Below are 115,343 nucleotides of genomic sequence, written 5' to 3'. Positions count from 1 at the left end.
GGTGTTCGGCGCGAGCAGCAGTTGCAGCGCCTGATCGGCGACTTGTGTACCGGCACCGATCAAGCCGCAGCGGCTGATCACGTCGGCGCCGCCCTGCTGGCCGAAGTTCTCACGACCGAGGCTGCGGGTCTGGCTGTCGTTGCCGTCGTAGGCGGTGACGTCCAGACCGGGGTAGACGAAGCGCTGGGCCTGGCGCAATTCGGCCCCGGCGCTGCTCAGGTAGATCTGTTCGACGTGGGTGATGCCGATGCTCACTTCCCAGTTCACCAGGCGCTCATCCTTTGGCACCGAGGCGGATTCCGCGCCGAGCAGCTCGAAGCATTCGCTCAGGGACGGGAAGGGTTGTTCGAGATTGGGTGAAAAGTAGTCGGCGCGGTCGCTGGACACCGGCTGCTCGCTCAGGTCGAGCAGGGCGTGGGGCTTGATCCGCCGGGCCTGCTGTTCGGCGCGCTCGAGGGCGGCTTGCAGGCCTTGTTGCGACAGGTCATTGGTCGCGGCGTAGGCTTCGACGCCGTTGACCCGGACGGTAAGCATCGCGCCTTCGTCGCGGCTCAGGCTCGGCGGCTCGGCGACGTTTTTGCGCACCGACAGGTACTGGCCGGACTCGCGTACATACCGCAAGGAAAAAAACTCGGCGCCCGTGCGCAAGGCAGCGAAGCGCTGCTTGAGCTGGGGGTGGAAATCGAACATCAGGGAACCTCCTTGTTATGGGAGTAGCGGCGAAGCGGATTCGGCGGGGAGGGGTGAAACGATTGCGCGAGGACTAGAGTAGGCCTGCGTGTGGGTAGGATCAAGTGATGAGGGGGTGTAGGAGGATTTACTGCTTTGAGTCGGCTGATCGTTCCCACACTGCATGGGAACGATCACCGCCCGGTATTACGACTTACTGAGCAACAGCACTCACATCACGCAGTGCCTTGCCCTTCACCGGCGCATCGCCAGCGACGTAGTACGGCGCCTTGCTGCGCGGCAGTGGCTGACGACCACGGATCTTGTCGGCGATTTTCTCGGCCATCATGATCGTCGGCGCGTTCAGGTTGCCGGTGGTGATGATCGGCATGATCGAGGCATCGACCACACGCAGACCCTGCATGCCATGCACGCGGCCCTGACCGTCCACGACCGCCATCTCGTCGGTGCCCATCTTGCACGAGCAGGATGGGTGGAACGCGGTTTCGGCGTGCTCGCGGATGAACTTGTCCAGCTGCTCATCGGTTTGCACTTCGATGCCCGGGCTGATTTCGCGGCCACGGAAGGCGTCCAGTGCAGGCTGTTGCATGATTTCACGGGTCAGGCGGATGCCGTCGCGGAATTCCTGCCAGTCCTGCTCGGTGGCCATGTAGTTGAACAGGATGCTCGGGTGCTGACGCGGATCCTTGGATTTGACCTGGATGCGACCACGGCTCGGCGAACGCATGGAACCCATGTGCGCCTGGAAACCGTGCTCTTGCACACCGTTGCTGCCGTTGTAGTTAATCGCTACCGGCAGGAAGTGGTACTGGATGTTCGGCCATTCGAACTCTTCGCGAGTACGGATGAAACCGCCGGCTTCGAACTGGTTGCTGGCGCCGATGCCGGTGCCGTTGAACAGCCACTCGGCACCGATGGCCGGCTGGTTGTACCAGAGCAGCGACGGGTACAGCGAGACCGGTTGGGTGCAAGCGAATTGCAGGTACAGCTCGAGGTGATCCTGCAGGTTTTCGCCGACGCCCGGCAGATCGTGAACGACCGGGATGTCGAGGCTTTCCAGCAGTTTCGCCGGGCCCACACCGGAGCGTTGCAGAAGTTGCGGCGAAGCGATCGCGCCGGAGCAGACGATGACTTCTTTACGGGCACGGGCTTCAACGCGCTCTTCGGCAGCGCCGACCAGGTAACGTACGCCAACGGCACGCTTGCCTTCGAACAGAACCTTGTCAGTCAGGGCGTGAGTGACGATGGTCAGAGTCGAACGCTTCTTGGCCACGTCCAGGTAACCACGGGCGGTGGAAGCACGACGGCCTTTCGGCGTCACGGTGCGGTCCATCGGGCCGAAGCCTTCCTGCTGGTAGCCGTTCAAGTCTTCAGTGCGCGGGTAACCGGCCTGCACGCCGGCTTCAACCATGGCGTGGAACAGCGGGTTGTTGCCAGCCTTCGGCGTGGTCACGCTGACCGGGCCTTCGCCACCGTGGTAGTCGTTCGGACCGATGTCGCGGGTTTCCGCTTTACGGAAGTACGGCAGGCAGTCGAGGTAGGTCCAGTCTTCCAGGCCTGGCAGTTTTGCCCAGCCGTCGTAGTCCATCGCGTTGCCGCGGATGTAGCACATGCCGTTGATCAGCGAGGAGCCGCCGAGGCCCTTGCCGCGACCGCATTCCATGCGACGACCGTCCATGTACGGTTCCGGATCGGTTTCGTACGCCCAATTGTAGCGACGGCCCTGCAGCGGGAAGGCCAGTGCGGCCGGCATCTGCGTGCGGAAGTCCATGCGGTAGTCCGGGCCGCCCGCTTCGAGCAGCAGGACGGTGACGCCTTCGTCTTCAGTCAGACGGGTCGCCAGGGTGTTACCGGCAGAACCGGCACCCACAATGATGTAATCGAATTCCTGGGACATTGAATGCACCCTCTTTGAAAGTTGGTCAGGTCAGACAGCCGGCGCTTCCCTTGCGGGAGCGGCGATCAGACATGCCCGCGAAGGCGGCTTCGCGGGCAGCGCACGATGGCGGGTCTTAGAACACCGAGACGTAATCGCCCAGCTCGACCTGTACCGATTTGATGCGAGTGAAGTTGTTCAGCGAGCTGATGCCGTTCTCACGGCCAACGCCCGACTGCTTGTAACCGCCAACCGGCATTTTTGCGTCGGACTCGCCCCAGGCGTTGATCCAGCAGATACCGGCTTCCAGTTGGTGAATCACGCGGTGGGCGCGGTTCAGGTCGCGGGTGACGATACCGGCGGCCAGGCCGAAGTCGGTGTCGTTGGCGCGGCGGATCACTTCTTCTTCGGTTTCGTAGGTCAGGATCGCCATTACCGGGCCGAAGATTTCTTCACGGACGATGGTCATGTCGTCGGTGCAGTCGGTGAACACGGTCGGTGCCACGAACGCGCCCTTGGCGAATTCGCCGTCGGTCATGCGCTCGCCGCCGCACAGAACGCGGGCGCCTTCTTCTTTACCCTTGGCGATGTAGCCCAGCACGTTTTCCATGTGCGCGAAGCTGACCAGCGGGCCGAAGTTGGTGTTTTCGTCTTCCGGGTTGCCAACGCGGATGCGCGCAACGCGCTCGACGATCTTGGCTTCGAAAGCGGCTTTCAGGTGGCTCGGCACGAATACGCGAGTGCCGTTGGTGCAGACCTGACCGGAGCTGTAGAAGTTGGCCATCATGGCGGTGTCGGCAGCGCGATCCAGGTCGGCGTCGTCGCAGATGATCAGCGGGGACTTGCCGCCCAGTTCCATGGTCACGTCTTTGAGCGACGAAGCCGAAGCGCTGGCCATTACCTTCTTGCCGGTGTCGGTGCCGCCGGTGAAGGAGATTTTTTCGATGCGCGGGTGCTCGGTCAGCCAGGTGCCGACTTCACGGCCGCTGCCGGTCAGTACGTTGAACACGCCATTTGGAACGCCGGCTTCGGTGTAGATCTCGGCCAGTTTCAGGGTGGTCAGCGAGGTGACTTCGCTCGGCTTGAAGATCATCGCGTTACCGGCCGCCAGGGCTGGAGCGGATTTCCACAGGGCGATCTGGATCGGGTAGTTCCACGCGCCGATACCGGCAACCACGCCCAGCGGCTCGCGACGGGTGTAGACGAATGCGGTGTCACGCAGCGGGATCTGCTCGCCTTCGATGGCGGGTACCAGGCCTGCGTAGTATTCCAGCACGTCGGCGCCGGTGACGATGTCGACGTATTTGGTTTCGGAGAAGGCTTTACCGGTGTCCAGTGTTTCCAGGGCAGCCAGTTCATCGTTGCGCTCGCGCAGGATGTCGACGGCGCGACGCAGGATGCGCGAACGCTCCATGGCGGTCATCGCGGCCCAGATTTTCTGGCCTTTTTCGGCGCTGACGACAGCGCGCTCGACGTCTTCCTTGGTCGCACGTTGCACTTGTGCGAGGACTTCACCGTTAGCCGGGTTGATGGCTTCGAAGGTGGCATCGCTGCCGGCGTCGGAGTACGCGCCATCGATGTAGAGTTTTTGCAGTTCGAAACGGGCCATAGTGTCCTCGCAAGTGCATAAGTGGTTGGCGTTGACCACCGCGATCAGGCTGCGGTGGCGTTCAGGGGCCGAGCGTTTTCTGTGTGCTCTAGCTCACCTTCTTGGCCAATTGGAAATCCATGTATTCGTAAGCGATCTGTTGCGCCTGCGCAGTGTCGAAAGCGTCTCCCGACAGCGCGCCGCGCAACCACAAGCCGTCGATGAGAGCTGCCAGTCCACGGGCGGCGGTGCGCGCATCTTCGAGCGGCAACACACGGCGGAACTCGCAGCACAGGTTGGAATACAGACGGTGATCGTTGATCCGCTGCAACCTGTGCAAAGACGGCTGGTGCATGCTGGTGGCCCAGAAGGCCAGCCAGGTTTTCATTGCCGGGCCATTGACCTGGCTGGCGTCGAAGTTGCCCTCGATGATCACCTGCAGATGCGCCCGGGGGCTGCTGTCTGCCAGCGCCTGACGGCGCGCGGTGACGTTCTCGCTGAGGACGCTCATCAGATACCGCATCGTGGCGGCAATCAGGCCGTTCTTGTCCTGAAAATAGTGACTGATGATGCCATTCGAGACACCGGCCAGACGGGCGATCAGCGCAATGCTGGCGTCCCCCATTCCGACCTGATCGACGGCCTGCAAAGTGGCTTCGATCAGTTGTTGGCGGCGGATGGGTTGCATACCGACCTTGGGCATCTTGCACATCTCCTTAGGCCTTCCGACGGGCGATGAACGCCGATCGGATTGAGGGCCAGTCTATTTTGTTTTGATTGAACGTTCAATCAACAAAGAATAAGATCTGCGACAAATCGTCGCTGCCTACAGATTTTTCCTACGAGTAAGTGGCGATAAACCGACATCCGAAAATGCTCGAAACCTGCGCGGGGCAAGGTGCGGTTCGACGTTCGATGGACGTGTTGAATGGGCAAGACGCTCGAGGCCAGGTTTCGGATGAACGTCCGGACCTCGGCCACGACGGCGATTCGCGGTGCCATCTCTGCAGGTTCGGGCTTTTTTCGGGGTGTCTTTATATCACCCGCCGGTCGGCTGCCAACTAACCGATTGGTCGGGTTCCGTGTTGCCTTGTGTTCTTCTCTCGCACTGCCTGGAGCATTTGTGCCATGAGTTCTGCCTCGCTTATAAAGACCCCGCCCGAGAAGGTGACGGTCAACGGTTGGGTGTTCTACACCTCTACCGTGCTGATTCTGTTGTTGACCGCCATTCTGATCATCGCCCCGCAAGAGGCCGGCAGAATGTTGGGAGTGGCTCAGGCCTGGTTGTCCCGCAGCTTCGGCTGGTACTACATGGTGGTGATCGCCGCTTACCTGGTTTTCGTGGTGGGCCTGGCGTTTTCCTCCTACGGCAAACTCAAACTGGGTAGCAAGGACGACACCCCTGATTTCAGCTACGGCGCCTGGGCGGGGATGCTGTTCTCGTCGGGTATCGGTATTTCGCTGCTGTACTTCGGCGCGTCCGAGCCGCTGGATCACTACTTCAATCCGCCGGAAGGCGCATCGGCCACCAACCTGGCGGCACGTCAGGCTGTCCAGCTGACCTTCCTGCACTGGGGCCTGCACGGCTGGGCGATCTACGCACTGGTCGGTCTGGCCGTGGCTTATTTCGCTTACCGTCACAACCAGCCGCTGGCACTGCGTTCGGCGCTGTATCCGCTGGTGGGCGAGCGTTGGGTCAAGGGCGCTGCCGGTCATGCGGTAGACGGCTTCGGCATGTTCGTGACCCTGCTGGGTCTGGTGACCAACCTGGGGATCGGTTCGCTGCAAGTGTCCTCGGGCCTGGAAAACCTGTTCGGCATGGAACACAGCAACACCAACCTGCTGATCGTGATCATCGTGATGAGCACCGTGGCGACCATCGCTGCCGTGTCCGGTGTGGAAAACGGCATCCGTCGTCTGTCCAACCTCAACATCATTCTGTTCAGCGGCCTGCTGATTTTCGTCCTGCTGTTCGGCCCGACCCTGCACCTGCTCAACGGCTTCGTTCAGAACATCGGCGACTACCTCAACGGCGTGGTCATGAAGACCTTCGACCTGTACGTCTATGAAGGCGACAGTGCCAAGTCCGACCGCTGGCTGGGCCTGTGGACTCTGTTCTACTGGGCGTGGTGGATTTCCTGGGCCCCATTCGTAGGCATGTTCATCGCGCGTATTTCCCGTGGCCGTACCGTGCGTGAACTGGTGGCCGGCGTGCTGCTTATTCCGCTGGGCTTCACCCTGGCGTGGCTGTCGATCTTCGGTAACTCGGCACTGGACCTGGTGATGAACCACGGTGCGGTGGAACTCGGCAAGACGGCGCTGGAACAGCCGTCGATGGCGATCTATCAGTTGCTGGAACACTACCCGGCGTCGAAAGTCGTCATCGGTGTGTCGATCTTCGTAGGTTTCGTGCTGTTCCTGACCCCGGCCGACTCCGGCGCGGTGATGATGGCCAACCTTTCCTGCAAGGGCGGCACCGTCGACGAAGACGCGCCGCACTGGCTGCGGATCTTCTGGTCGGTCGTGATCACCCTGGTGACCATCGGCCTGCTGTTCGCCGGTAACTTCGAAGCCATGCAAACCATGGTGGTGCTGGCCGGTCTGCCGTTCTCGGTGGTGCTGGTGTGCTTCATGTTCGGCCTGCACAAGGCCATGCGTCAGGACATGCAGATCGAACAGGAGCAGGCGCAACTGGCTGAACGCGGTCGTCGTGGTTTCAGCGAGCGTCTGACTCAACTGGACCTGCAACCGAGCCAGTCGGTGGTGCAGCGCTTCATGGACAAACACGTCACTCCGGCGCTGGACGATGCAGCTGCCCAGTTGCGTGCCCAAGGCCTGGAAGTGCAGACGCTGCTGGGTAAATCCAAGCGTTGCATGGGCGTGCGGGTCGAGATGGAAGAGGGCAACCCTTTTGTCTACGAAGTGAGTCTGGACGGCTACCTGGCGACCCCGACCGAATCGGCCCAGTCCGATGAAGCGCGCCAGCGTTACTACCGCGCTGAGGTGTATCTGCACAACGGCAGCCAGGATTACGACCTGATGGGCTTCACGCAGGATCAGATCACACGCGATGTGCTCGATCAGTTTGAAAGCCATCGGCAGCTCCTTGGCCGGGTGTACAGCTAAAAGCGATTGTTCATTCCCACGCCCTGCGTGGGAATGATGAAAACAAAAACGCCGCGATCCTCTCGCGGCGTTTTTGTGTCTGCTCTCTTTACCCCAGGTTCTTCCCGAGCAGCGCGTGATACAGCTCGCTGTCCCCAAGAATCCCCACCACATGGTTATTGTCGTGCAGCACCAGTTTGTTGCCGGTCTGATAACGGATCTGCAACGCGTCACGCATGCCGATGTTCGAGTCCACCAGCGTCGGACGGCGATCGAGGCCTTCCACCGCTTGCCCCGGCACCCAGTTCTGCAGGTCGAGTACCGAGCCGTTCTTGCGTGCACCCTTGATGGTGTTGCCTTCGGCCAGGTCCAGCCACGAATCGCCGCCCGGATCGAGGCACACCGAACCGTTGATGCGTTTGCAGTTGTCCAGGGTGCGCATCAGGCTGCGACCGCAGAGCACGTTCAGCGGATTGGTGTGGGCGACGAAGGTGCGCACGTAGTCGTCCGCAGGGTTGAGCACGATCTCTTCCGGCACGCTGTACTGGATGATCCGGCCATCTTTCATGATCGCGATGCGGCTACCCAGTTTCAGCGCCTCGTCGAGGTCGTGGCTCACGAACACGATGGTCTTGCTCAGCTTGCGTTGCAGTTCCAGCAATTCGTCCTGCAGGCCCTGACGGATCAGCGGGTCGAGGGCCGAAAACGGTTCGTCCATCAGCAGAATGTCGGCGTCCATCGCCAGCGCGCGGGCCAGGCCCACACGCTGCTGCATGCCGCCGGACAGTTCGTTGGGTTTCTTGTTACGCCACTGGGTCAGGCCCACCAGCTCAAGTTTGTCATCCACCAGTTTGCGCCGTTCTTTCTCGGGACGGCCCTGCATTTCCAGACCGAAACTGATGTTCTCGCGCACGGTCAGCCAGGGCATCAGGGCGAACTTCTGGAACACCATCGCAATGCGCTTGGTGCGCATCATCTTCAGTTCGGCCGGGCTGCAGGAGGCGATGTCGATCTGCTTGCCTTCGTGCTCGACGAACAGCTTGCCACGGCTCACGGTGTTGAGGCCGTTGATGCAGCGCAGCAGGCTGGACTTGCCGGAGCCGGACAAACCCATCAGTACACAGATTTCGCCTTTCTCGATATCCAGGCTGGCCTTTTCAACGCCGACAATCTGCCCGGTCTTTTTCAGGATCTCGTTACGGGTCATGCCCTGATCCAGCAGCTTGAGTGCCTCGCGCGGATCCTTGGCGAAGATAACGTCTACGTTGTCGAAGCGGATTATGCTCATGCGTCACCCCCTACTTTGGCGTCGGGTTGTTTGCAGATACGGTCGAGCATGATCGCCAGCAGTACGATCGCCAGGCCCGCTTCGAAGCCCAGGGCGATATCAGCAGTGTTCAGTGCGTTGACCACCGGTTTGCCGAGTCCGTCGGCGCCCACCAGTGCCGCGATCACCACCATCGACAGCGACAGCATGATGCACTGGGTGATGCCGGCCGCGATGCTCGGCATGGCGTGGGGCAGTTCGATCCGTGAAAGCAGTTGGCGACGCGAGCAGCCGAAGGCCTTGCCAGCGTCCATCAGTTCTTCCGGGACATCGCGGATGCCCAGGTAGGTCAGGCGGATCGGCGCAGCGATGGCGAACACCACCGTGGAGATCAGGCCCGGAACCACGCCCAGCCCGAAGAGGGTCAGGGTAGGAATGAGGTAAACGAAGGTCGGTACGGTCTGCATCAGATCGAGCACCGGCCTCATCAAAGTGTAGAACATCGGTTTGTGCGCGGCGACGATGCCCAGCGGCACGCCGATGACCACGCAGACCAGGGTCGCGAACATGACCTGGGCGAGGGTTTCCATGGTTTCCTGCCAGTACCCCAGGTTGAGGATCAGCAGAAAGGAGGCGATCACGAAGGCGGTGAGGCCCCATTTGCGTTGAATGAAGTGCGCGAGCAGAGCGATGAGGCCGATCAACACCAGCGGGTTGAACCAGGTCAGCGCAAACGTCACGCCGTGGATCATCGTTTCCAGGGTCACGGCGATTGCGTCGAAGGTGCTGGCGCCGTGTTGCGTCAACCATTCAACGAAGCCCGCGATGTACTGGCCTAAAGGGATTTTCTGATCAATCAGCATGGTAGTGAACGTCCGCATGCAAGGAAATAACAGCCCGGGCGGGACTGGCCCGCCCGGCATAAGCGATTACTGATTCAGCTTGGCTTTCACGGCCTCCAGGCCAGGTTTACCGTCAATGGTGGTCACGCCAGCGAGCCAGGTATCGAGCACCTGTGGATTCTTTTTCAGCCAGGCCTTGGCGGCCGCGTCAGGCTTCATCTTGTCGTCGAGGATGTTGCCCATCAGGGTGCTTTCCATGTCGACGGTGAACTCCAGATTCTTCAGCAATTGACCGACGTTGCTGCATTCCTCGACGTAGCCCTTGCGGGTGTTGGTCGCGACGGTGGCCGCGCCGAAATCCGGGCCGAAGAAGTCGTCGCCGCCGGTCAGGTATTGAATCTTGAAGCGCTTGTTCATCGGGTGCGGCGCCCAGCCGAGGAACACTACGGCGGTGTCGCGCTTCTGCGCACGGTCGACCTGCGAGAGCATGCCCGCCTCGGACGATTCGACGACCTTGAAGCCGGCGTCTTTCAGACCGAAGGCGTTCTTGTCGATCATGCTCTGGATCAGGCGGTTGCCGTCGTTGCCAGGCTCGATGCCGTAGATCTTGCCGTCGAGCTCTTTCTTGAATTTGGCGATGTCGGCGAAGTCATGCAGGCCCTTGTCGTACAGCGCCTGCGGCACGGCGAGGGTGTATTTGGCGCCCTTGAGGTTGGTGCGCACCACTTCCACGGTGCCGGCGTCACGGTAGGCCTTGATGTCGTTTTCCATGGTCGGCATCCAGTTGCCGAGGAACACGTCCATGTTCTTGCCGTCGGCCAGCGACTTGTAGGTCACGGGTACGGAGATCATGGTGGTCTTGGTCTTGTAGCCGAGGGCGTCGAGCACCACGCTGGTGGTCGCGGTTGTTGCGGTGATGTCGGTCCAGCCGACATCGGAGAAGTTAACGGTACTGCACTGCGCCGGTTCTGCGGCTTGAGCCAGTAACGGCAGACTCAGCATGGCGGCCAACAACAACGACGGGGAACCTTTCATGGATGGACTCCTTGGTGTTTTTTTTGGCAGTGTTCCGACTGGACCACCGCACTTATAGGTTGCGGTTGGATGGCGTTCTGGAGACAGCTCTGTCACGGCGCCTTGCAATCGAGTCGATACGATCATGTACCAGTGAAAATCTGACGCCTACAGGGTGCGTCGTATCCAGTACAGGGATGGTCGCATCCAGTGTCAGTGACGTCGTTTACAGCTTTTTTCAGCCCTGTTTGGCCATCTGAACCGCATAAAAACGGCGAAAACACGGGCGAAAACCGGCACGGCGTTCGTGGGCATGAGTGCGTCGGTGTCAGACGCCGTGCGACCCGGGAAAAGCCTGATGATGCGGGCATTCCGGCGGATCGCAGCTTGAGCGTAGCAGCTCCGCCAGCGGGCGCTTCACGCCCCGGACCGGCACTCTCAGGAGCTCTGCATCAATGGCTATCAGCGTTTTCGACCTGTTCAAAATCGGCATTGGTCCCTCCAGTTCTCACACCGTCGGGCCGATGCGCGCCGCGGCGCTGTTCGTCGAGTCGCTGCGCGACAGATTCCTGCTGGAGCAGGTTCGGCGGATCGAAGTGCAGCTGTTCGGTTCGCTGTCGGCCACCGGTGTCGGTCACGGCAGCGACAACGCGGTGATCATGGGCCTGATGGGCGAGTGGCCGGACGCGATCGACCCGTCGCAGATCGGCCCGCGGATCCAGGCCCTGCGTGAAACCCACACCCTTTTACTGGATGGTCGTTTGTCGGTGCCTTTTATATGGGCCCGCGACATGCGCCTGATCGACGAGAACCTGCCGTTCCACCCCAACGCCATGACCCTGATTGCCGAAGGCGATCACGGTGAGATTCATCGCGACACCTACTATTCGGTCGGCGGCGGTTTTGTCGTCGATGAGGCGCAGGCCTCCAGCGGTGTGGTGGATCTGGATCGCACCGAATTGCCCTATGACTTCTCCAGCGCCGTCGAACTGCTGGAGCTGTGCAAGCAGAACAACCTGCGCGTGGCCGAACTGATGATGGCCAACGAGAAAGTCTGGCGCAGTGAAGAGGAAATCCGTGCCGGGCTGATGAAGCTCTGGCGGGCGATGCAGGATTGCGTCGAGCAGGGCCTCAAACACGAAGGCATCCTGCCCGGCGGCCTCAATGTGCGCCGGCGTGCAGCCAAGCTGCACCGCAGTCTTCAGGAATTGAACAAGCCCAACGTGATCGGCTCGACCCTCAGCGCCATGGAGTGGGTCAACCTGTTCGCCCTGGCGGTGAACGAAGAGAACGCGGCCGGCGGGCGCATGGTCACGGCGCCGACCAACGGCGCGGCCGGGATCATTCCGGCGGTGCTGCACTACTTCATGAAATTCAGCGAAGCGGTGACCGACGCCAACGTGGTCGACTATTTCCTCGGCGCGGCGGCGGTGGGGATTCTGTGCAAGAAGAACGCTTCGATCTCCGGCGCCGAAGTCGGTTGCCAGGGGGAGGTCGGTTCGGCCTGCGCAATGGCGGCGGCAGGGCTGGCGGAAGTGCTCGGTGCCACGCCGGAGCAATTGTGCAATGCGGCGGAAATCGGTCTGGAGCACAACCTCGGCCTGACCTGCGATCCGGTGGGCGGTCTGGTCCAGGTGCCGTGCATCGAGCGCAATGCGATTGCGGCGGTGAAAGCGATCAACGCGGCGCAGATGGCCTTGCGCGGCGATGGTCAGCACTTTATTTCGCTGGACCGGGTGATCCGCACCATGCGCGATACCGGCGCCGACATGCATGACAAATATAAGGAGACTTCACGGGGTGGATTGGCGGTCAGCGCGGTCGAGTGCTGATACGCCGACAGCGCCGGACCAGTCAAAACTGCGCACCAAGTGAGCATGGACAATAAAACGCGCCACCTTTTGGCGCGTCGCAATCAGATAAGAGTGTTTCCCACCCGCATGGCCGGATTCGCACCGGCTACCGTCCGTCATCCGTGCCAGCGGTGACACTGTAGGACAATCCCCCGCAGCCCTGTTCCCACAAGTGCTACCGATCTGCTCACGCACGCCGGGGCAGGGCTTTCACCGCCGCTGATGGCACTTCGAACAACCTTTCGTCGGACGGCTTGTATAGACGCGTCGCGACGTCGTTTTCAGGAGTTATTGAACAGCCATTCAATTTTAGGCATGGCAATTGCTCTGTCATAACAAAGCCCCGTCTCACGCAAGAGAACGATGGCAATAACAAGAGCCTCCGCCTGAGGCCATCACCTGCTTTGTGTGAGGAGATACCGCGATGACGTCGTTCAACTCCGGGGCTCAACCCCAGAACCGTGCGCCTCAATCCATCGGCTTTCTGCTGCTGGACAATTTCACGCTGATTTCCCTGGCTTCCGCAGTCGAACCGCTGCGCATGGCCAACCAGTTGTCCGGTCGCGAGCTGTATCGCTGGACCACCCTCACCGTCGACGGTGGCCAGGTCTGGGCCAGTGACGGTCTGCAGATCACCCCCGACGCCTCCATGCACAAAGCCCCGGCCCTCGACACCATCATCGTGTGCGGCGGGATCGGCATTCAACGCACCGTTACCCGTGAGCACGTCTCGTGGCTGCAAAGCCAGGCACGCCAGTCCCGTCGCCTCGGTGCCGTGTGCACCGGCAGCTGGGCACTGGCCTGCGCCGGCCTGCTCGACGGCTTCGATTGCAGCGTGCACTGGGAATGTCTGGCGGCGATGCAGGAAGCTTTCCCGCGCGTGGCGATGAGCACCCGTCTGTTCACCCTCGACCGTAACCGTTTCACCAGCTCCGGCGGCACCGCACCGCTGGACATGATGCTGCACCTGATCAGCCGCGATCACGGCCGTGAACTGTCCGCCGCGATCTCCGAGATGTTCGTCTACGAGCGCATCCGCAACGAGCAGGATCACCAGCGCGTGCCACTCAAGCACATGCTCGGCACCAACCAGCCGAAACTGCAGGAAATCGTCGCGCTGATGGAGGCCAACCTGGAAGAGCCGATCGACCTCGACGAACTGGCGGTGTATGTCGCCGTGTCCCGTCGCCAGCTCGAGCGCCTGTTCCAGAAATACCTGCACTGCTCGCCGTCGCGCTACTACCTCAAGCTGCGCCTGATCCGTGCCCGGCAACTGCTCAAACAGACGCCGATGTCGATCATCGAAGTGGCGTCGGTCTGCGGCTTCGTGTCGACGCCGCACTTCTCCAAGTGCTACCGCGAATACTTCGGCATTCCGCCGCGTGACGAACGCGTCGGCTCCAACACCACCCAGCAGGTGGCGATGCTGCCGCTGCCGCAGGCCATCGTGATGTCGCCGCTGTCCGGGCCGATGTCGGCGCTGAGCCAGGCGCGCAACGAGTCGACCTTCGCCAGCGTGCGTCTCTAAAACGAAAGATCGCAGCCTGTGACAGCGCCTTCAGGAAAGGCACTGTCGCAGGCTGCGATCTTTTTTCGGTCAGGTATCAGGCGCGGGTCTGCTGGTACTGCGCCAGGGCCGGCAGCAACTGCTTGTCGATGGCTTCACGCACGATCGGCTGGATACTCGCGCTGCTGGTGTACATCTGCTTGACCATGGTGCGCAGCGTGTTGGCCCGCACATCGTCCAGACCGCGCACGGCGCACTCGCAGGCCTGCTGGGCCGTGGAGCCGGACGGTACTTCGAATCCCAACGACTTGAGTTGGCCCAACAGGTCTTCCTGATCGATCAAATCGGCATACATCATGACGCGAATCCTTCTTTGGCAACGGAGGTCGTGGCTCGATTCTGGTAGGCCTGTACAGGCACGGCAAGGGCGATTTGTCGCAGTGTCCACATTGGCTATGAGCATGTCGTTTTCGGCTAACTTGCCGGCCAGGGGAGTGGGCACACTGGACCCAGCTCGCTTCACGAAGGTTTGGTCACCCTCGGCATGGCAGCTCCTCAACAGTACCCTCGCCCCGATCCTGTCACGGCTTGTATCGGGGCTTTTTTTTGCCTGTGTGTCAGGTAAATCGAGGTGCATTCATCGCCAGCAGGCTGGCTCCCACATTGAAATGCGCTCTTTGTGGGAGCCAGCCTGCTGGCGATGAACGATGACGCGGACTAGCGTTGCAACACCAGAATCCGTGACAGCAGCTCGTCCCGGTCGATGTAGCAGCCCTGAAAATGCCGGGCCCCGGTGGTCGGGTCGAACGCATTGCGGGCATGCAGGGTGCGGCGGTTGTCGAAGCACCACAGCTCGCCCGGATTGAGCCGCTGCATCACCCGGAAACGCGGCTCGCGGGTCATGGCGATGAAGCGCCGATACGCGCGATACAGCAGGGGCATTTGCTCCACGGACGTGTCGAAAGCACCACGCAGAAAGTTGGCCATGCGGATTTCCGCAACCCGGCCTAAGGCATCGAGGGCGATGATCGGCGCGAGACAGCGATAGTCGCTGTGGCGGTCCTTGTTGCGAAACTCCACCGGGATCTCGCACAGTGCCTTGAACGACGCGGGATCTTCCTGGCGCAACGCTTCGGCAATCGCAAAACCGTCGACGAAAATACTCTCGCCACCCTCGGCGTCGTTCATCAGACAATGCAGAAATTGCAGCCCCGGTTGCAGCTCGCGGGTCGGCAGGTCCGTGTGCAGCGGCAAGTTGAAAGCGGTGTAGGCATTGCTGTCGGCATCGGCCTTGGATTGCACGTTGAACAGCACGCCGAAATTGCTCTCGCGGATGAACGAAATGCGCTGGGCGATCAGCTTCAGCGAGCCGGGTTCGGTGGGCACGCCGCGGACCTGGGTCAGGCCGATGTCGCGTACCGCGAGCAACCATTGCAGCAGTGCCGCGTTGTCGTTCATCAGTGCTGAATAGTCGAACACCGGCAACTGCAAATCGCTGTGCCACAGGAAGGATTTAGGCTTGGCGGCAAGGCGTTCTGCACGGGACTCATCGTCATAGGCGTGAGCCCTCAACCATCCGGCATCGAAACGGCTGAGGTGGCCGTCCTGCCAGTCGATACGCAAGCAGCCGTCGGTGTCGATATGCGCGGCAGAGGGCGACAGATCCGGCGCCGCATCGACGATCTCGAACACCTGCTCGCGGGTAACGCTGTAGACGCACTGCGGACACGGGCAGTTGTCCCGCAGCCACACGTGGTGGAACGGGCTGACGCGCCCGTCGGCCCATTCGATCAGAACGCGATCCGCCAGGTTCTGCACGCCGTTCAGCGCGCTGATCAACGGATAAGTACGAAAATCGGCTACTGCGGCGGCGGTCTGCATGGCGGCTCCTTGCGATGGATAGATTTACCGGGCTGGGGGCAGGGCGATGACCCGGCCGATGTAAGTCGGGGCAGGCAGGTCGGCCTGCTCGGCGACGATGGCTTGCAGGCGGCTCAGGGTGTCCGGTGTGAACGGTGCCGAGCGCGGCCCGGCGAGGTCGACGTGCAGCAGCATCTGTTCGTTGCCGGCCAGTTCCTTGTCACCGCCGGCCAGGTGCAGGCTGTGATAGAGATGCAGGCGTTTCTGGTCGTGGCCGATGATCTGCGTGCGCACTTCGACCTCGGCATCGAGCTTCACTTCGTGCAGGTAGTTGAGGTGCAGTTCGAGGGTGAACAGCGAGTGGCCGCTGGCTTCGCGGTTGTTGCTGTCCATGCCGAGACGATCCATCAGGGCGTCGGTGGCGTAGCTGAAGATCAGCAGGTAGAAGGCATCGCGCAGGTGGCCGTTGTAGTCGACCCAGTCGGGGATGATTCTGGTTTGGTAGGTGGTGAGGATGGGCATATTTATCTCCGGGCACGAGCGTTCCCACGCTTTGCGCGGGAACGCTCAATCTGCAATTACTCGCTGAAACTCATTCCATGCTTCTCTTTGGTGGTCTTCACCGCCTCAAGCACCGCCAGCAAGCAATCATCACGATAGCGCTCCAGCGCCGAAATACTGTGGCGGCCCAGTTGATCGCTGGTGCCATCCACCACATCGTCGATCAACTTGTCCGTCAGTTCCGGCGCCGGCAGATACGTCCACGGCAGCTGGAGCGCCGGACCGAACTGCGACATGAAGTGACGCATGCCGGCATCGCCACCGGCCAGGGTATAAGTCAAAAATGTACCCATGAACGACCAGCGCAGACCGGCGCCAAAACGGATCGCATCATCGATTTCACCGGTGGTCGCCACGCCGTCGTTGACCAGATGCAGCGCCTCGCGCCACAGCGCTTCGAGCAGGCGGTCGGCGATGAAGCCCGGCACTTCCTTGCGCACATGCAGCGGGCGCATGCCGAGGGATTCGTAGACTTTCATCGCGGCCTGCACGGCCTCCGGTGCGGTGTTCTTGCCGCCGACCACTTCGACCAATGGCAGCAGGTAAACCGGGTTGAACGGGTGACCGACCACGCAGCGTTCCGGGTGGGTCGAGCTCTCGTAGAACTCGCTAGGCAACAGGCCGGAAGTGCTTGAACCGATCAGCGCATTCGGCTTGGCCGCCGCGCTGATCTTGCTGTGCAGCTCCAGTTTCAGTTCAAGGCGTTCCGGGGCGCTTTCCTGGATGAAATCCGCATCGCGCACGCACTCTTCAATGGTCGTCACAAAACGCAGGCGATCCTGCGAAGCACCCGGCGCCAGACCGTTTTTCTCCAGCGCGCCCCAGGCATTGGCCACGCGTTTGCGCAGGGCCGCTTCGGCACCCGGCGCCGGGTCCCAGGCCACCACGTCGAGGCCGTGGGCGAGGGCGCGGGCGACCCAGCCGCTGCCGATGACGCCGCTGCCCAGTGCTGCGAAGGTTTTGATTTCGGTGATAAAGCTCATGGTCACTTCCTGGAATGAGGCAAAAAAACGGTGAGCGCCAATGGCCCGCCCACCGGGGGAAAGGGTGATTTCAGCCGCGCTGGGTCAGGCCCATCTTCTTGCGACCTTCTGCCGGGGTCAGCACCCGGGCGCCGAGGCGGCTGAGGATCTCGGTGGCGCGTTCGACCAGTTGGCCGTTGGTCGCCAGCACGCCTTTGTCCAGCCACAGGTTGTCTTCCAGACCGACCCGCACGTTGCCGCCAAGCAGCACCGCTTGCGCGGCCATCGGCATCTGCATCCGGCCGATGCCGAAGCCTGCCCACACTGCGTCGGCGGGCAGGTTGTCGACCATGGCTTTCATGGTGGTGGTGTCGGCCGGCGCGCCCCACGGGATGCCCAGGCACAGCTGGAACAGCGGGTTGTCGAGCAGGCCTTCCTTGATCATCTGTTTGGCGAACCACAGGTGACCGGTGTCGAAAATCTCCAGCTCCGCTTTCACGCCCAGCTCGGTGATGCGCTTGGCACCGGCACGCAACTGGGCCGGGGTGGAGACGTAAATGGTGTCGCCGTCGCCGAAGTTCAGGGTGCCGCAATCCAGCGTGCAGATTTCCGGCAGCAGCTCTTCGACATGGGCCAGACGGGTCAGCGGGCCGACCAGATCGGTGTTCGGGCCGAACTCCATCGGGTTCTCGCCCGGGCCGATTTCCAGGTCGCCACCCATGCCGGCGGTGAGGTTGACGATGATGTCGACGTCGGCTTCGCGGATGCGCTCCATGACTTCGCGGTACAGCGCCACGTCACGGCTGAACTTGCCGGTCTGCGGGTCGCGGACGTGGCAGTGCACGACGGTGGCGCCGGCCTTGGCCGCTTCGACGGCGGCTGCGGCGATCTGCTTTGGAGTGACCGGCACATGAGGGCTCTTGGCGGTCGTGTCGCCAGCACCGGTGAGTGCGCAGGTGATGATGACGTCGTGGTTCATGGTGCGTTTTCCTTCAGGCGTGATGGGTCTGTCCGCAGCCCTGGGCGGGCTGCGAAGTGGTTCGTTCGTTGCGGTTTATTTGCTGGTGAGCTGGAGGTTTTCAGCCGCCGGCTTGCCATCGAAGGTGGTCACGCCTTCGAGCCAGCGCTGTTTGTCCTGCGGATGATCCTTGAGCCATTGCTTGGCCGATTCGAAGGCGTCCTTGTGATCGAGCAGCGGCTGCATCATCCGGCTCTCGTCTTCGGCGGTGAACGTCAGGTTGCTCAGCAGGCGACCGACGTTCGGGCATTGTTCGGCGTATTTCGGCGCGGTGACGGTCCACACGGTGGCCATGCCTTCGTTCGGGCCGAGGGCGTCGTCGCTGCCGGTCAGATAAGTCATCTGCACATTGACGTTCATCGGGTGCGGCGCCCAGCCGAAGAACACCACGGCTTCCTTGCGGCGCACGGCGCGGTCAACGGCGGCGAGCATGCCGGCCTCGCTGGATTCCACGAGCTGGAACTTGCCGAGGCCGAACTGGTTCTTGGCGATCATCGCCTTGATCTGGGTGTTGGCGCCCGAGCCTGGCTCGATGCCGTAGATCTTGCCGCCTAGTTCTTTCTCGAACTTGGCGATGTCGGCGAAGGTTTTCAGGCCCTTGTCCGCCAGATAGGTCGGTACGGCGAGGGTGGCGCGGGCATCTTTCAGGCTCGGCGCCGGAAGAACCTTGACCTGATTGGCATCGACGAACGGGGTGATGGTCTGGGTCATCAACGGGTTCCAGTAGCCGAGGAACAGATCCAGACGCTGGTCGCGGATGCCGGCGAAGATGATTTGCTGGGAGGCGCTGGTCTGTTTGGTGCTGTAGCCGAGGCCGTCGAGCAGAACCTGAGTCATGGCGCTGGTGGCGATCACGTCGGTCCAGTTCACCACGCCCATGCGCACGTTCTGGCACGACGCAGGTTCGGCCGCCATGACACTGGCGCTTAAAAACGCGGTACCGCTGAGTGCGAGAACACAGCTGCTGATCAGTCGTTTCATGTCGGGTTCCTCGGCAGGTCGTTATTGTGGGTTCCGGCGTCTGTCGCGCCGGTGATGCCAAGTTACGCAGCAATGCCCCTGTGAAAACGCACTGCGGCGACTGGCTCTTGCACTGTAGCGACCTGTGCTCTTGAACGCCGACGGCAAACGGCGTATCAACGTTGCACGCTACCCGCTGACCGAGTGCGCACCATGTCCCAGGATTTCTACTTTCTGTTGATGCCGGGTTTTTCCGCCATCGGTTTCATCTCCGCGATCGAACCGCTGCGGGTGGCCAACCGCTTTCGCGGCGAGCTGTACCGCTGGCACGTCTTGAGTGCCGATGGTGGGGCGGTGCTGGCGAGCAACGGGATGTCGGTCAACGCCGATGTGGCGCTGGAACCGCTAAAGAAAGGGGCGACGTTGCTGGTGGTCGCCGGGTTCGAACCGCTGAAATTCGCCACCCCGGCGCTGGAGCACTGGCTGCGACGGCTGGACAACGAAGGCGTGACCCTCGGCGCCATCGACACCGGCAGCTTCGTCCTCGCCGAAGCGGGCCTGCTCGATGGTCATCGCCTGACCCTGCACTGGGAGGCCATCGACGCCTTCAAGGAGTCTTATCCACAGCTCAGCGTCACTCAGGAACTGTTCGAGATCGACCGTCGGCGCATCACGTCCGCTGGCGGCACCGCCTCCATCGACCTGATGCTCGACCTGATCGCCCAGGCCCACGGCCCGCAACTGGCGATCCAGGTCAGCGAGCAATTCGTATTGGGGCGGATTCGTCCGCGCAAGGACCACCAGCGCATGGAAGTCGCCACGCGTTACGGCATCAGCAACAAGAAACTGGTGCATGTGATCGGCGAGATGGAGCAGCACAGCGAACCACCGTTGACCACCCTGGAGCTGGCGGAGTCGATCAAAGTGACGCGGCGGCAACTGGAGCGCTTGTTTCGGCTGCATCTGAACGACACGCCGAGCAACTTCTATCTGCGCTTAAGACTGGAAAAGGCCCGGCAGCTGTTGCGCCAGACCGACATGAGCGTGCTGGAAGTCAGCATCGCCTGCGGGTTTGAATCACCGTCGTACTTCACCCGCAGCTACCGGGCGAAGTTTGCCCGGTGTCCACGAGAGGACCGGCGTACTGCTCAGGCCTGAGTTACTTCTTCATCAAAGCCGAGCCGGCCGCTTTGTAAGCCTCATGCTGATACTTGTTCAGCGTGCCCGGCAGCTCGAAATTGTGCTTCTTGGCCTGGGCATTGATCGTCTGCGGCGACAGCAGGGTAACCTCGCAACCGTCCAGCAACTGAAACACGCCCTCGATCTTGAACGTGGTCGGCCCACCGGCGAATTCGCCCTTCTTGCTGCGTTTCTTGATCGCGATGCGATCAATGGCGTTTTCCCGCACGAATGAAGCTACCTGCGCGGCAAATACTTTGACGTTGGCAGCCTCGTCGTCATCGTCCAAGGCGATTTTCTTGGTGCTCAGAGCGACATGGCTCAGCGCCGAACCGTCGAGGGACGCCACGGCGATGATCGCCTCACTGCCTTTGATTTCGATACCGCAGATGTTCATGTGAATCCCTTGATTGGCTGTAGAGGTGCAGCTTACAGCTCGAGCTGGTTGGCAGTGATGCCAAACGCTGCTGCAATCTTCTCGCGAGTGACCTTGCGCGGCTTTGCAACGGTTTCCTGCTGGGCGAAGGCTGGTTGCGAAATGCCCATGCGTTTCGCCACTTCTTCCTGAGTCAGGTTGAGATGTTCGCGCCAGGCCCTGATCGGAGTTGCCCCGTCGACAATGCGACTGACCACCTCATGGGGGATCAGGTCAGGCTCCATTTTCTGCGCGACATACTGTGCGTAAGGAATGACCACGAAAGCGGGCTTGCCCTCGGAATCATTGATGATTTGGATGTCAGTAAGTGCGTTCATCGCGTTTTTTTACCTCTTGAATACTGACCACTTTGATCGCGCCATCCCAGTCGAACATGACACGGTAATTACCGACGCGCAGCCGATAGGCGTAGTCATGACCAACCAGTGCTTTCACATTACCCACATCAGGCATATCAGCGAGCACCGTGATGGCATCTCTGACCTGGCACTGATGAGCGGAATGCAATTTCAGGAGTTGCTTAACGGCCTTTCGAGTCCAGTGGATGCTGTTCATGGCAGAATATAAGTCTTTTATAAGATTTGCGAATCTTTGCTTATATTTTTCAGGTGGCCAATAAACAAAACTTGACGCTATGTTTCATGAAAAGCCCCGAGAACAGAGGCTTCAGACAGGATTTGTGGGGCAGATCTGAACGCTTTGTGGAAAAAGGTTCTTTTGCATCAGAAAGCTGAAAATACTTCCAGCTTTCTCCGGTGAATAAGCGATTACTCCTGCCCAATCGACTCCAAAAACTCGGACCGCTCGTCACTCATCCGCGCCACGCAGTCATTCTGCGCAATCTTGAACGCCTTGCTGCCGTCCGTCGCCGGGAAGGCTTCGACGGCGCAGTCGGCGTCGCGGGTTTTCAGCCATTGTTGCTGGGCGGTCTTGAGTTTGGCGGTGATGTCGGCCAGTTGCGCGGGGTTCTTGCCGTAGGTCGCCTGCATGCGCTCGTTCAGGCTTTTGAAGTTGTCCTGGAGCAGGTCTTCGGCGGTGGTACGGCTGTAGGTCGAGCATTCCAGGGTCTGGACGTCGTTTTCCACCGCGTCGCACGGGTTGTTGTCGGACTCTTCGGCGGCGTGTACGCCGGTCGCAATCAGTGCCAAAGCCAGGAAGATCGATTTCATTGATGTCGCCGCTCTAATCCAGTGGTGTTTCCAAGATGCGGCAGATTCTGGCTCAAGCTCGCGGGCTTGAACAGGTGGCTGGTCGGACCGGTTGGCGACGCTTTGTCGCGGATTGACGCTTTCGGCAATTCCCCTGTCGTTTTTGCACCCGGCTGGTCGCGCACCGAGGCATATGCTGGCCCCAAAGCGCCGGCAGACGATTCGGCGCATGAATCGCCAATAAGGGGACGCCTGATGAGCCCAGCCGAATTACACGCCGACAGCATCGTTATCGACGGTCTGATCATTGCCAAATGGAACCGCGAGCTGTTCGAAGACATGCGCAAGGGCGGTCTGACGGCGGCCAACTGCACCGTGTCGGTGTGGGAGGGCTTTCAGGCCACGGTCAACAACATCGCCGCCAGCCAGAAACTGATCCGCGAAAACAGCGACCTGGTGATCCCCGTCCGCACCACCGCCGACATCCGCAAGGCAAAGGAGCAGGGCAAGACCGGCATCCTCTTCGGCTTCCAGAACGCCCATGCGTTCGAAGACCAGATCGGCTATGTCGAGGTGTTCAAGCAGCTCGGCGTCGGCATCGTGCAGATGTGCTACAACACCCAGAACCTGGTGGGCACCGGTTGCTACGAACGTGACGGCGGCCTGTCGGGTTTCGGTCGCGAGATCGTCGCCGAGATGAACCGCGTCGGCGTCATGTGCGACCTGTCCCACGTCGGCTCCAAGACCTCCGAGGAAGTCATCCTCGAATCGAAAAAACCGGTCTGCTATTCCCACTGCCTGCCGTCGGGGCTGAAAGAGCACCCGCGCAACAAGTCGGATGAAGAGCTTAAGTTCATTGCTGACCACGGCGGCTTCGTCGGCGTGACCATGTTCGCGCCGTTCCTGGCCAAGGGCATCGATTCGACCATCGACGACTACGCCGAAGCCATCGAATACACCATGAACATCGTCGGCGAAGATGCCATCGGCATCGGCACCGATTTCACCCAGGGTCACGGCCAGGACTTCTTCGAATACCTGACCCACGACAAGGGCTACGCCCGCCGTCTGACCAACTTCGGCAAGATCATCAACCCGCTGGGCATCCGCACCGTCGGCGAGTTCCCGAACCTGACCGAAACCCTGCTCAAGCGCGGCCACTCCGAGCGAGTCGTGCGCAAGATCATGGGCGAAAACTGGGTGAACGTCCTCAAGGACGTCTGGGGCGAGTAAGCCGCCGCTTCCCGAATACTTTCCCCCGGCCGTCCGTGCCGGGGGCAACACCAAAATTTTTCTGGAGTTAAGTTTCCATGGCCAAGATCGCCCCGCAATTGCCAATCGAAGTCGACAGCGAGACCGGTGTCTGGACCTCCGACGCCCTGCCGATGCTGTACGTGCCGCGGCATTTCTTCGTCAACAACCACATGGGCATCGAGGAAGTGCTGGGCGCCGACGCCTATGCCGAGATCCTCTACAAGGCTGGCTACAAGTCCGCCTGGCACTGGTGTGAAAAAGAAGCCGAATGCCACGGTCTGGAAGGCGTCGCGGTGTTCGAGCACTACATGAAGCGTCTTTCGCAGCGCGGCTGGGGTCTGTTCAAGATCCAGGACATCGACCTCGACAAAGGCACCGCCAGCGTCAAGCTCGAACACTCGGCGTTCGTCTACGTCTACGGCAAGGTCGGGCGCAAGGTCGACTACATGTTCACCGGCTGGTTTGCCGGTGCCATGGACCAGATCCTCGCCGCTCGCGGCAGCAAGATCCGCACTGTGGCCGAGCAGGTCTACGGTGGCTCCGAAGAAGGCCACGACGACGGCCTGTTCACCGTCAAGCCGTTGTAAGTCGAGGAACCCGCCATGGCTTTCGAAGCAATGTTCCAGCCGATCCAGATCGGCAAACTGACCATCCGCAACCGCGTGCTCAGCACCGCGCACGCCGAGGTCTACGCGACCGACGGCGGCATGACCACCGAACGGTACGTCAAATACTACGAAGAGAAAGCCAAGGGCGGCATCGGCCTGGCGATCTGTGGCGGTTCGTCCGTGGTGGCGATCGACAGCCCGCAGCAATGGTGGAGTTCGGTGAACCTGTCCACCGACCGGATCATCCCGCACTTCCAGAATCTCGCTGACGCCATGCACAAGCACGGCGCCAAGATCATGATCCAGATTACCCACATGGGCCGTCGTTCCCGTTGGGACGGTTTCCATTGGCCGACCCTGATGTCGCCGTCGGGCATCCGCGAACCGGTGCACCGCGCCACTTGCAAAACGATTGAGCCGGAAGAGATCTGGCGGGTAATCGGCAACTACGCACAAGCGGCTCGCCGCGCCAAGGCCGGTGGCCTGGACGGCGTCGAACTGTCGGCCGTGCACCAGCACATGATCGACCAATTCTGGAGCCCTCGCGTCAACAAGCGTACCGACGAATGGGGCGGCACCTTTGAAGGCCGGATGAAGTTCGGTCTGGAAGTGTTGAAAGCCGTACGCGCCGAAGTCGGTGACGACTTCTGCGTCGGCATGCGCATCTGCGGTGACGAGTTCCACCCCGACGGTCTGTCCCACGAAGACATGAAGCAGATCGCCAAGTATTACGACGACACCGGCATGCTCGATTTCATCGGCGTCGTCGGCTCGGGTTGCGACACTCACAACACCCTGGCCAACGTGATTCCGAACATGAGTTATCCACCGGAGCCATTCCTGCACCTGGCGGCCGGGATCAAGGAAGTGGTCAAGGTTCCGGTGCTGCACGCACAGAACATCAAGGACCCTAACCAGGCCACGCGGATTCTGGAGGGCGGTTACGTCGACATGGTCGGCATGACCCGCGCCCACATCGCCGACCCGCACCTGATCGCCAAGATCAAGATGGGGCAGATCGACCAGATCAAGCAGTGTGTTGGTGCCAACTACTGCATCGACCGTCAGTACCAAGGTCTGGACGTGCTGTGCATCCAGAACGCCGCGACCTCCCGTGAATACATGGGCGTACCGCACATCATCGAGAAATCCACCGGGCCGAAACGCAAGGTGGTGATCGTCGGTGCCGGCCCGGCGGGGATGGAAGCTGCCCGTGTGGCAGCCGAACGTGGCCACGACGTGACCTTGTTCGAGAAGAAAGAATTCATCGGCGGCCAGATCACCACGGCTTCGAAAGCGCCGCAGCGTGACCAGATCGCCGGCATCACCCGCTGGTTCCAGCTGGAGCTGGCGCGGCTGAAAGTCGACCTGCGTCTGGGCACTGCCGCAGATGCCGACACCATCATGGACCTGCGTCCGGACATCGTGGTGCTGGCCGTTGGCGGGCATCCGTACCTGGAGCAGAACGAACACTGGGGCGCCGCCGAAGGGCTGGTGGTCAGCAGCTGGGACGTGCTCGACGGCAAGGTCGCGCCGGGCAAGAACGTGCTGGTCTACGACACCATTTGCGAGTTCACCGGGATGTCGGTGGCCGACTTCCTCGCCGACAAGGGCAGCCAGGTCGAGATCGTCACCGACGACATCAAGCCGGGCGTGGCCATCGGCGGTACGTCGTTCCCGACCTACTACCGCAGCATGTACCCGAAAGAAGTGATCATGACCGGCGACATGATGCTGGAGAAGGTCTATCGCGAAGGCGACAAGCTCGTTGCCGTGCTGGAGAACGAATACACCGGCGCCAAAGAGGAGCGGGTGGTGGATCAGGTGGTCGTCGAGAACGGCGTGCGCCCGGACGAAGAAATCTACTACGCGCTCAAGGACGGCTCGCGCAACAAGGGCCAGATCGATGTCGAGGCGCTGTTCGCGATCCAGCCGCAACCTTCGTTGAGCAGCAATGGCGACGGTTACCTGCTGTTCCGCATCGGTGACTGCGTGGCGCAGCGTAATACACACGCCGCCATCTATGACGCACTCCGGCTCTGTAAGGATTTTTGACGGCTCAGCTGCGGGCCCAAGCTGCAAGCCGCAAGTAAAAGCACTGCAGTTTCCACTGCTCTTTCTTGCAGCTTGTAGCTTGTAGCTTGCACCTCGCCAGAGGTGACTCTGATGTTGAACACCCTTCTTCCAATCCTGTTGTTCGCAGCCCTGGCCCTCGCGGTGCTGGGGGCGTTGCGGCGGGTGGCCATGTGGCGTCGGGGCCGGGCCTCGAAGGTCGACCTGATCGGCGGCCTGTTCGCCATGCCCAAGCGCTACATGGTCGATCTGCACCACGTGGTGGCGCGGGACAAATACATCGCCAACACCCACGTCGCCACGGCGGGCGGGGCGGTGGCGTCGATCGTGCTGGCGATTCTGGTGCACGGTTTCGGCCTGCATAACCGCATCCTCGGCTACGCGTTGCTGCTGATGACGGCGGTGATGTTCGTCGGGGCGATCTTCGTTTATCGGCGTCGGCTCAACCCGCCGTCGCGGCTGTCGAAAGGCCCGTGGATGCGCCTGCCGAAAAGCCTGCTGGCGTTCTCGGCGTCGTTTTTCCTGGTGACCTTGCCGGTGGCCGGGATCCTGCCGGAGAACTTCGGCGGTTGGGTGCTGGCAGCAATTCTCGGCGTCGGTGTGTTGTGGGGCGTGTCGGAGCTGTTCTTCGGCCTGACTTGGGGCGGCCCGATGAAGCACGCCTTCGCCGGTGCCTTGCACCTGGCCTGGCACCGTCGCGCCGAACGTTTTGGTGGTGGTCGTTCCACCGGTTTGAAACCGCTGGACCTGAATGATCCGACTGCGCCGCTGGGCGTGGAAAAACCCAAGGATTTCACCTGGAATCAGTTGCTCGGTTTCGACGCCTGCGTGCAGTGCGGCAAGTGCGAAGCGGCGTGCCCGGCGTTCGCCGCCGGCCAGCCGCTGAACCCGAAAAAGCTGATTCAGGACATGGTGGTCGGCCTCGCCGGCGGCACTGATGCTCAGTTCGCCGGCAGTCCTTATCCGGGCAAAGCGGTGGGTGAACACTCGGGCAATCCGCATCAACCGATCGTCAACGGTCTGGTGGATGCCGAAACCCTGTGGTCGTGCACCACTTGCCGTGCCTGCGTCGAGGAATGCCCGATGATGATCGAGCACGTCGATGCCATCGTCGACATGCGTCGTCACCTGACCCTGGAAAAAGGCGCGACCCCGAACAAGGGCGCCGAAGTCCTGGAAAACCTGATTGCCACCGACAACCCTGGCGGTTTCGCTCCGGGTGGCCGGATGAACTGGGCGGCGGACCTGAACCTCAATCTGCTCAGCGAGAAGAAATCCACCGACGTGCTGTTCTGGGTCGGCGACGGCGCCTTCGACATGCGCAACCAGCGCACCCTGCGCGCGTTCGTCAAAGTGCTGAAAGCGGCCAAGGTCGACTTCGCGGTGCTGGGTCTTGAAGAGCGTGACAGCGGCGACGTGGCCCGACGTCTCGGCGACGAAGCGACCTTCCAGTTGCTCGCCAAGCGCAACATCCAGACCCTGGCCAAATACAGCTTCAACCGCATCGTCACCTGCGATCCGCACAGTTTCCATGTGCTGAAAAACGAGTACGGCGCGTTCGATGGCAACTACCTCGTGCAGCACCACAGCACTTATCTGGCGGAAATCATCCAGGCCGGCGCGCTGAATCTCGGTCAGCACAAAGGCAACAGCGTGACCTATCACGATCCGTGCTACCTCGGCCGTTACAACGGTGAGTACGAGGCGCCGCGCGAAGTGCTGCGTGCCCTCGGCATTGAGGTGAAAGAGATGCAACGTTCCGGCTTCCGTTCGCGCTGCTGCGGCGGTGGAGGCGGGGCGCCGATCACGGACATTCCGGGCAAGCAGCGGATCCCCGACATGCGCATGGAAGACATCCGCGAGACCGGCGCCGAGCTGGTGGCGGTGGGTTGTCCACAGTGCACGGCGATGCTCGAAGGCGTGGTCGAACCGCGTCCTCTGATCAAGGACATCGCCGAACTGGTGGCCGACGCGCTGCTCGAAGACGCCGCGCCGAACAAGCCTGCCACCCCGGCCAAACGTGAACCTGCGGAGGCCCACTGATGAGCGACATTATCCGCCGCGACCCCCGTGCCGAATGGATCGCACGCAACCGCCTGCATCCGCTGCACGCGGCCGTGCAACCGGCGCAACACAGCTGGATGGGCCCCAACGGGATCATCCGCAAGAACCTGCACGGCATTGGCTTCATCGGGCCGAACGGCATCAAACGCATCGACCGCAGCGGCGCCCAGCAGGGCGGGGCGGTCAAACGCTCGGCAGCGGTCGAAGTGCAATTGCCGCTGCATCAAGTGCCGGCCCCGGCGTTCTACATCAGCGTGGTGCCGGACATGGTCGGCGGCCGTTTGAGCAGCCACGACCGCGACTTGCTCGGCCTGGCTCATCAACTGGCCGGCAGCGACGGCGCGGTGCTGGCGGTGGTGTTCGGCGAACACAAGGAAAACGCTTTCGCCACGGCGGGCGTTGACCGCTTGCTGGTGCTGGAAGGCGAGGAATTCAGCGGTTATGCACCGGAGCAACGGATCCAGGGCCTGCGGGCTGTGGATAACCAGTTCAACCCGCGCCACTGGCTGCTGCCGGACAGCCGCAGCGGTGGCGGCGAACTCGGTCGGCGTTTTGCTGCCGCACTGGGCGAGCGCCCGGCCACACGGGTGTGGCAGGTCAAGGATCAGGAATGCATTGGCCGCGCCGGTGCCGGGTTGCAGGATCTTGCCCGTCCGGTCGCACGGCTGATTCTGGCGTCCGCCGAATGCGCCGAACCGGTCAGCGAAACCCGTCACGAAGCGTTGCCGGTGGAGTTATCCACACCCGTGGCGCGCAGCCTGTCGCGGATCGAGGATCTGGGCGCCGTGGCGGTGGACCCGGCGGTGATTCCGATGGCCGAAGCCGAGTTCATCTTCTCCGGCGGCAACGGGGTCAAGGACTGGGAACTTTTCCACAGGACCGCCGCCGCACTGGGCGCCACCGAAGGCGCCTCGCGGGTGGCCGTGGACGACGGCTTCATGACCCGCGACCGCCAGGTCGGCGCGTCCGGCACCTGGGTCACCGCACGGGTATACGTGGCCGTGGGGATTTCCGGGGCGATCCAGCACCTGCAAGGCATCGGTGCCTGCGACAAGGTGGTGGCGATCAACCTCGATCCGGGCTGCGACATGATCAAGCGTGCCGACCTGTCGGTGATCGGCGAAAGCGCGGAAATTCTTCAGGCCTTGATCGCGGCGGTAGAGACTTACCGCAACGAAGCCAAGCGCGATGCGGCTTAAGGAACGGTTATGAGCACAAAGATCATCAGTCTGGTTTCAATCGGCGCTCACCCGACTTCGGGCCGCCCGCGTCGTGCCGAACAGGACGCGCGCGCGGTGGAACTCGGCTTGCAACTGGCGGGGGATAACCTGCAAGTGCTGCATGCCGGGGATATTGGCGAACCTGCACTGCGCGCCTATCTGGGCATGGGCCTGGAGCAGATGCATGTGCTGGAACAACCGGCCGGTGCGGATGCGTTGCCGGCGTTGACCGACTATTTGCGGGATGCCGGTGCTCAGGTGGTGTTGACCGGCAGTCAGGCGGAAACCGGTGAAGGTTCGGGAATGCTGCCGTTCCTGCTGGCCGAAGGGCTGGGCTGGCCGCTCGTGGTGGGGCTTGCGCAGGTCGAGTCGATCAGCGATGGCTCGGCGCTGGTGCTGCAAGCGTTGCCCCGTGGCCAGCGCCGCCGGTTGAAGGTGCGCCTGCCGTTTCTCGCGACTGTGGATAACGCGGCGCCCAAGCCACGGCAGAGTGCTTACGGCCCGGCGCGACGCGGCGTTCTTCAGGCAAAAGACGTGGAAGTGGTGGATGACGAATTGCTTGCGCTCGCGACCCTGCAACCGGCCAAGCCCCGGCCGAAACGGTTGAAGGTGATCAAGGCCAAGAGCGGGGCGGACCGGATGAAGGCGGCTACGGCCAAGGCCAGTGGGGGTGGGGGGCAGGTGCTTAAAGGTGTGACGGCGCAGGCTGGTGCTGAAGCCATTCTCAAGCTGCTGATCGAAGAAGGTGTTGTCCGCTGAATGCCTGTTCGGCCCCTCTTCTGTCGGAAGAGGGGCGTTTACCCACAATCCCTGTTGGCGGATCTGTGGATAACGTGTTCGCCTCTCTCTGAACCCCACGCCAATCAAGCCCTTCAGCCCTCAGATCAAAAAACGATCAGCCTAACTTGCGGTTTTTTCGGGCTTTTTCCCAAGGATAACTTCTCAAGTTGCCCCCAATCTCTGTTGGCCCTTCTGTGGATAAGATGTTTGCTCTCCGCTGAGAGCCATATAAAACACGGCTCGCGCAGGATTGATCAAAAAACGATCAGTTCAGCATTTTAACCCATCAGACCCCACGCAAACCGCGATTTATCAACGCCTCCCGCGCTTTTCCACAGCACCCGACAAGTTACCCCCGAACTCTGTTGGCGCTTCTGTGGATAAGGTGTTCGCCATCCTCCGCAGGCCATGTATTCCGTGCTTTTCAGGAAATTGATCAAAAAACAGACAATCACCAAAAAAAACCCTGCTTCTGGATAAGTCACGGTTTTTCTTCACAAAAGCCCGGTTATTTTTCCGCGTCATCCACAGTTGTCCCCATTTGCTGTGGGTGGCTGTGTGGATAACTTGTTCGCCAAACCCTGCAAGCCCCGCCGGCTATAGTCCAAATGGCAATTGATCAGATTTCATACAGTTCTAAGAGCGTGCCTTGACTTCAAACCGGCCGCTGTCTTCACTCCAATGGCACAAGGACCGCCGTCACTTATCCACATCTGGTTCAGGGAGAACGCGTGATGGATACCCAGCCACATCGCTCACCCCTCAATCCCCGCTTGCTGTCAGCCCCGAAGCCGCGCACGCGCACCTTGCGTCGCGCCGCCAATCAGCATGCCCGTCTATAGCGCCTGAATCCTGCCACACCGCTGTACTGCCGCCGGGCCTGCCCGGGGGCCAGGTGCCCGTTCGCCCATCGATTGCAGGCAACCGCAGAGTTGCCCCATCTGCCTGAGAGAGGAACCACCTCATGACACGGATCGCAACGCCCATCAGCGACATCAAGGAACATTACGACGTGATCGTCATCGGCTCCGGGTACGGCGGCGGCATTGCCGCTTCGCGCCTGTCCCGGGCCGGAAAACGGGTGTGCCTGCTGGAGCGCGGTCGGGAAATCCAGCCCGGCGAATACCCCAACACCATGATCGCTGCGACCGAAGAGTTGCAGGTGCACGACCCCGACGGCCACATCGGCTCACGCACCGGGTTGTTCGATTTACATGTCAACGCGCAGCAGAACGTAGTGGTCGGCTGTGGCCTCGGTGGCACGTCGTTGATCAATGCCAACGTTTCGCTGGAGCCGACAGCCGATGTGTTCAAGGATCCACGCTGGCCATTGGCGGTGCGCGAGGACCAGGATGGCTTGCTGAAGGCGGGTTACGAAAAAGCCCGGACCATGCTCAAACCCAACGCTTATCCGGACAGCGCACCGAGCCTGCCAAAGCTCGATGCCAACAAAAAATCCGCGGACTTCCTCAAGCAAGGTGCGAACTTTTACAAGCCGCCGATCAACGTGACGTTCGACAAACTGCCGAACAACCTCAACCACGTCGGCGTCGAGCAACTGCCGTGCAACCACTGCGGCGACTGCGTCTCGGGCTGTAACAACAAGGCCAAGAACACCACGCTGATGAACTATCTGCCGGACGCCACTAATCACGGCGCGGAGATTTTCTGCCAGGCACAGGTACGGCATCTGGAGCGCGACGGTGATGGCTGGATCGTGCACTTCCAGTACCTCGACAGTGGCCGCGAGAAATTCGACGCGCCGACGCTGTTCGTGAAAACCGACATCGTCGTGGTGTCTGCCGGCACCCTCGGTTCCACCGAGATTCTGCTGCGTTCGCGGGACAAGGGCCTGGCGATGTCCGGCCAGCTCGGCGAGAACATGAGCGGCAACGGCGACATCCTCGGCTTCGGCCACAACTGCGAGCAGACCATCAACGGCATTGGTTTCGGCACGCACTCGGCCAAGGAGATGAAACCGGTCGGCCCGTGCATCACCTCGATCATCGATATGCGCAACGAGGGTGATCGCAGCAGTCGCATGGTCATCGAGGAAGGCTCGATCCCCGGCGCCCTCGGGCGGCCGATGGTGCCGGCGATGGCCGGGTTCGCCGAGATGATCGGGGTGCCAACCGACGACAGCTTCAGCGGCAAGGTGAAGTACAAGGAGCGCGAAGCCGAAAGCTTCCTGCGCGGTCCGTACTACGGCGCGCTGCACAATATGCAGACGTACCTGATCATGAGCCACGACAGTGGCCAGGGGCGCATGGTCCTCGACAGCAAGGATCAACTGCGCATTGACTGGCCGGGCGTCGGCGAACAGGAAAACTTCAAGATCGGCAACGAACGCCTGCACCAGAGCACCAAGGCCTTGGGCGGGATCTGGGTCGAGAACCCGATCTGGACCAAATTGCTCAGGCACAGCATCGTCTCGGTGCATCCACTGGGCGGTTGCGTGATGGGTGAAGACGCCGCGCAAGGCGTGGTCAACCACAAGGGCCAGGTGTTCAGCGGCGCCAGTGGCGCCGATGTCTACGCCAACCTGTACGTGACCGACGGCGCGGTGATTCCGACCTCACTGGCGGTCAACCCGCTGCTGACCATCTCCGCCGTCAGTGAGCGCAACATGGGCCTGCTGGCCGCCGATCGTGGCTGGACGATCGATTACACACTGCCTTCGGTACCGCGCAAACAACCGGTGCCACCGACTCTCGGCGTGCAATTCACCGAGACCATGAAGGGCTACTTCTCCCGGGCCTTCACCGCTGCGCAGAGCACCGATCTCAAGGTCTACGAAGCGGCGGCAAAACGCGGCGAGGCGGACAACTCACCAATCGATTTCACCCTGACCATCACCGCCAACGACCTCAACCGGATGATCAAGGAACCGGAGCACGCCGCGACCATCGTCGGTACGGTGATCGCCCCGGCGCTGTCGCCGCAGCCGCTGACTGCCAGCAACGGTGTGTTCAACCTGTTCGAGCAATTCGAGCAGCAGGTCGACACACGCCACATGAAATACGACATGAAACTGACCGCCGAGGACGGCAACGACTATTTCTTCAGCGCCTTCAAAACCGTGCCGGAAGACAACGGCGTGCTGAACATCTGGCATGACACCAGCACCCTTTATGTGACGCTGTATCGCGGCCCGGACAAGTCCGGCGAAGTCATCGGCTCGGGCGTGATGCACATCAAACCGGCGGATTTCGCCAAGCAGATGACCACCATGAAAGTCCTCAATGCGCGCAACGAGCGTGAGCGCATTGAAGGGCTGGCGCGGTTCGGCAAGTTCTTCGCCGGGATTCTCTGGGAGAGTTACGGCGGGGTGTTCGCCGGTGACAAGTACTTCAACCCTGACGCACCGCCACGCTTGAAACGGCCGCTGGATGCGCCGACGCCGGATGTGCATTTCTTCCCCACCGAGGACGGCGTGGAACTGCGCCTGAGCCGCTATCAGGCCGGCAGCAAAGGCCCGGTGATGCTGGTGCACGGATTGGGTGTGGGCTCGAACATCTTTTCCACCGATACCATCCAGACCAACCTGCTGGAGTTTCTCTGCAAGCATGACTACGACGTGTGGCTGCTGGATTTCCGGGTGAGCATCCTGCTGCCGGCGAGCAAGAAGGAATGGAACGGCGACCAGATCGCCCAGTACGACTTCAAGGCTGCCATCGCACAGATCCAGCAGGAAACCAAAGCCAAAGACGTGCAGTGCGTGGTGCATTGCTACGGCGCAACGACCTTCTTCATGTCGTTGCTGGCCGGGCTGCAAGGCGTGCGTTCGGTGGTCTGCTCGCAGATTGCCGCTGATACGGTGGTCGCGACGGCGACAGGGCTGAAGGCCGGTCTGCACTTGCCGGGGATGCTCGACGCCATCGGCATCAAATCCATGACCGCCTACGCCGACAGCAAGGAGAACTGGTTCAACCGCCTCTACGACAAGGCCCTCAACGGCTACGCGCGGATCGAAGCCCAGGGCTATTGCACCAACCCGGTGTGCCACCGCATCACCTTCATGTACGCCTCGCTGTACCGCCACGACACCCTCAACGAGACGCTGCATGACAACCTGCACGAACTGTTCGGCGAGTCGAACATCGAGACCTTCGAGCATCTGGCGCTGATCGTGCGCAAAGGGCATCTGGTGGACTTCAAGGGCAACGATGTCTACATGCCGCACTTCGACCGATTGACCATGCCGATCTGCTTTATCAGCGGCGCTGACAACCAGTGTTATCTGCCGGAAAGCACGCTCAAGACCTATCAGCGGGTTTGCGAGAAGCATGGGCCGGAGCGCTACAGCCGGCATGTGGTGCCGGGTTACGGCCACATCGATTGCATGTTCGGCAAGAACGCGGTGGTCGATGTGTATCCGATCATCCTTGAACACCTGGAGAAGACGGCCCTCGGTTGACTTGCAACCGGGTCGACTGCAATCGCGAGCAGGCTCGCTCCCACATTGGAATGCGATGCGCATTTGTGAGAGCTGGCCTGCCAGCGATAGCGGTAGGTCAGGTATTACACCTCTCCAGTCTGCACAAGGAAATGGATGACATGGACAGCTACATCCGCTGGTTTCAACGTTTCATCTGGCTCGGCATTGCGATGAACATGGTGTTCGCGATCCCGGCGCTGTTTGCGCCGGGGTTGCTGACATCGGTGGTCGGCCTGCCGCCGCAACTCTCCGATCCGTGGCTGGAAAATGCCGGGATGCTGCTGGTGGGCATCAGCGTGTTCTACATGCCGTCGGGCTTCAACGCGCCGCGCTATGTGGTGCATTCCTGGCTGTGTGTGCTGACGCGGCTGATTGCCGTGGCGTTCTGGATCTACCTGATCGACACCAGCAGCCAGGGCTCGGTGTTCGTGCCGATGCTGATGGGCGATCTGAGTTTCTTCCTGATCCTCGGCATCCTGCTGTACCTCGGCACCACCCCTGAAAACCGACCATTGGCCTTGCTGTGTGACGGCTGGCGCGAATGGCGGGCGGCGTGGGCGCGGCATTGGCAGAACCACGCATTCAAGGTCGGCACGCTGGTGGTGGTCGCGCTGCTGGCGTTCATTGGTTACCAGACCTGGTATCAGATGCTGCGGGTGGTGCCGGAGCAGGAATACGCCTCCGACGAAGATCACTACAAATACGCCGCCATTGGCCTGGGCATCGAAGCGCGGATCCCGTATTACCTGTTCTCCGTGCTGCCGCAGATGTGCCCGGAGAAGATGCCGAAACCCGGTGGCTGGGAAGTCTTCGGATTCCTGTTCGAGAACGGCAAGGACCTGCCGATCGGCATGGCCAAGCGGCAGATCGGTTACCCGACCGTCGAGCCGAACTGTGCGCTGTGTCACACCGGTTCCTACCGGGCGAATGCCAGCGACGTTGCGGTCAATGTGCCGAGCGCACCTGCCAACACCCTGCAACTGCAAGCCTTCCAGTGGTTCGCCTACGATTGCGCCAGCGACCCGAAATTCACCACCGACGCGGTGATGGCGGCGATCAACAGCAAGTTCCAGCTCGGATTTTTCGAGCGGCTCTACAACCGTTACCTGATCATCCCGATGGCCAAGACCGCGCTGCTCAAACAGAAGCAGGCCTACGCCTGGCAAAAGCTGCGTCCGCCGCAGGGGCCGGGGCGTACCGACACCTTCAACCCGACGAAAATGGTGGTGTTCGGCTTCCCGGATGACTCGACCATCGGCACCGTCGACTTGCCGCAAGTGTGGAACCAGAAACCCCGGGAATCGATGTACCTGCACTGGGACGGCAATAACAACAAGATCCACGAGCGCAACTACGCTGCGGCCATGGCCGTGGGTGCAACGCCGGAATCGGTGCTGCCGCCGAGCTTCAACCGCGTGACCAACTGGCTGCTCGGACACAAGGCGCCCGCGTGGCCGTGGGCGCTGGATCAGGCCAAAGTCGCCCAAGGCAAGCCGATCTGGGAAGCCAACTGCGCCGGTTGCCACGACTTCGGGCGCGCCGACACCGGGCAGGTCACCACCAACATCGACCAGCTCGGCACCGATCCGCATCGGCTTGACTCGTTCACCACCGGGTTGGTGGCGGCGTTCCACACCTTCAAGAAACCGCCGTTCGATTTCGGCGCCTACCGCAAGACCCAGAGCTACAGCAACACGCCCACCGACGGCATCTGGCTGCGCGCGCCTTATCTGCACAACGGCTCGGTGCCGACCCTGTGGGACTTGCTGCAACCACCGGAAAAACGTCCGCAGGTGTTCATCACCGGTTCTGACATCTACGACCCGGTCAACGTCGGCTTCGTGACCAGCGGCGCCCAGGCGAAAGCCTCGGCGGACTTCAAATACGACACGCGCCTGGAGGGCAATCACAACACCGGTCACCTGTATGGCACGACGCTGTCGGACGACGACAAACGCGCGCTGATCGAATTCATGAAAACCCTGTGAACCCTTACGGATAGAGGATTACGCCATGTCAGCGGTCGGTCATCTGAAACATGAAATCGACAAGGTCAAGGTTCGTCTGCACGGCCTGTTCACGCGAGTGGAAATGGCCTGGATGAAGCTCATCAGCGAGCTTGAACCCGAGGAGTTCCAGGCCATCATCAAGCTGCTGCAGCGCGGTCACGATCAGGCGCAGTACGTGCTGAAAAACGGCGAGTTGCCGGATGACGAGCCGGCGGTGCCGTGGGAGTTATCCCACGGGTTGTCGATCCTGCGCATCGGCAATGCAACGCCGTTGCCGCAATCGCCCGATCAACTGCAGACCAAGGTGCTGAAGGACGGCACGCTGCTCGGCTGTCGCAAGTGGGAACTGCTGGACCTGCTGTGGAGCGAGGCGCTGCTCAAATGGATTGAAAACCTGCGCCATCACGCGACCTTCGGCACCGACCCGGCGCTGGTGACCATGGAGCGCGACGTGACCTTGGCGATTGCCGGCGACTGGGGCACCGGGCCGTTCAACAGCCATGCACCGGCAGTGTCGGTGGCCAGCCAGATGCAGCGGGCCAATGCCGACTTCACCATTCACCTGGGGGATGTCTATTACGCGGGCACTCACTCCCAGGAGGACACTGACATGTCCGGCTGGCCGATGGGTACCCACGGCTCGTTCACCCTCAATTCCAACCACGAGATGTACAGCGGCGCCCACGGTTACTTCAAGGAACTGGCCGCGCGGTTTCCGGGGCAGCAGGGCACCAGCTACTTTGCCCTGATCAACGACGACTGGCTGATTGTCGGGCTGGACACGGCCTATGCCTCGGACGTGATGAACCTGTACATGGACGGCACGCTGAACGAACCGCAAATCGCCTGGATGAAGGGCTTGCCCAAACGCAAAAAACTGATGGTGCTCAGTCATCATCAGGGTTTCGATATCACCGGGCACAACAAGACTGCGCTGTATCAACCGGTGTGCGATGCACTGGGGCGCGAGCCGGATTACTGGTACTGGGGGCATCTGCACAACGGCATCGTCTATGCGACCCAGGGCGGTTTGCATGCGCGCTGCGCCGGGCACGGGGCGATTCCCTATGGCACCACCAGCGAGCTGAACGGGCATCCACGGATACTGTTTTCCGAGACCCAGGATGCGAAGGATCCGGACTATCCGCTGCGGGTGTTGAACGGATACGCGAAAATCAGGTTGGTGGGGGAGGAGATTTTCGAGGCGTTTATCGGCGAGGATGGCAGTGTGAGGTGGTCATCCCAGTGATGCGATGACAGTGATGACGCCATCGCTAGCAGGCTAGCCCCACACTGGATCTCCGGTGCACAGAAATCCCCTGTGGGAGCCAGCCTGCTGGCGATGCTTTTGCTTTTAGCCTTGGACAGGCACGCCTTTGAGGTACGGCGCAGGCTCGGCCCCGAGGTTGCTCAGCATGCGCTCGCTGTACCAGTCGACGAAGTTGACCACGCCGAACTCATAAGTCTTGGAGTACGGCCCCGGCTGGTACGCGGTGGAGTTGATCCCGCGCTGGTTCTCTTCGGCCAGGCGACGATCCTGGTCGTTGGTCGCGTCCCACACCTTGCGCATGCGCTCGACGTCGTAATCCACGCCTTCCACGGCATCCTTGTGCACGATCCACTTGGTGGTGACCATGGTTTCCTGGGCGCTGATCGGCCACACGGTGAACACGATGATGTGGTCGCCCATGCAGTGGTTCCAAGAGTGCGGCAGGTGCAGGATGCGCATCGAGCCCAGGTCCGGGTTCTTGATCCGGCCCATCAGTTTGGCGCAGCCCTGCTTGCCGTCCATGGTCATCGACACGGTGCCCTTGAGCAGCGGCATGCGCACGATGCGGTTGCGCAGGCCGAAGCTGGCGTGAGCGTAAGGGATCTTTTCGGCTTCCCACGCGGCGGCAGAGGCGGCGACGTGGTCCTTGAATGCCTGGTCGGCGCGCGGGTCGGTGACGTCGTCCCACTCCAGCAGGGTTTTCAGCAACTCGGGGTGTGAACCGTTGCAGTGGTAGCACTCGCGGTTGTTTTCCAGCACCAGCTTCCAGTTGGCCTTTTCCATCAAGGTGGTGGTAATCGCCACCTTGGTGTTCTCCATGTCGTAGGGTTCCATGTAGTGATTCAGGGTCGACAGGAAGTCATCGATGGCCGGCGGGTTCTCCGCCAGGCTGATGAAGATGTAGCCGCCGGCGGTCTTCACGTTCACCGGTTTGAGGCCGTACTGGTTCATGTCGAAGTCGGCGCCCATTTCGGTGCCGGCGAACAGCAGGCGGCCGTCCAGCTCGTAGGTCCACTGGTGGTAGTGGCAGACCAGTTTGGCGACCTTGCCCTTGTCACTGGTGCACAGACGCGAGCCACGGTGGCGGCAGACGTTGTGGAACGCATGCACCACGCCTTCGGCGCCACGAATGACGATGATCGGGTTCTTGCCGATCTGCAGGGTGATGTAGTTGCCCTTGGCCGGGATCTCGCAGGTCATGCCGGCGATCAACCACTCTTTCTGGAAGATCTCCTGCATGTCGATATCGAACAGGCGCTCGTCACTGTAGAACGGTTGCGGCAGCGAATAGGTGCGCTCGCGCTCCTGCAGCATTTGTGCGGTGGCCTTGCGTGCGGGTTCCAGCAGGTCGCCCAGGCTGAGTTTTGCGGTGTCCATCGATGAATTCCTCAAGGCCATCTGCGTGGCCGCGAAAGTGGCTGATCGGGTGTGCGGCTAAAGGGTGCAACGCAAGGTGTAAAGAATCGGTTTGTAGTAGGGGCGAGTGTGGGGCCGGCGCAGGCGAGAACCTTATCCATGGGCGACATGGTGCAATCTGTTCCCGACGCGCAACCCCCGGTGGTTGGGGGCTGGTCGCGATAAGTATGTGAATGTCGCGGATAGGTAAACGGGCCGTTCGCGCTATACGCAGAATCGCCACATGAAGGCCGACAGTCGGCCGTGGAGAACAGCATGTCGAACAGCTTCCTGAATCCGGTCACCACCCAGACCTGGGCCAATGGCCGACACATCGTCCGTTGCGTCAAAGTCATCCAGGAAACCTGGGACGTGCGCACCTTCTGCTTCATGGCCGACCAGCCGATCCTGTTCTTCTTCAAGCCCGGGCAGTTCGTGACCCTGGAGCTGGAGATCGAAGGCCAGCCGATCATGCGTTCGTACACCATTTCCAGCTCGCCGTCGGTGCCGTACAGCTTTTCGGTGACCATCAAGCGCGTGCCGGGGGGCAAGGTGTCCAACTGGCTGCACGACACGCTGCACGAAGGCCAGGAACTGGCGGTGCACGGGCCGGTCGGGCTGTTCAACGCCATCGACTTCCCGAGCCCGAAAGTGCTGTACCTCAGCGGCGGCGTCGGCATCACCCCGGTGATGTCCATGGCCCGCTGGTTCTACGACACCAACGGCAACGTCGACATGACGTTCATCCACAGCGCCCGCTCGCCCAAAGACATCATTTACCACCGCGAGCTGGAGCACATGGCGTCGCGGATCGACAACTTCAGCCTGCACCTGATCTGCGAGAAGCACGGACTGGGCGAGCCGTGGGCCGGCTATCGCGGCTACCTGAATCACAAAATGCTTGAATTGATGGTGCCGGATTTCCTTGAGCGCGAAGTGTTCTGCTGCGGTCCGACGCCGTACATGACGGCGGTCAAGCGCCTGCTGGAAAACGCCGGCTACGACATGAAGCGCTATCACGAGGAATCCTTCGGCGCCACGCCACCGGAAGCCCGCGCCGATGCAGTGGAGCAGGCCGAACAGGCAGCGGAAGCACCGGAAGTACCGGCGGCGGATCTGCACCTGGTGGAATTCACTTCTTCGGACAAGAGCATCCGTGTGGCTCCGGGCGAGACCGTGCATGCGGCGGCGGCCAAGGTCGGCCTGATGATCCCGAAAGCCTGCGGCATGGGCATTTGCGGGACGTGCAAGGTGCTCAAGCTGGGCGGTGAGGTGGAGATGGATCACAACGGCGGGATTACCGAGGACGATGAGGCGGAGGGGTACATTCTTTCTTGCTGCAGCGTGCCGAAGGGGGATGTTCGGATCGAGTACTGACAGGCACCGCAACTCCCTGTAGGAGCGAGCCTGCTCGCGATGAGACCGGGACATCAATGATGGTGTCGACGGCCCACTGCTATCGCGAGCAGGCTCGCTTCTACAGGGGAAATCAGACGGGGATTTTCAATTGATATTTAAATTATGTTGAGTACTCCGAGAGCCCCCAAAGTAAAAAAAGTGATACCGCTAAATAACTGACATTTGTGGAGTGTAAGCAGCGTGCGCTTAAAGTCGGGTGGGAATTTTTTAATGTCTTCCGCACTCAATCTCTCATGATAAATATGGATTTCCGGACGTTTCAGGAAACGGGAAATCTCTCCCATCATGTAGATGCGTCCCCACATGCCTCCATGCCATAGCATCATAAGACTGTAGCGGATCGGGCTGTTTTTAAGGCTCCTCATGATTAGTCTTATTTTCGTTTTTGCGATGTATAGCCAGATGCAATTGACGATCAGGAGTGCGGCGAAATTTATGATGCTCACGAGGATTAATGCATCTTTTACAGTTTCAAAGTTCATCTGATCCTCTCGTAAATCCGCTCACCTGCACGCTCACCGCGATTTTCACCGATGTATCCGCCCGTAAAAGATCCAGCTCCCGCAGCCAGCACCCCGCACAACACCCCACCGATTCCTGCACTCGTAACCCCGATTGCCACGCAAATTGTCGGGGCTGCGGCTGCACCCAGAGCAGAACCGATAGCCCCACCCAGAAAACTTCCGGCTTCGGTGTATTTCACCTTTTCGCATGCCTCGGCACTCCCGTTCGTACAAACATCCTGAACCTTCATTGCCGAGGCTCCGCCACTCACGGCCGTACCAATCCATCCGCCATATTTGACGTATTGCGAGGCTTTCACTACGCCTTGAATGTGAGTGGCATAACCGGGAATCCGGCTGATCGCGCCGGCCTTTCTCCAACGGTGGACGAGATTGGACGTATCGATGCCCAGCGCGGCTTTCAGATTTGGATGGTCAGGAAAACCAATTGCCCGTTTAGTCAGAAAGTTGAGTTGAATATCAAGGCGGGCCAGCAATGTTTTACGTTCACTGAGGAATGCCTGTGTGCTCCCCTTTCCCTCGAAAGTTCGGACGTGCAGGGTCTCCAGATCACGTAAAACAGTTTTGATGCCATCCAGATGGTTAGCGGCCATAGCGGTACCAACCCCAATAACTTTTGACCCATCTGAAAGCGTCCTTCTGATGACCTCATAGTGCTGCGCAAAAAAGTCCGCCTCTTCCAGCGTCAACGGCGCCAGCGCCATGCTGACGATGTGCGCGGTTTCCATCAGCAATGATTCTTCATAGGTGCATTGCTGATTGTCCGGGTCGCTCAGGACAATCAGCGTTCCGGCTTTCACCATGGCTTCCAGCGGATTGAGGCTTTTGAATTTGGCGATGACATTCGAGTTGGGCGACGGAAACAGTTGCGCCTGCAGTTTCTCGGCGGACAGACTTTTGGGCACGATGTAGAACCCTGGCTCCTCCGGTGTCGGCAATTCCTGGGGCCAGTGTTCGCGGGGGAAAAATCGCAAGTCGTTGACCGGATGCGCAGAAGAGCGCGGAGCTGAGTTCAGGCGCGTCACTTTCAGATTTTGCTGGCGAACGGCCCGCAGTAAACGTTGCGGATCGGGGTTCGCTGCGGCATGTGGAAGCATCGACAGGCGTGGTGTCCTGGCCGCGCCGGTGAGCGCGCCGTGACTGGTTTGCTGCAGGGCCCGGGACTGGTTCAACAGGTTTCGTTGTTCCTGCGCAAGCGCATTGATCCCTTGCTGCGGCGTCAGGCGTCCGTCCGCTACCTCCTCGGTAATTCGCTTGGCGAAGTACGCGACTTGTTGATGGAACTGCACACGCGCAATGCCATACGCCAGATGACGGTTTCCGATGGTCAGTGCCTGTCCAGGCAGGTTGCCGGCGGCGTCCTGCACATCGCACAGATCATGCTGCCGTGAACTCAACCCGCTTCACCCCACGAGGTATAGCCAGTGGTGCCTGCAATGTGGTGTACCCAACTGATGCCGCGGTAACGGATGGCCAGTTGTTCTTGAGGCTGGGCATCGTTTTGCAGAATCACGTGGGGAACATCCTGCGACAGTTCAGCGAGAACCGCCCCGTCGAGGGTGATCGAATAGAATTTTTCCTGCTGCCCCTGGGGCGAAGTGCGGTAGAGGCTGATCGTGCAGTCCAGCTCTTCGCTGTTCGAATGTGCCTGAGCCAGCAATGGGGAAGATTTGTCGACCGCTTTGGTGATGATGACCGGCTGGTGGACGGGTTTGCCGAGATTGGCGTCGCGGCGCATTTCATGGCTCAAGGCGAACACCATGATTTCATCGGTATGGGCCGTCTGGTATTTGTTGCCGACCGATTCCGGGGTCGAACATCCGGCTGAAATAAGGCCCTGGGTCTTGCCGGTGATGGTCATGTAGGCAGGGTTCGCCATAGTCTGCACTCGTCGAAAATGGAGTCGGCAGTCTATGGCGAGGTTTGTTTGAGTGATGTAGGACCTGGCGTAGGTCGTTTCTGAAAATGCTCAGTCGATAAACAGGTCTGTCATCAACTTCGCATCACTCCCCGGTTCAAAGCGGTAATGATCGAACTCGGTCACGCCGCTTTCCCGCAAGATCTCCTGATCAATCAACAACCGCCCGGTAATCCGCCGCTCGCTGCTACTCAAAATCACATGCGCCGCATCCGCCATGATCTGCGGCGTGCGCGCATGCTTGAACGACTCCCGGTTGCCCAGCTGAAATTCGATGGCGGCGGTGGCGATCATGGTCTGCGGCCACAGCGAATTCACACTGATCCCGTAGTTGGCGAATTCCTCGCTCATGCCCACCGTCAGCATGCTCATGCCGTACTTGGTCACGGTGTAGGGGCTGTATTGCGCGAACCATTTGCTGGCCATGTTCAGCGGCGGTGACAGATTGAGAATGTGCCCGGCGGACTTCTTCAGATAGGGCAGGGCTGCCTGGCTGCACAGCAACACCGCGCGGGTGTTGATCTGGTGCATCAGGTCGAAACGCTTGAGTTCGATGTGCTGCACACCGGTCAACTTGATCGCCCCGGCATTGTTCACCAGCGCATCGATCCCGCCGAAGTGTTCGTTGGCTTGGGCCAGTGCCTGGCGCACGGCCTCTTCTTCGCGGACATCCAGTTGCAGGGCCAAAGCCTTGCCACCGGCCGCTTCGACTTCCGCCGCGACGCTGTGAATGGTGCCGGGCAACTTCGCGTGGGGTTCGGCGCTCTTGGCGGCGATCACGATATTGGCCCCGTCCCGCGCAGCCCGCAGCGCAATCTCGCGCCCGATGCCACGGCTGGCGCCAGTGATGAACAAGGTTTTGCCTTTTAGCGACATGCGCAAGCTCCTGCTTATTGTTATGTGAGCGATGGCTCGACAGACAATGTAGACGATGGAGCTGAAACGGGAGGGAGGAGCTGTGGCGGGGAGCAGGCTCCCGCGCCACGGGGAGGCGATCAGGCCGACATGACTTCGCGGATGTCGCGGGCCAGTTCACGCACGCGTTCTTCTTCGGTGTCCCACGAGCACATGAAGCGCGCACCACCCTTGCCGATGAAGGTGTAGAAGCGCCAGCCGCGAGCGGTCAGGGCGGCGATGGCCGGTTCCGACAGTTGCAGGAACACGCCGTTGGCCTGGACCGGGAACATCAGTTCCACGCCCGGGATATCGCTGACCAGTTCCGCCAGCAGTTGTGCGCAGTGGTTGGCGTGGCGGGCGTATTTGAGCCAGGCGTCGTTTTCCAGGATGCCGACCCACGGCGCCGACAGGAAGCGCATCTTCGAGGCCAGTTGCCCGGCCTGTTTGCAGCGGTAGTCGAAGTCTTCGGCCAGTTTGTGGTTGAAGAACAGGATCGCTTCACCCACCGCCATGCCGTTCTTCGTGCCGCCGAAGCACAGCACGTCGACGCCGGCCTTCCAGGTCAGGTCCGCCGGCGAGCAGCCGAGGAAGGCACAGGCGTTGGAGAAGCGGGCGCCGTCCATGTGCAGGTTCAGGCCCAGTTCCTTGCAGGTGTCGCTGATGGCGCGGACTTCTTCCGGGGTATAGACGCTGCCGACTTCGGTGGCCTGGGTCAGGGTCACGACGCGCGGTTTCGGGTAGTGGATGTCCTGGCGCTTGAGCGCGACTTCGCGGATCGAGGCCGGGGTGATCTTGCCGTTTTCGGTGCCGGCGATCAGCAGTTTCGAACCGTTGGAGAAGAACTCCGGTGCGCCGCATTCGTCGGTTTCGACGTGGGCGGTTTCCGAGCAGATCACGCTGTGGTAACTCTGGCACAGCGACGACAGCGCCAGCGAGTTGGCGGCAGTGCCGTTGAAGGCGAAGAACACTTCGCAGTCGGTCTCGAACAGCTTGCGGAAATAATCGGAGGCGCGTGCTGTCCACTCATCGTCGCCATAGGCGCGCTGGTGGCCATGGTTGGCCTGTTCCATGGCAGCCCAGGCTTCGGGGCAGATACCGGAGTAGTTGTCGCTGGCGAATTGTTGGCTCTTGTCGGTCATGGCCGGCTTCCGTGATCGAGGCGCTTGTGGCGCTTCGTGGGGTCAATGATGGTGCGCACTGTACCGAAGATCATCCGGGGAGCACACGGGATGTCGCTGTCAGAACTTTACAAGGATGCGAGCCGATTATGCACCTGAGCCGGCGCGACGGCGCACTCGATCTGCTCAAGTGGCTGGCGCTGCTGAGCATGCTGCTCGATCACCTGCGATATGTCGGGATCAGCGCCGATTGGCTGTATGTGCCGGGACGGCTGGCGTTCCCATGGTTCTGTCTGGCGATGGCGGCGAACCTGGCGCGGGACGGCGCGCGCAAGACCGAATGGCGCTATCTGGGCTGGTTGCTGCTGTTCAGTCTGTTCAGCGAGATTCCCTACCGTTTGTACATCCCCGATCCCGACACCTTGAACGTGATGCCCACGCTGGCGCTGGGTTTGCTGGTGGCGCGGGGCTGGCAGGATCGAACAGCGATTTCGCGACTACTGGGCGTCGGCGCCTTGCTGGTGGCCGCGTTGTTCCCGGAGCGACTGATGTTCGGTCTGTTCGGCGTCCTGCTGCCGCTGGCGACGTTGCTGGTGTTTCGCAAACCCTGGTATTTCAGCCTGCTGCCGGGGCTGGTGTGTCTGGCGGCGAATCAGTGGCAGGTGCTCTTCGAATCCGCGCAGTTCGGCAACCGTGTGGCGGTCCTCGGCATTGCGACCTGCCTGATCGCGCCACTGTCCGGAATGTTCCTGTTGCGACATGCCACTTACCTCCATGCGCCACCCCTGCGGCGCTGGGCGTATGCGCTCTATCCCGCGCATTTCCTCGGTCTTCTGGCCTTGCGCCAGCTGCTTGTTTGAGTCCGTCGCTGTCGCCATGTCGTAAACGCACCTTTGCGTGGCGTCCGTAGGCATTTGACCTCCCTGCGCCGGCCATACCATCGGCATCAAAGGGCACTGCCATCATTGCCAGTGCCTTACCGAGACGAATGGCGCACAGATGCCGCTGGGAGAGACGCGATGTTCAGCAAGCAAGACCGGATCCAGGGTTACGACGATGCACTGCTGGCGGCGATGAATGCCGAGGAGCAACGTCAGGAAGATCACATCGAGCTGATCGCGTCGGAGAACTACACCAGCAAGCGCGTGATGGAAGCGCAAGGCAGCGGCCTGACCAACAAGTACGCCGAAGGTTATCCGGGCAAGCGCTACTACGGTGGCTGCGAGCACGTCGACAAGGTTGAAGCCCTGGCCATCGAACGCGCCAAGCAACTGTTCGGCGCCGATTACGCCAACGTCCAGCCGCACTCCGGTTCTTCGGCCAACAGCGCCGTGTATCTGGCGCTGATCCAGGCCGGCGACACCATTCTCGGCATGAGCCTGGCCCACGGCGGTCACCTGACCCACGGCGCCAAGGTTTCGTCCTCGGGCAAGCTGTACAACGCCGTGCAGTACGGCATCGACACCAAGACCGGCCTGATCGATTACGACGAAGTCGAGCGTCTGGCCGTCGAGCACAAACCGAAAATGATCGTTGCCGGTTTCTCGGCCTACTCCAAGACCCTCGACTTCCCGCGCTTCCGTCAGATCGCCGACAAGGTCGGTGCGCTGCTGTTCGTCGACATGGCTCACGTGGCCGGTCTGGTGGCTGCCGGCCTGTACCCGAACCCGCTGCCGTACGCCGACGTGGTCACCACCACCACCCACAAGACCCTGCGCGGTCCCCGTGGCGGCCTGATCCTGGCCAAGGCCAACGAAGAAATCGAGAAGAAGCTCAACGCGGCGGTATTCCCCGGCGCCCAGGGCGGCCCGCTGATGCACGTCATCGCCGGCAAGGCCGTGTGCTTCAAGGAAGCGCTGGAGCCCGGCTTCAAGGCCTATCAGCAACAAGTGATCGACAACGCCCAGGCGATGGCGAGCGTATTTATCAAACGTGGCTACGATGTAGTGTCCGGCGGCACCGACAACCATCTGTTCCTGGTCAGCCTGATCCGTCAGGGCCTCACCGGTAAAGATGCGGACGCCGCCCTCGGTCGCGCCCACATCACCGTCAACAAGAACGCCGTACCGAACGACCCGCAGTCGCCGTTCGTCACCTCCGGCCTGCGCATCGGCACCCCGGCGGTGACCACCCGCGGCTTCAAGGTGGCGCAGTGCGTGACGCTGGCCGGCTGGATCTGCGACATCCTCGACAACCTCGGCGATGCCGATGTCGAGGCCAACGTCGCCCAGCAGGTTGCGGCCCTGTGCGCAGACTTCCCGGTTTATCGCTGAGCGTTCTGGAGTAAATGACTATGCAACGCTATTCGGGCTTCGGCCTCTTCAAGCACTCCCTCAGCCACCACGAAAACTGGCAGCGCATGTGGCGCACGCCGACCCCGAAAAAGGTCTACGACGTGGTCATCGTCGGCGGCGGCGGGCACGGTCTGGCGACTGCCTACTATCTGGCGAAAGAGCACGGCATCACCAACGTGGCCGTGGTCGAGAAGGGCTGGCTGGGCGGCGGTAACACCGCGCGCAACACCACCATTGTTCGCTCCAACTACCTGTGGGACGAGTCGGCGCACCTTTACGAACACGCGATGAAACTGTGGGAAGGCCTGTCTCAGGACCTGAACTACAACGTGATGTTCTCCCAGCGCGGCGTCTACAACCTGTGCCACACCCTGCAGGACATCCGTGATTCCGAGCGTCGGGTCAGCGCCAACCGCCTCAACGGCGTCGACGGCGAACTGCTCAACGCCAAGCAAGTCGCGGATGAAATTCCGTACCTCGACTGCTCGAAAAACACGCGCTACCCGGTGATGGGCGCAACCGTCCAGCGTCGCGGCGGGGTGGCCCGTCACGATGCCGTGGCGTGGGGCTTTGCCCGTGCCGCCGACGCCTTGGGCGTGGACCTGATCCAGCAGACCGAAGTGATCGGTTTCCGCAAGGAAAACGGCGTGTGCATCGGCGTCGAAACCAACAAGGGCTTCATCGGCGCCAAGCGCGTCGGCGTGGTCACCGCCGGTAACTCCGGGCACATGGCCAAGCTCGCCGGTTTCCGCCTGCCGATCGAATCCCACCCGCTGCAGGCGCTGGTATCCGAGCCGATCAAACCGATTATCGACAGCGTGATCATGTCCAACGCCGTGCACGGTTACATCAGCCAGTCCGACAAGGGCGACCTGGTGATCGGCGCCGGTATCGACGGCTACAACGGCTACGGCCAGCGCGGTTCGTACCCGGTGATCGAGCACACCATCCAGGCCATCGTCGAGATGTTCCCGGTGCTGTCGCGGGTGCGCATGAACCGTCAGTGGGGCGGCATCGTCGACACCACGCCGGACGCCTGCCCGATCATTTCGAAAACCCCGGTCCCGAACATGTTCTTCAACTGCGGTTGGGGCACCGGCGGCTTCAAGGCAACACCTGGCTCGGGCAACGTGTTTGCTGCGAGCCTGGCCAAAGGTGAAATGCACCCGCTGGCCGCACCTTTCTCCATCGACCGTTTCCACAACGGTGCGTTGATCGACGAACACGGCGCTGCGGCTGTCGCCCACTAACAGGAGAAATCCCATGTTGCATATCTTCTGTCCTCACTGCGGCGAACTGCGCTCCGAAGAGGAATTCCACGCATCCGGCCAGGCGCACATCCCGCGTCCGCTGGATCCGAACAGCTGCACCGACGAGGAGTGGGGCGACTACATGTTCTTCCGCGACAACCCTCGCGGCCTGCACCACGAGTTGTGGGATCACGTCGCCGGTTGCCGCCAGTACTTCAACGTCACCCGCGACACCGTGACCTACGAGATTCTCGAAACCTACAAGATCGGCACCAAGCCGCAATTCACCGACAAGGCTGACCCTGCGAAAACAGCCACGCCGGCGCTGGGAGAGAAGGTATGAGCCAGACCAATCGCCTGTCCAACGGTGGACGGATCGACCGCAACAAAGTGCTGAGCTTCACCTTCAACGGTCAGAGCTACAAAGGCTTCGAGGGCGATTCGCTGGCATCGGCGCTGATCGCCAACGGCGTCGACATCATCGGCCGCAGCTTCAAGTATTCGCGCCCTCGCGGCATCTTCGCCGCCGGTGCCGAAGAGCCGAACGCGGTACTGCAGATCGGTGCGACCGAAGCTACCCAGATCCCTAACGTGCGCGCCACGCAACAGGCGCTGTATCAGGGCCTGGTCGCCACCAGCACCAACGGCTGGCCGAGCGTCAACAACGACATGATGGGGATTCTCGGCAAGGTCGGCGGCAAGCTGATGCCGCCGGGTTTCTACTACAAAACCTTCATGTACCCGCAATCGTTCTGGATGACTTACGAGAAGTACATTCGCAAGGCCGCAGGTCTTGGCCGTTCGCCGACCGAAGTCGATCCGGACACCTACGACTACATGAACCAGCACTGCGACGTGCTGATCGTCGGCGCCGGCCCTGCCGGTCTGGCCGCTGCCCTGGCCGCTGCGCGCAGTGGTGCGCGGGTGATCATCGCCGATGAGCAGGAAGAGTTCGGCGGCAGCCTGCTCGATTCCCGCGAAAGCCTCGACGGCAAGCCTGCCGTGGAGTGGGTTGCCAGTGTCGTTGCCGAATTGAAGAACACCCCGGACGTGCTGCTGTTGCCGCGCGCCACGGTCAACGGTTACCACGACCATAACTTCCTGACCATTCACGAACGCCTCACCGATCACCTCGGCGACCGCGCGCCAATCGGTCAGGTGCGTCAGCGCATTCACCGCGTCCGCGCCAAGCGTGTGGTGCTGGCCACCGGCGCTCACGAGCGTCCGCTGGTCTACGGCAACAACGACGTGCCGGGCAACATGCTGGCCGGTGCGGTTTCGACCTACGTGCGCCGTTACGGCGTGGCGCCGGGCAAGAAACTGGTGCTGACCACCAACAACGATCACGCCTATCGCGTGGCGCTGGACTGGCTCGACGCCAGCCTGCAAGTGGTGGCCATCGCCGATGCCCGCAGCAATCCGCGTGGCGCATTGGTTGAAGAAGCCCGCGCCAAAGGCATTCGTATCCTCACTGGCAGCGCCGTGATCGAGGCCCGTGGCAGCAAGCGTGTGACCGCTGCCCGCGTGGCCGCCATCGATGTCAAAGGCCATGCCGTGACCAGTCCCGGCGAATGGCTGGACTGCGACGTGATCGCCAGCTCCGGCGGCTACAGCCCGGTGGTGCACCTGGCTTCGCACCTGGGCGGCAAGCCGATCTGGCGCGAAGACATCCTCGGTTTCGTACCGGGCGAAGCACCGCAGAAGCGCGTGTGCGTCGGCGGCATCAACGGCGTCTACGGTCTCGGCGATTCCCTGGCCGACGGTTTTGAAGGTGGCGTGCGCGCTGCGGCCGAAGCTGGTTTCCAGACCGTCGAAGGCGTGTTGCCGAAGGCCCTGAGCCGCCATGAAGAACCGACGCTGGCGCTGTTCCAGGTGCCGCACGAGAAGGGCACTTCCCGGGCGCCGAAGCAATTCGTCGACCTGCAGAACGACGTCACCGCCGCCGCCATCGAACTGGCGACCCGCGAAGGTTTCGAGTCGGTCGAGCACGTCAAACGCTACACCGCGCTGGGCTTCGGCACCGATCAGGGCAAGCTCGGCAACGTCAACGGTCTGGCCATCGCCGCCCGTTCGCTTAACGTGACCATCCCGCAGATGGGCACCACGATGTTCCGTCCGAACTACACGCCGGTGACATTCGGCGCCGTAGCCGGTCGTCACTGCGGGCACATCTTCGAACCTGTGCGCTACACCGCACTGCATCAATGGCACCTGAAAAACGGCGCCGAGTTCGAAGACGTCGGCCAGTGGAAACGTCCGTGGTACTTCCCGAAAAACGGCGAAGACATGCATGCCGCGGTCAAACGCGAGTGCAAGGCTGTGCGCGACAGCGTTGGCCTGCTGGACGCTTCGACCCTGGGCAAGATCGACATCCAGGGCCCGGACGCCCGCGAGTTCCTCAACCGCGTGTACACCAACGCCTGGACCAAGCTCGACGTGGGCAAGGCCCGTTACGGCCTGATGTGCAAGGAAGACGGCATGGTCTTCGACGACGGTGTGACGGCGTGTCTGGCCGACAACCATTTCGTCATGACCACCACCACCGGCGGCGCGGCTCGCGTACTGCAGTGGCTGGAGCTGTACCACCAGACCGAATGGCCGGAAATGAAGGTGTACTTCACCTCCGTCACCGACCACTGGGCGACCATGACCCTGTCCGGCCCGAACAGCCGCAAGCTGCTCAGCGCCGTGACCGACATCGACCTGGCCAACGAAGCGTTCCCGTTCATGACCTGGAAAGAAGGTCTGGTCGGCGGTGTGCCGGCGCGGGTGTTCCGCATCTCGTTCACCGGTGAGCTGTCGTACGAAGTCAACGTCCAGGCCGACTACGCGATGGGTGTGCTGGAAAAAATCGTCGAGGCCGGCAAGCAGTACAACCTGACCCCGTACGGCACTGAAACCATGCACGTCCTGCGGGCCGAGAAGGGCTTCATCATCGTCGGCCAGGACACCGACGGCTCGATGACCCCGGACGACCTGAACATGGGCTGGTGCGTCGGTCGCACCAAACCGTTCTCGTGGATCGGCCAGCGCGGCATGAATCGTGAAGACTGCGTGCGTGACCAGCGCAAGCAACTGGTGGGCCTGAAGCCGATCGATCCGAACGTCTGGCTGCCGGAAGGTGCACAGCTGGTGTTCAACACCAAGCAGACGATCCCGATGACCATGGTTGGCCACGTGACCTCCAGCTACGCGCACAACTCCCTCGGTTATTCGTTTGCCATGGGCGTGGTGAAGGGCGGTCTGAAGCGTCTGGGCGAGCGGGTGTTCGCACCGCTGGCGGACGGCAGCGTGATCGAGGCGGAAATCGTTTCTTCGGTGTTCTTCGATCCGAAAGGCGATCGCCAGAACATCTAATTGATCGCTCCCGCGCCTGGCGCGGGGGCGACACAGAATTCAGGAAGGGTGCTTTATGACCGCAGCCAACGTTTACCAACAACGCCCGACCACCGGGGCCAAGGCCGAGTCGTCGCTGCATCACGCCGACCTCGCCAGCCTGGTGGGCAAGGGCCGCAAAAGCGCCGGTGTAACCGTGCGCGAGAAGAAACTCCTCGGCCATCTGACCATTCGTGGTGACGGCCACGATGCCGCGTTCGCCGCCGGTGTGCACAAGGCCTTGGGCATCGAGTTGCCGGGTGCCCTGAGCGTGATCGTCAAAGGCGAAACCAGCTTGCAGTGGATGGGCCCGGACGAGTGGCTGCTGATCGTGCCGAGCGGCGAAGAGTTCGGCGCCGAGCAGAAATTGCGCGAAGCGCTGGGCGATCTGCACATCGCGATCGTCAACGTCAGCGGCGGCCAGCAGGTGCTCGAACTGAGCGGCCCGAACGTGCGTCAGGTGCTGATGAAATCCACCAGCTACGATGTACACCCGAACAACTTCCCGGTCGGCAAGGCCGTGGGCACGGTGTTCGCCAAGTCGCAGCTGATGATTCGCCACACCGCCGAAGACACCTGGGAACTGCTGATTCGTCGCAGCTTCTCGGATTACTGGTGGTTGTGGTTGCAGGATGCGTCCGCCGAATACGGCCTTAGCGTTCAGGCGTAATGATCGTTCCCACGCTGTGCGTGGGGACGAGTAGAGGAGAAAAACAACAATGAGCCGCGCCCCGGATACATGGATTCTGACCGCCGACTGCCCCAGCGTTCTCGGCACCGTGGACGCGGTGACGCGTTTTCTGTTCGAGCAGGGCTGCTACGTCACCGAGCACCACTCGTTCGATGACCGGCTCTCGGGCCGGTTCTTCATTCGCGTGGAATTCCGTCAGCCCGACGGTTTTGACGAGCAATCCTTCCGTGCCGGCCTCGCCGAACGCGGTCAGGCGTTCGGCATGATCTTCGAGCTGACCGCGCCGAACTACCGGCCGAAAGTGGTGATCATGGTCTCCAAGGCCGATCACTGCCTCAATGACTTGCTCTACCGCCAGCGCATCGGCCAGTTGTCGATGGACGTGGCGGCGGTGGTGTCGAACCACCCGGACCTCAAGCCGCTGGCCGACTGGCACCAGATTCCCTACTACCACTTCCCCCTCGACCCCAACGACAAACCGGCCCAGGAGCGGCAGGTGTGGCAAGTGATCGAGGAGGCCGGCGCCGAACTGGTGATCCTCGCCCGCTACATGCAGGTGCTGTCGCCGGAGCTGTGCCGCAAGCTCGATGGCAAGGCGATCAACATTCACCACTCGCTGCTGCCGGGTTTCAAGGGCGCCAAGCCGTATCACCAGGCCTACAACAAGGGCGTAAAACTGGTGGGCGCGACCGCGCACTACATCAACAACGACCTCGACGAGGGGCCGATCATCGCCCAGGGCGTCGAGGCGGTGGATCACAGTCATTACCCCGAAGACCTGATTGCCAAGGGCCGCGACATCGAAGGTCTGACCCTGGCGCGGGCAGTCGGATATCACATTGAGCGGCGGGTGTTCCTGAACGCCAATCGCACCGTCGTTCTTTAAGTCATAACAACGCAAGACCAACAAGCAATAACCCGAGCACTTAACGCGCTGCCTGCCTGGGCGGCGCGGTTCCATAAAAACAACAGCGAGGTGAAAGCATGTCTGGCAATCGTGGTGTGGTGTATCTCGGCGCTGGCAAGGTCGAAGTACAAAAAATCGACTATCCGAAAATGCAGGATCCGCGCGGCAGGAAGATTGAGCACGGTGTCATCCTGCGTGTGGTTTCAACCAACATTTGCGGCTCCGACCAGCACATGGTGCGCGGCCGTACCACCGCTCAGGTCGGTCTGGTGCTGGGGCACGAGATCACCGGTGAAGTGATCGAGAAGGGCAGTGACGTCGAAAGCCTGAAAATCGGCGATCTGGTGTCCGTTCCGTTCAACGTGGCTTGCGGGCGCTGCCGTTCCTGCAAGGAGCAACACACCGGTGTCTGCCTGACCGTCAATCCGGCTCGCGCCGGCGGTGCCTACGGTTACGTCGACATGGGCGACTGGACCGGCGGCCAGGCCGAGTACGTGCTGGTGCCGTACGCCGACTTCAACCTGCTGAAACTGCCGGACCGCGACAAGGCCATGGAGAAAATCCGTGACCTGACCTGCCTCTCCGACATTCTGCCGACCGGTTACCACGGCGCCGTTACCGCTGGCGTCGGCCCGGGCAGCACCGTTTACATCGCGGGCGCCGGCCCGGTCGGTCTGGCGGCTGCTGCTTCGGCGCGTTTGCTCGGCGCTGCGGTGGTGATCGTCGGTGACGTAAACACCATCCGCCTGGCCCACGCCAAGGCTCAGGGGTTTGAAATCGTCGACCTGTCGAAAGACACCCCGCTGCACGAACAGATCGCCGCGCTGCTGGGCGAGCCTGAAGTGGATTGCGCAGTGGACTGCGTCGGCTTCGAAGCTCGCGGCCATGGTCATGATGGCGTCAAATCCGAAGCCCCGGCCACCGTGCTGAACTCGCTGATGGGCGTAGTGCGCGTCGCCGGCAAGATCGGTATCCCGGGCCTGTACGTGACCGAGGATCCGGGCGCTGTCGATGCCGCCGCGAAAATGGGCAGCCTGAGCATCCGCTTCGGCCTCGGCTGGGCCAAATCCCACAGCTTCCACACGGGCCAGACTCCGGTGATGAAGTACAACCGCCAGCTGATGCAGGCGATCATGTGGGACCGCATCAACATCGCCGAAGTGGTGGGCGTGCAAGTCATCAGCCTCGACCAGGCGCCGGAAGGCTACGGCGAGTTCGATGCGGGTGTGCCGAAGAAGTTTGTGATTGATCCGCATAAGTTGTTTAGTGCGGCGTAAGTTGTAACCACGAAAAAGGACGGCCGGTCAGGTCGTCCTTTTTGGCGGAATTGTCTCGTTCCGTCTTCGAAGCTTTCGACTAATTGAACGCGCACTTTTGGACGTCACCGTCCTTCGTTGCGCAATCATCGTTTTTCCAGTCTGGTCCGGTCAGGTTGATCGGCGATCCTTTTTTCAAGACCAGTGAAGCTCCAATTTCCGATCCTTTGCTTTCGTACTGGCAGATGACTCTGGCATCTTTGGTCGTCGTTTCTTTTGCTCGTGCGGCTGTGAATGGTAATGCCTGGACATCGCTTTCACTGGCGCTGCCGGGATCAACATCAACTTCAACCGTGCCATAGGGGCTCGTTGCTTCGAATTTACCGTCACTCAGTTTTTTGAATGACGTGGCCTCCAGGCAGTCCGCGTAGACAGTGCTGCTGAGCGTCAGGGCGATGACTGAACCGGCAATCAGATATTTGAGCATGGGTCGTACTCCGTTACTGGGTTGGAGGACACATGTTCAGATGCTCTCGTTTTTGAAGGTACTGTCAGATCTGACAGTCAATAAGCCTGTTTTGGAATAAAGGATGCGTTGGCAATTACTCTTGAGGGAGAGAGCGTCGTTGTCCGCTCCCGATCTCATTCAAAGCGCCGCCAACGCGCCTTGATAGAGAACCGGCCCCGTAGGCTGCCCGGTCGGCGACCCACCCTTCGGCTCAAGACTCACCGCGAGCGCAATCGGCTTGCCGATCAGCGCCTTCTGCGCATCGCTCAGTTCAACCTTGCCTTTGCCGCCCGCCGGAATCACGCCCAGGGAGATCGGCTTGCCATCGGCCGGAATCGCCCACAGTTCCAGACTGCGCTGAGGATCGACGGCCGCCAGTGTCAGCGGCTCGACTTGCAGGTAATTGTCATGGGCCTCGACCTTCAGCGCCGGTTGCGCGTCGGCGCTCAGCAGGGTGGCGCGGTAGCGGGCGTCGTCGCGGGTGTACAGCGAGCCGAGGAACACCAGCACCACGATGGAGGCCAGTGCCGCCGTCACCCGCAGCCAGTTCCAGAACGGACGTTTTTCGGGCACATGCAGTTCTTGCGGTTCGATCCGCGCGGTAACGCCATGCCACACGCGCTCCGGCACCGGAACCTCAGGCAACGTTTCGGTGAGGCTGGCGAGGCTTTCCTGCCAGTGCGCCAGTTCGGCACGCAGGGCGGCGTCTTCCAGCAGCAATTGCTCGAAACGCCGACGGGCCGGCGCGGCCATCAAGCCGATGGCGTAGTCGGCGGCGAGGGCGCGGCGTAGGGCAGGGGTCTGGTAGTTCATGATTCAAGGCACCGGCGCAGGCGCTCCATGCCCCGGCGAATCCACGACTTGACAGAGCCCAGCGGCGCCGCCAGATGCTCGGCCAGTTCCGAGCAGGACAAACCCTGAAAATACGCCACGGTGATCGACCGGCGCTGCATGCCTTCAAGGGTTTCCAGGCAGCGGTTCAGGGCTGTGGCTTCGCGGGCGCTGTTCAACAGGTCATGAGCCGAGGGGTTCTCATCCACCAGGGCTTCCTGCTCGAAATCAGTCAAAGGCCTGTCCCGGTGTTTGCGCAACTGGTCGATGGCCTGATTGCGAGTGATGTTGATCATCCAGGTCATCGGCGCCGACAGGTGCGATTCGTAGCGCGAGGCGTTGTTCCAGATGCGCACGAAGCTCTCCTGCAACACTTCTTCGGCCAGATCCGGGCGTCCCATGAACCGCAGGGCCACACCGTGCAGGCGCGGGCCCACGCTGCGGTACAGGGTTTCGAAGGCACGGCGGTCGCCCAGTGAACACTGGGCGAGCAATTGCCGGAGCTGATCGGTGTCGGCGAGAGTGATGGCAAGTCTCCAGACAGGGCGGGCGCTGGCTTCGGGTAGTTCACAGGCTAGTTCAGCGACAGCGCTCGTGCCATTCATGGTTCGATTTCCGGGGTTTCACATTTCCTATACGCGGGCCGGCTCAAAATGGATGCGCTACGCTCGGAACAGGCTGGCGAATTGCCGGTCAAACCGACAGTTTTGCCACCCGTGACGGGCGGTTTTTCATGACGAAAGAGGATGTCTGGATGAAGATTTCACGCGGTTTCGCACTGGCTTCGCTGATGACGGTTGTGGCGAGCCCGGTTTTCGCAGGTTTCAGCCTGGATGACGTGACCAAGGCAGCCTCAAGCATGCAGGGCGGCAACGCAGCCACCGCCGCCGCGCCGACGTCGGAAACGGCCGGTCTGCTGCAAGCGGTCACCGGTCTCGGGGTTACACCGCAACAAGCCGTCGGTGGCACCAGTGCAATGTTCGGCCTGGCGAAGAACAAGCTCAGCGGCAGCGACTATTCGGAACTGGCCAAGAGCGTGCCGGGTCTCGACAAGCTGTCGGGCGGTGCCGGTCAGTTGGGCGCGCTGAGCAGCGTGCTCGGTTCTTCCGGCAAGTCGGCGGGGCTGGATAACGCGCTGGGCAATGTGAAGAGCACCAGTGACCTGAACAGCGCATTCGGTGCGCTGGGCATGAACGACAGTATGGTCGGCCAGTTCGCCCCGGTGATCCTCAAGTACCTGGGTGACCAGGGCGTTGGCGGTTCGCTGCTGAAAACCCTCGGCGGTGTCTGGGGCGTCGGCGGTTGACCGACCCCCGCTGATCAGCCGCGTTCGCCGCGCAGTTCGGCGATGCGCTGGTCTTTCTCGGTCCAGAGCTGGTTGACCCAGCTCTGGACCTTCTCGCGAAACACCGGATCGTTTTCGTAGTCGCCCTGCCACAGCGCCGGGTCGAGTTCACGAGTACGGATGTCGATGATCACCCGCGGTACGTTGCCGCTGATCAGATCCCAGAACCCCGGAATCTTCGCCTGTGGATAAACCACGGTCACATCGAGAATAGCGTCCAGCTGTTCACCCATCGCCGCCAGTACGAACGCCACGCCGCCGGCCTTGGGCTTGAGCAGATGGCTGAACGGTGACTGTTGCTGCGTGCTCTTGGCCGCGGTGTAGCGGGTGCCTTCCAGATAATTCACCACCGTCACTGGCTGACGCTTGAACAGCTCGCAGGCGGCTTTGGTGATTTCCAGATCCTTGCCCGCCAGTTCCGGGTGCTTCGCCAGGAACGCCTTGGTGTAGCGCTTCATGAACGGGTAATCCAGCGCCCACCAGGCGAGGCCGAGGAACGGTACCCAGATCAGTTCTTTCTTGAGGAAGAACTTGAAGAACGGCGTGCGCCGGTTGAGGGTCTGGATCAGCGCCGGGATGTCGACCCACGACTGATGGTTGCTGATCACCAGATACGACGTGTCGCCACGTAGATCATCGCCGCCCCGGATGTCCCACTGGGTGGGGATGCACAGGCGGAAGATCAGTTTGTCGATCTCCGCCCAGGTCTCGGCGATCCACATCACCGCCCACGAGGCGTAATCGCGAAAGCGTCCCGGCAGGATCAGCTTGAGCAGGGCGAACACCATCAGCGGGCCGAACAGCACCAGGGTGTTGAGCAACAGCAGCAGGGTGACGAGACAGCCGGTGAGCAGGCGGCGCATAAGCAACTCTTGAAAGCGGATGGGCGCGCCATGATAAGTGGCTTCGGGCGACAGGCCAAATCATGGGTTACGAATGTTTCACCTTTGGCGCGTTAGCCTTGCGGGAACGATCAAGCGAACAGCGGTCTAAAATCTCGCGTCAGACGCCCCCATTTCCCAAGGAAGCCCATTACGTGAAATCCCTCCTTGCATTGCTTTCCCTCGTTGCCCTGCCGGTGCTGGCCGCCGAGCCGACCCTGTACGGGCGCTACGAATACATCGCGCTGCCGGAAATCGGCGGGCAAGTGCTCAAGGCAAAAATGGACACCGGCGCGCTGACCGCCTCGCTGTCGGCCAAGGACATCGAGACCTTCACCCGCGACGGTGAAGACTGGGTTCGTTTCCGCCTCGCGACCAAGGACGCCAGCAACAAGGTGTTCGAACACAAGATTGCGCGGATCAGCAAGATCAAGAGCCGCTCCGACGAGGACGACGAGGATCGCGACACCACGGAAGTCGCCAAGCGTCCGGTGGTCGATCTGGAACTGTGCCTGGGCAACGTCAAGCGTACCGTCGAGGTCAACCTGACCGACCGCAGCCACTTCAACTACCCGTTGCTGATCGGTGCCAAGGCCTTGCGTGAGTTCGGCGCAGCGGTAAACCCGGCGCGTCGCTTTACTGCGGACAAACCGGATTGCTGATGCAAGTGGTCTCATTGACGTAACGTCAGGCTTGGGGCACCGTTCGCGCACTCATTCCACAGGCTCGGACGCCATGCCTCATATCCTGATTGTCGAAGACGAAGCGGCGATTGCCGACACGCTGATTTTTGCCTTGCAGGGCGAGGGCTTCACCACGACCTGGCTGAGCCTCGGCGCGCAAGCGCTGGAGCATCAGCGCCAGACACCGGCCGACCTGATCATCCTCGACATCGGCCTGCCGGACATCAGCGGCTTTGAAACCTGCAAGCAACTGCGCCGGTTCAGCGAAGTGCCGGTGCTGTTCCTCAGCGCCCGGGATGCCGAGATCGATCGCGTGGTAGGCCTGGAAATCGGTGCCGACGACTACGTGGTCAAGCCCTTCAGCCCACGGGAAGTCGCAGCGCGGGTCCGGGCGATTCTCAAGCGCATGGCGCCGCGTCCGCCGGCCGAAGCCTGGTCGGGGGTGTTTCGCGTCGACCCCGAACGCGTGCAGATCAGCTATCGCGGCCAGGCGTTGAGCCTGACCCGTCACGAATTCCGTTTGCTGCAATGTCTGCTTGAGCAACCCGAACGGGTGTTCAGCCGCGAGCAACTGCTCGATGCGCTGGGTGTGGCAGCCGACGCCGGCTACGAGCGCAGCATCGACAGCCACATCAAGAGTGTGCGCGCCAAGTTGCGCCTGATTCGCGCCGAGGCCGAGCCGATCCAGACCCATCGCGGCCTCGGCTACAGCTACAGCCCGGGGCACAGTTGATGTCACTGGGGCTGCGGATTTTCCTGGTGTACGTGCTGTTTATCGGCCTCACCGGTTATTTCGTGCTCAACACCGTGATGGAAGAAATCCGCCCCGGCGTGCGGCAGTCCACCGAGGAAACCCTGGTCGATACCGCCAACCTGATGGCGGAAATCCTCAAGGATGATTTCAAGGCCGGCACCCTCAGCGAGAATCGTTGGCCGGAACTGCTCCGGGCCTACGGCGAACGCCAGCCGAAAGCGACGATCTGGGGACTGCCGAAAAACCAGGTCAACCACCGCATCTACGTCACCGATGCCAAGGGCATCGTGGTGCTGGATTCCAGTGGCCTCGCGGTCGGCCAGGACTACTCGCGCTGGAACGACGTCTACCTGACCCTGCGCGGCGAATACGGCGCGCGCTCCAGCCGCAGCGACCCGAATGATCCGAATTCTTCGGTCATGCACGTCGGTGCGCCGATCCGCGACGATGGCCAGATCATCGGCGTAGTCACCGTGGCCAAACCCAACAGCTCGCTGCAACCCTATGTCGACCGCACCGAGCGCCGCTTGCTGGCTTATGGCGCCGGGCTGATTGCGCTGGGCCTTCTTTTCGGTGCGTTACTGTCGTGGTGGTTGAGCCGCGCACTGCACCGGTTGACCCGTTATGCCGAGGCGGTGAGCGAAGGGCGCCGGGTGGAAGTGCCGCATTACCGTGGCGGCGAGCTGGAACAACTGGCGAGCGCCGTGGAACAGATGCGCACCCAGCTTGAAGGCAAGGCCTACGTCGAACGTTACGTCCACACCTTGACCCATGAATTGAAGAGCCCGCTGGCGGCGATTCGCGGTGCCGCCGAGCTGTTGCAGAGCGAAATGCCATTGGCGCAACGCCAGCGTTTCGTCGGCAACATCGACAGCGAAAGTGCGCGTATGCAGCAGTTGATCGAACGACTGCTCGATCTGGCCCAGGTGGAGCAGCGTCAGGCGCTTGAGGAGCGCGTCGCCGTGCCGCTTGCGGCGCTGGTCGATGAAGTGTTGCAGGCTCAGGCAGCACGCATTGAAGGTAAACAGCTGCGAATCGAGTGCACCATCGCGGCGGACCTGTCGTTGATCGGCGAGCCGTTCCTGCTGCGTCAGGCCTTGGGCAATCTGCTGGAGAACGCCCTGGATTTCACGCCGCCACGGGGGCTGCTGCGATTTGAAGCCGAGCGGGTTGGCGAGCAGATCGAGTTTCGGCTGTTCAACGAAGCGGCGCCGATTCCCGATTACGCGCTGGCGCGTCTGACCGAGCGGTTTTATTCATTGCCGCGCCCGGACAGTGGTCGTAAAAGCACCGGGCTTGGGCTTAACTTCGTCGAAGAAGTAGTCAAATTGCACGGTGGTTCTCTGCGCATCGACAACCTTGAAGGTGGCGTGCAGGTGCAATTGCACCTGCCGTGATCGCCTCAGCGTCGATTCCTGACTCAGGACGGGATCACTGTATCGCTGACTCGAGCCTTGCCGCGGCGATGCACCCATTGCAGTGCCGGTCGTTCAATCCAGATCCAGGAGGCAGCGGCCAGCACGATCACGATCAGCGCCGACGCGATCATGGACGGCACGAATGCCAGCGACGTCTTGTTGATCACCAACTGCTGTACGGGAAACGCATACAGGTAGATCCCGTATGACAGATCGAACCGGCCCCGGATGGTGTGATCGACATACAGCAGGCCCAGGCTCAGAGTCGCCAGGCAAATGCACAGCGTGATGACGACGCCGGCAACCGGCGTTCCCGTTGCAAACGGAATCAGGCCGAGACAGGCCACTAGGGTCATTGCCAATCGATGTCTGGCGCCCAGGTATTGCTTGTAGAAAGCCAGGAGCGATCCGGCAAAAAAGGCGATACCGGCACCGCCGTAAACGGCCAGTTTCTGCGTCAGCGCCGTAGCGGGAGCATTGCCCAGCACATAGGTCGCAATGCAGAACGCGACAAGCATTGCACCGGCTGTCGCAGCATGGCGGTACAGACTCAGTGTGGCAGCCACCAGCAAATAAAAGGCGAATTCGATCTTCAGCGTCCACAGGCTGCCATTGAACGACTCGCTGAAGATAAAGCCATTGGTGATTTCATCGATTGCCGCGCGGCCGAACAAGGATATGCGCAGGAAGTCGAACAGCGCCGAAGGGCCTGTGATGTAACCCTGCGCAAATATCCCCCCTGCCACAAACGTCATGATGAAGGCGCAGGCGATCAGTGCCGGGAAAATCCTCGCGACACGTTTGGCCAAGTAGTCGGTGACGCTGCTGGTATTGAGGAAACTGTGGGTGATCAGCAGGCCGGAGATCGAGAAGAAGGCGATGACGGCGATGCCGCCCAATGAGTTGTAGCCGGTGATGCCTGGCTCTTCCTGGCCCGCAAGTGCGAAGTGGTGACTGACCAGCACCATCAGCGCGGCAAAATGCCTGATCAAGTCGAATGAGTTGTTTCTCAACTGAATAATCCTTGTTCGAATCCGGCCTGTTCGGTTCGGAATGGTCCTGCACTCGGTGACGGGAAAAGCGTTTTTACAGGTATTTCCACACAAAACCCACATATCCTCCATCACAAACCCACACAGCGTTTGCAGACTCGCTCCATTCCAATAAGGGAGCGTTCTGATGAACCGAAATCTGACATTCAAACTGGGGGCGATTGCCCTGCTGATCCTGCTGTTGCTGATTCCGCTGCTGATGATCGACGGCATCATCGACGATCGCCAGCAACGACGCGATGGTGTGCTTGAAGACATCGCCCGCAGTTCAAGCTACAGCCAGCAGATCAGCGGCCCGGTGATGGTGGTGCCGTACCGCAAAGTGATACGCACCTGGAAGACCCGGGAAAAAAACGGCGAGCAATATCTGGAGCTCAGCGAAGAACGCGGTCGCCTGTACTTCCTGCCGGAGCGCTTCGAACTCGACGGCCAGGTGCAGACCGAGCTGCGTTCCCGGGGCATCTACGAGGCGCGGCTGTTCCATGCAGAAAACCGCATCAGTGGGCATTTCTCGCTGCCGGCGCAGTTGGGCATCACCGAGGACTTCACCGATTACCACTTCGAAGCACCGTTTCTGGCGATCGGTATCAGCGACATTCGCGGGATCGAAAATGCCCTGAAACTGGAGCTCGGCTCGCAACGCCTGGACTTCGTGCCCGGCACGCAAGTGGGATGGCTCGGTGAAGGTGTTCGGGCGACGTTGCCGGCACTCGATACAACTCAGGCCACGGAACTGGCCTTCGGTTTCGACCTGCGCTTGCAGGGCACCGGCTCGTTGCAGGTGCTGCCGGTGGGCAAGACCAGTCGCGTGAACCTGGCCGCCAACTGGCCGCACCCGAGCTTCATCGGCAACTTCCTGCCGGCCAAGCGTGAAGTCACCGATCAGGGCTTCACCGCCGATTGGCAGACCTCGTTTTTCTCCACCAACCTGCAAGAGGCCATGAGCCGCTGCGCTTCGGGCAACGATTGCGAGGCGTTCAACGGGCGCAGTTTCGGGGTGAGTTTCATCGATCCGGTGGATCAGTACCTGAAGAGTGACCGGGCGATCAAATATGCGCTGCTGTTCATAGTCCTGACGTTCGCCGGTTTCTTCCTGTTCGAAGTGCTGAAAAGCCTGGCGGTGCACCCGGTGCAATACGCGCTGGTGGGGGTGGCGCTGGCGTTCTTCTACCTGTTGTTGCTGTCGCTGTCGGAACACATCGGGTTTGCCCTGGCGTATCTACTGTCGGCCAGTGGTTGTGTGTTGCTGATTGGCTTCTATGTCTGCCATGTGTTGCGCAGTGTGCGTCACGGCTTGAGTTTTTCGGCGGGGCTGGCGGCGTTGTATGGCCTGCTCTACGGCTTGCTGAGCGCCGAGGATTACGCGCTGCTGATGGGTTCGCTGTTGCTGTTCGGGCTGCTGGGTGTGTTCATGGTGCTGACCCGTAACCTGGACTGGTATGGCGTCGGGCAGAAACCGGCCAAGCCCCTGGAGTTTGATCTCGGAGCGGTGCAATGAGCCGGTTCGTGGGGTTGCGTGAGGAACAGCGGGAGGCGGAGGTGTTGATGACGCTGATCTTTGCGTCGTTGCCTCCCGCCCCGAGCTTCAAACCTTTGGCATGGTCGCAATCATCGACGGGCGCTGGCTCACTTCAAAGAACCAGTTGGCCAGTTGCGGGTTGGCTTCACGCCAGCCCAGATCCGGGAAGCGCAGATCCAGATAACCCAATGCGCAGGCCACGCTGATCGCGGCAACATCGAAATGGCTGGTCAGTTCGGCAATGGCGTCGTGCTCCAGCAACGCCAGAGTGCGGCGGATCTTGTCGCGCTGGGCCTCGAGCCATTCGTCCCAGTGCTTCTCCGGGGCGCGCAGCACTTGCTCGTAACGCACCATCACCGAGGCGTCCATGATCCCGTCGGCCATCGAGGCCAGGGTCAGGCGCCGCCAGCGGGCCGAGCCGTCGCGAGGGATCAGTGGATTGCCGACATGCTGGTGGTCGAGGTAATCGAGGATCACCCGGCTGTCATGGATGACATTGCCGTCGGCCAGGCGCAGGGCCGGGATCTTGCCCAGCGGGTTGTCTTCGTTCAGCGCAGCGTTGGGGCTGACCGGTGTCAGGACGCAATCCTGCAGGGCGACGCGATCCTGCTGGCCGGTCTCGTGCAATAGCACCATGACTTTGCGCACGAACGGGGACAGGGTGTTGTGGAACAGGGTCATGCTGGGAGCGGACATCGGCAGGGTCTCGGTCAAGGGCAATGAACGGGCAGCATAGCGCGTTGCTCGTCAGGCTCAAGCCAATCAACGCCGTTGCAACAGACCGCGCAAGGCGAGGGCGGCTGGCACACCCAGACCGATCCAGCTCAAGCCGTCCCAGATCCCGTCGCCCAGCAGCGCGGCGAACAGCCCCGCCGCACTGAGCAACGCGATCACCAGCGGCGTACTGAAGACTTTCCAGAAGTTCGACTGACGCGGTTTCATGTCGAAGCCTCCGCCGTTTCCAGAACTGGCTTCGCTGCCTTGCGCCGTACCACCCAAAGGTACACGCCGCTGCCGAGGACGATGATGGTCAGCACATCGAGGGTGGCCCAGAGGATTTTCATCGGCATGCCGCCGTAGTCGCCAAAGTGCAGCGGCTGCGACATGCCCATGGCGTCCATGTACCACGGCCGTTCAGCGACCGCCGTGACTTGCAGGGTGCTGGCGTCGATCAGCACCGGCGTCAGCAGGTGCGAGGTCAGATGGGTGCCGCCCTTCATGAACACCGAGTAATGGTGCTCGCTGGAAAACCGCGTGCCGGGGAAGGCGATGAAGTCCGGTTTCATCCCCGGTGCGACTTCGCCGGCGATATCCAGCAGGCGGGTGGCCGGGGCGAGATGAGTCAGCGGCGGGGCATCGCGGTAGGGCGCGATCATGGCGTTGAGCGAATCGTTGCGCCAGGCCGCGATGATCAGATCGGCACAGGCGCTGATCACTCCGGTGACTCCCACCACCAGCGCCCAGGTCAGGGTCACCACGCCGATCAGGTTGTGCAGGTCGAGCCAGCGCAGACGGGTGGATTTGTCCCGGCGCACGGTGCCGAATTCGAGACGGCGCATGAACGGCAGGTACAACACCGTCCCGGACACGATCGCCACCACAAACAGCACGCCCATGAACGCCAGCAGCAGCTTGCCCGGCAGACCGGCAAACATGTCGACGTGCAGACGCAGGATGAACAGCATCAGGCCGCCATTGGCCGACGGGGTTTCCAGGGCTTCGCCGGTGCGCGCGTCGAGCATGAAGGTGTGCGAGGAGTTCGGCTCGGTGCCGGCGGTCTTTGCCATGATCGTCAGCACGGTGTTCGGCTCGTCGTCTTCGAAACCGAAGTACTGCACGACTTCACCGGGGCGATGGGCCTCGGCGGCTTGCACCAGTTGCGCCAGATTCAGGTGCGGCGTGTCGGCCGGCATCTCGCGCACCACCGGAGCGTCACCGAGCAGGTGCTCGATCTCGTGATGGAAAATCAGCGGCAGGCCGGTCAGTGCCAGCAGCAGCAAAAACACGGTGCAGATCAGGCTGGTCCAGGTGTGGACGAACGACCAGCGACGGATTGTTTTACTTTTCATTTCATGACCTTCAAAAACACCAAAGCCGTCCACGAGGGACGGCCTGGTTGCAGGGCCTGTTTCAGCTCAAGCAATTACCACTTGTAGGTGGCGCTGGCGACGACGCTGCGCTGGTCGCCGTAGTAGCAGTAGAAGCTGTCGCAGGTGGAAATGTAGTCCTTGTCGAACAGGTTGGTGGCGTTGAGGGCCAGCGATGCGCCCTTCAAGCTGTTGTCCAGGCGACCGAGATCGTAATGCACGCTGGCATCGAACACGGTGTAGGCGTCGGCCTTGCCCAGCCAGGTGTTGGCCTTGTCGCCGTAGGTGTTGCCGGTGTAGCGCACACCGCCGGCGATGCCGAAGCCGTCGAGCACGCCGCTGTGCCAGGTGTAGTCGGTCCACAGCGAGGCTTGCTGGTTCGGCATCAGTTGCAGGCGGTTGCCCTTGTCGACGCCGTTCTGCACTTCGGACTTGGCCAGGGTGTAGGCCGCGATGACCTTCAGGTTTTCGGTGACGTCGGACGTGGCTTCCAGCTCCAGGCCTTTGACTTTCACTTCACCGGTCTGGCTGGTGATCGATACGCCGTTGACGAAAGAGCTTACCGAAACGTTTTTCTGGGTCAGGTCATACACGGCGGCGGACAGCAGGGTCTTGCTGCCCGGCGGCTGGTACTTGATGCCCAGCTCCCACTGCTTGCCTTCGGTCGGCTTGAGCGATTCCGTGGAGGAGGCGTCGGCGCCACTGGTGGGCTGGAAGGATTCGGCGTAGGAAATGTACGGCACGAAACCCGAGTCGAACACGTAGCTCAGAGCCGCGTTGCCGCTGAAGGCCTTGTCGCGGTCGGTGTTGGTCGCGTCGGCCTTGTTGATGAACTTCGTACCGGTGTGCACCCAGTCTTCACGACCGCCGAGGGTCAGGCGCCATTGGTCGAGGGCCATCTGGTCCTGCACGTACAGGCCGGTCTGGTTGGTCTTCTGCTCATAGTCGTAGAAGGCGGTGGAGCGCGCCGGACGCACGATCGGCTGGCCGTAGATCGGGTTGAGCACGTTGGTGGTCAGGCCGTCACCGAAGATCGAGGTGTAGTTGTTGTTGCTGCGCTGGTGATCCAGACCCAGCAACAGGGTGTGGCGGATGTCGCCGGTGGCGAAGTCGGCCTGGAAGTTGTTGTCCACGGCGAACTGGCTGATGTCTTCATTGACACTGGTGCTGGTGCGGCCGACGTTGCCGGCGCTGTCCACCTGAGTGTACGGGTACGAACCCGGGGTCAGGCTCTGGAACGACAGCTCCGATTTGGTGTAACGCAGATTCTGCTTGAACTGCCACACATCGTTCAGGCGATGTTCGAAGGCGTAACCGAGCGCGTAGTAGGTGCGGTCGTAGTATTCCCAGTCCGGATCGCCGAGGTTTTTGTGGTGGGAAACCTTGCCGAACGGCATGTCGATCTTGGTGCCCTGCACCGGCAGGAACTGGCTGGTGATGCCGGTATCGTCGCGGGTGAACTGGGTCAGCAGGGTGAATTTGGTGTCGTCGTCGATGTTCCAGGTCAGGCTCGGCGCGATGTTGTAGCGCTTGTTGTCGACGTGATCGACCTGCGTGCCACTGTCACGTACTACGCCGCTGAGGCCGTAGAGGAACTGGCCGGCGTCGTCGATCTTGCCGGTGCTGGCGAAGTTGATCTGGCGGTGGTTGTCGCTGCCGTATTGCAGCTGGATTTCACTGCTCTGCACATCGCTCGGGCGACGGCTGACCATGTCCAGCAGGCCGCCCGGCGGGGTTTGGCCGTAAACCGACGATGCCGGACCGCGCAGCAGGGCGAGGCGGTCGAGGTTCCAGGTTTCCTGTTTCGGGTTGGCGTACACGCCTTTTGGCAGTGGCAGGCCGTCAAGGAACTGGGTCGGTTCGAAGCCACGCACGCGCAACCAGTCGGCGCGGGTGTCGCTGCCGTAGCTGCTGGCGGTGATGCCCGGCATGTAGCGCACGGCGTCATCGAGGCTGTGCACGCTGCGGTCGTCCATCTGCTGGCGGGTGGCGACGGAGATCGAACGCGGTGCTTCGACCAGCGCGGTGTCGGTCTTGGTGCCGGCGGCGGTACGGGTGGCGGTGTAGCCTTCGACCGGGCCCCAGGCACTTTCAGTGTTTTCCACACCGATTACCGAAGTTTCTGGCAGGGCCATCACGCCTTCCGGCACGGCGACCAGGGTGTAAGTGCCGGTGCTGCTCTGCTCCAGTTGCAGGCCGGTGCCACGCAGGGCGGCGCTCAATGCACCTGCCGCGTCATATTGGCCGTTGACCGGCGCCGAGGTTTTGCCCGTTGCCAGCGACGGATTCAGCGACAGCGTGAGGCCGCTCTGGCTGGCGATCTGATTCAGGGTGGTGGACAGCGGCGCGGCCGGCAGGTTGTAGGCGCGAACGCTCGACGCCTGTTCAGCGGCGATCAACTGGCTGCTGGCCAGCGGGGTGCAGAGGGCAATGGCGACCGCCAGCAAACTGGGGCGCAACAAGGTGTCTAGCGAACGGGACATACGGCGGCTCCTGAATGGAAATATTTCTCAATTGCCTGTGTGCCGGACGAGATTCGAAAAGTGATAGGGCTGGATGAAAATAATTTCGATTAACGGACGGCATGGCGGCTGAAGTCAGCTGAAAGTCCGTTTTCATGGGGGGCGAGCAGGTAACGCGGTGTGTCAGAGCTTCGGATCAGCCTTGGCCACGGTGACCCACCACGGCGTGTGCTGCTCGATCTGCACCGGCAGGGTCGGGAGCAGGGCGCTCAACGCTTTGTCGGTATCGTGCAGCGGGAAGCTGCCGGTGATGCGCAGGTCGGCGACTTCCGGCGCAATGCCCAGGTGGCCGCGACGATAGCGGCCGAGTTCGTGCACCAGGTCTTCCAGACGCGCGTTGTCCACCACCAGCATGCCGCGGGTCCAGGCATCGGCGCCGGGGTTGAGCGCCACCACCGAATCCAGACCGTTATTGCGGATCAGCACTTGCTGGCCTTCGCGCAGGATCTGTTCCTGCGGATCGGATTGCGGATGCGCCGCGACGGCAGACTGCAGCACGCTCAGGCGCGTACCCTGTTCTTCGCGCTTGACCAGAAACCGCGTGCCCAGCGCACGCATGCGGCCTTCGCGAGTTTCGACGATGAACGGTCGCGCATCGCCATGACCGGTCTCGATGAGGATTTCGCCTTCCTGCAACACCACCAGGCGCTGCTTGTCATCGAACCGCACATCCATGGCACTGTGGGTGTTGAGATTGACCACGGTGCCGTCCGCCAGCCGCACGGTGCGTTGCTCACCAGTGGCGGTGCGCTGGTCGGCGAGCCAGTAATCCAGCGGCAGATAGTGTTCTGCGGCAAACAGCGACAGGCCGACCACCGCGACAACACTGGCCAGCCCGCTGCCAAGCTTGCGCACACGGCGGCGAATGCCTTCGCGCGATTGCAGCAACGCGGCGCGGGCCGGACCGCTGGCCACGCTGAAACGCTGGTCGAGCATGCCCAGCTGGCGCCAGGCGCGAGCGTGTTCTTCGTTGGCCGCGTGCCATTTGGCGAATTCTTCGCGCTCCAGTGGCGTGCTGGAATCGAGGGTCAATTGCCAGGCAATCGCCGCATCCAGCACATGGGCCGACACCGGTCTGGAACTGGCCGGATTCATGTTGGTTCACCGTACAAGGCGATGTAGCACTGGCGGATACCCTGGGCCAGATACTGGCGTACGCGCGGCACCGACACGCCGAGTTTGTCGGCGATCTCGGCATGGGTCAGGCCATCGAGACGGTTATAGAGGAAAGCGGCGCGAGCCTTGGTCGACAGCTTGCCGAGCAGGCGGTCGATGGCTTTGAGGTCTTCGAGAATCAGTTGCTGCTCTTCAACCGACGGCTGTTCGCCTTCGGGAATCAGCATCAGTTCGGCGAGATAGGCCTGCTCCAGCGCGGCGCGACGGAAGTAGTCGAACAGCAGACCCTTGGCGATCGCCACCAGAAAGGCCCGGGGTTCGCGGGGTGTCAGCAGTTCCTCGCGGCCGAGCAGGCGCACGAAGGTGTCCTGGCTCAGGTCTTCGGCGCGTTGCGGGCAGGCCACGTTGCGCCGCAGCCAGGCCAGCAGCCAGCCGCGATGATCGCGATACAACGCACCGACGAGCTCACTGTGAGGGCTTTGGGCTGACGACACGAAGGCACCGACTGGGAAATGTTAACCAACGAGAATTGTTCGCGATTGTGGCAGAGGTGGGAATGGTTAGCAATTGGCCACCGGTCGGGTTGTCGGGCGACAACCCGGGGCTCAGAACGAATGCGTGTGCTGGCGGCGCTTCCACTGGCTCAGGCGTTGCTGCAGATTCAATGGGCTGTGAATCTGCTGCTGACGTGCCCGGCTGAACAGAATCAACGCCAGTTCCGCCGTGGCCAGTGCGTCGGCGCTGGCGTGGTGGCGCTCGAACACTTCGAGCCTGAACCAGTTGATCCACTCATCCAGACCCGCCTCGCGAATGTGCGCCTGCGGGCAAACCAGCGGTGCAATGTCGGCAACATCCAAAAACACCTGCTGCAACTTGTGCCCCAAATGTTCTTTCACCGCCCGGCCCAGCATGTGTTGATCGAATGGCGCGTGGAACGCCAACACCGGACTGTCGCCAATAAACTCCAGCAGCTCGAGCAATGCTTCGGCCGGCTCGCTGCCGGCGGCAATCGCATTCGGCCCCAAGCCATGGATCAACACGCTCGGGCTGAGTTTGAGCTCACGACATTGCAGCGTGCGTTCGAACTGCTGGCTGAAGTCGATGGCGCCGTCCTCGATCACCACCGCGCCAATCGACAGCACCCGGTCCTTGTTCAGGTTGAGCCCGGTGGTCTCCAGATCCAGTACCACCCAGCGCTGTTCGCGCAGACTGCACTCGCTCAGTTCGCGGACCGCGGGCAGTTGCGCCAGGCGTTGTCGCAGATCGTCCGGCAGAACGGGGCTGGCCGGACGCAGCCAGGAGAACAGGCTCATAGCTGATACCGCAGGGTCAGGCTGCTTTGCAGGCGCTGGGCCTGACGCAGGGATTCACGCAGGATGCGCCGGTCCAGATGATTGAGGCTGTCCGGATCGACCCGGTTCGAATACGGCAGGTTTTCCCGGGTCTGCAGTTGATGCTGTTGCATGCGCGTCTGCTGGATGAAGTGATAGGCCTCTTCGTACGCGGCGCCATCCAGTCGCTCGATGACTTCTTTATCGACCAACTGGCGGAAACGTTCGAGGGTGTTGTTCGCATCGATGCCGTTGGCCAGTGCCAGCAGGCGTGCGCCATCGACAAACGGGGTCAGGCCCTGGATCTTCAGATCCAGCGTGGCTTTCTCGCCGTTCTTTTTCGTCAGCACAAATTCACGGAAACGCCCCACCGGAGGGCGGTTGCGCAGGGCGTTTTCGGCCATCATCCGCTGGAACAGTCGATTGTCGCCGACCTGATCGAGAATCCCCCGGCGCAATTGCTCGCAACCCTGTTCATCGCCCCATACCACCCGCAGGTCGAAATAGATGCTGGAGCCCAGCAGGTTCTCCGGCGTTGCTTCACGGATGAACGCGGCAAAGCGCCGGGCCCATTCGGCGCGGGACAAACACAGCTGCGGATTGCCGGCCATGACGTTGCCCTTGCACAGGGTGAAGCCGCATTGCGCCAGGCTGTTATTGATGTGCTGGGCGATGGGCAGCAACTTGCCGCGAATCTCCGCCGCATGGGCCGCATCCCGGGCTTCGAACAGAATGCCGTTGTCCTGATCGGTGTGCAGGGTCTGCTCACGCCGGCCTTCGCTGCCGAAACACAGCCAACTGAACGGCACTCCGGGGTCGCCTTTCTCGGCGAGGGTCAGCTCGATCACCCGGCACACGGTGTGATCGTTGAGCAGGGTGATGATGTGGGTGATCTGGGTCGAAGACGCGCCGTGAGCGAGCATGCGCTCCACCAATTGGCCGATCTCGCCGCGCAGGGTCACCAGTTGCTCCACCCGCTGGGCGCTGCGGATGGTCCGCGCCAGGTGCACCAGATCGACCCGCTGCAGCGAGAACAGATCCCGTTCGGAAACCACGCCGCACAATCGCTGATCCTTGACCAGGCAGACGTGGGCGATGTGCCGCTCGGTCATGGCGATTGCCGCGTCGAAGGCACTGTGATCCGGCGACAGATAAAACGGTGAGGGCGTCATGTGGCGTTCGATGGGTTCGTTGAAATCGCCTACACCTTCAGCCACCACATGGCGCAGGTCACGCAGGGTGAAAATTCCCAGCGGCGCCTTGTGTTCATCCACCGCGACGATGCTGCCGACCTGTTGCTCGTGCATCAGCTTCACCGCTTCGCGCAACGGTGTGGTCGGGCTGCAGGTTACCGGATGGCGCATGGCCAATTCGCCGAGGCGGGTGTTCAGCGAATATTGGGTGCCGAGGGTTTCCACGGCTTTCTGCTGGACCTGCTGGTTGACCTGATCAAGCAGGCTGCTGACCCCGCGCAGGGCGAAGTCGCGGAAGGTGTTGGAGAGGGCGAACAGCTTGATGAACGCCAGTTTGTTCAGTTGCAGGCAGAACGTGTCTTCGCCGGCCAGGTGTTCGGTGCGGGTCGCCCGTTCGCCGAGCAGCGCGGCGAGGGGAAAACACTCGCCGGTGGTGATTTCAAAGGTGGTTTCGGTGCCGCCCTTGGCCGTGTGCGGACGCTCGCCGACCACCCGGCCCTGCTTGACGATGTAGAAGTGTTCGACCGGCCCGTCGGCGGGTTTGATGATGCTTTCGCCCTGACCGTAGAAACGCAGCTGGCATTGCTCCACCAGATAGGCGAGGTGGGCGTGTTCCATCTGATTGAAAGGGGGGAAGCGCTGGAGGAATTGCAATGTGCCCTGAATGTTCTGCAACACCGCGGTTTTCCCTGCCTGGGTGAAGGCGTCCGCTTTACTCATAACCATTACCGCAGTCTTTTTCGAATTGTTGTTATTGGATCGTTGCAGCCATGGTCGACCCCGGCGCGCAGGGTGCCCATTGGACGTAAGTCTAGGTTTGGCATGCCGTTGGGTAGTTTTCGGATATGCCCTACACAAACAGTCGGAAATTCTCGGGTTCGCCCCTTGGAAAAAAATCCGACGAAGTGCACATTGAAGCTCTGCCCAGCGATGTCTGACCACTGTGCCAGGGGATCGATTTTGAAAACGTAGAGAACGCCATGTCCGACCACGATATTTTGAGCGACGCCGAGCGGGAAGCGCTCAGCGCCGTCATGCTGGAACCCGACCTGCCGCCGCAGCGGGTGCTGATCGTTGATGACGACAAGGACGCCCGCGAGTTGCTGTCGGAGATCCTGGCCCTGGACGGCATTCGTTGCATGACCGCGGCCAGCGGCGAGTCCGCGCTGAAGATGATCGAGGAAAAACCTTCAATCGGTCTGGTGATCACCGATCTGCGGATGGGCCATGTCGACGGGCTGGACCTGATTCGTCAGGTGCGAGAGTCGGCGCGGGCGGCGATGCCGATCATCATTGTGTCGGGTGATGCGGACGTGAAGGATGCGATTGCGGCGATGCATTTGAGCGTGGTGGATTTTCTGCTCAAGCCGATTGATACGGCGAAGTTGCTGGGGTTGGTCAAACATGAGCTCGGCATAGAGCCTTAGTTGTTCCGGCACAAACAAAAAAGCCCTGATCGAAAGATCAGGGCTTTTTCATGTCCGGCATTCGCGCAGGTTACAGGCCGTTGGCAGCCTTGAACTCGCGACGACGACGGTGCAGGACCGGCTCGGTGTAGCCGTTCGGCTGCCTGGTGCCTTCGATCACCAGTTCGACCGCCGCCTGGAAGGCGATGTTGCTGTCGAAGTTCGGTGCCAGCGGACGGTACAGCGGGTCGTTGGCGTTCTGACGGTCCACCACCGGCGCCATGCGCTTGAGGCTTTCCATCACTTGCGCTTCGGTCACGATGCCGTGGCGCAGCCAGTTGGCGATGTGCTGGCTGGAGATACGCAGCGTCGCACGGTCTTCCATCAGGCCGACGTCGTTGATGTCCGGCACTTTCGAGCAACCCACGCCCTGGTCAATCCAGCGCACCACGTAACCGAGAATGCCCTGGGCGTTGTTGTCCAGTTCGTTCTTGATCTGCTCCGGCGTCCAGTTCGGGTTGACCGCCAGCGGGATGGTCAGGATGTCATCGACCGAAGCGCGGGCGCGTTTGGCCAGCTCGGCCTGACGGGCGAACACGTCGACCTTGTGGTAGTGCAGCGCGTGCAGTGCGGCAGCCGTCGGCGATGGAACCCAGGCGGTGTTGGCACCGGCCAGCGGATGAGCGATTTTCTGTTCGAGCATCGCCGCCATCAGGTCGGGCATCGCCCACATGCCTTTACCGATTTGCGCACGACCTTGCAGGCCGGTGCTCAGACCGATATCGACGTTCCAGTTCTCGTAAGCGCCGATCCACTTCTCGGCCTTCATGTCAGCCTTGCGCACCATCGGGCCGGCTTCCATGGAGGTGTGGATTTCGTCGCCGGTGCGGTCGAGGAAACCGGTGTTGATGAACACCACGCGCTCGCTGGCCGCCTGGATGCAGGCCTTGAGGTTGACCGTGGTGCGGCGTTCCTCGTCCATGATCCCGACTTTCAGGGTGTTGCGCTTGAGGCCCAGCACGTCTTCGATGCGACCGAACAGCTCGTTGGTGAACGCCGCTTCTTCCGGGCCGTGCATCTTCGGTTTAACGATGTAGACCGAACCGGTGCGGGTGTTCTTGCGCGAAGTGTTGCCGCTCAAGTTATGCATCGCCGCGAGGCAAGTCACCAGGCCGTCGAGGATGCCTTCCGGCACTTCGTTGCCGTGCTTGTCGAGGATCGCGTCGATGGTCATCAGGTGACCGACGTTACGCACGAACAGCAGCGAGCGGCCGTGCAGGGTCAGTTCGCTGCCGTCGACCTTGGTGTAGGTGCGATCCGGGTTCATGGTGCGGGTGAAGGTCTGGCCACCCTTGGACACGGATTCCGCCAGGTCGCCTTTCATCAGGCCCAGCCAGTTGCGGTAGATCACAACCTTGTCGTCGGCATCGACGGCGGCCACGGAGTCTTCGCAGTCCATGATGGTGGTCAGTGCCGCTTCCATCAGGATGTCTTTGACGCCGGCGGCGTCGGTCTGGCCGACCGGGGTGCTGGCGTCGATCTGGATTTCGAAATGCAGACCGTTGTTCTTCAGCAGGATCGCGATCGGCGCATTGGCGTCGCCCTGGAAACCGATCAGCTGTGCATCGTTGCGCAGGCCGCTGTTGCTGCCGCCCTTGAGGGTGACGACCAGTTTGCCGTCAGCGATCTTGTAACCGGTGGAGTCGACGTGGGAGCCGGCCGCCAGTGGCGCTGCTTCGTCGAGGAATGCACGGGCGAAGGCGATGACTTTGTCGCCACGCACCTTGTTGTAGCCTTTGCCTTTTTCCGCGCCGCCTGCTTCGCTGATGGCGTCGGTGCCATACAGGGCGTCGTACAGCGAACCCCAGCGGGCGTTCGAGGCGTTGAGGGCGAAGCGGGCGTTCATCACCGGAACCACGAGTTGCGGGCCGGCGGTATGGGCGATTTCGTCATCGACGTTTTGCGTCGTTGCCTGGAAATCAGCCGCTTCTGGCAGCAGATAACCGATCTCTTGCAGGAAGGCTTTGTAGGCCACGGCGTCGTGCGGCTGACCGGCACGGGTCTGGTGCCAGCCATCGATACGGGCCTGGAAGTCATCGCGTTTGGCGAGTAGGGCTTTGTTCTTCGGCGCCAGGTCGTGAATGACCTTGTCGGCACCTTCCCAGAATTTGTCGGCGGTGAGGCCGGTACCGGGAATGGCTTCGTTGTTCACGAAGTCGAACAGGACTTTGGCGACCTGCAGGCCACCGACTTGAACGTGTTCAGTCATTGCTTGCCTCACTCTGCTCAGCTATTTCGCTTTTCAGCTCTTCAATTTAACAATGAAGCCTCTGGCCATTTAAACCACAAACCCCTCGACCAGTACATGCCATCGCTGGCGGCTGGGCTGGGACCAATCAACGGCTTGGGGGCCTTGCTGACGGGGCTTTCAGGGTTGCGAACGTGCCTTGGGCAGACATCGATCCAACGTTATGTAGTGCGCGCTGCGGCATACTACATGATGACTTGCGGTTGTGAAAATCAGACTAATTACGTCGTTCTGCGACCCCATGACGCATTGCGGTCACGGCGCGGAACGGGATGTTCTCAAAAAACCAATGGATTGTTCCAGCTAAATATCAAAAGTTGTACACATAAATACTATGTGTCTGCTATGGCCCCTCGTTTGCCGCCATCACGGCAGTGCCGGCCGGCTTGCCTATACTTGCTTTTCTATAACAAAAGTCATGACAAGAGGGCTGCGCCATGGATCACCTCGTACTCACCGTCTTCGCGCCGGACAAGCCCGGTCAGGTCGAGCGCATCGCCCAATGCATCGCCGAACACGGCGGCAACTGGCTGGAAAGCCGCATGTCGCGAATGGCCGGGCAGTTCGCCGGGATTCTGCGGGTCGGTGTGCCGGCAGAGGCTTACGACGAATTAGTCGATGCCCTACAAGCTTTGTCGACTCAGGGGATTCGCGTGCTGGTGGCCGAAAGCGGCATCGAGCAGGCGTGCACCTGGAAGCCGATTGCCATGGAACTGGTGGGTAATGATCGTCCGGGCATCGTGCGCGACATCACCCGGCTGCTGAGCGAGCAGGGCGTGAACCTCGAACGGCTGGTGACCGAGGTGCGTCCGGCGCCGATGAGCAGTGAGCCGCTGTTTCATGCCGAGGCGATTCTGGCGGTGCCCCTGACTCTTTCACTGGATGTGCTGCAATCGCGCCTGGAAACCCTGGCCGATGACTTGATGGTGGAATTGGTGCTGCGCACCGACCTGTGAGGACGGATCGGGTTATCCAGTTTAAACGTGCACCTGCCTGTGGATAACCTGTAGAAACTGCCTTCCAGGCCACGTCCGCCGTGGCTTTGCGTGGGTTGATCAAAAAACCGCCAGCATTCAGTGACTTGCGCACAAACGGCGGGGATCACGCTGTGGATAACCTTGGGAAGGAACGATACAGGCCACGAGAACCGTGGCCTGTGGAGGTTTGTGCGTTTTTTGATCAGCTGCGCCGACGCAGACTTATCCACGCATCGACGCTGTATACCGCCAGACCGGCCCAGATAAACATGAAGGCGATCAGTGTGCTGGACGACAAATGCTCGCCGAACAGCAGTACGGCTTGCAGCAGCACCAGGGTCGGCGCCAGGTATTGCAGGAAACCGAGGGTGGTGTAAGGCAGGTGCCGGGCGGCGGCGTTGAAGCACACCAGCGGCACCAGCGTCACCGGACCGGCCGCCACCAGCCACCAGGCTTCAGAGGTAGTCCAGAACGCGGCCTGTGCACTGGTGGCGGTCGGATTGAACAGCAGCCACGCGAGAGCGATCGGCACCAGCATCCAGGTTTCCACCACCAGCCCCGGCAATGCCTTGACCGGCGCCTGCTTGCGGATCAGCCCGTAGAAACCGAAGGTCAGTGCCAGCACCAGCGACACCCACGGCAGACTGCCGACCTGCCACACCTGCTGCGCCACACCAACCGCCGCCAGACCGACCGCCAGCCACTGCATGCGCCGCAGGCGTTCGCCGAGGATCAGCATGCCCAGCAGCACGTTCACCAGCGGGTTGATGTAGTAACCGAGGCTCGCTTCCAGCATCCGCCCGTTGTTCACCGACCAGACGTAAGTCAGCCAGTTGGCCGCGATCAAGGTGCCGCTCAGCGCAAGAATCGCCAGGCGTTTCGGATTGTCGCGCAGCTCCTGCCACCAGCCCGGATGCTTCCAGACCAGCAACAACAGCCCGCCGAACAGCGCCGACCACAGCACCCGGTGGATGATGATTTCCACCGCCGGTACTTCGGCGATGGCTTTGAAGTAGAGCGGGAACAGTCCCCAGATGATGTAGGCACTCAGGCCCAGAATGTACCCGCGACGCGGGTTGGCGGCTTGCATGCAGAATCCTTGCTTAGGCAGCTAACAAAGCAGCGATTGTACGGGCAGTTGTATAGACGTGTCGTGTCAGAAAAGCTTCAACGGCTCTTCATTCAATGCTGCCAGTTGCTCACGCAACGCCAGCACCTGATCGCCCCAATAGCGCTCGCTGCCGAACCACGGAAAGCTGCGAGGAAACGCCGGATCATCCCAGCGTCGGGCCAGCCAGGCGCTGTAGTGCATCAGGCGCAGGGCACGCAGCGGTTCAATCAATGCCAGCTCCCGTGGGTCGAAATCGTGGAATTCGTTGTAGCCGTCCATCAATTCCGACAGCTGTCCGAGACAATCCTGACGATCGCCGGCGAGCATCATCCAGATGTCCTGCACCGCCGGGCCCATGCGGCAGTCGTCGAGGTCGACGATGTGGAACATCTCGTCGCGGCACATCATGTTGCCGGGGTGGCAGTCGCCGTGCATGCGGATGTTCCGGTGCGGCGTGGCGGCGTAGACGTCTTCCACACGCTTGAGCAGATCGCGGGCGACGGACTCGTAGGCCGGCAGCAGGCTTTTCGGAATGAAGTTGCCATCCAGCAAAGTGGTCAGCGACGCATGGCCGAAGTTCTGCACGGCCAGCGCTTCGCGGTGCTCGAACGGTTTGGTTTCGCCGACCGCGTGCATGCGCCCGAGCAACTGGCCGAGGCGATACAACTGATCGAGATTGCCCGGCTCCGGCGCCCGGCCACCGCGACGGGGAAACAGGGTGAAACGGAAACCGGCGTGTTCGTGCAGGGTCTGGCCGTTGTGGACCAGTGGCGCCACCACCGGGATCTCGACGTCGGCCAGTTCGAAGGTGAACTGGTGTTCTTCGAGAATCGCTTCGTTGGTCCAGCGCTGCGGGCGATAGAACTTGGCGATCAGCGGTTCGGAGTCTTCGATGCCGACCTGATAGACGCGGTTTTCGTAACTGTTGAGCGCCAGGATGCGCGCGTCGCTCAGAAAACCGATGCTTTCGACGGCATCGAGCACGAGGTCTGGGGTGAGGGTTTCAAACGGGTGGGCCATGCTGACTCCTGCGCGCGGCAGGCTGCCGCGTCCGGCCCAGCATGGTAGCGCAGACGGGCTGTCTTGAGTGGGATCGTTCCCGTGCAGCGCACGGGAACGATCAGAGCGTCGCAGCATCAGGCGCCGACGATCCCGCCATCCTCACGGGTAATCGCCATCACCGAAGAGCGCGGCTTGCCGTTCGGCAAATGCTCGGGGAAGGTCGAACCGCCGTTTTCGCCCGGATGCTGAATCCCGACAAACAGGGTTTTCTGATCTGGCGAGAAGCTGATCCCGGTGACTTCGCAACCGATCGGCCCGACCATGAATCGGCGAATCTCACCGGTCTTGGGATCGGCGCAGAGCATCTGATTGTTGCCCATCCCGGCAAAGTCCCCGGCGTTGCTCGAATCGCCGTCGGTGAGAATCCACAGTCGGCCAGCCTTGTCGAAACCGAGGCCGTCCGGGCTGTTGAACATGTTCTGCGGGGTGATATTCGACGAGCCGCCCTTCGGCGTTCCGGCGTGCACGCTCGGGTTGCCGGCCACCACGAACAGATCCCAGCCGAAAGTCTTCGAACCGTGATCGTCGCGGTCGGTGCGCCAACGCAGAATCTGCCCGTAGACGTTCTTCTCGCGCGGGTTCGGGCCGCCCACCGGTTGGCCGTCTTCGCCGCGCTTGGCGTTGTTGGTCAGGGTGCAATAAACCTGGCCGTCCTTCGGGCTGACCACGATCCACTCCGGGCGGTCCATGCGCGTGGCGCCGACCACACTGGCCGCCAAGCGCGCGTGGATCAGCACTTCCGCCTGATCGGCAAAACCGCTGCTGGCGTCAATGCCGTTCTTGCCGTGGGTCAGTTCGATCCACTGGCCCTGGCCTTTCGGGTGGTCGGGATTGCCGTCGCCTGCGTCGAACTTCGCCACGTACAGGGTGCCGTGATCGAGAATGTCGCGGTTGGCTTTGGCGTTGCGGTGATTGATGCGGTCGCGGCTGACGAACTTGTAGATGAACTCGCCACGTTCGTCGTCGCCCATGTACACCACGGCGCGACCGTCGTCGGTCTCGGCCAGGGCAGCGTTTTCATGTTTGAAGCGACCGAGGGCGGTGCGTTTGACCGGGGTCGATTGTGGATCGAATGGGTCGATTTCCACGACCCAGCCATGACGGTTGAGCTCGTTCGGGTTCTTCGCCATGTCGAAGCGCGGATCGAACGGATGCCAGTTGATCTCGCGGCTGGCGGCAGTCACGCCGTAGCGTTTCTGCGCCGGATCGAATTGCTGTTGGGCGTTGCTGCTGCCGAAGCAGTCGGTGAAGTTCTCTTCGCAGGTCAGGTAAGTGCCCCACGGGGTCTTGCCGTTGGCGCAGTTCTGGAAGGTGCCGAGGACTTTCTTGCCGTGCTTGTCGGCGCTGGTTTTCATCAGCTCGTGGCCGGCCGCCGGGCCGCTGATGCGCAACGGCGAATTGCCGTGGATGCGCCGGTTGTAGCGCGAGCCCTGGACGAACTGCCACTGACCGTTCTTGCGTGCCACTTCGATCACCGACACACCTTCGCAGGCCAGGGCCTTGCGCACGTCTTCCGCCGACTGCGGCAGGCCGCCGTGGGGATAGAGGTAGCGGTAGTTGGTGTATTCGTTGTTGATCGCCATCAGCGCGCGATTCTTGTCGTCCGGGAAGGCGAACAGGCTCATGCCGTCGTTGTTGTCACCGAACTGCACTTCCTGTGCGGCTGCGGTGCCGTTGCCGCTCGGGTCGAAGGCCGGACCGTTCTTGTGCAGGGGCTGGCCCCAACTGATCAGCACCGACGACTTGTAGCCTTTTGGCAGGCTGATGACGTCGGTGGTGGCGGCCGGAATGCTGTCGAAGCCCAGCAGGCGGCTGTTGCCGGCGCTGACACCGGTGGCCAGGGCGCTGCGGGTCAACAGGCTGCCACCGAGGAACATCGCAGCGCCGCACAGTGCGCCGGCACCGATGAAACCGCGACGGCTCATGCCGACCATTTTTTCCAGGTCAGTGGATTGGTTTTCTTCTAATAGGCTCACATCAGGCTCCCTGCTTGGTTTTGGCAGCCACCTTAATGAGAGGCGATGAAGCTTTTGTTGCAGGGAACCGGGCTAGAGCGGTGTGCCGATCAGCACGTTGGACGGTGAGAACTGCACCTGTACCGGCTGGTCGACGGTCAGTTTGTGAGTGCGCAGGTGCAGCGGCTCAGCCAGGGCGCAGAGTGTCTGGCCATTGGGCAGTGCGATGCGCACTTCGCTGGGGCCGTCCTCGGCGTCGAGAATCGCTTCGAGGGTGCCTTCGAGAAGATTGTGACCAGATGTTGCAGCTTGCCCGTTGCCCAGCAATTCAAGCCAGCCAGCCTTGATCAATGCCACCACTTCGGTGCCCGGTTGTAGCTCCAGATGCACGGTGCTGTCGTGGGTGATCTGCGCGTCGATGCACAGGCCTTCGGCCAGTTCGAGGCGGATCAGGTCATTGCGGCCCTGATGCTCGATGCTCACGACCTTGCCGTGCAATTGGTTGCGGGCGCTGGTCCGGAGCATCAGGCGACCGAGCAGATCCAGATCGCTGGCGTCTTCGGCGGCTTCCAGCACCTGCGCCTGCAAGGCTTGCAGCTTCTGATAAAGACGCAGCACCCGTTCGCCTTCGCTGGACAGTTTGGCGCCGCCGCCACCCTTGCCGCCGACAGCCCGCTCGACCAACGGTTTTTGCGCCAGATTGTTCAACTCATCGATGGCATCCCACGCCGCCTTGTAACTCAGGCCCGCGCTTTTCGCGGCACGGGTGATCGAGCCCTGTTCGGCGATGTGTTGCAGCAGGGCGATGCGCTGCGGGCGGCGGACGATGTGCTGGGACAACAGGGAAGGCAAGGACATGTCGGGTGCTTTGTGCTGGGTTGATGGAGGAGGAAGTTGGCCGCTTGGCGCGTGTGAGTCAAGCCGCGTCGCCAGGTTTCGGTGTGCGGGCCAGGCAGTAGACGTCGACCCGCGTGGCGCCGGCGTCCACCAGCAGTCGGGCCAGTGCCTGGGCGGTGGCACCGGTGGTCAGCACATCATCGACCAACGCCAGGTGCCGACTTTGTATGTGGGCGTCTGGCAAAAGATCGAAGGCATTGCGCAGATTGCGTTTGCGCGCCTTGGCATCGAGTGCCTGTTGGGCGCTGGTGTCCTGAATACGGCGCAGGACATTTTCTTCACAGGGCAAATCCAGTTGCTTGCCGAGCCACCGCGCCAGCATGGCTGCCTGATTGAATCCGCGCTGACGCAGGCGCTTGTTCGCCAACGGCACCGGCAGCAGGGCGTCCGGGCGTGGCAGGCCCTCGTCGAAGCGATGTTGCAGGAACTGCCCGAGAACCTCGCCCAACAGGCGGCCAAACGGCCATTTTGCGTTGTGCTTGAAACGGGTGATCAGGCTGTCCACCGGGAAGCCATAGGACCAGGGTGCTACCACCTGCTCGAAGGCGGGCGGATCTTTCAGGCAGCCGCCGCATGTCAGGCCCGCTGCGGGCTGCGGCAATGCGCAGGTCATGCATTGATCGCCAAGCCAGGGCAGGTCGGTTTCACAGGCTACGCAGAGCGGCGTTTCAGTTTCCGCCGGCTCATCGCAAATCAAACAGATCTGGTTATTATTTAGCCAGATGTAAACCGGCCTATCTTGATGTGGTTGACAGTGCATGACTCTTCCTTAAATATGCCGAACATCCGTGTCGTGCCTGTGGGTATTCCGTTTCCCCAGGCGCAAGCCAAGCATAACCAAGGAATCGCCCATGAGCGCCAGCACCACTGCCACCCTGCGTCACGACTGGTCTTTGGCCGAAGTCAAAGCACTCTTCGTTCAGCCATTCAACGACTTGCTGTTCCAGGCGCAGACGGTGCACCGCGCGCATTTCGACGCCAACCGCGTTCAGGTTTCCACCCTGCTGTCGATCAAGACCGGCGCCTGCCCGGAAGACTGCAAATATTGTCCGCAGTCCGGTCACTACAACACCGGCCTGGAAAAAGAAAAGCTGATGGAAGTGCAGAAAGTCCTCGAAGAGGCTGCCCGCGCCAAAGCCATCGGTTCGACCCGCTTCTGCATGGGCGCGGCGTGGAAGCATCCGTCGGCCAAAGACATGCCTTACGTGCTGAAGATGGTCGAAGGCGTGAAGGCTATGGGCCTGGAAACCTGCATGACCCTCGGTCGTCTCGATCAGGATCAAACCGAGGCGCTGGCCAAGGCCGGGCTCGACTACTACAACCACAACCTCGATACCTCGCCGGAGTTCTACGGCAGTATCATCACCACCCGCACCTACAGCGAGCGTCTGCAGACCCTGGCCTATGTGCGCGATGCGGGGATGAAAATCTGCTCCGGCGGCATCCTCGGCATGGGCGAGTCCCTCGATGACCGCGCGAACCTGCTGATCCAGCTGGCCAACCTGCCGGAGCATCCGGAGTCGGTGCCGATCAACATGCTGGTGAAAGTTGCCGGCACCCCGCTGGAGAACGCTGACGACGTCGATCCGTTCGACTTCATCCGCATGCTCGCCGTGGCGCGCATCCTGATGCCGCAATCCCACGTGCGCCTGTCCGCCGGCCGCGAGGCGATGAACGAGCAGATGCAGGCCCTGGCGTTCTTCGCCGGCGCCAACTCGATCTTCTACGGCGACAAACTGCTGACCACCGCCAACCCGCAGGCCGACAAGGACATGCAGCTGTTTGCGCGTCTGGGCATTCAGCCGGAAGCCCGCGAAGAGCACGCTGACGAAGTGCATCAGGCCGCCATCGAGCAGGCGCTGGTGGAGCAGAAGAGCAGCGAGCAGTTCTACAACGCGGCGGTCTGATCGCCCGTTCTTTCAGGCGCTGCCTCGTGCAGCGCCTGCTGACTCATTTGCCACCGTGAGGCCTGCATGTCTTTCGATCTCGCCGCACGCCTTGCTGCCCGTCGTGCCGAAAATCTCTATCGCCAGCGCCCGCTGCTTGAAAGCCCACAAGGGCCGGAAGTGGTGGTCGACGGTCAGCCGTTGCTGGCGTTCTGCAACAACGATTACCTGGGCCTGGCCAATCACCCGCAAGTGATCGAGGCCTGGCGCGCCGGTGCCTCCAAGTGGGGCGTTGGCGGCGGTGCTTCGCATCTGGTGATCGGCCACAGTGGCCCGCATCACGAGTTGGAAGAAGCGTTGGCCGACCTCACTGGACGGCCACGTGCCTTGTTGTTCACCACCGGCTACATGGCCAACCTCGGCGCGGTCACGGCGTTGGTCGGGCAGGGCGACACGGTGCTGGAAGACCGGCTCAATCATGCGTCGTTGCTGGATGCCGGCCTATTGTCCGGCGCGCGCTTCAATCGTTATCTGCACAACGACGCCGACAGCCTGGCCAAACGTCTGGAGAAAGCCACCGGCAATACGCTGGTGGTCACCGACGGCGTGTTCAGCATGGACGGCGATCTCGCCGACCTGCCAGCGCTGGCCCGAGAGGCCAAGGCCAAAGGCGCTTGGTTGATGGTCGATGACGCCCACGGTTTCGGTCCGCTGGGCGCGAACGGTGGCGGGATCGTCGAGCATTTCGGTCTGAGCCAGGAGGATGTGCCGGTGCTGGTTGGCACCCTCGGCAAGGCGTTCGGCACGGCCGGAGCATTCGTGGCCGGCAGTGAAGAGTTGATCGAAAGCCTGATCCAGTTTGCCCGTCCGTACATCTACACCACCAGCCAGCCGCCAGCGCTGGCCTGCGCGACGCTTAAAAGCCTGGAGCTGCTACGCAGCGAACACTGGCGCCGCGAGCATTTGCAGACGCTGATCCGCCAGTTCCGCCGTGGCGCCGAACAGATCGGTCTGGAACTGATGGACAGCTTTACGCCTATCCAGCCGATCATGATTGGCGATGCCGGCCGCGCCGTGCGCTTGTCGCAGATGCTGCGCGAGCGTGGGCTGATGGTCACCGCGATCCGTCCGCCGACCGTGCCTGCCGGCAGTGCGCGGCTGCGGGTCACCCTGACCGCCGCCCACAGTGAGGCGCAGGTGCAACTATTGTTAGAAGGACTGGCCGATTGCTTTGCCCAACTGAAGTCGGAGCCAAGCCATGCGTGATCGACTGATTCTGCTCCCTGGCTGGGGCCTCGGGGTTTCTCCGCTGGAGCCGTTGGCGGCAGCGCTGCGTGGGCTCGACGAACACCTGACGGTGGAAATCGAACCGTTGCCGGAGCTGGAGTCCAGCGATCCTGCAGACTGGCTCGATGAACTCGATGAGCGCATTCCCCAGGACGTCTGGCTCGGTGGCTGGTCGCTGGGCGGCATGCTGGCTTCTGAACTGGCGGCGCGGCGTGGCGAACATTGCTGCGGCTTGCTGACGTTGGCGAGCAATCTTTCTTTCGTTGCCCATGAGCAATGGCCGAGCGCGATGCCGGCGGAAACCTTCGATGCATTTCTGGCCGGTTGCAGTGCTGATCCGCGCCAGACCCTCAAACGTTTTTCTCTGCTGTGTGCTCAAGGTGCGCAAGACCCGCGCGGCGTGTCGCGGCTGTTGCTCGGCGGCGCGCCGAACACTTCGCCGGCGACTTTGATGGCGGGGCTGGAGTTGTTGGCGCAGCTCGATACGCGCAATGCCCTGCAGGTGTTTCGAGGTCCGCAATTGCATCTGTTTGCCGGGCTGGACGGGCTGGTGCCGGCGGAAGCCGCGGGCGAGTTGTTCGCGCTGCTGGCGGATGTCGAGGTCGGGCTGATCGAGCAGGCCAGCCATGCGTTTCTTCTGGAAGACCCCCACGGTGTGGCCGGTGCGATCCAGGCGTTTTTAAGTGAGTGTGGTGATGACTGATTTGTCTCTTGCTGCGCTGCCCGGCGGCTTGCCTGACAAGCGCCAGGTCGCGGCTTCCTTTTCCCGTGCAGCGGCCAGCTACGACAGCGTCGCCGAGTTGCAGCGTGATGTCGGTACGCAGTTGCTCAATCGCTTGCCCATGGATTTTCTGCCGCCGCGCTGGCTGGATCTGGGTTGCGGCACCGGTTATTTCACCCGGGCGCTGGCCGAACGTTTTGCGGGTAACGAAGGGCTGGCGCTGGATATCGCCGAAGGCATGCTCAATCACGCCCGGCCGTTGGGCGGGGCCACACACTTTATTGCCGGTGATGCCGAACGCTTGCCGTTGCAGGATTCGACCTGCGATCTGATCTTCTCCAGCCTCGCCGTGCAGTGGTGTGCGGACTTCGAATTGGTGCTCGGCGAAGCCTTCCGGGTGCTGAAACCGGGGGGGATTTTCGCGTTTGCTAGTCTTTGTGTAGGGACGCTGTACGAACTGCGCGACAGTTGGCGCCAGGTCGATGGCCTGGTGCACGTCAACCGCTTCCGCGAGTTCGCCCGCTACGAACAATTGTGCGCGGCCAGTGGTTTGCGCACGGTCAGTCTGGAGAATCGGCCCCACGTGCTGCATTACCCGGATGTGCGCAGCCTGACTCATGAACTCAAGGCCTTGGGCGCGCATAACCTGAACCCTGGCCGGCCGGGGGGGCTGACCGGGCGGACGCGGATTCTGGGGCTGGTCGAGGCTTACGAGCAGTTCCGTCAGCAACAAGGCTTGCCGGCGACTTATCAGGTGGTCTACGCCGTGTTGGAGAAACCCTTATGAGCGCAGCCTATTTCATCACCGGAACTGACACTGACGTCGGCAAGACAACGGTGGCCGCCGGGTTGCTGCATGCTGCCAGATCGGCAGGGCTGAGTACGGCGGCGGGCAAACCGGTGGCCTCCGGTTGTGTCGTGACGCCCAAAGGCCTGCGCAACTCCGATGCCCTGGCGTTGCAGGCCGAGTGTTCTTTGCCGCTGACTTATCAGCAGCTCAATCCGGTAGCGTTCGAACCGGCGATCGCACCGCATCTGGCGGCGCGAGAGGCAGGTGTGGCGCTGACCGTGCAATCGTTGCTGGCACCGATGCGCGAGATTCTGGCCATGAACGCCGATTTCACGTTGATCGAAGGCGCGGGTGGCTGGCGGGTGCCGTTGGCGGATCAGGACAATCTTTCGGATCTGGCGATTGCGTTGCAGCTGCCAGTGATTCTGGTGGTGGGCGTGCGTCTGGGTTGCATCAGCCATGCATTGCTGACCGCTGAAGCGATTGCACGTGACGGGCTGCAACTGGCCGGTTGGGTGGCGAACATCATTGATCCGAAGACATCGCGGCTGGAGGAAAACCTCGCGACGCTGGCCGAGCGGATCCCGGCACCATGCCTGGGGCGGGTGCCGAAACTCAAGGCTGTCAGCGCTGAAGCGGTCGCCGATCACTTGCAACTCGATCTGCTCGACTGATTTTGGCTATGACAAGGCACTGTGCCATTAGTGTTTTTGACGGGTGTTTTTCTGACGCCTCTGGTTCAATGGCATCCATTGATCCTTCCCAAGGATGAGAGCTCCCATGGAAATCTCCGGAAACACAGCTTTTTATGCCGGTCTGAGCAGCATTCAGACCGGGCAGAACCGCGTCGATCAGGCCGCCAGCCAGATCGCCAACAACACCATCGAGCGTTCGGTCACCAGCCAGTCTTCCGAGGCACAGATCGATCGCCTGCGCGGTATCGATCGCAGCCAGCAAATGGATCCGGGCAGCGCCATGGCCGAAATGGCCCAGGGCAAGTTTCAAGTGGAACTGGGCACGAAAGTCGCCAAGGCATCCGATGAAATGCTCGGTACGATCATCGATACGTTCGCCTGATTTTCTGATCTGCGCTTTGCCAGACGCCGCGACTGTTCGCGGCGTTTTTCGTTGTAAGTCCTTCTCCCTCAACTAATCTTTTTTCAGTGCACATGGCTCGTCCGGGCGCATGGCGCGGTGCTGTGTCCGGCGTTCTGAAAATGTGATGACGAATGGCAAAAGAACGACGCTTGACAAGATTTCGGCGTAAACGTATGTTTCAAACAACTGTTTGACCGTCACAACAAATCAATGCGGTCGTTCATTCCCGGTTACATCAGCAGAGGTTTATCGCTATGCCTGACTACAAGGCCCCCTTGCGTGATATTCGCTTCGTTCGTGACGAACTGCTCGGCTACGAAGCGCACTATCAGAGCCTTCCAGCGTGCGCAGAGGCAACGCCGGACATGGTTGACGCCATTCTCGAAGAGGGCGCCAAGTTTTGTGAGCAGGTGCTGGCACCGCTGAACCGCGTGGGCGACATCGAAGGTTGCACCTGGAGCGAGTCCGGCGTGAAAACCCCGACCGGCTTCAAAGAGGCCTACAAGCAATTCGTGGAAGGCGGCTGGCCAAGCCTGGCCCATGACGTGGAGCACGGCGGTCAGGGCCTGCCTGAGTCGCTGGGCCTGGCTGTAAGCGAAATGGTCGGCGAAGCCAACTGGTCGTGGGGCATGTACCCGGGCCTGTCGCACGGCGCGATGAACACCATTTCCGAGCACGGCACCCCGGAGCAGCAAGAAGCCTATCTGACCAAACTGGTCTCCGGCGAATGGACCGGCACCATGTGCCTGACCGAGCCGCACTGCGGCACCGACCTGGGCATGCTGCGCACCAAGGCCGAACCTCAGGCCGACGGCTCCTACAAAGTCTCCGGCACCAAGATCTTCATCTCGGCCGGTGAACACGACATGGCCGACAACATCGTCCACATCGTACTGGCCCGCCTGCCGGACGCACCGGCTGGTACCAAAGGCATTTCCCTGTTCATCGTTCCGAAGTTCATGCCGAATGCCGACGGCACTGTTGGCGCTCGCAACGCGGTGAGCTGCGGTTCGCTGGAACACAAGATGGGCATCCATGGCAACGCCACTTGCGTGATGAACTTCGACGGCGCCACCGGTTTCCTGATCGGCCCGGCGAACAAAGGCCTTAACTGCATGTTCACCTTCATGAACACCGCACGTCTGGGTACCGCGCTGCAAGGTCTGGCCCACGCCGAAATCGGCTTCCAGGGCGGCCTGAAATACGCTCGCGACCGTCTGCAAATGCGCTCCCTGACTGGCCCGAAAGCGCCGGACAAAGCCGCTGACCCGATCATCGTGCACCCAGATGTACGCCGCATGCTGTTGACCATGAAGGCATTCGCCGAAGGCAACCGCGCGATGGTGTACTTCACCGCCAAACAGGTCGACATCGTCAAATACGGCGTGGACGAAGAAGAGAAGAAGAAAGCCGACGCCCTGTTGGCGTTCATGACTCCAATCGCCAAAGCGTTCATGACCGAAGTCGGTTTCGAATCCGCCAACCACGGCGTACAGATCTACGGCGGCCACGGCTTCATCGCCGAGTGGGGCATGGAGCAGAACGTTCGCGACAGCCGCATCTCGATGCTGTACGAAGGCACCACCGGCATCCAGGCGCTCGACCTGCTGGGCCGTAAAGTGCTGATGACTCAAGGCGAGGCTCTGAAAGGCTTCACCAAGATCGTCCACAAGTTCTGCCAGAACAACGAAGGCAACGAAGCCGTCAAAGAATTCGTCGCACCGTTGGCTGCACTGAACAAAGAGTGGGGCGAGCTGACCATGAAGGTCGGTATGGCCGCCATGAAAGACCGCGAAGAAGTCGGCGCGGCCTCCGTGGACTACCTGATGTACTCCGGCTACGCCTGCCTGGCCTACTTCTGGGCCGACATGGCGCGTCTGGCTGCTGAAAAACTGGCTGCCGGCACCAGCGACGAGGCGTTCTACACCGCCAAGCTGCAAACCGCGCGTTTCTACTTCCAGCGCATCCTGCCGCGTACCCGTACGCACGTGGCAACCATGCTGTCGGGTGCCAACAACCTGATGGACATGAAGGAAGAGAACTTCTCGCTGGGCTACTAAGCCTTAACGCGGTCGTTCTGAAAACCGCTGCTCCTTCGGGGGCAGCGGTTTTTTTGTGCCCGGATTTCCCCAATCCCGGGGCTGATTCCCCAGCATTGACGACGGCTTTGCTCAGCCGATCCCCTGCGCTTATTGATTCAAGATGTTTCCAGAAGAGTGGCCAATTAATTGCACTGCCCGAATTACCGGTGCTAATCAGAACTGCCTGCTCAAAGAAGCATGACGCCCCGGCACTTAACAACAGTCAGGGTGAAGCCTATGAACATCAGTCGACTCGCTCGTTTGACCTTCTGGTTACCCGTCGCGCTGTCAGTCCACAGCGCGTGGGCCGCCGACCCCGCCGAAGTCGATCCTCCTGCGCCGGAGGTGCCGTCGCTGCAGTCGTTGCGCGGGATGGTGCCGCCCGATCCGTCCGGAACCGAAGGCGGGCGCAAGGTCGACCTGATGACCGACTACGTGCTCAACCGCTCTGCCGCGATCCTGTTGGGCAAGGCGTTGTTCTGGGATATGGAGATCGGCAGCGACGGCGCAACGGCGTGCGCATCCTGCCACTACCATGCCGGCGTCGATCATCGCATCACCAATCAGATCAACCCCGGCCAGGCCAACACCAACGCCAACGTCGCGTCGATTTTCAACAAGCCGTTTGTGGCCTCCGACATTCCCGGTGACGTGGCGACCTACTCAACGTTGTCCGGCGGCAAGGGCGGGCCGAACTACACGCTGAAGAAAACCGACTTTCCGACTCATGTGCTGAGCAATCCGCTGGAGCGCAACTCGCCGATCGTTTTCTCGACTGACGACGTTGTCGGTTCACAGGGCGTGTTCGATGCCAACTTCGTCAAACCCAATCAGCCGCGCTTCGACAAATGCACCCAGCAGCCGGACGGCCTGTTTCAGGTCGGCGGCATAAACGTACGGCGCAGCACCGGTCGCAACGCGCCGTCGGTGATCAACGCCGCGTTCAACGTGCGCAACTTCTGGGACGGCCGGGCCAACAACGTGTTCAACGGGTTTTCGCCGTTCGGCAATCGCGACCCGGATGCGGGGATCTACGTGACCAGCGAACGCAGCACGGTCGCCACCAAAGTCAGGCTGGCGCTCAACGATGCGTCTGCCGCCTCGCAAGCCGTCGGCCCGCCCGGCAGCCCGGTGGAAATGTCCTGTGGCGGCCGTACCTTTGCCGACATCGGTCGCAGGATGCTCGACACGCTGATGCTCAAGCAGCAACGGATCTCGTCCAGCGATTCAGTGCTCGGCCCAGTGTCCGGCGCACGGCGTCCGACCTATCGCGAACTGATCAAGAATGCCTTCCAGCCCCGGCTGTGGAACGCCACGCAAAACGTGTTGGTGGGCGGCGCGCCGTACACCCAGATGGAAGCCAATTTCCCGCTGTTCTTCGGCCTGGCGATCCAGATGTACGAAGCCACGTTGATCTCCGATCAGGCGCCGATCGATGCTTACCTGCAAGGCGACCACACCGCCATGAACGCGCAGCAGGTCGAGGGCATGAACCTGTTCCTCGGCAAGGGCAAATGCGTCAATTGCCACGGCGGCGCTGAGCTGACCAATGCCGCCAGCCGTTTGCTGATGCACCCGCGTGAGCGCATCGAGCGGATGGTGATGGCCGACAATCTGACGACCCTCTACGACAACGGCTTCTACAACACCGGTGTCCGCCCGACTTCGGAGGATCTCGCCCTCGGCGGTGCGGATGCCTGGGGCAATCCGTGGTCGTTCACCCGCCAGTACAACACGGTGTTGCAGGGCGGAAAATCCGTCGATCCGCTGGATGTCGACGTGTGCACCTTCGAAGCGCCGCTGAGTGCAGCGATTCCGTGCGATGCCACGCTCAAGCCGAATGTCGGGTTCCGCGATTCGGTGGACGGCGCATTCAAGACCCCGACCCTGCGCAACATTGCCCTGACCGGCCCGTACTTCCACAACGGCAGTCGTGCCACGCTCAAGCAGGTCATGGAGTTCTACAACCGTGGCGGCGACCGGCGCGGTGAGGATGCCAACAACACCAGCGGCTTCGAGCACCCGGCGGTGAATCAGCACAACACCTCCAACCTCGACCCGGACATGACGGCGCTGAACCTGACGCCTGACGAAGTCGACGCGCTGGTGAAATTCATGGAGGTCGGCCTGACCGATCCGCGCGTTGCCTGGGAACGGGCGCCTTTCGATCATCCGTCTCTGGTGATTGCGCAGGGTCATGTCGGTGATGAAAATGCCGTGACCCAGCGCCCGGCCAGTCCGAAAGTCACGACCCGTCAGGCAACTGACGCAGTGCTCAATCTCAAGCCTTACGGCGCTGAAGGCCGTCCGGCGGCGGAGGGGCCGTTGCAGCCGTTCTACAACGATCTTTGAGGGGAAATGACCGTCATGGCCATCACGCATGGTGGCCATGACGAAAGTTTCATGCCCGCCAAGGAAAAAACCTTGATTGAAGGCTCAGAAACCGAGGGTTTCGGCCGTTAAAGAGACAACCTGTGATCTGGATCACATTGTGTGTGCTTAACTGGCCACATTGCAGGCACAATGCCATCTCTTTGCCAAGACGGTCGGAGCTTTACCCTTGCCGCGTTCTTCCGCTGTACGTTTCAGTCATTTCATTCCTTCACTGCTGTTGTTGCTTGCGGGGCTGGCGGCTGCGTACGTCAAAGACCTCAACGTGTTCTTCACCTCGCTGTTCAACGTGTTGCCAACCCTTGTGCTGTTGCTCGGCGGGTCGTATTGCGCGGTTTACCGACGCCAGCGCGAACTGTTTCTGATGGTCACGGTGTACATCGCCTACTTCCTGCTCGACACCCAGACCGACTATTACCGCGACAACGGCAAGGTGCGCGAAGACGCGGCCGTGGTGTTCCATCTGGTGTGTCTGCTGCTGCCTTTGTTGTTCGGTCTGTTTGCGGCGTGGCAGGAGCGCACGCATCTGTTTCAGGACATGGTGGCGCGGTTCGCCGTGCTGCTGGCGTTTGGCAGCGTGGCGCTGGGGCTTGAGCAAAGTTACCCGCAGGCGTTGCTGATGTGGCTCTCGGAGATCCGCTGGCCGGCCTTGCACGGCGCGTGGATGAGCCTGATCCAGATGTCCTATCCGGTGTTCCTCTCGGCGTTTCTGTTGCTGGCCTGGCAGTATTGGCGCAACCCGCGTCCGCTGCACGCGGCGCAACTGGTGGGGTTGCTCGGGGTGTTCTGGATGTTGCCGAAAACCTTCATCCTGCCGTTCACCCTGAACATCATGTGCAGCCAGGTGATGTTGATGATCGCTGCTGCGGTAGCGCACGAGGCTTATCAAATGGCCTTCCGTGACGAGCTCACCGGTCTGCCGGGCCGTCGCGCACTCAACGAACGGATGCAGCGGCTGGGTCGCAACTACGTGCTGGCGATGAGCGACGTCGATCACTTCAAGAAATTCAACGACACCCATGGTCACGACGTGGGTGACCAGGTCCTGCGACTGGTCGCCAGCAAACTGTCGAAAATCAGCGGAGGCGGTAGGGCCTATCGCTATGGCGGCGAGGAATTCGCCCTGGTGTTTGCAGGCAAGACCCTTGAAGAGTGCATGCCGCACCTGGAAGTCATCCGCGAGTCGATTGCGTCCTACAACATCCAGTTGCGCAATCAGGAAAACCGCCCGCAGGACGATCAACAGGGGCGTCAGCGGCGGGGCGGCTTCGGTGCGTCCAGCGTATCGGTCACGGTCAGTATCGGTGTTGCGGAACGGGTCGAGCAGCGCACCCCGGAAGACGTGCTCAAGTCCGCCGACCAGGCGCTCTACGCCGCCAAGGGCGCGGGTCGCAACTGCGTGATGGCGTTCGGTCAGAACCGCCGTGGTGCGGTGCGCATGGACAGCGCCGCAGGTTGAGTGATGACGGCGCATTCAGCGTCTGGACAGTGATTGTGGGGCAGGGTGGCCGGCAGTAGGTTGAAACGATCTGCTGACGGAGAAGCCACCATGCCCGAGTACAAAGCTCCCCTGCGCGACATGCGCTTTCTGATCGACCACGTCTTCGACTTCCACACCCGCTACGCGGCCCTCGGCGCCCACGACGCCAGCCCGGACATGGTCAACGCGATCCTCGAGGAGGGCGCGAAGTTCTGTGAGAACGTTCTGGCACCGCTCAATCGCAGCGGTGACGAAGAAGGCTGCCATTTCGACAATGGCGTAGTGACAACACCTACAGGCTTCAAGCAGGCCTTCGCACAATACGTGGAAGGTGGCTGGCACGGTCTGGCGGCAGACCCGACCTACGGCGGCCAGGGCCTGCCAAGTTCGCTGGGGCTGGTGATCAGCGAAATGGTCGCGTCCAGCAACACCTCCTGGGGCATGTACCCGGGCCTGACCCACGGCGCCATGTCGGCCATCCACGCCCACGGCACCGAAGAACAGAAAAACACCTACCTGCGCAAACTGACCGCCGGGCAGTGGACCGGCACCATGTGCCTGACCGAAGCCCATTGTGGCACCGACCTGGGCATCATCAAGACCCGCGCCGTGCCTAGGGCCGACGGCAGTTATGCGATCACCGGCAGCAAGATTTTCATCTCCGCCGGCGAGCACGACATGAGCGACAACATCATTCATCTGGTGCTGGCCAAACTGCCGGACGCCCCGGCCGGAACCAAAGGCATTTCGCTGTTCATCGTGCCGAAATTCCTGCCGGATGCAGCCGGCGAGGCGGGGGAGCGCAACGGCGTTTCCTGCGGTTCGATCGAGCACAAGATGGGCATCAAGGCCTCGGCCACCTGCGTGCTGAACTTCGATGACGCCAAAGGCTTCCTGATCGGCGAGCCGAACAAAGGCCTGAATTGCATGTTCACCATGATGAACCACGCGCGCCTCGGCACCGGGATGCAGGGCCTGTGTCTGGGCGAGGCAAGTTTCCAGGGCGCAATCAAATACGCCAACGACCGCTTGCAGATGCGTGCCCTGACCGGCGCCAAAGCTCCGGACAAACCGGCGGATCCGATCATCGTCCACCCGGACGTGCGGCGTATGCTGCTGACCATGAAAGCCTTCAATGAAGGCAACCGCGCGCTGACCTATTTCACTGCGCAGATGCTCGATGTCGCGCACCTGAGCCCGGACGCCGACGCGCGTCAGGAGGCCGAAGATCTGCTGGCGTTCCTGACCCCGATCTGCAAGGCGTTCATGACCGACACCGGGCTGGAGGTGACCAACCATGGCATGCAGGTGTTCGGTGGCCACGGTTTCATCCGTGAGTGGGGCATGGAGCAACTGGTTCGCGACTGCCGGATTGCACCAATCTACGAGGGCACCAATGGCATTCAGGCGCTGGATCTGCTGGGGCGCAAAGTCCTTGGCAGCCAAGGCAAGCTGCTGCGCAACTTCACCAAAATCGTCCACAAATTCTGTGCAGCGAATGCCGGGCATGCGCAATTGGGCGGGTTTGTGGCGCAGCTCGATAGCCTCAATCAGCAGTGGGGCGAACTGACCATGCAGGTCGGCATGGCGGCGATGAAGAATCCGGATGAGGTCGGCGCCGCGTCGGTGGATTACCTGATGTACAGCGGTTACATCGTCCTTGGCTATTTGTGGCTGCGCATGGCACTGATCGCCCAGGCACAGCTGGAGTCGGGCGAGGGTGATGGCGATTTTTGCCAGGGCAAACTGGCGACGTGCGAGTTCTACTTCAAACGGTTGTTACCACGTACTGCGGCGCACCGCGCGGCGATCGAGGCGGGCAGCGATTGCCTGATGAAATTGCCGGCGCAGTTGTTCTCGCTGTAACACGCCACTGTTAAACAAAAGAGCCCGCTGATTGCGGGCTTCTTTATGGCTGATTGCTGGTGACTAAAAATAACAAATCAGTCACCGCCTGACCCTATGTGTCGCAAAAGTTGTTGGGTTACACTCCAGCTCAACGAAATCACCCTTCCACGAATCACCTGTTTAGATCTTTGCGAGGTTTGCCATGGCTGACTACAAAGCGCCGCTGCGCGATATGCGCTTCGTCCTCAATGAAGTGTTCGAAGTCGCCAAACTCTGGGCCGAACTGCCGGCCCTGGCCGAGATCGTCGACGCGGAAACCGTTGAAGCCATTCTCGAAGAGGCCGGCAAGGTCACCAGCAAAAGCATCGCGCCCCTGAGCCGCGCGGCCGACGAAGAGGGTTGCCACTGGGCCGACGGTGCCGTCACCACCCCGGCTGGTTTCCCACAGGCCTATCAGACTTATGCCGAAGGCGGCTGGGTCGGGGTTGGCGGTGATCCGGAATACGGCGGCATGGGCATGCCAAAAGCCGTGTCGGCTCAGGTCGAAGAAATGGTCAACTCCGCCAGCCTGTCCTTCGGTCTGTACCCGATGCTGACGGCCGGCGCCTGCCTGTCGATCAACGCCCACGCCAGCGAAGAACTGAAAGCCGCTTACCTGCCGAACATGTACGCCGGCGTCTGGGCCGGTTCCATGTGCCTGACCGAACCGCATGCCGGCACCGACCTGGGCATCATCCGCACCAAGGCCGAGCCTCAGGCGGACGGTTCCTACAAGGTCAGCGGCACCAAGATCTTCATCACCGGCGGTGAGCACGACCTGACCGAAAACATCATCCACCTGGTGCTGGCCAAACTGCCGGACGCACCGGCGGGGCCGAAAGGCATTTCGCTGTTCCTGGTGCCGAAGTTCATGGTCAATGCCGATGGCAGCCTGGGTGCGCGCAACCCGGCGAACTGCGGTTCGATCGAACACAAGATGGGCATCCAGGCTTCGGCCACCTGCGTGATGAACTTCGATGAAGCCGTGGGTTACCTGGTCGGCGAGCCGAACAAGGGCCTGGCCGCGATGTTCACCATGATGAACTACGAGCGTCTGGGCGTCGGTATCCAGGGCCTGGCCACCGGCGAGCGCTCGTACCAGAACGCCCTCGAATACGCCCGCGATCGTCTGCAAAGCCGTTCGCCGACCGGCGCGCAGAACAAGGACAAGGTCGCCGACCCGATCATCGTCCACCCGGACGTGCGTCGCATGCTGCTGACCATGAAAGCCTCGAACGAAGGCGGTCGTGCGTTCTCCACTTACGTGGCGATGCAACTCGATACCGCCAAGTTCAGCGAAGACGCCGCCACACGCAAGCGTGCGGAAGATCTGGTTGCCTTGCTGACGCCAGTGGCCAAGGCATTCCTGACCGATCTGGGTCTGGAAACCACGGTCCACGGCCAGCAGATCTTCGGCGGCCACGGCTACATCCGCGAGTGGGGTCAGGAGCAACTGGTGCGTGACGTGCGCATCACTCAGATCTACGAAGGCACCAACGGCATCCAGGCGCTGGACCTGGTGGGCCGCAAGATCGTCGGTAGCGGTGGCGCGTTCTACAAGTTGTTCGCCGACGAGATCCGCCATTTCACCGCGACGGCGAGTGCCGACCTCGGTGAGTTCACCAAGCCGCTGAATGACGCCGTCGACAACCTCGACGAACTGACCTCGTGGTTGCTGGACCGGGCGAAAACCAACCCGAACGAAATCGGTGCGGCGTCGGTCGAGTACCTGCAAGCCTTCGGTTACACCGCTTACGCCTACATGTGGGCGTTGATGGCCAAGGCATCGCTGGGCAAAGAAGCGCAGGATGATTTCTACGCGAGCAAGCTCGGCACCGCGCGGTTCTACTTCGCCCGTCTGCTGCCGCGGATTCACTCGCTGAGCGCGTCGGTCAAAGCTGGCAGCGAGTCGCTGTTCCTGCTGGATGCTGCGCAGTTCTGATGATGTAACGTCATGTAAGCGATCTCTTACATGACGTGCTGCTGTTCTCCCATAGGCGTAGATTGGATCCAGAGCTAATCTACTTTCCATGGACGTAGCGCAGGAAGCGCAAAGCAACAACACGGACACGTAAGGATTCTGCCAGGGTGGCGGAGTGAAATGGATGTCAGGGAAACAGTCTGCAAAGCCCCGCTTCGGCGGGGTTTTCTTATGCCCGCAGAAAAGTTTTCAGCTCAGCGACTCCAGTCCTGGCGCACCTTTGAGCGGTTTTTCCTCGCGCTGCATCACCTCCTCCAGCAACGTGCGCAGCAAGGCCAATGACGCCTGCTGACGCTGCACATCGCGACACACTAGCCCTACCTTCAGCGGTACCCGTGGTTCGCTGATCGGTTTCCACAGCAAGTCCTGATCGTCGTACTCCTTCTGTGAGCGCCCCGGCAACACCGTCGCAAGACGCGTGTGCGGCAGGCTGTCGAGAATCCCCACCATATTGTTCAGTTCTGCCTGTACTTGCGGGCGTCGCCCGAGGCTGGCCAGTTGCGCCTGCCAGATCTGGCGGATCTGAAATTCCTCACCCAGCAACAACATCGGCAATTCTGCGGCCTGGCTCATCGAGACTTTCTTGAATTCGCGCAACGGATGATCCGCCGGGATGACCAATGTCAGTTCATCTTCGTACAGCATCACGCCGTGCAGACCCGGCTGGCGGGGTGGCAGATAGCTGATGCCGATATCCAGCGAACCATTGAGCAGGCGGCGCTCGATCTCCAGTCCCGTCAGTTCATAAATCTGCACCACCAGATGCGGCTGGGCCTTGCGCACCCGTTCGAGCATTTGCGGCACCAGGCTGGTGTGCACGGTTTGCAGCACACCGATCGCCAGCGTACGCAGCGCCTGCCCCTTGAAGTTGCCCAGCGCCTCGCGCGCACGTTGCATGCCATCAAGCAGTGGCAGCGCGTGGTTGTACAGCGTGTGGGCGGCCAGGGTCGGCAGCAGACGTTTGCTGCTGCGTTCGAACAGGGTGACGTCGAGGTTCTGTTCCAGATGACGGATCTGCTGGGACAGCGCGGGCTGAGAGATCGACAGGCGCTCGGCGGCACGCCCGACGTGGCCTTCTTCGTAGACCGCGACGAAATAACGCAGTTGTTTGAAATCCATAAGTGATACTTATCGAAAATGCTGGGAAATCGAAATGGCTCGGCGCCTTGAAGACGCCTAGTCTAACCGCATTCACAAGGCTTACAGGGCCGGAAAGCGCAATGACCAGCGTTTGCTTCGAAAGTGTTTACATAGGCAGTTCAAAAAACCTCAATCGAGGTTTTTTTCAATGAATCTGTTCAGCTTGCGGCGCCAGGCGCCGAGTCTCGATGACCTGGCTTTTGAAACCCATGCATCGGATGCTGCTGATGGCCTGAATGCCGAGCGCCTGATGCCCAGCGTCGAGCGCCCGCAGCAGGTTTTCGTTCGCGGCCAGGGTTCCTGGTTGTGGGACAGCAATGACCGCGCCTACCTGGACTTTTCCCAGGCCGGCGGCGCCAACAGCCTGGGCCACAGCCCTTCGGCGCTGGTCAAAGCCATCGCCAGCCAGGCACAGGCCCTGATCAATCCCGGATTCAATCTGCACAACCGCGGCATGCTCAGCCTCGCCGAGCGTTTGTGTGCCAGCACTTCCAGCGATCAGGCGTATCTGCTCAACAGTGGCAGCGAAGCCTGTGAAGCCGCGATCAAACTGGCGCGCAAATGGGGCCAGCTGCATCGCGGCGGCGCCTCGCGGATCATTGTCGCCAGACAAGGCTGTCACGGACGTAGTCTGGCGACGATTTCGGCGTCGGACAGTTGCAACCTGCACAATCGCTTCGCACCGCTGCTGCCGGGCTTCGATCTGGTGCCGTTCAACGACCTGCCGGCGCTGCATGCCGCAGTCGATGCGCAGACCGTGGCGATCATGCTCGAACCGATCCAGAGCGATGCCGGTGTCATTCCGGCGACCGAGCATTACCTCAAGGGTGTCGAGCGCCTGTGCCGTGAACTGGGCATTCTGCTGATCCTCGACGAAGTGCAGACCGGCATCGGCCGCTGTGGCACCTTGCTCGCCGAACAATCCTACGGCGTGCGCGCCGATATCGTCGTACTCGGCAAGGGCCTTGGCGGTGGCGTACCGCTGGCTGCATTGCTGGCGCGAGGCAAGGCCTGCTGTTTCGACTTCGGCGAGCTGGGCGGTACGCATCACGGCAACGCCCTGATGACCGCCGCCGGCCTGGTGGTACTCGACAGCGTGCAGGACCGCGCCTTCCTCGAACAGATCCGGGACAACGGCCAGCATCTGCGCGAGGGGCTCGCCCGTCTGGCCCATCGTTATGAACATGGCGAGTTGCGCGGGCAAGGGCTGTTCTGGGGACTGACTCTGTCGGAAGACTCCGCCGAGGCCGTCGTCAAAGCCGCGCTCCATGAAGGCTTGCTGCTCAACGCCCCACAAGCCAACTGCCTGCGCTTCACCCCGGCGCTCACCGTCAGCATGGCCAACATCGACGAAATGCTCCTGCGCCTGGCCCGCGCCTTCTCCCGGGTACGCACGGCGCAACTGCAATGCCGCAAAGGGATTGCCGTCTGAGCTGAAGTTTCCCACCCGAATTCAAGAACCGTCTCGCGGTATAACGCACGCCCCACGCCTGATTCTTTTGGCGTGGGGCGTTTTTTTGTGGCCGGGTTTTGCGAACGCGGTTTAGTGCTTGAGGATTGGCAACTGCGGTGTTTCTTTAGTGGACCTCGGCAAGGATTGCCGATGCCAGCAGACCAACATTATCGAAAGACGGGCTTTGTAATCTATACCACTGAGTGGTATGTTTTTTGGAAGGGATACCGATGTCGTTCAGGTTGTTCAAGACAAAAGGTTTTGCGATACAGGCCAGCAAAGCATGGATCACCGACGAAGAACTCCGCGAGGCTTTTGCCGAGATGCTTGATGGTCAAGCGGACAATCTGGGAGGCGGAGTCTGGAAGAAGCGCCTGAACGAAAACCGTCACCGGTCGATTGTTCTGGCCAAAGGCGGGCACTACTGGGTTTATCAGGTGCTGTTCGCCAAAAAGGATCGGAGCAACATCAATTCTGCGGAGCTGAAGGAACTGCGCAAACTGGCGAAAGCCTATGCGCAACTTACCGAAGAGCAGATTCAAGGCTTGTTGGTCATGAAGGCGTTTGTGGAGATAACTCATGAGTAAAAAATTCAAAAGTGACGTGTTTGAATCCGTTCACGAGTCGGCCAATGCCCTGCATGCAGTCGGCGCGATCAGCAAGGCAACGATGCGTGAGTTTGATGAGTCGTGTCTTGCAGCGGTTCCCGATGCGATCCCGGCGGAACAGATCAAGGCACTGCGCGAGCGGAACAACGTCAGTCAGCCAGTGTTCGCTCGTTATTTGAACACCAGTGCGTCGACCGTCAAGCAATGGGAATCAGGAGACAAGCACCCAAGCGGCATGGCCTTGAAGCTGCTCAGTATCGTGCAGAAACACGGTCTGCAAATTCTGGCTTGAGAGCAATAGCACTGAACCCTGACAAACGGCACAGGTCGATTAGCTTGTATGGCTCAGTCGAGCCAGCCCCCAATCAGGAGCAGCCCCATGGACTTCATCCGCATCATCATCGCCATTATCTTGCCGCCGCTGGGTGTGTTTCTGCAGGTTGGGTTCGGCGGCGCGTTCTGGCTGAATATCCTGCTGACGCTGTGCGGTTACATCCCGGGGATCGTGCACGCGGTGTACATCATCGCCAAGCGCTGAGTTTCAGTCCGCCAGGCCCATGACTCGCCGATAGAAACGCCACTCCTGCTCCAGCGCATGGGCCTGATTGACGGCCCGGCGGAAGCCGTGACGTTCGTCGGCGTAGTAATGCGCTTCGACTTCGATGCCGTTGTGCTCCAGGGCCGCGACCATGTCGCGGGTCTGTTGCGGCACGACCACGGCGTCCAGTTCACCCTGGAAGAAAATCACCGGTACGCGAATGTTGCCTGCGTGCAGCAACGGCGTGCGGGCTGCGTAGCGTTCGGCGTCTTGCTCGGGATCGCCGATCAGCCAGTCCAGATAATCGCCTTCGAACTTGTGTGTCGCGCGGCCCAGGGCAACCGGGTCACTGACGCCATAAAGGCTGGCGCCAGCGCGGAACACTTGATGGAACGCCAGGGCGCACAGCGTTGTGTAGCCGCCAGCACTGCCACCACGGATGAATGTACAGTCGCCGTCGATCATGCCGCGATCATTCAGGTAAGCGACGACCGCACAGGCATCCTCGACATCCACCGCGCCCCAGCTCAGATGCAACGCCTGCCGATATTCCCGGCCATAGCCGCTGCTGCCGCGGTAGTTGAGGTCGGCGACGGCGAAGCCGCGTTGTGTCCAGTACTGGATGCGCGGATCCAGCATCGGGTAGCACGCTGAAGTCGGGCCGCCGTGAATGAACACCACCAGAGGTGGTTTGCCATCGCCATTGATGGCCGGGTAAAAGAAGCCGTGCGCTTCACCTGAACCGCTGGGATAGCGCAGGGTTTGCGGTCGGCTGATGCGTTCGGCAGGCAGCGGTGCAACGCCTCCGGCCAGCACCTTCACTTCACGCGACTCGCGATCAATGGCGAGTACTGCTGACGGGCTGATCGGTGAAGCGGCGATGCAGTAAATGAATTGATCATCGACCGCCAGATGACGGAAACGGCTGTAGTCGCCGGTGAAGTCTTCGCCGTTGAGCGCCAGACGACCAAAACCGCTTTCGCTCCAACTCGCCAAAAAGCCTTCGTCGATGGGCAGCCAGGTGCAGCCGCCGAGTTGCCACGGCGCCGGCGCATGATCGGCTGCAGCACAGGGCAACATTTGCAAACCGTCCGCAGACTCGACCCACGGTTGCCAATATCCGCCACGGTCGGTCAGGCAACCCAGTCGGCCATCGACATCGAAGCGCGGTTGCTGGATCGACTCTTCAAGCGTTTCACCGGCTACGCAACGTGGGGCAGAAAATCCATTACCTGTGCGCTCGGCGAGTATCAAACGGGTGGAAGTCCACGGCTGATGCGGGCGGCTCCACTCGATCCACGCCAGGCGCTGACCGTCCGGGCTGATGATCGGCGACGCGTAAAAGTCTGCGCCCTCAACCAGCATGTGGCAGGTGCCAGTCGCCAGATCGATGGCCACCAGACGATGGCGATCATCGTTCTCTTCAACGGCCAGCACCTGCCCGTTGGCAAAATGCAGATCACCATATCGACACTCGCTCGACGTCAACGCCACAGGCTCGCCATCCAGCGTCTGGCGATACAGCTGTTGATCCGCCTCGTTGACGAAAACCACCCCGTCAGGCGTCAGACAAAACGCCCCACCGCCATATTCGTACACCCGGCTGCGCACGCTGAAGCCCGCAGGTGTCAGACATTTCGCCACGCCATCGCGCCAGTGCCAGATCCGGCACGCGGCGTCTGCAGGGCGGTATTCATTCCAGAACAAACCCTGGGAGCCGAGCTGCAGTTCGGCGAAATCCACACCGGCAGCAACGGCGGCAGTGGCGCTGAAAGGCTCAGCCTTTGGCGATGAGGCGCGAGTTTCGTTCATTGCGAAAGGCCAGTTGTTCAATGGTCTGGGTGGCGTGCTCGGCTTCTTCGCGGGCCTTGAGGATCACGCCGTGATGTTCGGATTTGCTGCACACAGGGTCGGCATTGCTGGCATCGCCGGTGAGCATGAATGCCTGGCAGCGACAGCCGCCGAAGTCCTGTTCTTTCTCGTCGCAGGAGCGGCACGGCTCGGGCATCCAGTCATAACCGCGAAAACGGTTGAAGCCGAACGAGTCGTACCAGATGTGCTGCATGCTGTGGTCGCGCACATTGGGAAATTGTACCGGCAGCTGTCGGGCGCCATGACAGGGCAGGGCGGTGCCGTCCGGTGTGACCGTCAGAAACAGACTGCCCCAGCCGTTCATGCAGGCTTTCGGGCGCTCTTCGTAATAGTCCGGGGTGACGAAAATCAGCTTGCACGGATGCCCTTCGGCTTCCAGCTTGGCGCGGTATTCGTTGGTGATGCGTTCGGCGCGGACCAGTTGCTCTTTGGTCGGCAACAGGCCGACACGATTGAGCTGCGCCCAACCGTAGAACTGGCAGGTGGCGAGTTCGACAAAGTCGGCCTCAAGCGCGATGCACAGCTCGATGATGCGGTCGATCTTGTCGATGTTGTGCCGATGGGTGACGAAGTTCAGCACCATCGGATAGCCGTGGGCTTTCACGGCGCGGGCCATTTCCAGTTTCTGCGCGAAGGCCTTTTTCGAGCCCGCGAGCAGGTTGTTCACTTGCTCGTCGCTGGCCTGGAAGCTGATCTGGATGTGATCGAGCCCGGCCTTCTTGAAGTCGCTGATCTTCTGCTCGGTCAGGCCGATGCCGGAAGTGATCAGGTTGGTGTAGAAACCCAACTGCCGCGCTTCACGGATCAGCTCGGCGAGGTCCTGGCGCACCAGCGGTTCGCCGCCGGAGAAGCCCAGTTGCGCCGCGCCCATTTCCCGCGCCTCGCGAAATACCTTGATCCACTGCTCGGTGCTCAGCTCCTTGCCCTGCTCGGCGAAATCCAGCGGATTGGAGCAGTACGGACATTGCAGCGGGCAGCGGTAAGTCAGTTCGGCGAGCAGCCACAGCGGCAGGCCGATTTCCGGTTTGGCCGGGACTTGCACCGATGACTCAGGCAAGTTCGATCCAGTGCTGCGCACGGGCAACCTCCATGAATTGCTCGATGTCGTCACCGAGCTCGGGTACGCCGGGGAACTGTCTGTCGAGTTCGGCGATGATCGCCGCGACATCCCGCTCACCGTCGATCAGGCCGCCGATCAGCGCGGCACTTTCGTTGAGCTTGATCATGCCTTCCGGGTACAGCAGCACATGGCCTTTCTGCGCCGGTTCGTACTGGAAGCGGTAGCCGGGACGCCAGGTCGGGGTCTTGCTGCGGTCGAAACTCATAAGGCGATTCCTTTATGCCAGACCCGTTGATCGGTGACGCTGTGATACGGCGGGCGGTTTAGTTCGTAGGCCATGCTCATGGCATCGAGCATGCTCCAAAGGATGTCCAGTTTGAACTGGAGAATTTCCAGCATGCGCTCCTGGCCTTCGCGGGTCTTGTAGTGCTCCAGCGTGATCGCCAGACCATGCTCGACATCGCGCCGGGCCTGACCGAGGCGGGTGCGGAAATACTCGTAGCCGGCCGGGTCGATCCACGGGTAATGCTGCGGCCAGCTGTCGAGGCGCGACTGGTGGATCTGCGGCGCGAACAATTCGGTCAACGAGCTGCTGGCGGCTTCCTGCCAACTGGCGCGGCGGGCGAAGTTGACGTAGGCATCGACGGCGAAACGCACGCCGGGCAGCACCAGTTCCTGGGAGCGCAATTGATCCGGATCGAGGCCGACGGCCTGGCCGAGACGCAGCCAGGCTTCGATGCCACCGTCTTCGCCGGGGGCGCCGTCGTGGTCGAGCAGGCGCTGGATCCACTCGCGGCGGATTTCGCGATCCGGGCAGTTGGCGAGGATCGCCGCGTCTTTCAGGGGGATGTTCACCTGATAGTAGAAACGGTTGGCGACCCAGCCCTGGATCTGCTCGCGGGTAGCCCGGCCTTCATACATCGCCACGTGATACGGGTGATGGATGTGGTAGTAGGCGCCCTTGGCGCGCAGGGCCGCTTCGAATTCGGCGGGGGACAGCGGGGTATCGGTCATTGCAGTTCTCCGTGCCATTCGTTACAGGACGATGCTCATGCCGTCATACGCCACTTCAACATCGCGCCGCACCAGTTCCGCGCGCTCCGGTGAGTCTTCGTCGAGAATCGGATTGGTGTTGTTGATGTGGATAAGCACCTTGCGCTGCTCGGGAAGCTGTTCCAGCACTTCGAGCATGCCGCCGGGGCCGTTCTGGGCCAGGTGACCCATTTCACGGCCGGTGCGGGTGCCGACGCCACGGCGCTGCATTTCATCGTCGTCCCACAGCGTCCCGTCCACCAGTACGCAGTCGCTGCCGGCCATGATGTCCAGCAACGGCGCGTCGACCTTGCCCAGGCCCGGCGCGTAGAACAGTTTGCCGCCGGTGCTGAGGTCTTCGACGATCAGGCCGATGTTGTCGCCCGGATGCGGGTCGAAGCGGTGCGGCGAATAGGGCGGTGCGGCGCTGCGCAACGGCAGCGGGGTGAAGCGCAGGTTCGGGCACGCGGCGACGGTGAAGCTCTGGTCGAGTTCGATGCGGTTCCAGTCCAGCCCGCCGTTCCAGTGCTTGAGCATGGTGAACAGCGGGAAACCGGTGCTCAGGTCCTCGTGGACCATGTCCGTGCACCAGACCTGATGCGGGCAGCCTTCGCGCAGGCTGAGCAGGCCGGTGGTGTGGTCGATCTGGCTGTCCATCAGGATGATCGCGCTGATGCCGGTGTCACGCAGAGCCCGGCCCGGTTGCATCGGGGCGAAGCTCTGGAGTTGCGCGCGGATGTCCGGCGAGGCATTGCACAGCACCCAGTTCACGCCGTCATCGGAAATCGCGATGGACGATTGGGTGCGGGCCTTGGCATTCAGGCTGCCATCGCGAAAACCGGCGCAATTGACGCAGTTGCAATTCCACTGCGGAAAGCCGCCACCGGCGGCCGAACCCAGAATCTGGACGAACATGAACGCTCCATCATTTCAACGCTGAAAATAAAACGCCCCGGCGAGCCGAGGCGTTGCACTGCAATTCTGACGAGGCAGAACTCAGCGGCTGGCGAAGTACATGGTGACTTCGAAGCCGATACGCAGGTCGGTGTAAGCAGGTTTGGTCCAGGCCATCGGGTGACTCCTTCTTCAGGTGGGTGAGATAGCGCTATCCATAGGTATAGTCCACGGCAGCGCTGAGATGTTCCAAATAGTTAGGTGGCTATGTTACTCAAAATTTCAGGGGGTTGGCCCGTGAATCTTTGAGAAAGCTCCTTGCAGCCCCGGTAATGATCATTTTGCCGCTTGCCATGGCGCGCCTGGCGCAGGGTCGCTGGACAGACCGTGCCAGCCGCCTTCGGCGCGGATCAGGCGTTGTGCGGCGGCCAGCAATGCCGGGCGACCCAGTTGAGCGATGGCCCGGCGCAATTGCAGCAGATAATCCGACGAGTGGCCGGCGAGACGGGCCTGCCACAGAAGCTCGGCTGCCTCTTTGCCGGACAGGACGCTGTCATCGAACTGATCGGCAAGCGTCCGGCGTTGCTGGTCAAGGCTGGCGTCATCGAGTTGTTCGATAAGGGCTGGCAAGCCGTCGAGGAACTGTTGAATGTGCACGAGCAATTGCGCGGCGCTGGTCGTTGGCGATTGCACACCGAACAACAATCCGCTCCGGCCATGGATCTGGCGCAACCCGCTGAACACTGCATAACCCAGTTGCAGCTCGACTCGCAGGCGTTGGTAGAGCGGCGTCTGGCACAGGTGCGCGAGCAGACGCCACGCGGCTTCGCCAGCGATTTCCTGGCTGGCGGCAGGACAGAACAGTAGCAAGGCGTGTTCGCCCGAGTCGCTTTCGATTTGTTGCCACGAGTATTGGGTGTGGGTTGTCGAGGGGGCGGGCAATTGATTGTCCGGTGTGCCGGGGATGCGACTCAGGGCCAGGCCCATGGCGGATTGGGTCTGTGGGTTGAGGCCCAGCGCCAGACCGTCCCAGCGGGAAGTTGTCCACAGGTGCACGGCGTCATCGGATTCGCTCACGGCTGGCAGACAGTGTTTGGGCAATGCCTTGAGCAGTTGGCGAATCGGTATCAGTGCAGGTTGCGGCTCGCCTTTCGCGGATTCGGCGCTTACTTGTGTCAGAGATTTCAGCGCATGTTCCAGCACAGCGGGCAGCGTGTCCTGCAGACCGGTCACTTTCAGCAGCCACTGATTACCCGTGGTGCTGAACGACAACTCGACTCCGGCCTGACGTGCGTCGCCCGACACTTCCCGCAGACTGTGTTGCAGTTTCGCCTGCAACTCGGCCGTGGCCGCTGCTTCCGTTTGCCAGCGCACATACACCGCGCCTACGTCGCTGTTATCCGGCAGTGCCTGACTGAACTGCATCGGCGAGCGTTCACGGCGGCTGCGCGAGCGATCCTGAGCAAACGTGCGCAGACCCCGGTGAGCGCTGGTCTGGCCACGGATCAGGCCGGCGTTGGCCAGCGGTTCGGCTGTGCGCAGGAACGGGTTGGCGCTCGGCAGATGCCAATGGGGGCTGAAGTTATCCACAGTGCCGATTTTGCCGAGAACCGCTCTGAGCCCCGTAACGGCCGATTCGGACAGGCCGCTATCGAGTTGTTCGCTGTCGAGCCGCGCCAGTTGCAGTGCACCGCTGACTTGCTGCTGACGCTGAAGCAGTTCCGCGTATTCCGCACGCAATGCCGGCCAGTCCTGCTGCGCTGCGAAGAAGCTCAGCCAGTCAAGAAACTGTGCGTGGATGGTGTCGAGTGACCCGGATGCCGCAGTGAATTGAAGGTGCAGCAAAGCCTGCCCGGCAAACTGATATTGCACGCAAGCTTGCAGACTGTTTGCGAGACCCTGCTGTTGTAAATGCGCGAGCAACCCACCGGGTTTGGCGCTGTTCAGCCAGTGACAGAGAAACGCCAACGCCTCGGACGAAGACTCCGACAAGTCTTCCAGTGCAAACAGCAGATTGCCGTGTCGCTCGCCGACCTGTTGATAACTTGCCTGCGGGTTGTCCATCAAGCGAAAGGGCGCTGACTGCTCAGTTTTATCCCCCGGTGTCAGCGCAGCAGCAAACTGCTCGGCCAGCGTTCGCAGCTCTTGAATGTTCTGCGGTCCGACCAGGCTCAGTGTCATCTGCCCGGTGCGATAAAACTGCTGGTGGAAGTCTTTCAACGCCTGCTGAAACCCCACCTGCTCTACTGGCAGGCTGTCGCGGTTCCCGGCATGAAATCCACGCAACGGATGCGCTGCTGACAGCCCTTCGAACAGCGACTCTTTCTGCTGAGCGGCGGTGTCCTGGGACCATGCGACAAACTCCGCCTGCAGCACTTCCCGTTCCCGCAACTGATCGTCCGGATTCATACGCGGATGGGCGAGCATGTCCGACAGACGCTCCAGCCCGTCGCTGAAGGACGCTGGCGGCAACTCAAAGAAGAAATCGGTGGTGCGCTCGCGAGTGCTGGCATTCACCTGGCCGCCGTGACCTTGTACGTAGGCCATCAGCCCTTGCTGTGCAGGAAAGAGCTCGGTGCCGAGGAACAGTAGATGCTCAAGGAAGTGCGCCAGTCCCGGCCATGCCAACGGCACATCATGACTGCCGGCAGCCACCCGCAACGCGGCGGCGCTGCGCTTCAGGCCGGGCACGTGACGCAGGGTTACACGCAAGCCGTTGGCCAGGGTTTCGGTAAGGGGACGGGGGTGAGTCGGCGCAGGCATGGGCACTTCCAGAACAGTGAAGTGCCAATGCTAGCGGATTAGCGCTTGTTGAGCGCGTCGTAAAGTTCAGGGCGGCGGTCGTTGAAGTAGCGGTTGGCGCTACGGGAGTCGAGCATCAACTGGCGATCCAGCTCACCGACGATCAAGGCTTCGTCCAGTCCGGCCTGGGCGATACGGCTGCCATCCGGCGCGGCAATGCTGCTTTGTCCGCAGTAATGGATGTCGCCTTCGTGGCCGCAGTAGTTGGCGTAAGCCACGTAGCACTGGTTTTCGAAGGCGCGGGAGCGCACGGAAACATCGGCAATGAAATCGAAAGGAATCATGTTCGCTGTCGGCACCAGAATCAGCTCGGCACCTTCAAGGGCCAGGCGCCGGGCGTTTTCCGGGAACTCCAGGTCGTAGCAGATCAGGAAACCCAGCTTCCAGCCGTTGAGCTCGACGATGGGAAACTCGCCATCGCCGGGGCTGAACATCGAACGATCCAGATCGCCGAACAGATGCGTCTTGCGGTAATTGCACAGGCGCTCGCCGTTCGAATCGATCAACTGCACGGCGTTGTAGATCTGCCCTTCGGCAGTGCGCTCAGGGTAACCGTAGAGAATCGCCAGGCCGGCAGCCTTGGCGATCCGTCCGACTTGCTGCGCCCACTCGCCGTTGTAGACTTCGGCCAATGTCGCGACCGCCTCCTTGCCGATGTTGTAGCCGGTCAGGAACATCTCCGGCACCACCAGCAGATCGGCACCTTTGGCCTCCATCGCCAGTTGATGCAGGCGCTGGAGGTTGGCGGCCGGTTCCAGGGGCAGCGGTGGGCATTGGTAAAGGGCTACACGCATCGGGGATTCCTCTTACTCGGGCAGGGCGATCGGGCCGATGTCGTTGAATACATCACCCGGGCCGGGGTTCTCTTTATGTGTGGACCCGCCGAAGTGCTTCATGATTCCCCACACCGCGTTGAGCGAAGTCTGTACCGCGCCCTCGACCCAGGCCGGCGTCCATGACACGTCGTCGCCAGCAATGAATATCCCGCGCTGCTCCGGCGGCATGTCGTCCTGCATGAAGTGCGCGTACATGCGCTGGTTGTAGCGATAGTGGCCGGGCAGGGCGCCCTTGAACGCACCGAGGAAATGCGGGTCGGCTTCCCACGATACTGTGATCGGATCGCCGATGATCCGTGCGGCGATGTCGACTTTCGGGTAGATCTTCTTCAACGCGTCCAGCGCCAGTTTCACGCGTTTTTCCACCGGGTGCGGGAGCATTTTCAGCGCATCGCTCATCCACGAGTACGACAGGCAGATCACGCCGGGCTTGTCGTCGCCGTTGTCGAACAGATAGGTGCCACGGGTCAGGCGATCGGTGAGGGTCATGCTCATCAGGTCGCGGCCGGTTTCCGGGTCCTTGTCCTTCCAGAACGGGCGGTCGACCATCACGAAGGTCTTCGACGATTGCATGTAGCGCGTGCGGTCCAGTGCCATCCACATTTTTTGCGAGAACAGGGTTTCGTCGCATTCGATCTGGGTGGTCAGCAGCCAGCTCTGGCAGGTGGTCAGTACGGCGGCGTATTCGCGGGTGTCGCCGTTGTTGTCGGTGACCGCGAAACGTCCGTCAGGTGCGTGGGCGATTTTCTTCACCCCGGAACGTGGCGCGCCATGGTGCAGCGATTTCAGGCTGGTGCCTTGGGGCCAGTGTACGCAGCGCTCCGGTGCATGACGCCAGATGCCTTGCGGCACTTGTTCGACGCCCCCGACCACCAGGTGCTGGTGATCGTCGCAGTTGGTCATCACCACACGGAAGATTTCCAGCATCGAGTTGGGGAAGTCCGAGTCCCAGCCGCCGGTACCGAAACCGACCTGACCGAACACTTCGCGGTGATGGAACGACAGTTTGGCGAAGGCTTTCGAGGTGGCGACGAAGTCATAGAAGGTGCGGTCGTCCCACAGCGGTACGAGGGTATTCCACAGTTCTTTGAGGCGTGGCACGTCGCGGTCGCGGATTGCTTGCTGGATATCGGCGAACTGCGAGCCGGCCTCCAAGGCGTCGGCCCAGGCGTCCGCCACTTCCTGGAACAGTGCAGGAAGATCCTTCAGGCTCTGTGCGTAATGTGTTTTGCCTTCCAGGTCGATCACGGTGCTGCCGGAGGCCGGGGTCAGCGGGTTGGGGAAGGGCTTGGTCTCCAGACCGAGCTTATCGACGTAGTGATAGAACGCGGTGGAAGATACCGGGAAACGCATGCCGCCGAGCTCGGCGACGATGCCGTCAGTGCCGTTGAAGGCCTGGGAGCGCAGGCGGCCGCCAAGCTTCGAGGCCTCGTAAACGACCGGTTTCAAACCAAGTTTCATCAGCTCGTAAGCGGCCACCAGACCTGCGATGCCGGCACCGACGATCGCCACTTCGGCGCCGTGGTTGTGCTCGGGAATGCTGCCCAGGCCAGCCGGGTGTTCGATCCAGTCGTCGAAGGCGAACGGAAAGTCCGGGCCGAAAATGGTGATCGGTTTCTTACCGTCTGCAGGATGGCGATTGTTCTTGTTCATGGCTGACCTTGCTGGCGACCCGACGCCGGATGCGCGTCTGAGTATAGGAAAAGATGCCAGCCATTCTAGGGAGCGTAGAACACGTTAATAAGACGCAAAGTGTCGTCGATTTGAGTGTTTTCGCTGCAATATGACGAATACTTTGATCAAACTGGATGCCCGCGATCAATCTTGCTGCTGAGGATGATCGAGGTCGTGGTCTTCTCCACGCCGTCTACGCTGCCGATCTGATCGAGAAGCTGATCGAGCTGTTCCGGTGAGTCGGTTCGCAGCCACGCCACATAATCGAATTCGCCACTCACCGCGCACAATTGCTGCACCTGGGCCATCGCGCTCAAACGTCGCAACACCTCTTTGCCGGAGCGCGGCTGCACCTTGATCCCGACGTACGCCTGCAACCCGCCATCCACCACGCGCTGACCCAGGCGCACGCCATAGCCGGTGATGACTTTGGCCTTCTCCAGCCGCGCCAGTCGCGAAGTCACGGTCGTGCGGGCGATCCCCAATTGCCTGGCCAGCATCGCCACGCTTTCACGAGCATTGATTTGCAGGGCAGCGATCAGCTGGCGGTCGATTTCATCGAGCACGGGTGGGCGGATGTCGGGCAAGGGCTGGCTCCAGCGGTACGGATCTATGGGGTCGCATGTTACAGGCTCGTCACGCGAGGCGCTTGTGAGTGCTGATTGAGCGGCTGAGGCCAGGCAGTCGCCGGGCCGGGGGATTTTACTGAAACAAAAGAACAGACAAATGATTTGACTTGCCTGCTGCCTTTATAAAAAATGGCCTCAAGAGCGCGAAATCTGCTGCCTTGCAGGGCTTCAGCAGACGTAGGTACCTCAGCGATGCTGCAACATCGGTGTAAGGTGAGACCTCTTCATCCCATTTCCTGAGGATGCCAATATCAGGATTCAAATACTCAAGGGGAGCCAACAGGCTCCCCTTTTTGTTTGTCCTGAAGAATGTATCTCTTGTAGAGAAGTTCGCCCTGGCGGTGCCTGTTCATCGCTCTTGCCGAGGCATGCATGAAGTTCCACAGGACGTGTCCGTGCCTGACATCCACCACGACGAGCATGTCATTCTTTGCCTCGTAAGCGTTGATGAAGGCTAGGCGGTATCCACCGTTGTCGTACAGGACTCTCCAAATTTCAAACGGTCCCGTCAGCGTATCAATGGCATGTCGAACATAGCGCTCTCGTGAGTCAGCACGCTTTTCGACAATATGGGCGAGCTTGTCTCTCATCACCGCAACATTTCCGATCGGCGTGAGGATGGTCACTGCTAGTAGCGCCTCGTCGATGAATCCGAAGTGAGCCAAGAGGATTCTGAGGGCTCCTTGTGCATCGTCTGCCCTTTTCACTTCCTCAATTGCGGCTGAGCGAAGCTCTCTGGTCAGTGTCCGCAGGTCGGGCAAAGCTAAGTCGATCCATGTTTGTTGGCCACCTGCTTCTTTGACCAGTGGCGCAGCACTCACGAGCATGAAAGTAATCCTTGGCGGGCAGCGGCGCCCGGAGATTACTCGCTCGGAGAAAAGGCCAACAAGGCTGAAAGCTGTGTGAAAACACAGCTTGGGAAATAACCTACAGACCTTGCGGTAGTCTTCCGAACATTGCGCTTGTGAAGAACGTAAACGCCAAACGACAGGCGAAAAAAAGCCGCACATAAGCGCGGCTTTTTCACGTTTGGTGGGCCCACACGGACTTGAACCGTGGACCAAAGGATTATGAGTCCTCTGCTCTAACCAACTGAGCTATAGGCCCTCAGTAGGCCGCGGATTATAGCGACGGTTTCTCGGCTGTGCTATCCGAAAAATCTGATACGGCTATGCGAAGAAACGTCGCGGCGAATTCCTCCGGTGGCAGCGGCAGGCTGACGATGTAGCCCTGGATCTGTTCGCAGCCTTCGGCGGCGAGGAATTGTTGTTGGGCCTGGGTTTCCACGCCTTCGGCGATCACGGTGAATTGCATGCTGCGGCCCAGAGCGATGATGGCGCGCACGATCGCCGCATCGTGCGGGTCGTCGGGCAGGCCGCGGACGAAAGACTGGTCGATCTTGAGGATGTCCAGCGGCAGGCGTTTGAGGTAGCTCAGCGAGGAGTAACCGGTGCCGAAGTCGTCGATGGCCAGCTGCACGCCGAGGTGTTTGAGTTGATGCAGCACCGCCAGCGCCTCTTCGGCCTGGCTCATGATGAAGTTTTCGGTAATTTCCAGTTGCAGTAAATCCGGCCTGAGGCGGTTGTCCTTGAGCAGTTGTTCGATGCGTCCCAGCAGGTTCGGCTGGCGCAGTTGTGCGCCGGCGAGGTTGACCGACAGCGGGCCCAGGGATTCGTAAATCTGGTTCCACTCGAACATCTGCCGGCAGGCGGTTTCCAGCACCCAGTCGCCAATTTGCAGAATCATTCCGTTCTCTTCCGCCAGCGGAATGAAATGCTCCGGCGGCACCTCGCCAAAGGTCGGGTGACGCCAGCGGATCAGGGCTTCGGCGCCGACCAGGCTGTGGTCATCAAGGCTGATTTTCGGCTGGTAGTAGAGGTACAACTCTTCGCGCTCGATGGCCCGGCGCAGTTCATGCTCCAGCGCCACCCGTTCGCTGGCCTGGGCGGTGAGGTCGCGGGTGTAGCTTTCGACGCGGTTGCGGCCCTTGGCCTTGGAGCGGTACATCGCCGCGTCGGCGTTCTTGATCAGAGTGGCGACGTCGCAGCCGTCACGGGGATAGAGGCTGGTACCGATACTGGCGCTGATGAAAAACTCGTGTTCGCCGGCCTGGAATGGTGCTCCGAAACAATTCAGCAGTTTGGTGGCGATGTTGTCGGCATCACCGGCCTGTTGCAGCCCCGGTAGCAGGATGATGAATTCGTCGCCGCCCAGCCGTGCAACGGTGTCGATATCGCGCAATTGTTCTTTGAGTCTTACGGCAATTCCTTTGAGCAGCAGATCGCCAACCGGGTGGCCGAGGCTGTCGTTGATGTGTTTGAAGCGATCAAGGTCGAGGAACAGCACCGCGCCCAGACCGCCGTTTTCTTGCTGACCGTTCAGTGCCGTCAGCAGGCGACTTTCGAACAGCGTGCGATTCGGCAGGCCGGTCAGCGGATCATGGTGGGCCTGGTAATCGAGTTTGGCCTGAGCGTGCTTGAGGCTGGAGATATCAGCAAACACCGCGACGAAGTGGGTAATGAACCGGTCGCGGTTGCGCACGGCACTGATGGTCAGCCAGCTCGGGTACAACTCACCATTCTTGCGCCGGTTGGAGATTTCGCCCTGCCAGTGGCCTTCGTCAGTCAATTGATGCCACATCGCTGCATAGAACGCGCTGTCGTGCAGCCCGGAAGCCAGCAGGCGTGGGGTATGGCCGAGCGCCTCGCTTTCGCTGTAGCCGGTGATTTCGGTAAAGGCGCGGTTCACGGCACTGATGTGCTGTTGCGTATCGGTGATCAAGACACCTTCGGCGGTACTCTCGAACACCGTTGCGGCCTGTTGCAGTTTTTCCTGCATCAGGTGGCGTTCGGTGATGTCCCGGGCGATGGTCAGCATGCAGTCGTCTTCGCCGATCGGCAGTGGGCGACTGGACACTTCGCAGAGGCGAATCTGCCCGTCACTGCGACGGATGTGGCAGGTGAAGTCACGAACGAAACCGTCACGGTGCAGCAGATCGAGCATCTGTTTGCGTTCGTTGAGATTGACCCAGATCCCCAGATCCAGTGCCGAACGGTCCACCGACATGGCGCTGTTGAAACCGGTGATGCGGCTGAAGCCTTCGTTGACCTCCAGCAGCAGGCCATCGCTCTGACGCGACAGCAACAGACCGTCCGGCGAGGCGTGAAAGGCCTTGGCGAACTTTTCTTCGGAGGTTTGCAACAGCTGTTGGGTTTCCTTGAGCTGGGTAATGTCGCGCACCACCACGACCAGCGCGGGTGTGGTGTCGAGCTCGAACGGCTCGGCGGAAATCAGCCCGGTGAACACCTGGCCGTTGCTGCGACGAAAGGGCATCTCCAGGTTGCGAATGCTGCCGGCCTGCAGGCGTTGCAGCAGGCCGGGGCCAACGCCGGGAATGCCCCAGATGTTGAGCTCGGTGGCGGTCTGGCCGATGACATCTTCGGCTTTGAGCCCGATCTGTTCCTCAAAGGCTTCGTTGACCTCCAGCAGACAGCCGTCGGACAGACGCGCAATCACCAGGATGTCCGGGCATTGCTGGAACACCGAGGCGAACTTCTGCTCCGACAGGCGCAGGGCCTCTTCGGTGCGCTTGGTTTCGCTGATGTCGATCATCAGGCCGCG

The 115,343-nt window shown here is 61.2% G+C and carries 99 protein-coding genes and 1 tRNA gene (2 of these 100 running past the window's edge); 44 read left to right on the top strand and 56 right to left on the bottom strand.

Annotated elements, in window-relative coordinates; genetic code table 11:
• The 4 genes from M5B98_RS06515 to betI all read right to left on the bottom strand — a co-directional run.
• On the bottom strand, positions 1–690 hold the start of the coding sequence (locus M5B98_RS06515) for a TldD/PmbA family protein (protein ID WP_248742258.1). Its footprint begins 753 nt before the window's first position; only the first 690 of its 1,443 coding nucleotides appear in the window; the start codon lies at positions 688–690; its stop codon lies off the left edge, out of view.
• A gap of 193 nt (positions 691–883) precedes the next feature.
• Complete coding sequence (gene betA / locus M5B98_RS06510) at positions 884–2,587, bottom strand: choline dehydrogenase (protein WP_248742257.1); 1,704 nt, start codon at positions 2,585–2,587, stop codon at positions 884–886.
• A 115-nt stretch (positions 2,588–2,702) separates the two neighbouring features.
• On the bottom strand, positions 2,703–4,175 hold the full coding sequence (gene betB / locus M5B98_RS06505) for a betaine-aldehyde dehydrogenase (protein WP_085709136.1): 1,473 nt from the start codon (positions 4,173–4,175) through the stop codon (positions 2,703–2,705).
• Between the two features lie 88 nt (positions 4,176–4,263).
• On the bottom strand, positions 4,264–4,857 hold the full coding sequence (betI, locus tag M5B98_RS06500) for a transcriptional regulator BetI (RefSeq protein ID WP_085688616.1): 594 nt from the start codon (positions 4,855–4,857) through the stop codon (positions 4,264–4,266).
• A gap of 425 nt (positions 4,858–5,282) precedes the next feature.
• Here betI and betT point away from each other — a divergent pair, with 425 nt between their 5' ends.
• Complete coding sequence (betT, locus tag M5B98_RS06495; protein WP_085709137.1) at positions 5,283–7,280, top strand: choline BCCT transporter BetT; 1,998 nt, start codon at positions 5,283–5,285, stop codon at positions 7,278–7,280.
• 88 nt (positions 7,281–7,368) lie between these two features.
• Here betT and choV read toward each other — a convergent pair whose 3' ends face one another.
• From choV to M5B98_RS06480, 3 genes are all read right to left on the bottom strand, one after another.
• Positions 7,369–8,547 (bottom strand): choline ABC transporter ATP-binding protein, encoded by a 1,179-nt coding sequence (gene choV, locus M5B98_RS06490; RefSeq protein WP_085709138.1) that lies wholly within the window; start codon positions 8,545–8,547, stop codon positions 7,369–7,371.
• Complete coding sequence (gene choW, locus M5B98_RS06485; protein WP_085709139.1) at positions 8,544–9,389, bottom strand: choline ABC transporter permease subunit; 846 nt, start codon at positions 9,387–9,389, stop codon at positions 8,544–8,546. Before choW ends, choV begins: the two co-directional genes overlap by 4 nt.
• Positions 9,390–9,455: 66 nt before the next feature.
• Positions 9,456–10,403, bottom strand: coding sequence for a choline ABC transporter substrate-binding protein (locus M5B98_RS06480; protein WP_134828356.1), 948 nt, complete (start codon positions 10,401–10,403; stop codon positions 9,456–9,458).
• A 434-nt stretch (positions 10,404–10,837) separates the two neighbouring features.
• On the opposite strand from M5B98_RS06480, the gene M5B98_RS06475 reads away from it, so the two are divergent.
• Together M5B98_RS06475 and M5B98_RS06470 are read left to right on the top strand one after the other, a co-directional pair.
• Positions 10,838–12,214 (top strand): L-serine ammonia-lyase, encoded by a 1,377-nt coding sequence (locus M5B98_RS06475; protein WP_248742256.1) that lies wholly within the window; start codon positions 10,838–10,840, stop codon positions 12,212–12,214.
• A gap of 445 nt (positions 12,215–12,659) precedes the next feature.
• The gene (locus M5B98_RS06470) at positions 12,660–13,763 is read left to right on the top strand and encodes a GlxA family transcriptional regulator (RefSeq protein WP_065260190.1); all 1,104 of its coding nucleotides are present in this window, start codon (positions 12,660–12,662) and stop codon (positions 13,761–13,763) included.
• Between the two features lie 76 nt (positions 13,764–13,839).
• On the opposite strand, the gene M5B98_RS06465 is transcribed toward M5B98_RS06470, so the two are convergent.
• From M5B98_RS06465 to M5B98_RS06440, 6 genes are all read right to left on the bottom strand, one after another.
• Positions 13,840–14,100 carry a hypothetical protein gene (locus M5B98_RS06465; RefSeq protein ID WP_085688602.1) on the bottom strand — a complete coding sequence of 87 codons (261 nt, stop codon included), beginning with the start codon at positions 14,098–14,100 and terminating at the stop codon, positions 13,840–13,842.
• A gap of 359 nt (positions 14,101–14,459) precedes the next feature.
• A complete protein-coding gene (locus M5B98_RS06460) occupies positions 14,460–15,623 on the bottom strand; it encodes a gamma-butyrobetaine dioxygenase (protein ID WP_248742255.1) in 1,164 nt (387 codons plus the stop codon).
• 24 nt (positions 15,624–15,647) lie between these two features.
• Positions 15,648–16,124: a thioesterase family protein gene (locus M5B98_RS06455; RefSeq protein ID WP_248742254.1), complete on the bottom strand. Its 477-nt coding sequence runs from the start codon at positions 16,122–16,124 to the stop codon at positions 15,648–15,650.
• A 56-nt stretch (positions 16,125–16,180) separates the two neighbouring features.
• Positions 16,181–17,146 (bottom strand): L-carnitine dehydrogenase, encoded by a 966-nt coding sequence (locus M5B98_RS06450; protein ID WP_248739981.1) that lies wholly within the window; start codon positions 17,144–17,146, stop codon positions 16,181–16,183.
• Between the two features lie 70 nt (positions 17,147–17,216).
• The gene (locus tag M5B98_RS06445) at positions 17,217–18,104 is read right to left on the bottom strand and encodes a 3-keto-5-aminohexanoate cleavage protein (RefSeq protein ID WP_064380223.1); all 888 of its coding nucleotides are present in this window, start codon (positions 18,102–18,104) and stop codon (positions 17,217–17,219) included.
• Positions 18,105–18,179: 75 nt separating this feature from the next.
• Complete coding sequence (locus M5B98_RS06440; protein ID WP_248742253.1) at positions 18,180–19,124, bottom strand: choline ABC transporter substrate-binding protein; 945 nt, start codon at positions 19,122–19,124, stop codon at positions 18,180–18,182.
• Positions 19,125–19,316: 192 nt separating this feature from the next.
• On the opposite strand from M5B98_RS06440, the gene M5B98_RS06435 reads away from it, so the two are divergent.
• Entirely contained in the window at positions 19,317–20,261 is a 945-nt protein-coding gene (locus M5B98_RS06435) for a GlxA family transcriptional regulator (RefSeq protein WP_248742252.1), read from the top strand.
• Between the two features lies 1 nt (position 20,262).
• On the opposite strand, the gene M5B98_RS06430 is transcribed toward M5B98_RS06435, so the two are convergent.
• The 4 genes from M5B98_RS06430 to M5B98_RS06415 form a co-directional block, all read right to left on the bottom strand.
• Complete coding sequence (locus tag M5B98_RS06430; RefSeq protein WP_248742251.1) at positions 20,263–20,679, bottom strand: DUF3010 family protein; 417 nt, start codon at positions 20,677–20,679, stop codon at positions 20,263–20,265.
• A 32-nt stretch (positions 20,680–20,711) separates the two neighbouring features.
• Complete coding sequence (locus tag M5B98_RS06425; RefSeq protein WP_248742250.1) at positions 20,712–21,035, bottom strand: helix-turn-helix domain-containing protein; 324 nt, start codon at positions 21,033–21,035, stop codon at positions 20,712–20,714.
• Positions 21,019–21,273, bottom strand: a complete 255-nt coding sequence (locus M5B98_RS06420; protein WP_169432231.1) for a type II toxin-antitoxin system RelE family toxin — start codon at positions 21,271–21,273, stop codon at positions 21,019–21,021. The genes M5B98_RS06425 and M5B98_RS06420 overlap by 17 nt, the downstream gene beginning before the upstream one ends.
• A gap of 212 nt (positions 21,274–21,485) precedes the next feature.
• On the bottom strand, positions 21,486–21,887 hold the full coding sequence (locus tag M5B98_RS06415) for a lysozyme inhibitor LprI family protein (protein ID WP_248742249.1): 402 nt from the start codon (positions 21,885–21,887) through the stop codon (positions 21,486–21,488).
• 234 nt (positions 21,888–22,121) lie between these two features.
• On the opposite strand from M5B98_RS06415, the gene M5B98_RS06410 reads away from it, so the two are divergent.
• The 9 genes from M5B98_RS06410 to M5B98_RS06370 all read left to right on the top strand — a co-directional run bounded on the left by M5B98_RS06410 (position 22,122) and on the right by M5B98_RS06370 (position 37,561).
• Positions 22,122–23,099 carry a dipeptidase gene (locus tag M5B98_RS06410; RefSeq protein ID WP_007959776.1) on the top strand — a complete coding sequence of 326 codons (978 nt, stop codon included), beginning with the start codon at positions 22,122–22,124 and terminating at the stop codon, positions 23,097–23,099.
• Between the two features lie 77 nt (positions 23,100–23,176).
• Positions 23,177–23,707, top strand: a complete 531-nt coding sequence (locus tag M5B98_RS06405) for a DUF5943 domain-containing protein (protein ID WP_007926354.1) — start codon at positions 23,177–23,179, stop codon at positions 23,705–23,707.
• A gap of 15 nt (positions 23,708–23,722) precedes the next feature.
• Positions 23,723–25,783, top strand: a complete 2,061-nt coding sequence (gene dgcA, locus M5B98_RS06400; RefSeq protein WP_007959780.1) for a dimethylglycine demethylation protein DgcA — start codon at positions 23,723–23,725, stop codon at positions 25,781–25,783.
• A 111-nt stretch (positions 25,784–25,894) separates the two neighbouring features.
• Positions 25,895–27,844 (top strand): dimethylglycine demethylation protein DgcB, encoded by a 1,950-nt coding sequence (gene dgcB, locus M5B98_RS06395; protein WP_248742248.1) that lies wholly within the window; start codon positions 25,895–25,897, stop codon positions 27,842–27,844.
• Entirely contained in the window at positions 27,844–29,064 is a 1,221-nt protein-coding gene (locus M5B98_RS06390) for an electron transfer flavoprotein subunit alpha/FixB family protein (protein WP_248742247.1), read from the top strand. Before dgcB ends, M5B98_RS06390 begins: the two co-directional genes overlap by 1 nt.
• 9 nt (positions 29,065–29,073) lie before the next feature.
• On the top strand, positions 29,074–29,844 hold the full coding sequence (locus M5B98_RS06385; RefSeq protein ID WP_248742246.1) for an electron transfer flavoprotein subunit beta: 771 nt from the start codon (positions 29,074–29,076) through the stop codon (positions 29,842–29,844).
• A 985-nt stretch (positions 29,845–30,829) separates the two neighbouring features.
• On the top strand, positions 30,830–34,282 hold the full coding sequence (locus tag M5B98_RS06380; RefSeq protein WP_248742245.1) for a GMC family oxidoreductase N-terminal domain-containing protein: 3,453 nt from the start codon (positions 30,830–30,832) through the stop codon (positions 34,280–34,282).
• A 140-nt stretch (positions 34,283–34,422) separates the two neighbouring features.
• Positions 34,423–36,291, top strand: coding sequence for a hypothetical protein (locus tag M5B98_RS06375; protein WP_248742244.1), 1,869 nt, complete (start codon positions 34,423–34,425; stop codon positions 36,289–36,291).
• Between the two features lie 25 nt (positions 36,292–36,316).
• Positions 36,317–37,561, top strand: a complete 1,245-nt coding sequence (locus M5B98_RS06370; protein ID WP_248742243.1) for a metallophosphoesterase family protein — start codon at positions 36,317–36,319, stop codon at positions 37,559–37,561.
• Positions 37,562–37,666: 105 nt separating this feature from the next.
• Here the strand turns inward: M5B98_RS06370 and gbcA are convergent, their stop codons facing one another.
• Positions 37,667–38,959: a glycine-betaine demethylase subunit GbcA gene (gbcA, locus tag M5B98_RS06365; RefSeq protein WP_085709155.1), complete on the bottom strand. Its 1,293-nt coding sequence runs from the start codon at positions 38,957–38,959 to the stop codon at positions 37,667–37,669.
• A 294-nt stretch (positions 38,960–39,253) separates the two neighbouring features.
• Between gbcA and gbcB the strand changes: the two genes are divergently transcribed.
• On the top strand, positions 39,254–40,354 hold the full coding sequence (gene gbcB, locus M5B98_RS06360) for a glycine-betaine demethylase subunit GbcB (RefSeq protein ID WP_011336281.1): 1,101 nt from the start codon (positions 39,254–39,256) through the stop codon (positions 40,352–40,354).
• Positions 40,355–40,491: 137 nt separating this feature from the next.
• Here the strand turns inward: gbcB and M5B98_RS06355 are convergent, their stop codons facing one another.
• From M5B98_RS06355 to M5B98_RS06335, 5 genes are all read right to left on the bottom strand, one after another.
• A complete protein-coding gene (locus M5B98_RS06355) occupies positions 40,492–40,878 on the bottom strand; it encodes a hypothetical protein (RefSeq protein WP_248742242.1) in 387 nt (128 codons plus the stop codon).
• Positions 40,875–42,317 carry a hypothetical protein gene (locus tag M5B98_RS06350; RefSeq protein ID WP_248742241.1) on the bottom strand — a complete coding sequence of 481 codons (1,443 nt, stop codon included), beginning with the start codon at positions 42,315–42,317 and terminating at the stop codon, positions 40,875–40,877. Before M5B98_RS06350 ends, M5B98_RS06355 begins: the two co-directional genes overlap by 4 nt.
• Positions 42,314–42,799, bottom strand: a complete 486-nt coding sequence (locus M5B98_RS06345) for an Hcp family type VI secretion system effector (RefSeq protein ID WP_248742240.1) — start codon at positions 42,797–42,799, stop codon at positions 42,314–42,316. Before M5B98_RS06345 ends, M5B98_RS06350 begins: the two co-directional genes overlap by 4 nt.
• A 90-nt stretch (positions 42,800–42,889) precedes the next feature.
• Positions 42,890–43,714, bottom strand: coding sequence for an SDR family oxidoreductase (locus M5B98_RS06340; RefSeq protein ID WP_248742239.1), 825 nt, complete (start codon positions 43,712–43,714; stop codon positions 42,890–42,892).
• 119 nt (positions 43,715–43,833) lie between these two features.
• Positions 43,834–44,874, bottom strand: a complete 1,041-nt coding sequence (locus M5B98_RS06335) for a low specificity L-threonine aldolase (RefSeq protein WP_007959802.1) — start codon at positions 44,872–44,874, stop codon at positions 43,834–43,836.
• Positions 44,875–45,002: 128 nt separating this feature from the next.
• On the opposite strand from M5B98_RS06335, the gene M5B98_RS06330 reads away from it, so the two are divergent.
• The 8 genes from M5B98_RS06330 (at position 45,003) to fdhA (ending at position 54,647) form a co-directional block, all read left to right on the top strand.
• Entirely contained in the window at positions 45,003–45,713 is a 711-nt protein-coding gene (locus tag M5B98_RS06330) for a TraX family protein (RefSeq protein WP_248742238.1), read from the top strand.
• Between the two features lie 159 nt (positions 45,714–45,872).
• On the top strand, positions 45,873–47,126 hold the full coding sequence (gene glyA / locus M5B98_RS06325) for a serine hydroxymethyltransferase (protein ID WP_114885977.1): 1,254 nt from the start codon (positions 45,873–45,875) through the stop codon (positions 47,124–47,126).
• A gap of 20 nt (positions 47,127–47,146) precedes the next feature.
• Positions 47,147–48,397, top strand: a complete 1,251-nt coding sequence (locus M5B98_RS06320) for a sarcosine oxidase subunit beta (protein ID WP_003206307.1) — start codon at positions 47,147–47,149, stop codon at positions 48,395–48,397.
• A 13-nt stretch (positions 48,398–48,410) separates the two neighbouring features.
• On the top strand, positions 48,411–48,740 hold the full coding sequence (locus M5B98_RS06315; RefSeq protein ID WP_085709160.1) for a sarcosine oxidase subunit delta: 330 nt from the start codon (positions 48,411–48,413) through the stop codon (positions 48,738–48,740).
• On the top strand, positions 48,737–51,754 hold the full coding sequence (locus M5B98_RS06310; protein ID WP_192552462.1) for a sarcosine oxidase subunit alpha: 3,018 nt from the start codon (positions 48,737–48,739) through the stop codon (positions 51,752–51,754). Before M5B98_RS06315 ends, M5B98_RS06310 begins: the two co-directional genes overlap by 4 nt.
• A gap of 55 nt (positions 51,755–51,809) precedes the next feature.
• Positions 51,810–52,442 carry a sarcosine oxidase subunit gamma gene (locus M5B98_RS06305; RefSeq protein WP_248742237.1) on the top strand — a complete coding sequence of 211 codons (633 nt, stop codon included), beginning with the start codon at positions 51,810–51,812 and terminating at the stop codon, positions 52,440–52,442.
• A 49-nt stretch (positions 52,443–52,491) separates the two neighbouring features.
• On the top strand, positions 52,492–53,349 hold the full coding sequence (purU, locus tag M5B98_RS06300; RefSeq protein WP_007959808.1) for a formyltetrahydrofolate deformylase: 858 nt from the start codon (positions 52,492–52,494) through the stop codon (positions 53,347–53,349).
• Between the two features lie 98 nt (positions 53,350–53,447).
• Positions 53,448–54,647, top strand: coding sequence for a formaldehyde dehydrogenase, glutathione-independent (fdhA, locus tag M5B98_RS06295; RefSeq protein ID WP_011336270.1), 1,200 nt, complete (start codon positions 53,448–53,450; stop codon positions 54,645–54,647).
• 79 nt (positions 54,648–54,726) lie between these two features.
• On the opposite strand, the gene M5B98_RS06290 is transcribed toward fdhA, so the two are convergent.
• The 3 genes from M5B98_RS06290 to M5B98_RS06280 all read right to left on the bottom strand — a co-directional run bounded on the left by M5B98_RS06290 (position 54,727) and on the right by M5B98_RS06280 (position 56,570).
• Positions 54,727–55,113 carry a hypothetical protein gene (locus M5B98_RS06290; RefSeq protein WP_248742236.1) on the bottom strand — a complete coding sequence of 129 codons (387 nt, stop codon included), beginning with the start codon at positions 55,111–55,113 and terminating at the stop codon, positions 54,727–54,729.
• A gap of 159 nt (positions 55,114–55,272) precedes the next feature.
• A complete protein-coding gene (locus tag M5B98_RS06285; RefSeq protein WP_248742235.1) occupies positions 55,273–55,947 on the bottom strand; it encodes an anti-sigma factor domain-containing protein in 675 nt (224 codons plus the stop codon).
• Entirely contained in the window at positions 55,944–56,570 is a 627-nt protein-coding gene (locus M5B98_RS06280) for a sigma-70 family RNA polymerase sigma factor (protein ID WP_248742234.1), read from the bottom strand. The genes M5B98_RS06285 and M5B98_RS06280 overlap by 4 nt, the downstream gene beginning before the upstream one ends.
• Positions 56,571–56,719: 149 nt before the next feature.
• Between M5B98_RS06280 and M5B98_RS06275 the strand changes: the two genes are divergently transcribed.
• Positions 56,720–57,271, top strand: a complete 552-nt coding sequence (locus tag M5B98_RS06275) for a DUF2780 domain-containing protein (protein WP_085709166.1) — start codon at positions 56,720–56,722, stop codon at positions 57,269–57,271.
• A 14-nt stretch (positions 57,272–57,285) separates the two neighbouring features.
• On the opposite strand, the gene M5B98_RS06270 is transcribed toward M5B98_RS06275, so the two are convergent.
• The gene (locus M5B98_RS06270) at positions 57,286–58,173 is read right to left on the bottom strand and encodes an acyltransferase (RefSeq protein WP_248742233.1); all 888 of its coding nucleotides are present in this window, start codon (positions 58,171–58,173) and stop codon (positions 57,286–57,288) included.
• A 173-nt stretch (positions 58,174–58,346) separates the two neighbouring features.
• Between M5B98_RS06270 and M5B98_RS06265 the strand changes: the two genes are divergently transcribed.
• The 3 genes from M5B98_RS06265 (at position 58,347) to creC (ending at position 61,025) form a co-directional block, all read left to right on the top strand.
• Positions 58,347–58,853, top strand: coding sequence for an ATP-dependent zinc protease (locus tag M5B98_RS06265; protein ID WP_085709168.1), 507 nt, complete (start codon positions 58,347–58,349; stop codon positions 58,851–58,853).
• Between the two features lie 73 nt (positions 58,854–58,926).
• Complete coding sequence (gene creB / locus M5B98_RS06260; protein ID WP_248742232.1) at positions 58,927–59,607, top strand: two-component system response regulator CreB; 681 nt, start codon at positions 58,927–58,929, stop codon at positions 59,605–59,607.
• Positions 59,607–61,025, top strand: a complete 1,419-nt coding sequence (gene creC / locus M5B98_RS06255) for a two-component system sensor histidine kinase CreC (protein WP_248742231.1) — start codon at positions 59,607–59,609, stop codon at positions 61,023–61,025. The genes creB and creC overlap by 1 nt, the downstream gene beginning before the upstream one ends.
• A gap of 23 nt (positions 61,026–61,048) precedes the next feature.
• Here the strand turns inward: creC and M5B98_RS06250 are convergent, their stop codons facing one another.
• Positions 61,049–62,161, bottom strand: coding sequence for an acyltransferase family protein (locus M5B98_RS06250; RefSeq protein WP_248742230.1), 1,113 nt, complete (start codon positions 62,159–62,161; stop codon positions 61,049–61,051).
• Positions 62,162–62,225: 64 nt separating this feature from the next.
• Here M5B98_RS06250 and creD point away from each other — a divergent pair, with 64 nt between their 5' ends.
• Entirely contained in the window at positions 62,226–63,596 is a 1,371-nt protein-coding gene (gene creD / locus M5B98_RS06245; protein ID WP_248742229.1) for a cell envelope integrity protein CreD, read from the top strand.
• An 87-nt stretch (positions 63,597–63,683) separates the two neighbouring features.
• Here the strand turns inward: creD and M5B98_RS06240 are convergent, their stop codons facing one another.
• The 8 genes from M5B98_RS06240 to M5B98_RS06205 all read right to left on the bottom strand — a co-directional run bounded on the left by M5B98_RS06240 (position 63,684) and on the right by M5B98_RS06205 (position 72,592).
• Complete coding sequence (locus M5B98_RS06240) at positions 63,684–64,313, bottom strand: glutathione S-transferase (protein WP_085709173.1); 630 nt, start codon at positions 64,311–64,313, stop codon at positions 63,684–63,686.
• Between the two features lie 66 nt (positions 64,314–64,379).
• Positions 64,380–64,559 (bottom strand): hypothetical protein, encoded by a 180-nt coding sequence (locus M5B98_RS06235; RefSeq protein ID WP_085709174.1) that lies wholly within the window; start codon positions 64,557–64,559, stop codon positions 64,380–64,382.
• A complete protein-coding gene (locus M5B98_RS06230) occupies positions 64,556–65,686 on the bottom strand; it encodes a PepSY-associated TM helix domain-containing protein (protein WP_248742228.1) in 1,131 nt (376 codons plus the stop codon). Before M5B98_RS06230 ends, M5B98_RS06235 begins: the two co-directional genes overlap by 4 nt.
• Positions 65,687–65,760: 74 nt before the next feature.
• Entirely contained in the window at positions 65,761–68,187 is a 2,427-nt protein-coding gene (locus M5B98_RS06225; protein ID WP_248742227.1) for a TonB-dependent siderophore receptor, read from the bottom strand.
• A gap of 162 nt (positions 68,188–68,349) precedes the next feature.
• Positions 68,350–69,321, bottom strand: a complete 972-nt coding sequence (locus M5B98_RS06220; protein WP_248742226.1) for a FecR family protein — start codon at positions 69,319–69,321, stop codon at positions 68,350–68,352.
• Complete coding sequence (locus tag M5B98_RS06215) at positions 69,318–69,836, bottom strand: RNA polymerase sigma factor (RefSeq protein WP_085709177.1); 519 nt, start codon at positions 69,834–69,836, stop codon at positions 69,318–69,320. Before M5B98_RS06215 ends, M5B98_RS06220 begins: the two co-directional genes overlap by 4 nt.
• A gap of 111 nt (positions 69,837–69,947) precedes the next feature.
• On the bottom strand, positions 69,948–70,655 hold the full coding sequence (locus M5B98_RS06210) for a PolC-type DNA polymerase III (protein WP_248742225.1): 708 nt from the start codon (positions 70,653–70,655) through the stop codon (positions 69,948–69,950).
• Positions 70,652–72,592 (bottom strand): putative nucleotidyltransferase substrate binding domain-containing protein, encoded by a 1,941-nt coding sequence (locus tag M5B98_RS06205; RefSeq protein WP_248742224.1) that lies wholly within the window; start codon positions 72,590–72,592, stop codon positions 70,652–70,654. The genes M5B98_RS06210 and M5B98_RS06205 overlap by 4 nt, the downstream gene beginning before the upstream one ends.
• 254 nt (positions 72,593–72,846) lie before the next feature.
• Here M5B98_RS06205 and M5B98_RS06200 point away from each other — a divergent pair, with 254 nt between their 5' ends.
• Positions 72,847–73,293: a response regulator gene (locus M5B98_RS06200; RefSeq protein ID WP_134828326.1), complete on the top strand. Its 447-nt coding sequence runs from the start codon at positions 72,847–72,849 to the stop codon at positions 73,291–73,293.
• 70 nt (positions 73,294–73,363) lie between these two features.
• Here the strand turns inward: M5B98_RS06200 and M5B98_RS06195 are convergent, their stop codons facing one another.
• Positions 73,364–75,541: a malate synthase G gene (locus M5B98_RS06195; RefSeq protein ID WP_248742223.1), complete on the bottom strand. Its 2,178-nt coding sequence runs from the start codon at positions 75,539–75,541 to the stop codon at positions 73,364–73,366.
• A 476-nt stretch (positions 75,542–76,017) separates the two neighbouring features.
• On the opposite strand from M5B98_RS06195, the gene M5B98_RS06190 reads away from it, so the two are divergent.
• Positions 76,018–76,536, top strand: coding sequence for a glycine cleavage system protein R (locus M5B98_RS06190; protein WP_085731674.1), 519 nt, complete (start codon positions 76,018–76,020; stop codon positions 76,534–76,536).
• Between the two features lie 223 nt (positions 76,537–76,759).
• Here M5B98_RS06190 and rarD read toward each other — a convergent pair whose 3' ends face one another.
• The 5 genes from rarD to M5B98_RS06165 all read right to left on the bottom strand — a co-directional run bounded on the left by rarD (position 76,760) and on the right by M5B98_RS06165 (position 82,342).
• The gene (gene rarD, locus M5B98_RS06185) at positions 76,760–77,647 is read right to left on the bottom strand and encodes an EamA family transporter RarD (RefSeq protein WP_114885944.1); all 888 of its coding nucleotides are present in this window, start codon (positions 77,645–77,647) and stop codon (positions 76,760–76,762) included.
• A 66-nt stretch (positions 77,648–77,713) separates the two neighbouring features.
• Positions 77,714–78,688 (bottom strand): serine/threonine protein kinase, encoded by a 975-nt coding sequence (locus M5B98_RS06180; RefSeq protein WP_248742222.1) that lies wholly within the window; start codon positions 78,686–78,688, stop codon positions 77,714–77,716.
• Positions 78,689–78,804: 116 nt separating this feature from the next.
• Positions 78,805–80,706, bottom strand: coding sequence for a PhoX family protein (locus tag M5B98_RS06175; RefSeq protein ID WP_248742221.1), 1,902 nt, complete (start codon positions 80,704–80,706; stop codon positions 78,805–78,807).
• Positions 80,707–80,778: 72 nt separating this feature from the next.
• Positions 80,779–81,543 (bottom strand): TOBE domain-containing protein, encoded by a 765-nt coding sequence (locus M5B98_RS06170; protein ID WP_114885938.1) that lies wholly within the window; start codon positions 81,541–81,543, stop codon positions 80,779–80,781.
• A 58-nt stretch (positions 81,544–81,601) separates the two neighbouring features.
• Positions 81,602–82,342, bottom strand: coding sequence for a ComF family protein (locus tag M5B98_RS06165; protein ID WP_248742220.1), 741 nt, complete (start codon positions 82,340–82,342; stop codon positions 81,602–81,604).
• 91 nt (positions 82,343–82,433) lie between these two features.
• On the opposite strand from M5B98_RS06165, the gene bioB reads away from it, so the two are divergent.
• The 11 genes from bioB to M5B98_RS06110 all read left to right on the top strand — a co-directional run bounded on the left by bioB (position 82,434) and on the right by M5B98_RS06110 (position 97,145).
• Positions 82,434–83,489 carry a biotin synthase BioB gene (gene bioB / locus M5B98_RS06160; protein WP_085731680.1) on the top strand — a complete coding sequence of 352 codons (1,056 nt, stop codon included), beginning with the start codon at positions 82,434–82,436 and terminating at the stop codon, positions 83,487–83,489.
• Positions 83,490–83,555: 66 nt separating this feature from the next.
• A complete protein-coding gene (bioF, locus tag M5B98_RS06155; RefSeq protein WP_248742219.1) occupies positions 83,556–84,734 on the top strand; it encodes an 8-amino-7-oxononanoate synthase in 1,179 nt (392 codons plus the stop codon).
• Positions 84,727–85,458 (top strand): alpha/beta fold hydrolase, encoded by a 732-nt coding sequence (locus M5B98_RS06150; protein WP_248742218.1) that lies wholly within the window; start codon positions 84,727–84,729, stop codon positions 85,456–85,458. Before bioF ends, M5B98_RS06150 begins: the two co-directional genes overlap by 8 nt.
• Positions 85,451–86,263, top strand: a complete 813-nt coding sequence (bioC, locus tag M5B98_RS06145) for a malonyl-ACP O-methyltransferase BioC (protein WP_248742217.1) — start codon at positions 85,451–85,453, stop codon at positions 86,261–86,263. Before M5B98_RS06150 ends, bioC begins: the two co-directional genes overlap by 8 nt.
• Positions 86,260–86,940: a dethiobiotin synthase gene (gene bioD, locus M5B98_RS06140; protein ID WP_248742216.1), complete on the top strand. Its 681-nt coding sequence runs from the start codon at positions 86,260–86,262 to the stop codon at positions 86,938–86,940. Before bioC ends, bioD begins: the two co-directional genes overlap by 4 nt.
• A gap of 106 nt (positions 86,941–87,046) precedes the next feature.
• A complete protein-coding gene (locus M5B98_RS06135; protein WP_248742215.1) occupies positions 87,047–87,343 on the top strand; it encodes a pyrroloquinoline quinone biosynthesis protein PqqE in 297 nt (98 codons plus the stop codon).
• Positions 87,344–87,618: 275 nt separating this feature from the next.
• Entirely contained in the window at positions 87,619–89,424 is a 1,806-nt protein-coding gene (locus tag M5B98_RS06130) for a phenylacyl-CoA dehydrogenase (protein ID WP_248742214.1), read from the top strand.
• 258 nt (positions 89,425–89,682) lie between these two features.
• Positions 89,683–91,797: a cytochrome-c peroxidase gene (locus M5B98_RS06125; protein ID WP_248742213.1), complete on the top strand. Its 2,115-nt coding sequence runs from the start codon at positions 89,683–89,685 to the stop codon at positions 91,795–91,797.
• Positions 91,798–92,005: 208 nt separating this feature from the next.
• Positions 92,006–93,295 carry a GGDEF domain-containing protein gene (locus M5B98_RS06120; protein ID WP_248742212.1) on the top strand — a complete coding sequence of 430 codons (1,290 nt, stop codon included), beginning with the start codon at positions 92,006–92,008 and terminating at the stop codon, positions 93,293–93,295.
• 90 nt (positions 93,296–93,385) lie between these two features.
• On the top strand, positions 93,386–95,182 hold the full coding sequence (locus M5B98_RS06115; RefSeq protein WP_248742211.1) for an acyl-CoA dehydrogenase C-terminal domain-containing protein: 1,797 nt from the start codon (positions 93,386–93,388) through the stop codon (positions 95,180–95,182).
• A 184-nt stretch (positions 95,183–95,366) separates the two neighbouring features.
• Positions 95,367–97,145 (top strand): acyl-CoA dehydrogenase C-terminal domain-containing protein, encoded by a 1,779-nt coding sequence (locus tag M5B98_RS06110; RefSeq protein WP_248742210.1) that lies wholly within the window; start codon positions 95,367–95,369, stop codon positions 97,143–97,145.
• Positions 97,146–97,373: 228 nt separating this feature from the next.
• Here M5B98_RS06110 and M5B98_RS06105 read toward each other — a convergent pair whose 3' ends face one another.
• Entirely contained in the window at positions 97,374–98,303 is a 930-nt protein-coding gene (locus tag M5B98_RS06105) for a LysR family transcriptional regulator (protein WP_248742209.1), read from the bottom strand.
• A 169-nt stretch (positions 98,304–98,472) separates the two neighbouring features.
• Here M5B98_RS06105 and M5B98_RS06100 point away from each other — a divergent pair, with 169 nt between their 5' ends.
• The 4 genes from M5B98_RS06100 to M5B98_RS06085 all read left to right on the top strand — a co-directional run bounded on the left by M5B98_RS06100 (position 98,473) and on the right by M5B98_RS06085 (position 100,923).
• Positions 98,473–99,756: an aspartate aminotransferase family protein gene (locus M5B98_RS06100; protein ID WP_248742208.1), complete on the top strand. Its 1,284-nt coding sequence runs from the start codon at positions 98,473–98,475 to the stop codon at positions 99,754–99,756.
• A 251-nt stretch (positions 99,757–100,007) separates the two neighbouring features.
• The gene (locus tag M5B98_RS06095) at positions 100,008–100,364 is read left to right on the top strand and encodes a type II toxin-antitoxin system RelE/ParE family toxin (protein WP_248742207.1); all 357 of its coding nucleotides are present in this window, start codon (positions 100,008–100,010) and stop codon (positions 100,362–100,364) included.
• Entirely contained in the window at positions 100,357–100,677 is a 321-nt protein-coding gene (locus M5B98_RS06090) for a helix-turn-helix domain-containing protein (RefSeq protein WP_248742206.1), read from the top strand. The genes M5B98_RS06095 and M5B98_RS06090 overlap by 8 nt, the downstream gene beginning before the upstream one ends.
• A gap of 87 nt (positions 100,678–100,764) precedes the next feature.
• Positions 100,765–100,923 carry a YqaE/Pmp3 family membrane protein gene (locus tag M5B98_RS06085; protein ID WP_065259115.1) on the top strand — a complete coding sequence of 53 codons (159 nt, stop codon included), beginning with the start codon at positions 100,765–100,767 and terminating at the stop codon, positions 100,921–100,923.
• Positions 100,924–100,926: 3 nt separating this feature from the next.
• Here M5B98_RS06085 and M5B98_RS06080 read toward each other — a convergent pair whose 3' ends face one another.
• The 13 genes from M5B98_RS06080 to M5B98_RS06020 form a co-directional block, all read right to left on the bottom strand.
• Positions 100,927–102,735 (bottom strand): S9 family peptidase, encoded by a 1,809-nt coding sequence (locus M5B98_RS06080; protein WP_248742205.1) that lies wholly within the window; start codon positions 102,733–102,735, stop codon positions 100,927–100,929.
• A complete protein-coding gene (gene pqqE, locus M5B98_RS06075; RefSeq protein ID WP_371807421.1) occupies positions 102,701–103,837 on the bottom strand; it encodes a pyrroloquinoline quinone biosynthesis protein PqqE in 1,137 nt (378 codons plus the stop codon). Before pqqE ends, M5B98_RS06080 begins: the two co-directional genes overlap by 35 nt.
• A 7-nt stretch (positions 103,838–103,844) precedes the next feature.
• A complete protein-coding gene (gene pqqD, locus M5B98_RS06070; RefSeq protein ID WP_007959876.1) occupies positions 103,845–104,120 on the bottom strand; it encodes a pyrroloquinoline quinone biosynthesis peptide chaperone PqqD in 276 nt (91 codons plus the stop codon).
• Positions 104,117–104,869, bottom strand: a complete 753-nt coding sequence (gene pqqC / locus M5B98_RS06065) for a pyrroloquinoline-quinone synthase PqqC (RefSeq protein ID WP_011336228.1) — start codon at positions 104,867–104,869, stop codon at positions 104,117–104,119. The genes pqqD and pqqC overlap by 4 nt, the downstream gene beginning before the upstream one ends.
• 21 nt (positions 104,870–104,890) lie before the next feature.
• Positions 104,891–105,802 (bottom strand): pyrroloquinoline quinone biosynthesis protein PqqB, encoded by a 912-nt coding sequence (gene pqqB / locus M5B98_RS06060; RefSeq protein ID WP_248742204.1) that lies wholly within the window; start codon positions 105,800–105,802, stop codon positions 104,891–104,893.
• An 81-nt stretch (positions 105,803–105,883) separates the two neighbouring features.
• Positions 105,884–105,958 carry a pyrroloquinoline quinone precursor peptide PqqA gene (gene pqqA, locus M5B98_RS06055; RefSeq protein ID WP_003444522.1) on the bottom strand — a complete coding sequence of 25 codons (75 nt, stop codon included), beginning with the start codon at positions 105,956–105,958 and terminating at the stop codon, positions 105,884–105,886.
• A gap of 159 nt (positions 105,959–106,117) precedes the next feature.
• Entirely contained in the window at positions 106,118–108,544 is a 2,427-nt protein-coding gene (gene pqqF / locus M5B98_RS06050; protein WP_248742203.1) for a pyrroloquinoline quinone biosynthesis protein PqqF, read from the bottom strand.
• 38 nt (positions 108,545–108,582) lie between these two features.
• Positions 108,583–109,377 (bottom strand): carbon-nitrogen hydrolase family protein, encoded by a 795-nt coding sequence (locus tag M5B98_RS06045; protein ID WP_248742202.1) that lies wholly within the window; start codon positions 109,375–109,377, stop codon positions 108,583–108,585.
• A 12-nt stretch (positions 109,378–109,389) separates the two neighbouring features.
• Positions 109,390–111,072: a flavin monoamine oxidase family protein gene (locus M5B98_RS06040; RefSeq protein ID WP_085709206.1), complete on the bottom strand. Its 1,683-nt coding sequence runs from the start codon at positions 111,070–111,072 to the stop codon at positions 109,390–109,392.
• 146 nt (positions 111,073–111,218) lie between these two features.
• Positions 111,219–111,680: an Lrp/AsnC family transcriptional regulator gene (locus tag M5B98_RS06035; RefSeq protein ID WP_007959884.1), complete on the bottom strand. Its 462-nt coding sequence runs from the start codon at positions 111,678–111,680 to the stop codon at positions 111,219–111,221.
• A 308-nt stretch (positions 111,681–111,988) separates the two neighbouring features.
• Positions 111,989–112,549: a PBECR2 nuclease fold domain-containing protein gene (locus M5B98_RS06030; RefSeq protein ID WP_248742201.1), complete on the bottom strand. Its 561-nt coding sequence runs from the start codon at positions 112,547–112,549 to the stop codon at positions 111,989–111,991.
• Positions 112,550–112,752: 203 nt separating this feature from the next.
• Positions 112,753–112,829: transfer RNA gene (locus tag M5B98_RS06025), tRNA-Ile, on the bottom strand.
• 15 nt (positions 112,830–112,844) lie between these two features.
• Positions 112,845–115,343: the 3' portion of a bifunctional diguanylate cyclase/phosphodiesterase gene (locus M5B98_RS06020; RefSeq protein ID WP_248742200.1), read on the bottom strand. The gene runs 1,248 nt beyond the window's last position; only the last 2,499 of its 3,747 coding nucleotides appear in the window; its start codon lies beyond the right edge, outside the window; it ends in the stop codon at positions 112,845–112,847.

Source organism: Pseudomonas sp. MWU12-3088 (assembly GCF_023242405.1).
GTDB lineage: Bacteria > Pseudomonadota > Gammaproteobacteria > Pseudomonadales > Pseudomonadaceae > Aquipseudomonas > Aquipseudomonas kribbensis.
This window is presented reverse-complemented; position numbering and strand designations above follow the sequence as displayed.

Excerpts from the sequence above, each read along its gene's own strand:
- betA (WP_248742257.1), bottom strand. The coding sequence starts at position 2,587 with ATGTCCCAGGAATTCGATTACATCATTGTGGGTGCCGGTTCTGCCGGT.
- betB (WP_085709136.1), bottom strand. The coding sequence starts at position 4,175 with ATGGCCCGTTTCGAACTGCAAAAACTCTACATCGATGGCGCGTACTCC.
- betI (WP_085688616.1), bottom strand. The coding sequence starts at position 4,857 with ATGCCCAAGGTCGGTATGCAACCCATCCGCCGCCAACAACTGATCGAA.
- betT (WP_085709137.1), top strand. The coding sequence starts at position 5,283 with ATGAGTTCTGCCTCGCTTATAAAGACCCCGCCCGAGAAGGTGACGGTC.
- choV (WP_085709138.1), bottom strand. The coding sequence starts at position 8,547 with ATGAGCATAATCCGCTTCGACAACGTAGACGTTATCTTCGCCAAGGAT.
- choW (WP_085709139.1), bottom strand. The coding sequence starts at position 9,389 with ATGCTGATTGATCAGAAAATCCCTTTAGGCCAGTACATCGCGGGCTTC.
- M5B98_RS06480 (WP_134828356.1), bottom strand. The coding sequence starts at position 10,403 with ATGAAAGGTTCCCCGTCGTTGTTGTTGGCCGCCATGCTGAGTCTGCCG.
- M5B98_RS06475 (WP_248742256.1), top strand. The coding sequence starts at position 10,838 with ATGGCTATCAGCGTTTTCGACCTGTTCAAAATCGGCATTGGTCCCTCC.
- M5B98_RS06470 (WP_065260190.1), top strand. The coding sequence starts at position 12,660 with ATGACGTCGTTCAACTCCGGGGCTCAACCCCAGAACCGTGCGCCTCAA.
- M5B98_RS06465 (WP_085688602.1), bottom strand. The coding sequence starts at position 14,100 with ATGATGTATGCCGATTTGATCGATCAGGAAGACCTGTTGGGCCAACTC.
- M5B98_RS06460 (WP_248742255.1), bottom strand. The coding sequence starts at position 15,623 with ATGCAGACCGCCGCCGCAGTAGCCGATTTTCGTACTTATCCGTTGATC.
- M5B98_RS06455 (WP_248742254.1), bottom strand. The coding sequence starts at position 16,124 with ATGCCCATCCTCACCACCTACCAAACCAGAATCATCCCCGACTGGGTC.
- M5B98_RS06450 (WP_248739981.1), bottom strand. The coding sequence starts at position 17,146 with ATGAGCTTTATCACCGAAATCAAAACCTTCGCAGCACTGGGCAGCGGC.
- M5B98_RS06445 (WP_064380223.1), bottom strand. The coding sequence starts at position 18,104 with ATGAACCACGACGTCATCATCACCTGCGCACTCACCGGTGCTGGCGAC.
- M5B98_RS06440 (WP_248742253.1), bottom strand. The coding sequence starts at position 19,124 with ATGAAACGACTGATCAGCAGCTGTGTTCTCGCACTCAGCGGTACCGCG.
- M5B98_RS06435 (WP_248742252.1), top strand. The coding sequence starts at position 19,317 with ATGTCCCAGGATTTCTACTTTCTGTTGATGCCGGGTTTTTCCGCCATC.
- M5B98_RS06430 (WP_248742251.1), bottom strand. The coding sequence starts at position 20,679 with ATGAACATCTGCGGTATCGAAATCAAAGGCAGTGAGGCGATCATCGCC.
- M5B98_RS06425 (WP_248742250.1), bottom strand. The coding sequence starts at position 21,035 with ATGAACGCACTTACTGACATCCAAATCATCAATGATTCCGAGGGCAAG.
- M5B98_RS06420 (WP_169432231.1), bottom strand. The coding sequence starts at position 21,273 with ATGAACAGCATCCACTGGACTCGAAAGGCCGTTAAGCAACTCCTGAAA.
- M5B98_RS06415 (WP_248742249.1), bottom strand. The coding sequence starts at position 21,887 with ATGAAATCGATCTTCCTGGCTTTGGCACTGATTGCGACCGGCGTACAC.
- M5B98_RS06410 (WP_007959776.1), top strand. The coding sequence starts at position 22,122 with ATGAGCCCAGCCGAATTACACGCCGACAGCATCGTTATCGACGGTCTG.
- M5B98_RS06405 (WP_007926354.1), top strand. The coding sequence starts at position 23,177 with ATGGCCAAGATCGCCCCGCAATTGCCAATCGAAGTCGACAGCGAGACC.
- dgcA (WP_007959780.1), top strand. The coding sequence starts at position 23,723 with ATGGCTTTCGAAGCAATGTTCCAGCCGATCCAGATCGGCAAACTGACC.
- dgcB (WP_248742248.1), top strand. The coding sequence starts at position 25,895 with ATGTTGAACACCCTTCTTCCAATCCTGTTGTTCGCAGCCCTGGCCCTC.
- M5B98_RS06390 (WP_248742247.1), top strand. The coding sequence starts at position 27,844 with ATGAGCGACATTATCCGCCGCGACCCCCGTGCCGAATGGATCGCACGC.
- M5B98_RS06385 (WP_248742246.1), top strand. The coding sequence starts at position 29,074 with ATGAGCACAAAGATCATCAGTCTGGTTTCAATCGGCGCTCACCCGACT.
- M5B98_RS06380 (WP_248742245.1), top strand. The coding sequence starts at position 30,830 with ATGACACGGATCGCAACGCCCATCAGCGACATCAAGGAACATTACGAC.
- M5B98_RS06375 (WP_248742244.1), top strand. The coding sequence starts at position 34,423 with ATGGACAGCTACATCCGCTGGTTTCAACGTTTCATCTGGCTCGGCATT.
- M5B98_RS06370 (WP_248742243.1), top strand. The coding sequence starts at position 36,317 with ATGTCAGCGGTCGGTCATCTGAAACATGAAATCGACAAGGTCAAGGTT.
- gbcA (WP_085709155.1), bottom strand. The coding sequence starts at position 38,959 with ATGGACACCGCAAAACTCAGCCTGGGCGACCTGCTGGAACCCGCACGC.
- gbcB (WP_011336281.1), top strand. The coding sequence starts at position 39,254 with ATGTCGAACAGCTTCCTGAATCCGGTCACCACCCAGACCTGGGCCAAT.
- M5B98_RS06355 (WP_248742242.1), bottom strand. The coding sequence starts at position 40,878 with ATGAACTTTGAAACTGTAAAAGATGCATTAATCCTCGTGAGCATCATA.
- M5B98_RS06345 (WP_248742240.1), bottom strand. The coding sequence starts at position 42,799 with ATGGCGAACCCTGCCTACATGACCATCACCGGCAAGACCCAGGGCCTT.
- M5B98_RS06340 (WP_248742239.1), bottom strand. The coding sequence starts at position 43,714 with ATGTCGCTAAAAGGCAAAACCTTGTTCATCACTGGCGCCAGCCGTGGC.
- M5B98_RS06335 (WP_007959802.1), bottom strand. The coding sequence starts at position 44,874 with ATGACCGACAAGAGCCAACAATTCGCCAGCGACAACTACTCCGGTATC.
- M5B98_RS06330 (WP_248742238.1), top strand. The coding sequence starts at position 45,003 with ATGCACCTGAGCCGGCGCGACGGCGCACTCGATCTGCTCAAGTGGCTG.
- glyA (WP_114885977.1), top strand. The coding sequence starts at position 45,873 with ATGTTCAGCAAGCAAGACCGGATCCAGGGTTACGACGATGCACTGCTG.
- M5B98_RS06320 (WP_003206307.1), top strand. The coding sequence starts at position 47,147 with ATGCAACGCTATTCGGGCTTCGGCCTCTTCAAGCACTCCCTCAGCCAC.
- M5B98_RS06315 (WP_085709160.1), top strand. The coding sequence starts at position 48,411 with ATGTTGCATATCTTCTGTCCTCACTGCGGCGAACTGCGCTCCGAAGAG.
- M5B98_RS06310 (WP_192552462.1), top strand. The coding sequence starts at position 48,737 with ATGAGCCAGACCAATCGCCTGTCCAACGGTGGACGGATCGACCGCAAC.
- M5B98_RS06305 (WP_248742237.1), top strand. The coding sequence starts at position 51,810 with ATGACCGCAGCCAACGTTTACCAACAACGCCCGACCACCGGGGCCAAG.
- purU (WP_007959808.1), top strand. The coding sequence starts at position 52,492 with ATGAGCCGCGCCCCGGATACATGGATTCTGACCGCCGACTGCCCCAGC.
- fdhA (WP_011336270.1), top strand. The coding sequence starts at position 53,448 with ATGTCTGGCAATCGTGGTGTGGTGTATCTCGGCGCTGGCAAGGTCGAA.
- M5B98_RS06290 (WP_248742236.1), bottom strand. The coding sequence starts at position 55,113 with ATGCTCAAATATCTGATTGCCGGTTCAGTCATCGCCCTGACGCTCAGC.
- M5B98_RS06285 (WP_248742235.1), bottom strand. The coding sequence starts at position 55,947 with ATGAACTACCAGACCCCTGCCCTACGCCGCGCCCTCGCCGCCGACTAC.
- M5B98_RS06280 (WP_248742234.1), bottom strand. The coding sequence starts at position 56,570 with ATGAATGGCACGAGCGCTGTCGCTGAACTAGCCTGTGAACTACCCGAA.
- M5B98_RS06275 (WP_085709166.1), top strand. The coding sequence starts at position 56,720 with ATGAAGATTTCACGCGGTTTCGCACTGGCTTCGCTGATGACGGTTGTG.
- M5B98_RS06270 (WP_248742233.1), bottom strand. The coding sequence starts at position 58,173 with ATGCGCCGCCTGCTCACCGGCTGTCTCGTCACCCTGCTGCTGTTGCTC.
- creB (WP_248742232.1), top strand. The coding sequence starts at position 58,927 with ATGCCTCATATCCTGATTGTCGAAGACGAAGCGGCGATTGCCGACACG.
- creC (WP_248742231.1), top strand. The coding sequence starts at position 59,607 with ATGTCACTGGGGCTGCGGATTTTCCTGGTGTACGTGCTGTTTATCGGC.
- M5B98_RS06250 (WP_248742230.1), bottom strand. The coding sequence starts at position 62,161 with ATGTGGGTTTTGTGTGGAAATACCTGTAAAAACGCTTTTCCCGTCACC.
- creD (WP_248742229.1), top strand. The coding sequence starts at position 62,226 with ATGAACCGAAATCTGACATTCAAACTGGGGGCGATTGCCCTGCTGATC.
- M5B98_RS06240 (WP_085709173.1), bottom strand. The coding sequence starts at position 64,313 with ATGTCCGCTCCCAGCATGACCCTGTTCCACAACACCCTGTCCCCGTTC.
- M5B98_RS06235 (WP_085709174.1), bottom strand. The coding sequence starts at position 64,559 with ATGAAACCGCGTCAGTCGAACTTCTGGAAAGTCTTCAGTACGCCGCTG.
- M5B98_RS06230 (WP_248742228.1), bottom strand. The coding sequence starts at position 65,686 with ATGAAAAGTAAAACAATCCGTCGCTGGTCGTTCGTCCACACCTGGACC.
- M5B98_RS06225 (WP_248742227.1), bottom strand. The coding sequence starts at position 68,187 with ATGTCCCGTTCGCTAGACACCTTGTTGCGCCCCAGTTTGCTGGCGGTC.
- M5B98_RS06220 (WP_248742226.1), bottom strand. The coding sequence starts at position 69,321 with ATGAATCCGGCCAGTTCCAGACCGGTGTCGGCCCATGTGCTGGATGCG.
- M5B98_RS06210 (WP_248742225.1), bottom strand. The coding sequence starts at position 70,655 with ATGAGCCTGTTCTCCTGGCTGCGTCCGGCCAGCCCCGTTCTGCCGGAC.
- M5B98_RS06205 (WP_248742224.1), bottom strand. The coding sequence starts at position 72,592 with ATGGTTATGAGTAAAGCGGACGCCTTCACCCAGGCAGGGAAAACCGCG.
- M5B98_RS06200 (WP_134828326.1), top strand. The coding sequence starts at position 72,847 with ATGTCCGACCACGATATTTTGAGCGACGCCGAGCGGGAAGCGCTCAGC.
- M5B98_RS06195 (WP_248742223.1), bottom strand. The coding sequence starts at position 75,541 with ATGACTGAACACGTTCAAGTCGGTGGCCTGCAGGTCGCCAAAGTCCTG.
- M5B98_RS06190 (WP_085731674.1), top strand. The coding sequence starts at position 76,018 with ATGGATCACCTCGTACTCACCGTCTTCGCGCCGGACAAGCCCGGTCAG.
- rarD (WP_114885944.1), bottom strand. The coding sequence starts at position 77,647 with ATGCAAGCCGCCAACCCGCGTCGCGGGTACATTCTGGGCCTGAGTGCC.
- M5B98_RS06180 (WP_248742222.1), bottom strand. The coding sequence starts at position 78,688 with ATGGCCCACCCGTTTGAAACCCTCACCCCAGACCTCGTGCTCGATGCC.
- M5B98_RS06170 (WP_114885938.1), bottom strand. The coding sequence starts at position 81,543 with ATGTCCTTGCCTTCCCTGTTGTCCCAGCACATCGTCCGCCGCCCGCAG.
- M5B98_RS06165 (WP_248742220.1), bottom strand. The coding sequence starts at position 82,342 with ATGCACTGTCAACCACATCAAGATAGGCCGGTTTACATCTGGCTAAAT.
- bioB (WP_085731680.1), top strand. The coding sequence starts at position 82,434 with ATGAGCGCCAGCACCACTGCCACCCTGCGTCACGACTGGTCTTTGGCC.
- bioF (WP_248742219.1), top strand. The coding sequence starts at position 83,556 with ATGTCTTTCGATCTCGCCGCACGCCTTGCTGCCCGTCGTGCCGAAAAT.
- M5B98_RS06150 (WP_248742218.1), top strand. The coding sequence starts at position 84,727 with ATGCGTGATCGACTGATTCTGCTCCCTGGCTGGGGCCTCGGGGTTTCT.
- bioC (WP_248742217.1), top strand. The coding sequence starts at position 85,451 with ATGACTGATTTGTCTCTTGCTGCGCTGCCCGGCGGCTTGCCTGACAAG.
- bioD (WP_248742216.1), top strand. The coding sequence starts at position 86,260 with ATGAGCGCAGCCTATTTCATCACCGGAACTGACACTGACGTCGGCAAG.
- M5B98_RS06135 (WP_248742215.1), top strand. The coding sequence starts at position 87,047 with ATGGAAATCTCCGGAAACACAGCTTTTTATGCCGGTCTGAGCAGCATT.
- M5B98_RS06130 (WP_248742214.1), top strand. The coding sequence starts at position 87,619 with ATGCCTGACTACAAGGCCCCCTTGCGTGATATTCGCTTCGTTCGTGAC.
- M5B98_RS06125 (WP_248742213.1), top strand. The coding sequence starts at position 89,683 with ATGAACATCAGTCGACTCGCTCGTTTGACCTTCTGGTTACCCGTCGCG.
- M5B98_RS06115 (WP_248742211.1), top strand. The coding sequence starts at position 93,386 with ATGCCCGAGTACAAAGCTCCCCTGCGCGACATGCGCTTTCTGATCGAC.
- M5B98_RS06110 (WP_248742210.1), top strand. The coding sequence starts at position 95,367 with ATGGCTGACTACAAAGCGCCGCTGCGCGATATGCGCTTCGTCCTCAAT.
- M5B98_RS06105 (WP_248742209.1), bottom strand. The coding sequence starts at position 98,303 with ATGGATTTCAAACAACTGCGTTATTTCGTCGCGGTCTACGAAGAAGGC.
- M5B98_RS06100 (WP_248742208.1), top strand. The coding sequence starts at position 98,473 with ATGAATCTGTTCAGCTTGCGGCGCCAGGCGCCGAGTCTCGATGACCTG.
- M5B98_RS06095 (WP_248742207.1), top strand. The coding sequence starts at position 100,008 with ATGTCGTTCAGGTTGTTCAAGACAAAAGGTTTTGCGATACAGGCCAGC.
- M5B98_RS06090 (WP_248742206.1), top strand. The coding sequence starts at position 100,357 with ATGAGTAAAAAATTCAAAAGTGACGTGTTTGAATCCGTTCACGAGTCG.
- M5B98_RS06085 (WP_065259115.1), top strand. The coding sequence starts at position 100,765 with ATGGACTTCATCCGCATCATCATCGCCATTATCTTGCCGCCGCTGGGT.
- M5B98_RS06080 (WP_248742205.1), bottom strand. The coding sequence starts at position 102,735 with ATGAACGAAACTCGCGCCTCATCGCCAAAGGCTGAGCCTTTCAGCGCC.
- pqqD (WP_007959876.1), bottom strand. The coding sequence starts at position 104,120 with ATGAGTTTCGACCGCAGCAAGACCCCGACCTGGCGTCCCGGCTACCGC.
- pqqC (WP_011336228.1), bottom strand. The coding sequence starts at position 104,869 with ATGACCGATACCCCGCTGTCCCCCGCCGAATTCGAAGCGGCCCTGCGC.
- pqqB (WP_248742204.1), bottom strand. The coding sequence starts at position 105,802 with ATGTTCGTCCAGATTCTGGGTTCGGCCGCCGGTGGCGGCTTTCCGCAG.
- pqqF (WP_248742203.1), bottom strand. The coding sequence starts at position 108,544 with ATGCCTGCGCCGACTCACCCCCGTCCCCTTACCGAAACCCTGGCCAAC.
- M5B98_RS06045 (WP_248742202.1), bottom strand. The coding sequence starts at position 109,377 with ATGCGTGTAGCCCTTTACCAATGCCCACCGCTGCCCCTGGAACCGGCC.
- M5B98_RS06040 (WP_085709206.1), bottom strand. The coding sequence starts at position 111,072 with ATGAACAAGAACAATCGCCATCCTGCAGACGGTAAGAAACCGATCACC.
- M5B98_RS06030 (WP_248742201.1), bottom strand. The coding sequence starts at position 112,549 with ATGCTCGTGAGTGCTGCGCCACTGGTCAAAGAAGCAGGTGGCCAACAA.